Source organism: Paraburkholderia sp. RAU2J (genome assembly GCF_003634845.1).
Taxonomy (GTDB): domain Bacteria; phylum Pseudomonadota; class Gammaproteobacteria; order Burkholderiales; family Burkholderiaceae; genus Paraburkholderia; species Paraburkholderia fynbosensis.
The window spans coordinates 979,910-1,095,252 of the sequence record NZ_RBXG01000003.1; the positions used below are offsets into that span (position 1 = coordinate 979,910).

A 115,343-nucleotide genomic window follows, 5' to 3' on the forward strand; every position below is an offset into this window, starting at 1 on the left:
TCGTCGAGAGAAGTTCGCGGCTGCCAGCCGAGCCACTCGCGCGCACGCGTGATATCCGGCTGGCGATGCCAAGGGTCGTCGGTCGGCAGAGGATGCAGTTCAAGCGGCGAGTTCGAGCCGGTGATCACCACGATCCGCTGCGCGATCTCGCGCATGCTTACTTCGTGCGGATTACCCAGATTGACCGGGCCGTTGGGATCATCCGCTGTGTTCATCAGCCGGATAAAGCCGTCGATCATATCGTCCACGTAGCAGAACGAGCGCGTCTGCGCGCCGTCGCCATAGAGCGTGAGCGGCTCGCCTTGCAGTGCCTGCATCATGAAGTTCGACACGACGCGGCCATCGGCGGGATGCATGCGCGGCCCATACGTGTTGAAGATCCGCGCAATCCGGATCGACAATCCATGTTGCCGCCGGTAATCCATGAATAGCGTCTCGGCGCACCGTTTGCCCTCGTCGTAGCAGGAGCGCGGGCCGATCGGGTTCACGTGCCCCCAGTATTCCTCCGTTTGTGGATGCATCAGTGCGTCGCCATACACTTCGCTCGTCGACGCCTGAAAGATTTTCGCCTTCACGCGTTTGGCGAGCCCTAGCATGTTGATGGCGCCGTGCACGCTGGTTTTGGTGGTCTGCACCGGGTCGTGTTGATAATGGACCGGCGATGCGGGACAGGCGAGGTTATAGATCTCGTCGACCTCCACGTACAAAGGGAACGTCACGTCATGACGCATCAGCTCGAAATTCGCGCAGTCGAGCAGATGCGCGATGTTGTCTTTCGTGCCGGTGTAGAAATTGTCGACGCACAGAACATCGTGCCCTTCTGTCACGAGCCGTTCGCACAGATGCGAGCCGAGAAAGCCTGCGCCGCCGGTAACCAGAATCCGCTTGCGGGTGAGTTCTTTCATGACATGTCGTCCTTGCTCAAAGGCACGGTTCGCGGCCGCTCAGGCAGTGACGTGCAGCAGCGCGTCGTGCCAGTCCTGCGCGAAACGGTCGATATGAAAACGCTCCAGCGCCGTGCGCCGCGCGCCTTCGCCGAGACGCCGCGCTTCGGCGGGGTCGCGCAGCAGACTACCCATCGCATCGACGAGGGCGTCGACATCGGTATGAATAAAGCCGTTTTCGCCATTGCGGATCACCGTGGCGAGTTCAGTCGTAGCGAGACCGACGATCGGCATGCCGATCGTCATCGCTTCGATGATCGCGAGGCCGAGACTGGTCCAGCGAATCGGATTGAAGAAGAAGCGGTAACGCGCCGTGAAGGCGGCCAGATCGAGATTGCCAATCTCGCCGATACCGCCGAGCCGCCCGGCGTCCATGCCGACGAGATCGAGAGGCACACGCGTGCGCGTCGCGCTGAAGATATCCGCGCCGAGTCGACGTCCGCGTTGCGCGAGATGATTCACCACCACGATGCCGCGCTCCAGTTCGCCGCTATAGCGCACACCCTCGGGCACGACGACGCCGTGTTCGATCACCCGAGTCGGCGTGACGCCACAATCCCACATCAACTGATTGAAATGCGTGACGTGGACCAGCAAGGTGTAGGGGTCGTCGACCCAATGCCATTGCTGAAACGGATTGTCCTGCGGCGGATCATGCTCGATATAGACGCGCGGCAAGCGCTGCTGCGCCGGGCTCAGCAGATGTTCGCGATCGTATTCCCAGTGGCTCTTGTGCTGATACAGGACGACGTCAAACGCTTCGTCGGGCACATCGTCCGCGTTGATTTCGTGGACGTTGTCGCCCCACGGCAGCACGCCGACCTTGCCGGCGTAGCCGGGCGGATGGCCGGGTTTCGTGACGAGATAGAAATCGTGCGGCGCTTGCGTCAGGTAATACAGATAGTTGCCGTGTACATGCCAGGTCAGCACGCGCAGGCGGCGGCAGTTACGCAGCATGATGCATCTCCTCGAAAGTGCGAGCGTTCGCATGCAACGTGTTCGGCGCGCCGGGTTGCGCGCCGTCTACTCGCGCGAGTTGCGCACGCGCCGATTCCACGACCTGTTCCACGCTGACATTCAACGCGCACGGATGACCATACGGGCATTCGCGGAACATGCAAGGGCGGCAGGGGGGATAGTCGGCGAGCACGCGGTGCAGCGCATGGTCGGGCGGCGCCCAGCGGCGCGTGTCGCTGCCGGAAGCGATCACCACCGACGCCGTCGACACGGCCGCTGCGATGTGCGAAATGCCGGTGTCGTTGCAGACTACGAGACGCGCGTGCGCGACGAGTGCAGCGAGGCCGCCGAGCGAAGTCGCGCCCGCGAGATGCAGCGCGGGAGACCTCATCGAGCCCAACACGGCGCCGGTCAACGAGGCTTCGGCGGCGGTTCCGGTAATCGCGATCTGCCAGCCTTCGGCTGCGAGGTTGTCGGCCACCTCGGAGAAACGCTCGGCGGGCCAGCGCCGCGACGGCAATTGCGCGCCGGGATGGATCAGCACGAGCCGCTGCGCTTGCACACCATGCACGGCGGCCAGCGCCTCATATTCTTCGTGATCCTGATGATGAAGCGGAAATGCCGATTGCCGCTCGATCGTCGGTGCGCCGAGCGCGTGCGCCAACGCGAGATAGCGGTCGGCCTCGGGCAGATCGTCGGGCCAGCCGATAAAGCAGCCTTGGCGCGCCGGCTCGTCAGGCTGTACGAAACCAGCCAGAGCCTGGGCACCCAGCTCGAGCAGCAGATCGTTGGCGGGCCCGCCACTGCCGTGCATCTGGATCGCCAGATCGAAATGCCGCGCGCGCATGCGCGAGAAAAATTCGGGCAGCCCGGCGTTCGTTTCCGGCTGCTCCGGAAATCCGATTGCACCGGGGAACACGATCAGTTCATCGATAAGGCCCGCATAGCGCTCGACGAACGTGCAAGCCCACGGTAACCCGATCAGCGCGATGTGTGCGTGCGGCGTCGCGTGGCGCAACGCTCGCAGCGCGGGGACGGCGCACAGCATGTCGCCGAGTTGCAGTGCGCGAAACACGACAATGCGGCGCGGCGCGAGCGCGCTCAGGAACGAGGGTGCAGTCATGGAAAGAACACCTTGAAACGGAAGGCGCCATAGAGCCGCCAATAGATCGAGAGAAACGGAATCGGGACAGACGTCCACGCCATTTCGGCGACGTGCCGCCAGCTGCGATCACGGCCGTGCAAACGCATGACGCAGAAGTAGCCAGTCAACGCTAGCCACACGATCAGCGCCGTTAGCGCGATAGTCATGTGGCTGGCCGGCACGGCGAACAACGCAGTCAGTGCCGCGCACAGGATCGCGTAGTAAAGCAGTGGCGGTGTCGCGCGGATGCGCGTCCTGAACAGATGCGGGTGCTTCTTGTAGAGCAGCGCATCGAACTGGCTCTTCTTCTGCTGCGCGATGCTGACGCCCCAATGTGCGGGCCGCACGGGATGCACGACCACGGCATCGGTCGCACGCACGATCTCGCCGCCCGCTCGCATCAGCGTAAATTCCAGATCGGAGTCTTCCCGCCACGCCGACGTGAAGCGCTCGTCGAACCCGCCCGTCGAAACCAGAAACTTGCGCGCGACGAAGGCGTTGGCGGTGGCGAATTCCGCGCGTTCGAGTCCGCTCGCGTCGGCTTCGTAATCGGTCGGCAAGTCGGGCAGCGGCACGAGGATCTTTCCCGAGGCGGCCGCGACGCCGGGTGCGAGCGCCGCAACACCGGCCGTAAGCCAATGTCGATCGGGGAGCGTGTCGTCGTCCGTGAAGGCGATCAACGGCGAGTGCGCCTGTTGCCAGCCCGCATTGCGCGCGCCTGCCGGGCCCTGGCTACCCGTGACCGGTACGTAGCGCACGGTCAGTCCTCGCGCCGCCTGTGCGGCTGCGAAGCGCGCCACGCAGGCGCGGGTGGCTTCATCAGGGCCGTCGTCGCAAACGATAATCTCGTAGCGATCCGCAGGGTAGTCCTGCTCGCACAGTGCGCGCAGACACGCGGCCAGCAGCGCGGGACGGCGATAGGTCGGCACCACGACGGAGACATCCATGCGATCGGGTAGCGCGCCTGCGTAACCCGCGGCAACCGCTTCTTCGGCGCGAGACGGGCTTGCCGGCATCCCGCCGGCTTCGATTGGAGCCGCTGCGGACGAACTCATGCGCGGCCCCCCGTTTTGTCGACGACGAACGGCCCGATCACCAGCGCGTCGAGCGGCGAGGTCCAGAACGACTCCACCGCGTCGCGCGGCGAATTCACCATCGGTTCTCCGCGCGTATTGAACGACGTGTTGACCAGAATCGGCACACCCGTGCGTTGTCTGAACGCGTTCAGCAAGTCGTAATACAGCGGATGCTGCGCGCGATTGACGGTCTGCACGCGCGCCGTGCCGTCGACGTGGCGCACGGCCGGAATGCGCGCTGCCTTGTCCGCGCGCACGTCGAACACGAACAGCATGAACGGTGCGACCTTGCCATCCACGAACCATTCGTTCGCATACTCTTCCATCACGACCGGCGCGACCGGGCGGAAGTCTTCGCGGTCCTTGATCTCGTTGAGCTTCGCCTGCATCTGCGCATCTACCGGCGAGGCGAGGATCGAACGCGCGCCGAGCGCACGCGGGCCGAATTCCGTGCGCCCCTGATACCAGCCGATCACCTTGCCATTTGCGAGCAGATCGGCGGTCTCGGCGGCAATATTGTCCATGCGGCGGTAGGGCAGCTTCGACCAACTCAGGAATTGTTCGATTTCCGCTTCGCTGTATTCGGGGCCGAGGTACGCGTGGTCCATCGTCCAGCGACGCGCACGGTCACCGTGCGCTGCTCGCTCGCGGTAATCGATCCACAGCGCCGCGCCGAGTGCGGTGCCAGCGTCGCCAGCGGCGGGCTGGACCCAAACGTCGTCGAACGGACCGGCATCACGTAGCTTCGAATTCATCACACAGTTCAACGCGACGCCGCCGGCCATCGCGAGCTTGCTCAGACCCGTCTGCCGATGCAACCAGTCCGCGAGTCGCAGCACCGTTTCCTCGAGCACGCGCTGCAACGAATGCGCGATATCGAAGTGCCGCTGCTCCAGCGGCCCGCCGCGTTCCCGTGCCGGGCCGAAGCGCTCGACGAGGCGTGGCGCATCCACGGTATAGGTTCCATCGCCGCGGTAGCGCACGATCTCGCGGAATACATCGAGGTAGAGCGGCTTGCCGTAAGAGGCGAGCGCCATCACCTTGTACTCATCCGACGAGTGCAGGAAGCCGAGCCAATCCGTCACGGCTTCGTAAAGCAGGCCCAGCGAATGCGGCAGTTCGACCTGCTTCAGCCGCGTGTATTCGCCGCCGACAAACCGGGCCATGCTCGTCGTCACGCCTTCGCCGCGGCCGTCCATCGTCAGCACGGCGGCATCGTCGAACGGCGCGGCGAGAAAGGCGCTGGCTTCGTGCGCGAGGTGATGCTCGACGAAGTGCCACTGGAAGCCCTGGTCACGATCAACGCCCTGAAAGCGTTTCTTCAGGTGATGCGGCGCGCCATCCAGCAGTTGCCCTTTGGCATTCGCGATATAGCTCAGGAACAGCGGGTCCCACGGCGATGTCGACGGGTCGGATACATGCGCATTGGCCGGATCGAACGGCAATTCTATGGTCGCGCCCGGACGGCTCGGCATGCCGCCGAACAGCGTGGGATCATAGGAGTAGGCCACATGATCGACCTCGGCAAGCGTGATGCCGGCGGCCTTCAGGCAGTAGTCGATGGCATCGAAGGGCAGTTGCCAGGTCGCAAACGGCACGGGCCGTTTCGCGTGTTTGACGTGCGTGAAGCGTTCGTCTTCGGCGGCGGCGAGCACGACGCCGTCGCGCAGCAGGGCTGCGGCGCTGTCGTGATAGACGGCATTGATTCCGAGTGTGTACATGGTCGTTCGCAAGAGAAAGGTTTCAGGGAGCGATGGCTTCACCGGAGAGGGGCGCCGTGATGGCGTGATCGGCCTGCTTCGCCGCGTCGCCAGCCGTCGCACAGGCCGCGTCGCGCGCCGCTGCCTCGTTGCGCAACTCGAGCACCGCCTGCACCACTTCGCCCGGCGCGACGCCCAGCAGACAGGCGTGATGCTGTTGCGGACACACGCTGCGATAACACCAGCGGCATTCCACGTCTCGAAACAGCACGCGCTGCGCCGTTTGCCAGGGCGCGTGCTGCGGATTGGTCAGCGCATAGAGATCGACCACCGGTGTATTCAGTGCGGACGCGAGATGCACCGGTCCGCTGTTGTTGGACACGAGCACGCTGGCGCGCTCGATCAATGCGCCGAGTTCGCCGAGCGTGAGCGCGCCGCTCAGATCGTGCAGATGCGAGCGCACGCCGGGCGCGGCCGCGCGAATCACTGCTTCGACCAATGGCCGTTCGCCAGAGGAGCCGGTAATCAGCAAGGGCACGCCGGTTTCGCGTACGAGCCGAGCCGCGACCTCGCCAAAACGCTCGGGCGGGTAGCGGCGCGAAGCGGCCGTGGCGCCAGGATGCAGCACGATGCACCCGGCTTCGCATGCGACGCCGCGCGCGGCGAGTTGCGCTTGGAGTGTGCGACGGTCGGAAGCGTCGACGCGAAAGCGCATGCGCGTATCCTGCGCGTGCGCGCCGACGTGGCGCACGAGGTCGAGTTGCCGTTCCACTTCGTGGCGCGTGCGCTGCTGCGGTTCGGGTTCGCGCAGCCAGTCGGTCAGCAGCGCATAAGGATTTTCGCGGCAATGCGCGAGACGGCGCGGAATGCCGGCCAGATAGCAGAGCATCGCGGCGGGCAACGGGCTTTGACTATAGACCGTGAAAATGACCGCGGCGTCGAAGGCGCCGCAGCGCAAACGGTCCTGCATACGTTGATCGTCCAGCAGCGTGCGTGCGCCGTTCGACAAAGGCGCGACCCAAGGCGCGCCGTATTCGATCACGTCGTCCACGTCGTCGAGAAAAGGCGCGAGCGCCGCGCCGCTGCGCGATGCGAGCATCGTGATGTGCCGATCCGGCCCGCCGTGACGCAGCGCGTGCAGCGCGGGTGTAGTCATCAGCACGTCGCCGAGATTGTCGACGCGTATGCAGAGAATCCGCTTGACGTCCTCACCCCAGCGAGTGGGCGGCGACGTATCGGCTACCCGTGCATGCGCGAGTGTCGGTTGAGCGAGCTGCAGCGGGGCGTTCATCGCGCGGCTTCCTCGCGCACTGGCGCATCGAGTCCGCCGTTGGCCCTGCTGCCGCCAACCACGATTTGCGCGGCTTCATGCAGATCGGCGGCGCGCGCGGTCGGCACGCGGTGTTCGCTGTCGAGCCACCGGGTTTCATGGCCGTTGTCGAGCAGCACCGTTCGGCAGCCCGCGCGGTTGCCCGCTTCGACGTCGTCGAGAATATCGCCGATGAACCAGCTCCGCGCGAGGTCGAGCCGGTGTTCGTGCGCGGCGCGCAGCAGCATGCCGGGCGCGGGTTTGCGGCAGCCGCACACGCAGGCGTAGCGCGCGACGCTGCCGCCTGGAAGATGCGGGCACCAGTACACGCCGCCCAGCGTCGCGCCGCACGTGGCGAACATGCGATGCAGTTCGGCTTCGACCGCATGCAACGCGTCGTAGCCGAACTTTCCGAGCGCGACGCCGGACTGATTGCTGATGACGAACAGCGCGACCGGATGCGCGGCGAGCAGTCGCAAAGCGTCGCGTGCGCCCGGCGCGAAACGCATCGACGATGGGTCGACGTTGTAGGGCACATCGTCGAGCAGCGTGCCGTCCTTATCGAGGAATACAGCGGCTTGCATCATGAAACGTCCAGGCGGAAAGCGTGAGCAGGAAATGAATGGCCGTGGCAGGGAAGGGGCAACGACGCAAGTGCGCTTCGCATTCGCTGCCTTATCCGTAAGCCCCGCCCACCGCCGCGCGTTTCGGCACTTCCACCTGCTCTGAAGCGCTTGTCGCCGGCGCGAGGCACGCCGCGCGCGCGTAGATCTGCGCCAGCGAATCGCCGACGCCTTTCCATGTGAACCGCGCGTGTGCGCGCGCAAGGCCTGCCTCACCCATGCGACGGGCAAGCTCGGGGTCCCGTCGCAACTGGTCGAGGCGCGCGGCAAGCGCGGCCGGATCTCGCGGCGGAACGAGGAAGCCGGTCTGGCCGTGCGCGACCGAATGGCGGATGCCGCCTACGTCGGCGCCAATCACTGGCGTCCCGCAGGCCATTGCCTCGACCGGCGTGATGCCGAACGGCTCGTACCACGGCGTGGTCACGAACACGTCGGCGGCACTGTAGAAATGACGCAGTTGCGCACGTCCGCGCCGGCCGACAAAGGTAGTCTGGTCCGCCACGCCGCACTCGCGCGCGATGCTGCGCAGCCGTGCGATCTCTGGCGTCGCAAGTTCGTTCGGCGAGTTCGAATTGCCGCCCACTACGTAGAGCCGCGCGAATGCCCCGAACGCCTGCTTGAGAACGCCAACGCCGCGCACCACGTTGTCGATGCCCTTGCGTTGCACGAGCCGGCCCAGTTGCAGCACCGTGAATTCGTCCTTGCGCCAGCCGAGCGCTTCACGTGCGGCAGCGCGGTCCATCGGCCGGAATTCCGCAGCGTCGAAGCCGCATGGCACGATCTCGATGCGCGACAGGTCGGCGCGATAGTGCTCGATCAGGTCCGCCTGGTCCTGCGGGCATTCTGCGACCACGACGTCCGAGCGCGCCACCAGTTCGTCCTCGATCGCGAAACGTTCATCAGGAAAGCCGTCGTCCGCGCCCTGATGAATCCGGCGTACCCGGCCGAGCGCATGAAAGGTAGTGACAAGCGGCACGCCAAGCGCCGCCTTGACCTTCAGCGCGGCAAGACCGGACATGAAGAAGTTTGCGTGGATGACCTCATACGGCTCGCGTTCGCGTCGGAAGAATTCGACCAGGAACGTGGCGAATTCGTCCATGAACGGCAAGAGCTGCTCCTTCGGCAACTGCTTTGGCGGCCCCGCCGGCACATGAATGACCCGCACGCCGTCCATGTCCGAGACGAGCGGCAGCAGCGCGCGGTCCCGGCGCGTGAAGACATCGACCTGATGTCCCATCGTCACGAGTTCGCGCGCGACATTGGCGACGTAGATGTTCTGTCCGCCGCTGTCGACTCCGCCGGCAATAGCGAGTGGCGAGGCGTGTTCACTGACGAGAGCGATTTTCATGGCGTTCCTTTGCAGGGTGGGCACAAACGGATTTGGCGCGCGGCGGTTGTAGTACGCACAGCATGGGGTGTGCCAAACGTTCTACCCGCCGACGCGGGCAGATGCACTGCTCTGCGGACGGACGAAGCGTCGTGACTGATTTTCGATTTGGCGGGAGAGAAGCGCTGTGGCGCTCCCTGTTTTTACACGCGGCATGTAACATTGCGCGCGTGGAAAATTGTTCCGTTGTGCGATGCGTATAAGAGAATGCGATGGACTTTTTGCTAAAGGCGCCACCTGTATGCCACTTTCTGCATACGCCGGGACCGCTGCTTGCTGTTCCAACGCATCACAAGGCAGGGTGGGTCGCTTTCCGATTTTTTCGACACCCGGCCGGTAGATAGTTGTGGTCGCGTTAGCAGCCGCGCGTAGAAGCAGTCGACATCCATGCCGAATTCATCGACTTCGCCCCCGCAATCGCCGTCGGCGCGTCCGCGACTCATTGGCCGGATCGCCGCCGACCTTGCGCAAGCCGTGTGGGGTTATCGCAAGCAGACCGTGCTGTCGCTTTTACTGATGGTGGCGGCCAAGCTGTCGATCGTACTGATTCCGCTCGTCCTGAAACACATCGTCGACGAACTCGGCCGACCCGTCGCGCAGGCGCTGTTTCCCGTGTTCCTGGTGCTTGCTTACGCGCTGTTGCGCTTTCTCGGCGACGCGCTCAACGAAGCGCGCGACGTAGCGTTCAGCGTCGTCACGCAGCGCACGGTGGCCGCCTTCACCGAACGGACGTTCGCGCATCTGCATGGAATGAGCGCGCGGTTTCATACGCGCCGCGAAACCGGCGCAATCGCGCGCGACGTGCAGAAAGGGGCGGACGGTATCGGTTTTCTGCTCGGCGTCGCGTTGTTCACCATCGTGCCGACCGGCTTCGAGATCGCGACGATCGTCACGATCATGGTGCGCGCCTATGCGCGCGAATTCACGCTGGCGATCGCGCTTACCTTCGTTTGTTACGCGGTCTATACGTTTTTATTCACACGGCGGCGGGTTGCCTTTCAGCGCGCTGTGAATCTGCTCGAGGCGCAATCCGATGGACGTCTCGTCGATAGCCTGCTGAATTACGACACGGTCAAATACTTCGCGACCGAAGCGGCTGAAACGCGCCGCCTCAGCGAAGTGCTGGAAAAATGGGTCCACGCAAGAATGGCAAATCAGCGCGCGCTGACCGCCTTGCATGTCGGGCAGAGCGCGGTGATCGCGCTCGGCATCGCTGCAATCATGCTGCTCGCCGCGCAGCATGTGATCGCCGGCTCGATGAGTGTCGGCGATCTGATTCTGGTGAATGCCTATCTGATCCAGATTTGCATGCCGTTGAATACGCTCGGCTTTGTATTCCGCGAGACCAATGACGCGATGGTCAACGTCGAGCGCATGTTTGCGATTCTCGCGACGCAAGGTCGAGTGGGCGAGGATATCGACGATCCCGCAGCCCAGCCGCTGATCGTGAACGCGGGAAAAATCGACTTCGAACACGTGGACTTCGGCTATGACCCGGCGCGGCCGATTTTGCGCGGCGTCGATTTCCATGCATATGCGGGCAAGACGCTAGCGGTGGTCGGCGGCAGCGGCTCAGGCAAGTCGACGATCGTAAAACTGTTGTTCCGGCTTTACCAGCCCGAAAGTGGCGCGATCCGCATCGACGGTCAGGACATCGGCAAGGTGACGCAGCGAAGCCTGCGCGAAGCCATCGGCATCGTGCCGCAAGATACCGTGCTGTTCAACGAGACGATCGCTTACAACATCGCTTATGGCCGGCCCTCCGCGACGCGTGCGGACGTCGTGCGCGCGGCGCGCGCTGCGCAACTGGACGAGTTCATCGAGCGGCTGCCCGACCATTACGATACGCGCGTCGGCGAGCGCGGCGTGCGTCTGTCGGGCGGTGAGCGTCAGCGCATTGCGATTGCGCGCGCCATTCTGAAGGACCCGCGCATTATCGTGTTCGATGAAGCGACGTCGGCGCTCGATACGCGCTCCGAACGGGCAATCCAGACCGAGCTGACGCGCCTCGCGCAGGGCCGTACGTCGATCGTGATCGCTCATCGGCTTTCCACTGTGGTGGACGCCGACTGGATTCTCGTGATGGAGCATGGTCGCGTGGTCGAACAGGGCATGCATCGGGAATTGCTGTCGCGCGATGGCGTCTACGCGAAGATGTGGTCGCTGCAATGGCAGCAGGGCGAACTTGAGCATGCGCAGCGCAAACTCACCGCGCAGTCGGTGAGCCTCGCCACGTTGACCTCCGGTGCGGTCGACGCATTGCATGACGAAATCGCGGCACAGCGCGTGGCTGTGCACGTGGGGCTTGGCGACAACGACTTGCGCGTGACCGGGGATCCGAGTGTTCTGCAACCGGTGATCGCAGAATTGTGCCTCAATGAAATCCTGCAGGCGGCAGCCGGCGAGCGGATCGCACTGCGGGTCGAACGACATAACAATCATGCGTGGGTCAGTGTGCTCGGCGCGGGCGGTAAGCCGGCCGAGCTTGAGGAGTCGGCCGCGCGGCGCATGGAAGCGAGGCTCACAGCGGCGGGCGGTGGCTTGACGTTGATGCCGCTGCACGGCCAGCTCGCGTATGTCGCGATGCTGCCGCTGCATGCCGTCGCCGATGTGCGCGAAGACGATGGCGCGAGGCAGATCGACGATCTGCTGGTCATGGCCATCGACGATCAGGAGGAAGCGCGCGACGCGCTCGAAGCGGTGTTAAGCGCGAGTGGCGCGCGAGTGCAGCTTGCATCCTCCGGTGCGCAGGCGCTGGAGTGGCTCGGGCGCACGCAGAGGAACGAATGGCCGCAGGTGCTGTTATGTGACATTGTGCTAGCCGACGTAGACGGTTACGAAGTGCTACGTCGTATACGCGCACTCGAAAGCGAACGCATGAGCGCGGCGCATGCACCGCTGCCGGCGATCGCGCTAACCGGCTATGCCGAAACGGAAGACCCACGGCGCGCACAGGTAGCCGGCTTCGACGCACATCTGACGAAGCCGGTGCCGCCGCAAGAGTTGATCCTCGCCATCACGAAGCTGACGGGCGGGAAGTCGCGGGCGAATACCGCGAATTAGTGCATGCGAAGCTGCTCGCGGGAGAGCGTTGGAGCGCTGCGCTTAGGTGCAGCTTGCACGACGGCCCTCGCGTCATATACGACGCCGGGTGAATAAACTCACGTGCGCGCGTCGATCTCTCCGCCGGTTGGCTTCTGGTGGCTGTCCGCCGGTGTCGCGCCGATGGACCGTTCAGCCGCGTGGACACGTGCGCGCAAATGCAATACGTTGACCGGTACGACGCGGCGGCGCGAGAGTGCCCAGGCGAGTCCGCGCATGAGCGCGGCGCCGTCGCGCATCAGGCTGCCCTCCCGCGCAAGCATGCCGAGCGCGCGCAGCGTCGCACGGCATGCTTGCAGCCATGGCAGACGCAGCCACGCGATCCACGCGGCGTTGCGCGCGAGTGTGCGACGCCGCAAGCGGTTATCGCGTGCCGGCGATGGATGATGGTGTACGGTCAACTGCTCACAATAGACAATCGACCGGTTCGCCGCCAGCACGTCTAGCGCCACTAACTCTTCCTCACCGCCGACGAACAGCCGCGGTTCGTAGCCGCCCACTTCGCGAAACAGTGACGTGCGGAACACGCACGCGCCCGCCATGTAGCCGATCAATGCGGGGCCGGGCAGGCCGTTGCTGCCGAGCGGACTCGCGCGCATCACGGCGCACGTCGGGTCCAGCGCCTGGTTCTCGCCGACGACGACGCGCGCACTCAACACCCCGACGTTCGGCCATGCGTCGAGCAGTTGCACCGCGCGTTCGAGCGAACCCGGCTCCCACCACGTGTCGTCATCGCAGAAGGCGACATAGTCAGTGCCGACGCAGGCAGCCGCACGATTGCGGCCAGCCGCGCCGAGATTTTCGTCGCACTCGATCAGGCAGACCGTCGGAAACAGCGTTTTGACGAGCGCGACGGTGTTGTCGGTCGAAGCGTTGTCGGCGACAAAAATGGGTGGGCGTTCGGGAAGGGCGAGCAGGCGTGTAAGTGTGACGCTCAGTTCGTCCGCGCGGTTATGTGTCAGCACGACAACGGAAATGCGCCGGGCCAGCGTTTTGTTTTCCATGCTGTTGACGTTCTTCTAACGATGCGATGCAGGTGTCGAGCAAGCGTTGTGCCGATGCGCTCAATCACGGCTACTGCCGCTTTCGTTCGCGGCGCGAAGGACCCAGTAGCGTTCCGGCGAATCGAGGGCGGCACGCCCTTCGGGACCGAATGCTCGTAGCTGGCTTCCGTATCTGCCGAGCGCTGCCTGCTTCAACTGGAGGTATCGCGCGTGCGCCCCGGCGTCTGCCATGTCGATTGGACTTACCTTGATGCGTTGTTCGAGCAGAGCGCCCAGACGCTCCTGGAGGATGCCTGGAATATTCCGGTAGGGGACGTCTTCGTACGCGTAGGCCGCTAGCTCTTTGAGTGACCGCAGGGCGGCGAGGCAAGCGTCTGACGCCATCGTGTGATCGGAATGGAATAGTCCAAGTGGGAACAGCACAGTCGCCGGTTTCACTTCGAGGAGCGTTGCGCGCAACGCCGCGACAAGTGCTTCGTGCGAAGGCGATGACAGATATTGCGCGTCGCAGAAAGGCAAATGAATGGGTGAAGCGCGCAGCACGCTCAAAGCGCACACGTCCTCTGTTCTGCGCGCGCGCGTCGCCTCGAACGCGCCTGCGAAGCCCGAGGCGCGGTCCCAGTCGGTCATCATGTCGCCTGCCGGCGCGGACGTGAAAATCGTACATACGGTTGCGGCCGGATGCGCGGCGAGCAACAGGCCGCAACTAAGCACCGCGTCGTCCAGATGCGGAGAGACGACAAGCAGTGGGCCATCGAACTTCATGAGATCTTTCTGCGCTGCGTGCGGCGGGACATGGAAATTCATGGCGAGCAAGCTGCATTCCACGTTGGCTCGCGTTTGTTGCCGCGCAAGCCTTCCCATCGCGCCCTTGAGGAACATTGCTTGCGTAACGGAACAACCTGCCGCTTTCGCCTGTTAGACCCGCGGCACGAAAAGTGCGGCGGACCCGCAAACTCATACGCTGACCTACGTAAATGATCGCTGACGTCGGAGCTCAGATTCGCGCGATTGCGCGGTCCTGCGGCGGTGCTGCGCGTGCCGGCTGGAAACGCGCGGCCTACACCGTCGCCGGCTCGCTGCTCGCGATGTGGCACGTGGCGCAGTCCGCCGCGCAGCCGCAGCAAAACGTGTTGCAGCCGGCAGGCGTGCAGGCTGCGCACATTGCGAAGCTATGGAACCTCTCGCTGATCGTATGCGGGATCGTTTTTGCACTCGTGCTGCTGGCGACTCTCGTTGCGCTGATCCGCAATGGGCGCGGCCTTGCCGCGCAACCGCCGGCGACTCGCCCGCCTGAGCTTGGCTCGCTGACGCAGCCGGAAAACCGCACGCGGCGTGTCGTGATCGGCGCAAGCGTGCTATCGGTGATCGTCCTCGTCGGACTGATCGTCGCCGACGTGCTGACGGATCGCGCGCTCTCGAGGATGCCGGTAACAGACCCCGTGCGCATCGACATGATCGGCGCGCAATGGTGGTGGCAGGTGTCATATCCTCCGCAGGGCGGTCAGCCTGGCTTCGTTACCGCAAACGAATTGCACGTGCCGGTTGGCCGGCCGGTTGTCGTGTCGCTACAGGCGGGAGATGTGATCCACAGCTTCTGGGTGCCCAGTCTGCACGGCAAAAAAGACATGCTGCCGGGTATCGACACGACGATCGAGTTCCGCGCGGACCGGCCAGGAACCTATCGCGGACAGTGCGCCGAATATTGCGGCGCAGAACATGCATTGATGGCAATGCTCGTCGTCGCCGAGCCGGCCGAGGGCTACGCGGCCTGGGTGGCGCGGCAGGCGCAGCCGCTCGCGCAAACCACCGACGCCGTCGCGCTTCATGGCCGCGACGTGTTCGAGCACGCGAGTTGCGCAGGTTGCCACACGGTGCGCGGCACTTCCGCGACGGGCACGCCCGGCCCCGACCTCACTCATCTGATGAGCAGGGAGACGATCGCCGCGGGCGTGCTTGCCAATACGCCTGAAAATCTTGCCGCGTGGATAAAGGATCCGAATGCACTGAAGCCCGGCGCGACGATGCCGGCTGTGCCGCTTTCGGATGCCGATCGCCTCGCGGTCGTCCGATGGCTAACCACATTGCAATGAGCACGACCGAAAAGCCGCCGGGCGCCGACGCTGTCGCGCAGATAAAGGACGGGCCGGATGCCGATACCGGTACGCTGGCCGCGCTGGCGCGCACGTGGAGCGATCGCCCGGGGATCATCGGCTGGTTCAGCGCGATCGATCACAAAACCATCGCGCGCCGCTTCATGTGCACGACGTTCGTGTTTTTCCTGCTCGCGGGGATCATGGCACTGGTGATGCGCACTCAGCTCGCGCGGCCGACCAACCATGTAGTCGGCCCTGACATGTACAACCAGCTCTTCACGATCCATGGCACGGCCATGATGTTCCTGTTCGCGGTTCCTGTGATGCAGGCGGTGGCGATGTACCTGATTCCGCTGCTGATCGGCGCACGCAGCGTCGCGTTTCCGCGGATGAACGCGTACGCATACTGGGTCTTTTTGTTCGGCGGTTTCACGCTCTTCATCGCATTTCTGCTAGGTGCGGGCCCGCGTTCCGGCTGGTTCAGCTATGTGCCGCTGGCCGGCCCCGACTATGCGACCGGCAAGGGCAGCGATATCTGGGCGCAAATGATCACGTTTAGCGAGCTGTCCGCGTTACTCGTCGCTGTCATATTGATCGCGACGATCCTCAAGATGCGCGCGCCAGGCATGTCGCTGAACCGGATGCCTCTTTTCGTGTGGGCCACACTTGTCACGCAATTCATGGTGCTCTTCGCGATGCCCGCAGTCATGCTGGCGAGCACTGCGCTGATTCTCGACCGACTGGTAGGGACGCAGTTCTATAACCCGGCGCTCGGCGGCGACGTGCTGTTGTGGCAGCATCTGTTCTGGTTCTTCGGTCATCCCGAGGTCTATCTGATCTTCATTCCGGCGCTCGGGTTTATGTCATCGATCATCGAGACATTCTCGCGCCGCCCGATTTTCGGTTACTCCGCGATGGTGCTCGCGCTGATCGCGACGGCGTTTCTTGCGTTCGGCTTATGGGTGCACCACATGTTTGCGACGGCCGTCCCTGATCTCGGCAAGACATTCTTCACCGCGGCGAGCGTGATGATTGCGGTTCCGTCCGGTATCCAGATCTATTGCTGGCTAGCGACGCTGCTCACCGGACGTCTCAGTGTGAAGCCGCCACTGCTGTTCGTGCTCGCGTTCTTCTTCATTCTCGTGCTCGGCGGGATGACCGGCATCATGCTCGGCTCCGTACCGCTCGACCTGCAGGTACATGACACCTATTTCGTCGTGGCGCATCTGCATTACGTGCTGCTCGGCGGCGCGGTGTTTCCGCTCTTTGGCGCCTTCCACTACTGGTTTCCGAAATTCACCGGACGCATGCTTGGTGAGCGCCTCGCGCATTGGCAGTTCTGGCTGTTCTTCGTCGGCTTCAACGTCACTTTCTTTCCGATGCACCTGCTAGGCCTCCATGGAATGCCGCGGCGCGTGTGGACGTACCCCGCCGCCATGGGCTGGGACGGCATGAATCTCATCGCGACGCTGGGGGCGTACCTGATCGCTGTGAGCGTGCTGCTGTTCATCGTCAACGTGATATGGAGTGTGCGGCGGGGCGCGCGGGCCGACGCGAACCCTTGGGGTGCGGGCACACTCGAATGGAGCGTCCCGAGCGCGCCGCCGCCGCACAACTTCGATGTGCTGCCGGTCGTGCACGGCCGCGCGCCGCTGTGGGAGCCGGGGCGCGCGCCGCGCGCGGTGGCGGGCCTCGCCGCGCTCGCGCGCGAGGTGTTGACCACGACAGCCCTCGATGCGCGGCCGGACACGCGCCCGCTCTTTCCGCAACCGTCGATCTGGCCGTTCCTCAGTGCGATCGCGACCACAGTCTTCTTCATCGGTTCGATCTTCACGCCGTCGGCCGTATGGTGGGGCACGGTGCCGGTCGCCGTGGCGATGATTGCCTGGTTCTGGCCGGGGCGGCGCGAGAACCGGGTCGCGCGCGCGCTCGAGCGCTGGCCAGATTCGCCTGCCGCGAATAAGGCGGCGCGCCATGTGAACGCGAACCCGCCGTCGCGCAAAGCGGCCAGCCATGGCGCGTCGCAGAGGGCCGCGGTGCTCGACGTGCGCGCGTTGCCGAGCTTCGGTTTCAGTCATCGCAGCCTCATGTGGTGGGCGACGGCGGGCTTGATGCTGATCGAAGGAACCCTGTTCGCGATGACCGTCGGTATGTACTTCTATCTGCGCGCGGTCAACACGGCGTGGCCCCTGCATGCACCGCCGCCCTCGCTGGTGTGGGGATCGGTCAATACGGCGGTATTGGTCGCGAGTCTTTGGCCGAACCAGCTTGCCAAGCGCGCGGCAGAGCGTGGCGAACGCAATCGGGCGCGCCTATGGCTTGCAATATGTCTAGCGTTCGCGCTGGTGTTCCTTGTCCTGCGTGGCGCTGAATTCGGCGCGCTCAACGTGATGTGGTACGCGAACGCATACGGTTCTATCGTGTGGCTGCTGCTCGGCCTGCACACGACCCACCTGATCACCGATACCGTCGATACCGCGGTGCTGGCAACGCTGCTCTACACCGGACCGTTCGAGAAAAAGCGCCTGCTCGACACGAGCGAGAACGCGGTCTACTGGTACTTCGTCGTCCTGAGCTGGCTGCCCATCTACGCAGTCATCTACCTTGTCCCGCGGATGCATCAATGAAGCACAGTGGAATCTCGATCTGGCTTGGCCTGCTGGTGGCCCCGGCGGTAGTACTCGGCGCGCAGAGCCTCAACTACGCGCTGGTGCAGGTCGCCTGCGCGTCCGGCCGGCACACCGCGCTCGACGCGGTGAGCGCGCTTGCGTTCGGCTTCTCGGTCATCGCGGCGTGGCTTGCCTACCGGCGCTGGCGCGCCACAGTCGGGCGCTTCCACGGCAGCTACGTGCCGCGCGGCGCGCGTCGGCCGTTTCTTGCCCTGATGGCGATGCTCGTCGCCGCTTTGTGTGCGGTTATCCAGTTGACGATGTGGTTCCCGCAATGGCTGCTTTCACCCTGCCGATGATCGCGTGGCTTTCTGCACTCTGCTGCTTCGCGGTCCTTGCCCGAAAGCGGCGACTCGCGCTCGGGTGGGCGGGCGCCGCGCTGGCACTGACCGCTGCGCCGCTCGCATGCGCGCACGTGCTTACCGATGGCGAACGCGGCGCGCCCACATTCGGCTGGTCGTTCGACGCGTGGGTCGTCGCGTTGATGCTCGCAAGCACGCTCGCGTATGCGATCGGTCACCTGCGGTTGCGCCGACGCGGCTCGTCGCACAGTCGAGCAATCCGTGCGAGGCATGCGAGTGCGTTTGCGGGTGGCATGGCCGCGCTCGTGATCGCGTTGTGCTCGCCGCTCGATGCATTGTCCGCGGCTCTGTTTTCCGCGCACATGGTTCAGCACGAAACTATGATGCTGATCGCCGCACCGCTCCTCGTGGCGGCACGGCCACTCGGCGTATGGATTTGGGCATTGCCACGCAGCGCCCGCCGGCGCGTCGGCCGGGCGGTGCGCGGGCCCGCATTCGTCCGCGCGTGGCGGGGGCTGACCGCGCCGCTCACCGGATGGATCCTCCACGCGGCAGCACTCTGGGGCTGGCACGCGCCGGTGATGTTCGAAGCCGCGCTCGCGCACCCGTGGGTGCACACGCTGCAGCACACCACTTTCCTGCTGACCGCGCTCATTTTCTGGTGGACCGTCTTTGGCGACGGTGCTTCGCGTCAGTCAGGCGGTCACGCGTTGTTGTCCGTATTCACGACGATGGTCCATACGAGCGCGCTCGGCGCCTTGATTTCGCTCGCGCCGGGCTTGTGGTATCCGTCCTATATCGAGCCGACGAGCGCGCTCGGCGTCGATGTGCTGCATGACCAGCAAGCCGGCGGCCTCATCATGTGGGTGCCGGCTGGGATCGTATACCTGGTCGGCGGATTGGCGATCGTGGCGCGCTGGTTGAGGAGCCCGACGCGAGCCGATCTCGCCAGCGATCCCACAGCGGCATTGCCGCAGGACGGTGCGCGATGATGCTGCAAACGTCACGCGCATTTGCGAGAGCGCGCCGTCATGCCGGGCTTGCCGCTTGCACCCTCGCGCTCGCGATAGCCGCCGCAGGCATCGCAATGCGCGACGCGCGCAGTGAAGATGCGTCGGCATCGGACTCGTCGCGCGCCGTCTCCGCGTCGTCTTCGGCAGGTGCTCCAGTAGGAGTCGCTGCGCCTCGACCAGACGCGGGGACGCTCGCGCGCGGCGAGTACGTCGCGAGAGCCAGCGATTGTGCAGGTTGCCACACGGCGGCGCAAGGCGGCGCGCCCTATGCAGGCGGACACGGCCTCGTTTCTCCGTTTGGCACGATCATGGCGACCAACATTACGCCCGATCCGCGCTACGGGATCGGCCGGTACACCTACGACGACTTCGCGCGTGCGCTGCGCCAAGGCATCGCGCGCGGCGGCAAGCGGCTCTATCCGGCGATGCCGTACAACGCGTTTGCGAAGCTCGATGACGCGGACATGCATGCGCTCTATACGTACATGATGCATGGCGTCGTGCCGGTCGCGAAGCCGAACGCCGAGTCGGATGTCGCATTCCCGTTCAACCAGCGTTGGGCGCTGCGGTTTTGGCAAATGGCGTTCGTGCCGCGCCGGCCGTATCGGCCGCGCGCCGACCGCGATGCGCAGTGGAATCGCGGTGCCTACCTCGTGCAATCGGCGGGCCATTGCGGCAGTTGCCATACGCCGCGCGGCGTCGCTTACCAGGAGAAGGGCACGGACGAAACGTCGTCGACCTTTCTCACCGGCGGCGTCAACGACCACTGGTTCGCGCCGGATCTAAGCGGGGATCCGGGCTCGGGGCTCGGCCGCTGGCGCGCACCCGAAATCGCCGCGTTCCTGAAGACGGGGCACGGCGCCGGCAACGTTGCATATGGGAGCATGGTCGAGCAGATCGAGGACAGCACGCAGTACCTGACCGACGACGACCTGCTCGCGATTGCCCGCTATCTGAAGTCGCTGCCGCCGCATAATCCCTCGGGAACCTATGCGCCGCAAGACAATGTTGCGCGCAAGCCGCTGAACGGCAGTCGCGTGCCCGATACGTTGTCGCTGGGATACAACGTCTATCGTTCGTTTTGCGCACAATGCCACGGTGACGCGGGTGAGGGCGTACCGAACGTGTTCCCCGCGCTCGCGGGCAACACGTCGGTGCTCGCGGAAGATACGACCTCGCTGATTCGCCTCATGGTCGAGGGTGGCAATAGTCCGTCGACGCTTACTGGACCGCCCCGTCAACAAATGCCGCGCTTCGCCGACACGCTCCCCGATGTGGCAATTGGCCAGGTACTGACCTACGTGCGCAGCGCGTGGGGCAACAACGCACAGCCGATAACCGCGAACGATGTAAGTTCATTACGGCAGAAGCTGCACAAATAGCGCTGCCCGCGCGCGTTGGCGTTCGCCGCGTTGAGGCCGTTCTCGCACCGGCCGGCTCCGTCCCGCGACGGACAGCGCGACAGCGTTTCGGCAATGCTGCAGTGCTTACCTGTCTACCGGAGATTGCACGCCTGACGATGACCGTTCAACCCGGCTCGGCAATCGGCGAAACTTGTTCTTTTGCAGCAGCGTCCGGTGCCTGCTGGACCGTCGATCACAACTGTGGATAGACCGGTGACACGGGAAGCGCGCGCTTGTGACGGGTTGCCGTATAAAAGCGATGAATCGTGATATACACTGCGTCGCCGACCGGCTTGCCTTCGAGGAAGTCGTCGATGTCTTCATAGCTGATGCCGTAGCTGTCCTCGTCCGGCTTTTGCGGCGTCAGCGATTCGAGGTCAGCCGTCGGCACCTTCCAGGCGAGGCGAGTTGTCGCGCCCAACGCCTGCGCCAATGTTCGTACGCGCCGCTTCGTGAGACCGGCGAGAGGCAGGATGTCCGCACCGCCGTCGCCGTATTTCGTGAAAAAGCCCATGAGTGACTCGGCCGCATGGTCGGTGCCGATCACGACGCCCACGCGTGCCCCGGCGATTGCATATTGCGCGATCATTCGTTGCCGGGCCTTGATGTTGCCGAGCACGAAGTCTTCCTGAAAGTCGTCGACGTACTGGACGCTCCCTCGCTTGAGCGAGAACAGCATCGCATCCGATGGATCCTTGATGTTGACCGTGAACGTCTCGTCGGGACGGACGAACTCGAGCGCGAGAGCGGCGTCTTCCTCGTCGCGCTGGCTGCCGTAGGGAAGTCGGACAGCCACGAACTTCGCCTCGTAGCCGCGTGCGCGAAGGCGCTCGACCGCGAGTTGCGCGAGACGGCCCGCGGTGGACGAATCCACGCCGCCGCTGATGCCGAGCACGTAAGTGCGAAGCCCCTGCGAGATGAGGTAGTCGGAAAGAAAGGCGATGCGTTGTTCCCGCTCCATGTCGACGTCGAAATCGCGAGCAACGCCGAGTTCGTGAATGACGGCCTGTTGCCAGGCGTCCCTTTCGGTAGAAGGTGGCAAAGTCATGGCGAAGTCCTCTGAGAGTGTTCCCGCTGAGTGCGCGGTAGTCGATCGAAGTAATGCTCGATGCGCGACAGCGCGTACAGCGCGGCTGCCGAACGTACCTCGTTTCGGTTGCCTGCAAAGAGGCGCGTTTCAGTGAACGTGAGCAGTTCGCCGTTGCGGGTCCGGAACGACCAGGCGAAGCACTGGGTACCCGCCGGCGGACCGCCTTCAGGGGCGGCGTCCGCGAGACCGGTGTTGGACACGGCCACATCGGCACAGCAGCCTTCCTGGCGAAGCGCGCCTTCCGCCATCTCGTGGGCGACTTCTTCGCTCGTCAGGCCGAACTGTTCCATCGTCGTTCTCCTGACGCCGAGGAAGCCGGCTTTGCCCGATGGCGAGTAACTCACAAAGCCGACGTCGAGGCATGCGCCGCTACCCGGCACGCTCGCGAGGTAGGACGCGATCTGGCCGCCGGTGCAGGATTCGGCAGTGGCCAGTTTCAGGCCTCGCGATGTGAGGAAAGAGACGGCTTGCATGGGGATATTCATCGTTTGTCTCCAGCAGTCACATAACGTTAGCCAAGGTCGTCGGACGGGTCACACTCACATCGCATCTCAAGGTGCTCGTCCAAAAACCGGGAATCTGTTGTTCTCCGCATAAATCCGCCGGTTCGCGTAGAAAGTCGTCCGCGGATTGACGGCGGTGACCTCCGCTAGCTGTCAAGGTGCGCTCTGCGCGAACTGCGCACAGCCCGCAGAGCGGCAGCCTGAGAACCATCGCGCGGTCGGTGTCGCCCGGGAAGTCACCCGCGGCACCGGTGCGCATGCGTGTGGTCGTCAGCCTCGACTCGAACTCCGCGTCGCTCGAGCCGAACAGATCAAGATGCTTGTCGCTGGTACTTATCCAGGTCGACTCTTGTTCTGCCGCGCGATTACGCAACGTCGCGCAGAAAAAAGTTCTCACGCCCGCCGGGTCGACAACATACAGCGGCGATGTTTCGACGCGGTTGCCGGCAAAGCCTGCGAGATAGCATCGAGGCGCGCAATACCGATTGCTCACCTGGGCGCTGTCATTGATTTCCATAGCGTGCCTGTGATCGTGGCTCGGACAGTGCCGCGTCGCGCGGACGACGCGTTCTAAGGCGCCGAGATCGACGGCAAGGGCATACGCCTCAAGCGCAGAACTGCAAACCGGAGCATCAGTGGCTCGGCTCCAATAAGCGAACAGCCCCGCATGCACTGCGCCCGATATCCGCGACGTAGAGACTACAGATCGGCCGGCGGGTCAATCCGGGTGAACGGGTCTCTTTCGACCACCTCGCGCGTCGCCTGCCAGTACGGTTCGCGGTCGTAGAACTGGTGGACGGCAGCACCCCACTGCGGATCAGCCATCGCGGGCCAATGGTCCTTGTCAAACCCGGGGGCGCTTTTTACACGTTCCGCGGTAGCATCGAGGCGGAAGCACTTTTCATCGGTGTCAAGCGTGAGCGCGCTCCACGGAATGGCATGGAGTGTTCCGCCGATGCCAAGAAAGCCGCCTGCCGTGAGCACGGCGTAAGCGATTCGGCCACCACGTAAATCGAGCATGATGTCCGAGATCTTGCCGAGATCTTCGCCATCGGAAGAGAGTACTTTGCTGCCATCTAGCGTGGCTGCCGCCATCACGTCGGGACCGGGGCCGTCGCCGACTCCGCTCCCGGTGATTCGTGCGCCGGCTGCTCCCGGCTGCGTGGACAACCTGACGGCGTTCGGGTCGAGGGGATCAAGCGGATCATTTGAGCCGAGCGGGTCCATGATGTCACTCCTCAGAGCGCTTTAGAGAACCTTTGTTGCGCAACCGCCGTACCTGATTCGTCGTTTCGCCGTTCTTTTAAAGGGCGGCCTCAAATCTGAAGTGCAACACCGTTCCGTATAAGGTGTTGCGATGCACGAAAGAACTCAGTACCAGCAACTTCAACCTGAAGAGCGCCTCATCATTGCAAGCCTGCATCTGCAGGGTTCGAGTATGCGGGCCATGGCCCGCATACTCGGGCGCTCGCCGGCCACCGTTAGCCGTGAACTGACGCGAAACAGCTCTCCCGCAGGCTACGCATCGGTGCCGGCTGAAGCGCTCAGCGCCTCACGCCGCACCGCGAGCCGCCGCCCCACAAAGCTTTGCCTGCAAAGCGTCTGCTGGCGTATCGTTCTCACCCTGCTGGAGTGGAAATGGTCACCCCAGCAGATATCGGGCACACTGAAGCGTATGTATCCGACTGACCCGACCCAGCAGGTTTCGCACGAAACCATCTACACGGCCATCTACGCCCAGCCGCGCGGCGAACTGCGCCGCCAGCTCATTGCCTGCCTGCGCCATGGCCACAGCACGCGCATACCGCGTACACGCGGCACAGACCGGCGCGGACAGATTCCCGACATGATCAGTATTCATGTGCGGCCGCCCGAAATCGAGGACCGGCTGCTGCCCGGACACTGGGAAGGCGACTTCATCAAGGGCGCTGGCAACCAGTCCTCGGTAGGCGTTCTGGTTGAACGGACCAGCCGCCTGGTGCTGCTCGCAAAGATGGAAGACGCCACCGCAGCTTCGGCGCTGGCGGGCTTCTCCGCCAAACTCAATTCGATTGTCGCGCCACTGCGCCAGAGCTTCACCTACGACCAGGGCAAAGAAATGTCGCGCCATAAAGAGCTCTCTGCCGCAACCGGCGTGAACGTGTACTTTTGCGACCCGCACAGTCCCTGGCAACGCGGCACTTGCGAAAACACCAACGGGCTGCTGCGGCAGTATCTGCCCAAAGGCACAGACCTTTCGGTCTACAGTCAGGACGAACTCGACGCCATCGCCGACAGCCTGAATAGCCGGCCTCGTGCAACTCACAACTTCCATTCACCATTCGAGGTCTTCGCCGCGACCCTCGCATCAGCAAGTCAACCTCAACGCTCTAAACATTAATCCCGCTGTTGCGCTTCACCCTTGAAACCGCCAAGGCTTTTTTGCGGCGAGGAGCGAGAGACAAACGAGATCGATCAGCGAAGTACGGCTTATCTCGCGCGCTCGTTCCAGGTATCGTACTTGTTCTTCGGTGATTTTCCGTGGCTGCGCCATTGACCTTCATTTGCAGGAGTTTTTCTATGCCGACCGACGACACTGCGACAGCGCGTGCGGCAATTCGGTTCGGCGGCATGGGCATTGCTCGCTCATACGGAGCCACTCCAACCAAACCAGAGGGATTGCCATGAAACTCTATTACTCGCCAGGTGCATGTAGCCTCGCCGACCATATCGCGCTGCACGAAGCCGACTTCAAGTTCGAGCGGGTCCGCGTGGACCTGAAGACGAAGCTCACCGAGTCGGGACAGAAATTCGACGAGATCAATGGTAAAAGCTACGTCCCTGTGCTCGAATTCGACGATGGCCAGATCCTTACGGAGAATGTCGCCATTCTCTCGTGGATTGCGCAACGCAAACCGTCGCTGGCACCGGACGGCGAACTGGGCGACACACGCTTGCTCGAAATGCTCGCCTTCATTTCGACGGAAATTCACAAGCAATTTGGTCGCGTATTCAAACCCACCAGCGACGCCGAAGCGAGTGCTGCACGAGAAAACTTGCTCAGCGTTTCAAATTGATCTCAGCGATGATGAAAGGCGATTACCTGTTTGGCGCCAACGCGAGTGTCGCCGACGCCTATCTGTTCACGATGCTGCTGTGGGCAAGCAAGGTAGACATCGACGTGCCGGAGCGGCTGACGCATTTCGCGCAGCGCATGCGCGCCCGGCCCGCCGTGCAACTGGCGTTGAAACACGAAAAGCTCGAATGATCGACCTGCAGAACGGCTGTAAATGTCTTTCAGCTTACGCATTGGCTCGCGCTCGTCAAAAACTCGAGCGTAACGGATCAAGGTATCCGAATTGCACCCTGCCTGGACGCGTAGCCTAAGCATCACACCTTCTGATAGCTGCCGACGGCCTCTCATGAGGTCAGTGCCATGGATCGTTCGGAATTCCTGCTGGTCCACCGGAAGCAGCAAAGGGATTGGCGAAGCCATAGCCAGGAAACTCGCGCTCGAGAAGGAACTCCTCATCGTTCACGGTCGCGATAAAGCTCAGGCAGAGAAAGTAGCCAATGACATCACCGCGCAGGGCGGCCACGCCTATGTGGTGGTTGGCGATCTGACGCACGACGATGATGCGCAGCGATTGGTCGAGGATGCGGTAAGCCTCGCAGGCCCTGTCGATATCCTGATCAACAATGCTGGAGGGTCGGGCGGCTCAAAAGAGAGCTGGGCAAACACACAGCCGGCCTCATGGGCGTCCGCCTATGATTGCAGTGTCCTGGCTACCCTTCTTGTCACTAAGCGCCTGCTGCCCGGCATGCAGCAAGCCAGATGGGGACGCGTGATCAATATTTCGAGCCTGGCCGCGACGATGCCACCACCAACTGCACCCGACTATTCGGCGTGCAAGGCCGCTATAAACGCCATGACCGCGTCATTGCGGATGCCATCGCCTTCCTCGCCAGTCCGCTTGCCGGATACATTACCGGCGTGAATCTGCGAGTCGACGGCGGCCTATCGCCCATTCTTTAAGCGCCTGTCCTGACAGCCTCTGTCGCTATGATGAATGCAGCTTCCGGGCTCTGGCCTACGGGTACGCACAGCGACTTCTAGCGCGGCAAGCGTCAGTCCAGTATCGATGTGTCGACCGATAGTGTCGCCGACCGATCGCGGAGGCGCCGCCGCATAGCAGGACGACGCCGACGTGAGCCATGCAAGGGGCCTCGCTTATCCGCTGCGAGCCGGCACGCACTCCATTCGATACCAGTAATCGACCAGACGTTGCGCGGCTTGCAGATCGTCGGGATAGTACGGGTCGTACCACGGCGACGGGTCATAGCCCGCGCGTCGCAACGCAGCCAGTTCGCTCGCGTTGCTCTGCCGCGTGGGCGGCGCGTGCGCCGCGATTGCCGTGAGGTCGCGACATTGCGCGTCGGTCAGGTTCCTGCCCGGATCAGGCATGGGGCCGGTTGCGCAGCCGTACGACAATGCAGCGACGATGAGCGCGGGCAATATGGGCCGGAAGGCAGATGCTTTCATGTCACGCCTCTTTTCAGAGTGGAGTGCGGCGGCAGCAGGCCTCGCAGGGCAATGGTCGCGCGGATTCGTGCGACGATTGATCGCCTGTCGCGCATCGAAAAATTCCGTCACAGGCGCTCGGACGTTGCGAGCTGGCGGCGATAACGTGCTTGTGACGCTATCTTGCGACGAGCGACGGGGGCTGCACCCAGCCCCTGGGCATTCGCATCTTCCAGATTCCCGTAGACGGGGCAACTCTGTCGATGTGCTATCGACGCATGTGGTCGAGGCCAATCGCCAGAACCGCGGTGCTGACAGCAGATACCATGATAAGCGCGAATTCGAGGCAGCGCGAACGCTGCGGCGTAAGGCTCCTTTGCGACCGAGGCGGCAACTGACTCACACGCTGTTGTCCATGCTGCTGAACTATCGAAGTCTCGTCGGTTTGCACAAATTTGTTCCTATCGAGCGAGCCTTAAATAAAGGCTAGGCGCGCTCTTAAGAACAATTCACCCGCAACGGGCTGTGCACAAAATTGTAGCTTTAGGGAGCGATTGCATAAATTTGTAGATTTACCCAGCACCTATGTTTCATGCGCACGCTTGAATTCTTCCAGAACAGCGCTATCGATGATTTCCAATCGTGCTCGAGCCGTGGACGTTCGCTCGCCCGAGATCGCTATGGATGTTGGACAAGGAAATCGCTCCCCCTTATTCCCGCCCGATTGTCGGACGACGGGCCTGCTGAAAAGTGGAACCGTGCATGCAAGCGCTGCCTGAAGCAGCGATCCGCACTCCTCACCGGAACATGCAAGTCTCTTCCGCGCAATGACAACCGTCTGCGCCACGCCGGTGGCCGCCCTGGGACGACGGTTCTCATATCTCTTTCGGAACGGCGCGCCATGCCCGACAGCTCTCACATCACTGCGGGCGATGTGCGGACGACTTATGGCTATCGCGATGCGCGTCGTGCTCGCCGCTGTTCATCATTCGCATCATCTCGACGCCGCCGGTGCGAAAGAAAGTAATTGTCAACGCTACCAAAACCAGTCCAAAGATAATGTTCAAAACTGCCGTGTAATTGAACGTGATCGTGGCGTCGGTGAACGCACCATGACGTTGCTTGGGCGCGAGACCCGTCAGCTGAAACAGAGCCTCTACGATAAGACCCGCGACGACCATCGCAAAATAGAAGGTCGCGACCATGAAAACGGTCATTTTTCCGCCGTAGTACTTTCGGTAGATACTAACGATGGGCGGGATGATCAGGTCACCGAATATAAACGAGGCAACGCCGCCAAAACTGAGGCCTCCCTTCCAGAGAACCGCCGCCAAAGGCACATTTCCGACCGAGCATGTGAAGGACGCAACCGCGACGAGCGGCCCGATGAACGAGCCCAGAAGCAATGAGGCGGTCGGCTGATTTGCCAAAAAGAATTTTTGCCAGAAGCTGTCTGGAACCCATGCCGATATGGCGCCGGCCACGAGCAGGCCAACGCCGATATCCCGCCATAGCATGATCCAGTTCATCACATAGGTGTGACTGATCGCCTTCCAGCCTTCTCTCGACATGATGCGGTCTTTCCAGGTGCCTTTCTGTTCGCTCATCGTCATCGAAGCATGTCCTTCCATGCTGCCTGCAGTCCCCTTCTTTGCCTGAGCGATCGCCTGTCGCTTCAGCGAATTCCTCAGCAGGAACCTGAAGATCAGAGCGAGCACCGCAATCATGACGAATCCGCCGATGAACTCCGCGGCCGCGAACTGCCACGCGATCAACACCCACATCAGTACGCCGAGTTCGAGCACGAGGTTGGTGGCGGCAAACTGGAATGCCACCGCGGCGGTAAAATCCGCTCCCTTACGAACCATGGAACGCGCCATGGCAACCGCTGCATAAGAGCAGGACGACGACGCAGCGCCGAACAGGCTCGCGAGGGCCAGTGATCGCGGGGAGTCGTCAGGCAACAGATTCGACATCTCGGACTTCGACACCGCTACTTCGATCACGGCGGAGAACAGAAACCCCAGACTGACTCCCCAGAATATCTGCCACAACATCATGAACGACATCCATACGGCGTGTCCCAGTGCGCCAAGAAGCTGCATCGCTATCTCCTGGTTTGGTGAGCTGGTAAGCAGGCCGCCCGGCCGCCGTTGACGACGAGACAGTCAGCACCTGCCGTGCCTGCCGCCCCGATGCATTGCCGCTCCCGACAAGGCAGGGTCGGCGGGGCATCACGCGCCGTCGGATGCCGACCGGGCCACGACCAGGCACGCTGCACCGGAGAAAGCCTGGGTACGGCCGTTGCGCCACTCCCGAAACATCCCTGATGCGGCGATGAATCCAGCGGGAGACGTATGAGTTCAGCCAGACAATCGGCAATATGGACCGCGAGACGGACGCGTATGCATCAGCCATTGCGGATACTGGTCGTCGACGATCATGAACTGGGGGCGCAGGCGGTGGCCCTTGCCATGACGTTCGCCGGTTATGAGGCGCAATTTGCATTTAGCGGCGAGGACGCTTTACGGCGGCTTGTGTCATGGACGCCGGATATCGCGATCCTCGACGTCAACATGCCGCCGCCCAACGGATTCCAGCTTGCCGCGACTTTGCGCGGCCGGCGTGACACTGAGGGTATCTATCTCATTGCCCATACTTCAATGGAAGAAAGCGAGGTGCAAAATCAGGGGGTGCAAGCCGGCTTCGATGCGTTCTGCCGCAAGGGCGCCGGTGCCGATCCGCTTATGGCTATCATTTCGGATGTTCAGGCACCCAATTGAGCAGAGGGCTTCGGCAGGGTTCCTGCCAAGCCCGCGAGCGCCCTGATTGCGCTACATTGCACACCGCACCTATCGGAGAAGAAATGACTAGCAAAACGCGTAATGGCGAAGGAGCGCATGGCGACGGGCCGAACTTTGCGGTCGTCGGCATCGGCGCGTCCGCAGGCGGAGTTCAAGCACTGTTGCGCCTTTTTCAGTCGGTGCCGCCCAAGCCAGGCGTCGCGTTTGTCGTCGTGCTGCATCTGTCGCCAAACCATACCAGCCATGCGCAGGCCGTGCTCCAGAACGTCACGGGTCTGAAAGTCAGACAGGTGACAGGGCCCGTTCCCCTTGAACCGGACAACGTGTATGTCATCCCGCCGGGCAAGCTTCTTTCGATGGTCGATGGCTATCTGCGCCTGAGCGAGCCGAATTTGCCCAGGCTGCCGCCGACGAGCATCGACGTCTTTTTCCGCAGTCTTGCCGATGCGCACGGCTCCCGTGCGATTTCCGTCATCCTTTCGGGAGCGGGATCTGACGGCTCGGTGGGGATCGCGCGCGTGCGGGAAAAGGGTGGCATAACGATCGCGCAGCAGCCCGAGGAAGCGGAATACAGCGAAATGCCCCGAAGCGCTATCGCGACGGGCGACGTCGACCTCGTGCTACCGGTGGACGAAATCGTCCCGAGATTGCTGACACTGGTCAGGAGCGCAGCCGATATCGTCCTGCCGTCGCCTTCGGACGAGGAGCCTGCCGGGAGCGCGGAAAAACTTTTGCTTGAAGGCGAGCCGCTCGAAGAAGTGCTCGATATCTTGCGTCAGCGGACCCACCATGATTTCGGCAACTACAAGCACGGCACGATTCTCCGCCGGCTCGAGCGACGCATGCAGGTCAACGGGCTGATCACCATTGCCGCCTATCGCGACTTCCTGATAGCGACCCCCGACGAGACGCCCAGACTACTTGCTGACATGCTCATCGGCGTAACCAATTTTTTCCGCGATCCCGAGGCGTTCGACGCGCTGGAGAAGGCGATCATCCCGGAACTGTCCAGAAGCCTGCAAGGGCGCGACGAAATCCGTGCGTGGGTGCCGGCCTGCGCGACGGGCGAAGAGGCATTTTCGATCGCGATCATGTTGAGCGAAGCGGCGCGGAAGCTGCCGCATCAGCCGCGCGTCACGGTGTACGCAACGGACATCGACGAGCGGGCAATTTCGATCGCCCGCAGCGGAAGCTATCCGGGCGCCGTCGCCAATGACATCCCGGCGTCTCGCCTCGCACAATACTTCTATGAAGACGGCGGCCGGTACAAACTCGTCAAATCGGTGCGCGACAGCGTGATTTTCGCAGCACATAATCTGCTGCGGGACCCGCCGTTCTCCCGCGTCGATCTCGTTTCATGCCGCAACGTGCTGATCTACCTGGATCGGCGCGCGCAGGCCCGCGTACTCGATACGTTTCATTTCGCGTTGCGGCCCGGCGGCTATCTTTTCCTGGGTAGCGCCGAGTCGGCCGACTTCGCAAGCGAACTGTTCGAGCCGGTCGACAAGCACAGGAAAATCTACCGGGCGTTGCCGGGTGCCCCGAAAAGCGGGTTGCCGCTTTTTCCGATCGCACCGGCGCAGACAGCCACATCGGGACAAACCTTTTTTGCGCTGGGGGGCAACGGCAAAGTGGCTAATGCACTTCCGCCCAATCATGCGCGCGCGCTCGACCTCTTTGGGCCGCCCGTGATCATCATGCGTGCCGATGGCGAGATCCTGCACCGGTCCGCGAATGCGAATGGCCTCACGCACGATCTTCGCCATACACGGGTCCACAACCTTTTCGATATCGTGCGCGCCGACGCACAGGCCTCCCTTCGACGCGCAATCGAGCGGTGTCTCGCCAATGGCCGGCGCGACGAAGAACTGGCGGTCCCGTTCGAATCGGCGACGGGCGCAATATCGGTCGATCTTTCACTGCGGCCTTATCACGATCCCGCTCACGACGAAAACCTGCTGTGGATCGTTTGCGACCCTGCTGCGCCTGTGCCCGGTATGCAGGTAAAACCGGCTGCGGAAAACGGCGGTGAAACGATCGACTCGCTGAAACATGCGTTGGCCGGCAGCGAGCACCGCCTGCGCAGTTCAATGCAGAATGTGCAGAACTCAACCGAAGAGCTGAGGGCATCCAACGAAGAATTGCAGGCAATGAATGAAGAACTGCGCTCGGCCACGGAAGAACTGGAGGCGAGCCGCGAGGAACTGCAGTCGCTCAACGAAGAACTGGTGACGGTCAACTCCGAACTGGTGATCAAGGTACAGGAATCCGCGCGGATCAGCGACGACCTTCAGAACCTCATTTCGCTGGTTGGCGTCGCAACGATCTTCGTTGACCGAATGCTCAACATCAAGCGATACACGTCACCGGCGGAGACACTCTTCAATATTCTGCCTGGCGACCGGGGCCGCCCGCTTCAGCATCTGACACATAACCTCGAGTACCCGGCGATGATCGAGGATCTGCGAACCGCATTCGAGCAACTGAAGAAAACCGAACGCGAAATAGGCAGCAAGGACGGCCGCAGTTTTCTCGCGCGTGTCCTTCCTTACCGCACCGACGACGACCGGATCGATGGCGCCGTGCTGGCATTCATCGACATTAGCGAAACAAAAACCGCTCAATCCCAGGCGCGCGCCAGCGTCGAAAAGCTCAGGCTGGCGGCACAGGCCACCCACGACTTCGCGATCATCGTGCTGGACGCCGATGGCACGATCGTCAACTGGAATGCAGGTGCGAGTCGCATTTTCGGCTTCGAAGCGCAAGACATGCTGGGCCGCCCCCTCGACGCCATTTTTACGCCCGAAGATCGCGCGAGCGGAGTGCCGGCCCATGAACGGCGCAAGGCGATGGAAAGCGGGCGCGCCGAAGACGAGCGCTGGCATCTCACGCAGACCGGCGAGCAGGTCTTCTGCAGCGGTTTTCTGAGCCGGATCGATGTGCCCGGGTTTGCCGGCTTCGTGAAGATTGTTCATGATGCGACGCAGCGCAAGCTGGCAGAAGGCCAGCAACAAGAGGCGCTGGCAGTAGAGCGCGCGCAGCACAGCGAAGTTCAGAAACTCAGCCGTATGAAGGACGAGTTCATCGCCGTGCTGTCGCACGAGCTAAAGAATCCGTTGAACCTGATTCATATGAAAGCGGAGATGCTGGTTCGGCTTCCCGAGGCGCGCCACATTGGCAGGATTCAGGAAGTCGCCGATGCGATACAGAAATCTGTCAATACCCAGGCGCAGATCATTGACGATCTCCTCGATTTTTCCCGAGTCAATACAGGGAAGCTGTCGTTGCGATTCGCGCCGACGGATGTGAGCGAGATCGTGCGTTCGATCGTCGACGCTCTGCAGAAGGATGCAACGGAAGCAGGCATCGAACTGCGGGTCGCAGTGCCCGAGACACCAGTACTGATTCGGGGTGACGCGATCCGCGTCGAACAGATCGTATGGAATCTGGTGAGCAACGCGCTGAAGTTCACCTTGCCAAAAGGTACCGTCACGGTCAGTTTGTCGCTCGAATCGGCACAGGCGCGGATCGAGGTAAGCGACACCGGCATTGGTATTGCGCCCGACGCAATCGAGTCGATCTTCGAAATGTTTCACCAGGAGCCGGTGGTTGCGCATCACGCCCGCAGAGGGGGGCTGGGTATCGGTCTCTCTCTGGTGCGACAGCTTGCCCGCTTGCATGGTGGCACGGTCGAGGCGCATTCGGATGGGCCGGGTCATGGCGCGCGCTTCGTCGTCTGGCTGCCTGCCGATGCGTCATCCGATCATCGGCAACCGGGCGACCGGCAGGCGGATCTCTCGGTTTTTCGGGGCACGAGCATCCTGCTGGTCGACGACGAGCGGGAATCGGTCGTGGCGATGTCGGACCTGTTCTCGCTCTATGAAGCGAAGGTCACGACAGCCGCCAATGCGTCCGACGCGCTGGAAATGGCGAAGCAGCGGAGTTTCGATCTGATCGTTACCGATGTGAACCTGCCGGATTTTGACGGGTACTGGCTGGTGAGGCATCTCAGAGCGGTGCCGTCGTGCGTGGCCAGTGCGATCGTTGCTGTCACGGGCCGCCCCGTCGCACAGGAAAAACAACCCGCACTGGAGGCGGGCTGTGATGCATGCCTCGCCAAGCCCTTCAACCTTCAGTCTCTCGCCGATCTCATGGCACGCCGGAAACAGCGCCCGCGCGGCTGAACGGCGCCGACGTAAGGGGGCTCGGGTGCCATGGCGGCCTTGTTGCTCGAAGAATATCCGCCTTGCCGAAGGAAAGGTGGCATTCCGCACGATGCCGCGGCTCGATCGTACGAATAGAAGCGTGCGGCGCGAGGCCTTGTCACTTAGCTACGCTGCTTTTCGCCATCCTGCCGCGCCTGATCAATCTCTGCCATGTCTGGCTGCCGTCGCGCTATCCGGTAGCGCGGCTTGAAAAGCTCGATTTCTGGCTGAACCTGCTGGGCATCATCGCGGCGATCTTCAACGCCTTCGTTCACAGCCGCGATGCTTACGCGATGGTGCCGCTGAACGTAATCCTCTCGGTGATCACCGTGGCGTCGCCAAGCATCGGACAGATCGTGCTTGCAGTGGGCAAGTCGGGATTTAGGGAGGCCGCTCGTGAATAGATCCATCCAGAGCGGCATCCTCCTTGTCACCTTCGCGGTGTTTGCCGGTGGATGCAACGAGCGAGCCCAATATGACGCAGAGCACCAGGCCGGATCGAATCCGCCGATGCCAGCCGCGCGGCTTCCTGCACCTGCAATGCGATGTATTTGTAGGCGTCCACCGCATGCGTTGGCGCTGCGGAACCGGAGCCGCCCGGCCACGCGAGGTTCAGGCGGAAGCGCGAGCCCGCATCGCCGGCGGCGGACCTGCTTGCCGAGACAACGCAGCCCGATCTCAGTTCGAGCACCGAGTCCGTGAGCGCGATGGCATCGAATTGCGGCAATCCAGCAAGAAAAGCAATGAGCGGATGACGACCAGCCATCTGTGCATCTCCTGTTGAGTGGCGATTCTCCAAGAATTCACCGAATGAATGTTTTGGACCGTTGCGCCCGGCTGCGGGTGTCGATAGCCCAGCAATAGCGGTGCCGCGGCAACGTTCAGATTATGTGCGCCGCAGCCGCAAAGCCTGCCGCGCATACTGCGCGGATCTTCAATCCGGCACGGACCGGTTTATATCTGCGTCCAGGCACAGCGCCGCATTGATGAGCGATACATGAGAAAGCGCCTGCGGAAAGTTGCCGACGAGACACTTCTCTTTTTCGTCGTACTTTTCAGAGAGCAGCCCGACGTCGTTGCGCAGGCTCAACAGCCGCTCGAACAGCGCATGCGCCTCGGCACAGCGCCCCTGCATTTTCCAGACGTGGACCAGCCAGAAACTGCACGCGAGAAACGGCCGTTCGCCAGACGACGGGGGCCCAGGCTCCCCGTCTACTTCCCGATAGCGCAGAACCAAGCCATCGCACATCAGGTTTGCCTCGATGGCTGCCACCGTGCCTGCGACGCGCGGATCGTCTATCGGAAGAAAGCCGACCACGGGTATGAGTAGACAGCTCGCGTCGAGGCGCTCGCTGCCATAGCTTTGCGTAAAGCTCTTCAAACGCTCGTCGTAGCCTCGCGCGAGCACGTCTTCCCGTATCTCATCGGCAAGCGCGAGCCATTGCGCGACAGGCGCCGGCTTACCGAATTCTTTCGCGGAACTCAGCGCGCGATCGACCGCCACCCATGCCATGACTTTCGAAAACGTGAATTGCCGCGCGCCATCGCGAACTTCCCAGATACCGTCGTCCGGCTCGCGCCACACTTTCTGGAGATGATCGATCAGACGCACCTCGAGTGACCACACGTCGTCATCGGGCGTCAAACCCGCGCGGCGCGATAGATAGAGCGCGTTCAGCACTTCTCCGTAGACGTCGAGTTGCGATTGCTGCACCGCTGCATTGCCAAAGCGCACTGGCGTCGAGTTGCGATAGCCAGGCAGCCACGGACATGTCCATTCGTCGAGCCGCCGTGAGCCGTCGAGAGCGTAGAGGACCTGCAACTGTGCCGGATGGCCCGCAATCGCGCGAACCAGCCAGTCGCGCCAGCGCGCTGCCTCGGCGTGATAACCGCACCCCAACAGCGCACTCATCGTGAAGGCTGCGTCGCGCAGCCAGCAGAACCGGTAATCCCAGTTGCTGGCACTGCCCGGGCGTTCCGGCAACGAGCTACTGGGCGCGGCTGCAATCCCGCCTGTGCGTGTGTCGGACAACGCTTCGAGGGTGATCAGCGAGCGCGACACGGCGTCGGCATACCTGCCTCGCGCCGTGCTCTGCGCAGACCAGCCAATCCAGAACTGCACCGTATCGGCCAGCAAACGGTCCGCGTCCGGCCGGGGCGGCGCTTCTTCGCACGAGTCGGCGCAGGTCAGCGAAAAGTGATGCCGGTCGCCCGCGGTCATCGTGAAGTCCGCGCGCGGGGTGTCTTCGCTGCATGCGCTTGCAACGGTGCCGTCGAGCCACAGCGACTGCGGTCCGCAGATCATGTTCACGCGGCCGTCCTGTGCGGCCGGGCTGCGGCACCACGGTATCGCACGGCCGTAATCGAAGCGGACCCGCACCTCGCTCGTTACGCGCACGATGCCCCGCACACATGCCAGATGCCGCAGCAGCACGGGGCGCTCTGAATGCCGCACCATGCAGTCGGTCACGACGAGCGTGCCTTCTAGCGTTTCCAGCGTGGTTTCGATGACCAGCGTCCCGGGCCGGTAGCGACGCCGCGCGCTGATGAGCGGCGCCTCGGTCGTGAGCGTCCAGCAGCCGTTCTCCTTGTCGCCTAGCAACGCCGCGAAACAGGTGTCCGAGTCGAAGGAGGGCCAGCAGAGCCAGTCGATCGAAGCGTGCAGACTGACGAGTGCTGCGCTCTGGCCATCGCCGATCATTGCGTAGTCCTCGATATGCATGGCCACGTTGCGCCTCCTATTTCCGCGCACGGCCGCGCCATGCGATGGCGGCCAGCGCCAAGGCGCCGGCGAATGCAATCGAGCGGTGCGTGTCCAGCCACAGCGCGGCGCTGCGGGCTTTGGCCATGTCGTCGAACGGGCCGTGAGTGCGATGCGCGCCCGGCACGGGCTGCCAGAGATTCGCGTGCGCATGCGGATCGGCGGGTTCCTCGCGTTGCTGTGACTGGTAGCCGGTACGCCCCAGATAGCGATCGAGCCAGCCGGGCGCAAGCTTGTTGGCGAGTATGGCCTTCATCGTCGAAGTGCCGACGTAGACTTCGCGCCTGCGGTGCGTCGCGGCCCATGCGATCGCCCGCGCCGCGACTTCGGGCTGGTACACGGGCGCGACAGGCTGTGGCGCATGCGGCATGTGGTTCTCCGCCCAATCGAATTGCGGCGTGTTGAGCGCGGGCATTTGCACCATCGTCAGATGGACCCGGCTGCGTTCGTGCAGCAACTCGCACCGCAATGCGTCGGTGAAGCCGTGGATCGCGTGTTTAGCGCCGCAATAAGCCGATTGCAGCGGGATAGATCGATACGCAAGTGCCGAGCCAACCTGCACGATCGTGCCGCGATTGCGCGGCAGCATGCGGCGCAGCGCGGCCATGGTGCCCCACACGTAGCCGAGGTAGGTGACTTGCGTCACGCGCTCGAACTCTGCCGGCGTGATCCGCGTGACGGGAGAAAATACGGTGAGCATCGCGTTGTTGATCCACACGTCGATGGGGCCGAGTTCCGACTCCACGCGTTGCGCGGCCGCTTCGAGGGCGTCGGCGTCGCTAACGTCCAGCGGCAATGACAATGCCTTGACATGGTGAGCACGCACTTGTGCCGCGACATCGTCGAGCGCGGCGGCGTCCCGCGCGATCAATGCGACATTCGCACCACGCTGCGCGAACTCGAGTGCGCTCGCGCGGCCAACGCCCGCGCTCGCGCCAGTGATGACCACGGTCTTGCCGGAGCAACTACAGCTGCCTGGATGCCACATTGGACCCTCCCGTCGGTTTCGCTAGAGTTCTCCGCGCGCGGCCAGCGCCACGATCCGATCCGCGGTGCGGCAGGCAATCGCCTGAATCGTGAGCGAGGGATTGACGCCACCGACGGTGGGAAAAACCGATCCATCGCAAATCCAGAGATTGGGGATGTCCCAACTCCGGCAGTCCGCATCGACCACGCTGGTCGCCGGATGATCGCCCATGCGCGCCGTGCCGTTCAGGTGGCACGTGTCGTCGGTTTCGCGCCATATCTGCTTGCCGCCAGCCGCGCCGAGTGCGTTCTCCATGAATCGTAGTGAATGCTCGATCAACCGCTTGTCGTTATCGCACAGCGAATAGGTGACGCGCGCCACGGGCAAGCCGTATTGGTCCTTCTCGTCTGCGAGCGTGACGCGGTTACGCTCCTGAGGCAGCATTTCGCCGACGATCTTCAGTCCGGCCTGATGGTTGTAGCGCCGCATTTCGGCGGCGAGCGCGTCGCCCCACAGTCCGCGTCCATTTTGCGCGGCGGCCCACGCATTCGGCAGCGGCCCCTGGCTCATATAGCTGTAGCCGCCGAAGAAGTCCTTGCCGGTGTCGGTGTAATTCCAGTGCTCGGTGATCGCGAGCGAGGGCGGCCCTTTGTACCAGCGGATTTCATCCTCGAAGCTGCCGTATACGGCCTGGTTCGCCTGCACCATCAGATTCTTGCCGACCAGTCCCGAACTATTGGCGAGGCCGTCCGGAAAGCGGCTGTTGGCCGACATCAGCAGCAGGCGCGGTGTTTCGATTGCATACCCGGCCACCACCACATGTTTGGCACGCTGAAACCGCCAGCGCCCTTCGCGTAAATAGTCGACTCCGGTGGCGCGGCCCGCGTCGTTGGTGACGATGCGCCCCACCATCGCGAGGTCGCGTATCTCCGCACCCGCGCGCACGGCCCGCGGAATCCAGGTCACCAGCGCGCTTTGCTTGGCATTGGTGGCGCACCCGGTGACGCAGAAGCCGCGATAGACGCACGGATGCGCCTTGCCCCGGGGCGCGGACAAGGTGGCCAGCGGCGTCGCGGTCCAGCCGATGCCGAGCGCCTCGCACCCGCGCGCGAGAATCATCGCCGCGGCATTCAACTCATGCGCGCGGCATGGGTAACGCGGCCGCTTCGGCCCCCACGGATAGTTGACCGGCCCGGATATTTTCAGCGCCTCCTCGACTTCGCCGTAGTATCGCCACATGTCGCGCCAGTCGAGCGGCCAGTCGGCGCCGTAACCCAACACGCTGCGTGACTTGAACCATTCAGGTCGAAAGCGCAGCGATACCATCGCAAAGTGGACGGTGCTGCCGCCGACCGCCTTGCCGCTATTGTTGTGGCCGAGCTTGAGAGGATTGTCACCGTCGCAGAGGCGCTCGTCGGTCCAGAAGAGTTTTTGCTGATGCGTTTCGTCGGAGGCGAATTCTTCCAGTGGACGCCACCATGCGCCCGCGTCAAAGCCCACCACGCGAAAGCCGCGCTCGGCCAGCCGGCATGCCAGGGTGCCGCCGCCCGCGCCGGTGCCGACAATCGCGAAGTCTACTTCGTCGTCGTCCGCATACTCGCGCATGGGCAGCCAGCCGCCGCGCTCGAAGACATCGGGCGCGCGGCCGTTCCTGCCTCGCGGCTGTTCCAGCGCCTCATCGAACACGGCGATTCTCCTTGCGGGCTTTTTCTTCGTTGCCGGGCGTGGCTTCCGCGGCTTCCCAAGGATCGCGCCGGTTGTAATAGAGGCGCACATAGCCGCGCGGATTGGCGGGGCCGCCGAAGCCGATTTCACTCCACGCATGAGGATGCGAATAGTAAAGTCCGCAAATGTCGTGCAGCACGCGCTCGCTGAAAAACAGTTTCGACGGCATGCCTTGCCACGCTTCGTGCTTCAGTTGGCCGCGCTGCATTTGCTCGAGGAGCGTGTCCTGCATGGCACGTTCGAGACTCGCAAAGGGAAGTTCGTGCGCGGCGCGGCTTTCCGCATCGAGTGCGGCAAGGCCAATTTGCCACGCGCGCTGCATGGGCGGCAGACCGGCGTGACGATAGCCATCGCCCTGATTCGAATGGACGCGCGTGTCGAGCATGCCGGCAATCGGCACCCTCGGCGCGGCGTCGGCCTGCGGCACGATGCGCGAGCAGAGGGCGCACACCGCCCGCCATTGCACGGCGTCGAAAAATCGCGGCTCGGCCGGTGTCGCAAGCCGCTGTGCGATGACCTCGCGCGTCGGTTCGTCCCACGACGGTGTATCGCGTTTGTCCAGAACATCGTAGCCGGGGTAGTCCGTGCCTCGGGTCTTTTTGTCGGTCACGTTTCGGTTCTCCTCAGCCGCAACGCGGCGAGTCCCGCGAGCGCCAGCGCCGAAAAACCCGGCGGAGCCGGTAGCGGCGGCCCCGCAAACAGGTTCTGGCTCCAGTTGCGCCAGCCGCCCTGGCGGCGCGCGATGCCACGAGCGTGGAATGCCATGCCGACGAAGCCGAGTGCCGCGGTCACACGCAACCATGCTCTGGCCAGCCAGCGCTCGCGCGGTGCGCCGAGCGCCGCTTGCGCGAGCAGCGCGGCGGCGACGGGTGGCACGCATACGGGCGCGTACATCGCACGGTGCTGGAAATTGCCGCGAAAATGCAGCAGCGCAGCTTCGCCGACGGTGCCGATCAAACCTGCGCTGACCAGCAGCGCGAGCGCCTGGCCTGCCGGCATGCCGAGCAGTTGCGGATCGTGCGCGGGTTCGTTGCGCAGTCTTTCGGCCACCGCGCCGAGCGCGCCGGAAAGCAGCAGCGCCATCGGCGCGCCGATGGGCGCTGCGTGAAACAGATTGTTCCAGCTCCAGCCGCCGGGCCGTTTCGTCACGTTGTAGACATGGAAGCCGGTGCCCGCGATACCCGCGGCCGCCGCGCCCAGATAGATGCCGTGACGGATCTGATGGGTGCGCTGCCGGTGGTCGCGTCCACCATGCAATCCGGCGCCAACCGATAGAGCGGCGCAGACTAGCGGCGTGTACATGGCCGGGTTGTCGAAGGAGCCGCGATAGTGCTCCATAGCGCTATCGGCCAGCACCGAGAGCGCCAGTAGCGCCGAGCTATGATTGAAACTGCGGGCGGCCTGAATGTGCATCTTGCGTGTGGGCATCAGCGCAGTGTGCACGGATGGAACATGAACCGCCGAACGGCCGTGCTGGGGACGACGGGCAAGACCGGCGACGGCGATTGCGCCGGTGGCAGCCAGTAGCAAACCTGCGATCGGGGATGAAGCCATTGTTGTCGTTATCCCTTGCTGGAAACTATTTCACCAGATATGGCGCGGCATCGGCGTGCCTGAATTCGAGCCCGCAGCCAGGTCGCGACAGATCGGGCGCGATCGCACCGTTCCGCGCGCGAGGCGCCCCGTCGAATAGCATGGACTCGATGCGCACGTGATCGTGGAACCACTCCTGATGCAGCAGACGCGGCACCGCGCAGGCGACGTGCAAATGCAGAGCGGGCGCGCAATGCGCCGAGAGCGGCACGTGAAACGCGTCGCATAGCGTGGCCGCCTGCATGAAGCCGGTCACGCCGCCGCAGCGGCTCGCATCCGCCTGCAGCACATCCACGGCGCCCATGGCGAGCAGGTGGCGAAAATCGTCGGCGGTGTAGCCGTACTCGCCCGCCGCGATCGCCATTCCGGCCGGGGCGTGCTCGCGCACGAAACGCAAACCCTCCCGGTCATCCGACGAAACCGGCTCTTCGAACCATTGCACGTCGTAGTCGGTGAAATGCTGGGCAAACCACGTGGCGCGCTGCGGTGAGAAAGCACCGTTCGCATCGACGAACAGACCCGCGTCATCGCCGATTGCAGTGCGGGCGACCTCGACTCTGCCCACGTCTTTCTCCGGTTCACTGCCGATCTTGATCTTCACCCAGCGGCAGCCGTCGCGCTCGATCCAGCCGGAAAGCTGCTCGCGCATCTGCGCGTCGCTGTAGGTGGTGAATCCACCGCTGCCATACAACGGCACGTGCTCGCGAACGGAGCCGAGCAGGCCGACGAGCGGCACATCGAAAAGCTTCGCCTTGAGGTCCCATGTTGCGCAGTCGAGCGCCGCGATCGCGCTTGCAGCGAGACCCGAGCGGCCGATATTGCGAACCTGCCGCCACAGGGTTTGCCAAAGGGCAGGGAGGTCCAGTGCGTCCTGCCGCAAGAGACATGGTGCGAGCGTGTCTTGAATCAGATCGACCGTGCAGGCATCGCTGTATGTGTATCCGAGCCCGCTCCGACCGGCGGCATGCACATCAACGACGATCAGCGTGGTGGCGTCCCACACGAACGTGCCATCGGCTTCCGGCGCGTCGGTCGGAATGCGATAGGCGTGCGCACTCACGTGATCGATAGGTGCCCGCGATGCGCCGGGATGAGACGGGTAAATCATCGCTCGCTCACTTGTCGTGATGACCTGGCAGCACGGCGCCGAGCACCTGTTTTGCCGTTTCGACGATCACGTTGCCTTCGTTGGGATCTCCCTTCATTAGCGTCGACGCGAATGCCTTGGCCTGCGCGAGCGTGATATGCGGCGGCAGCGGCGCGATATTCGGATCGGCCTTGACCTCGATCACCACGGGGCGGTCCGCCGCGAGCGCTTCGTCCCACGCCGCGCCCATCTGTTCAGCGTCGTCGACATAGATGCCCTTGAGGCCGATCAGCTCCGCGAACTTGTGATACGGCACGGAAGGAATGTCCTGCGACGCCGCGAATTTCGGATCGCCTTCCATCGCACGCTGCTCCCACGTCACCTGGTTAAGATCCTGGTTGTTCAGCACCATGCAGATCCAGCGCGGATCGGACCAGCCTTGCCAGTACTTCGACACCGTGATGAGCTCGGCCATGTTGTTCATCTGCATCGCGCCGTCTCCGACGAGAGCAATCACCGGCCGCTCCTGATACGCGAACTTGGCGGCGATTGCATACGGCACCGCCGCGCCCATCGAGGCGAGTCCGCCCGACAGCGAGCACATCATGCCGCGCTGCACTTTCAGGTCGCGCGCATACCAGTTCGCCACCGACCCGGAGTCGCTCGTGACGATCGCATTCGCGGGAATCCGTTTGGACAGTTCCCAGACGGTGCGCTGCGGATTGACGGCGTCCTTGCCTGGTTCATGCGCGCGTTTGTCGAGCGTTTTCCACCAGTCATCGGTCCAGCCTTCAATCCGCTTGCGCCAGGCGCGATCCTTCTTTTCTTCGAGCAGCGGCAGCAGGGCGCGCAAAGTTTCCACGCTATCGCCCACCAGGTTGACTTCCATCGGATAACGCAGGCTCAGCATGTCGGCCTTGATGTCGATCTGCACGCCGCGCGCAGCGCCTTCCTTCGGCAAAAATTCAGAGTACGGAAAACCCGAGCCGATCATCAGCAACGTGTCGCATTCGGCCATCAGGTCGTAACTGGGTTTGGTACCAAGTAGTCCGATCGAACCCGTCACCCATGGCAGATCGTCGGGCAGCACCGCCTTGCCGAGCAGCGCTTTGGCCACGCCCGCGCCGAGCTTTTCGGCGACGGCCATCACTTCGTCGGTGGCTTGCAAGGCGCCCGCGCCGACCAGAATCGCGACCTTCTTGCCAGCGTTCAGTACATCGGCGGCCTGTTGCAGATCGTCCTGATAAGGTACTAGCCGCGGCGCGCGATAACCGACGCCCGAATGCAGCGTGCCGTGCTTTCTACCAGGGGCTTCGTAAGGCAAGTCTTGCAGGTCATTGGGCAGGATCAGCGCGGTGACTTTGCGTTCGGAGATCGCGATACGCACCGCGCGATCGACCAGATGACGAACTTGCGCGGGCACCGTCGCCTGCTCGACGAAAGCGCCCGCGACGTCCTTGAACATCGAGACGAGATCGAGTTCCTGCTGATAGTGGCCGCCGAGCGCCGCGCGCGCCTGCTGGCCGGCGATCGCCAGCACCGGCATATGATCCATGCGCGCATCGTACAAGCCGGTAATCAGATGGGAAGCGCCCGGACCTGAGGTCGCGATGCAGACGCCCAGCTCGCCTGTAAATTTGGCATGTGCCGACGCCATGAACGCGGCCATCTCCTCATGGCGTACCTGGATGAATTCGATTGGCCCGGCTACGTCGCCGTTTTTGCGTTCGCGTTTGTCGCTCTTCCTTGCTTCCGCTTGTGCGCGGTTCAGCGCGCCGAATACGCCGTTGATGCCGTCGCCAGGATAGCCGTAGATGCGCCGGACGCCCCACTCGTGAAGTCGTTCAATGATGAAATCGCCGACAGTTTCGGACATTGCAGGCTCCTTTTGCTCGAATAGCGTGAGGGGAAGTGGCATCCTTCGGCGAGCAAATGTTGTTCCGCGTATTCGAAGGCTCGACGTAAGGCGGAGTGAAAGGGAATTGTTTTCGCTCTTGCGTGCAACGTAAGCGCCCGGCGTTGGAGCAGAACGTGCTGTTGCAGGGCGTCACGAGTTGTCTTCGACCGAATGAAGGCTTACTCTCATCTGCCCTTGAGCCGCGGCCGTTTTACGGCCATTGGTTGCTCGCTTTCTGCCTTTTGCTGAGGGCGCCTGTTGCGCCAGCGGCTCTTCTCGCGCCGCAGGATGCGCTTCACCCTGCCGGCGTTCGGGCACTCTGGGACCGGACCTCACTCATCTGATGAGCCACCAGACCATCGCATCTGGCGCGCTCGCGTGGGGACGGCGGACACCGAGCCGACGCGACAACGGACATTTCCGCGCTTTCCCGGCGCAGAGCGTCTTTCGACGCTTACGAACGGGCCGGCCACGTTGAGGTCGACAGGGCAACGTTTCAACGCAGATTTTCTGCGTGAGGTCGGGTGACAGTGAATACGTGGTCTTGCTATCTGAATCAACACCAGCAACTGATCGCCTGCAAAAACTTCCGGACTTTTGAGCTCAATGCAGTCACCGTGCGGCGCATCGATGCGGCCGAAAGGGCCGCGGTGCGTGTCTGAACCGGAAACTCGCAACGTATGCTGCACGTACTGATCGTCGCGCGCGGCCTCATAAAGCCCTCAAGGGCTCTGCCGCAGTGAGGTTACCGGGTCAAGCAGCGGCGATATAGACAAGACGCGGGGCTCGACGAGCGAAATAGCCATCGATATGGACCGGCCGGAGCCGTTGGTGCGTGGCGAACCGTCACGCTTCGCTTCAGCCTGACACCGCATTCGGTTGTCCTGGTTGCAGGGGAGAAGCTTCGTCTCGACATAGCCAAGCGGCACCAATCTACTGCGTAGCGACGTAAGCCGCGATTACAAACAGTTCGACATGGTCGTCCCGCCGTACTTCTTGCGCAACACCATTCACTATGATGAATAGAGCTATTTCGAGGTGGGGCTGGTGAGTTCAGCAGGCACTCGGCGGCCGACGCGGCGGCTGGGCGGTGGTCTTTCATTAAGGACCAGTGCGAGCCAGCGAGCGACCCTGTCGCCTGCCTTATTGTTCACCACGCATGGAAAAACGCACTGACTCGGTGCCGAAATGCGTCGTCTCCGTGCACTTGTCAGCCATGTCGCGACGTTGGCTTTACAGCTTTACCGTGGAAAGCGGTTGTGCGTAGGGCTTTTGCGATTCGCTTCACACCTGGCACGCACTTCGCTTAATAGGCAGCCAGAGTAGAAGCGGCTAGCGACCGGCGGATCTTGCCGGAAACGTGGGGCATTGCTCTTGGGGCGCACCGTGCGCCCGCGTCGATCTTCGTGTCGACGTTTGAACGGAACCGTCCGGTTTCGCCAACAAGGAGCGCGCGATGTATTGCCCCGATTTCTCACGAACGATGTGCCTCACCGCCTGCGCGGTTGCGCAACGGCGTGGGCATTCGTGCGTGCATCGCGCGATGCTCTTTGTTGCTCTATCTCGGCGATTCCGTTCCACACCATCCAAACCATCCACATGTTGTGTGTCCTCACACGGAGTTTTGTCATGCGTGTTCTGAGCCCTTTGCATTTGCTGTCCCGCGTATTCCGCTTTTTCGGTTCTCACCGCTCATTCGTCGCACGCAGCGTGTCTGCGGCGAGTCTGGCCGGTGGGCTGATTGCCGCGCCGTTTGCCCATGCTGCGGATCACGTCACTTTGCTCACCAACTGGTATGCACAGGCCGAGCATGGCGGTTTCTATCAGGCAGTCGCGGCCGGTATCTATCAGAAGTACGGGCTCGACGTCACGATCAAGATGGGCGGCCCCCAAGTGAACGGCATGCAGTTGCTTGCCGGCGGTCAGGCTGATTTCATGCTCGGTTACGATTTTCAGACGCTATCGAGCGTCGAGGCAGGGATTCCGGTAACGACCGTTGCGGCGGCGTTTCAGTACGATCCGCAAGGCATCCTCACGCACGCGGACGTGTCGAGTCTCGCGGGGCTGAAAGATAAAACCATTCTGGTGGCCGGTTCGGGGCGCACCAGCTGGTGGCCCTGGCTCAAAGCGAAGTACGGCTACGCGGACGCCCAATCGCGCCCGTACACCTTCAACCTGCAACCGTTCTTCGCGGACCCCAATGTGGCGATGCAGGCCTATCCGTCGTCGGAGACCTACCAGGCCGAACAGGCCCATGTTCCTGCGCATTTTTTCCTGTTCGCGGACGACGGCTATCCGCCGTACAACACGACCATCGTGACGATGCGCGACACGCTGAAGAACAAGCCCGATGTGGTGGCGCGCTTCGTGAAAGCGTCGATGGAAGGCTGGAAAAGCTATCTGAACGATCCGGCGCCGGGCAATGCGTTGATCAAGAAAGACAATCCGCAGATGACGGACGCGCAACTCGCGTATGGTGTCGCGCAATTGAAGAAGCTGAAGCTGGTCACAGGCGGTGACGCGGCAGCATTGGGCATTGGTGCGATGACCGACGCTCGCTGGAAGAAGACGTTTGAGTACATGGTCGGCGCAAAGCTGCTCAAGCCCGCTACTGACTACCACAGTGCGTACACGCTGCAGTTCATTCAAAACGCCAAGGTGATGCCCTAAGCGCAGGCTCATTATCACTTGACCACTCTTCTCTGATATCTCGCTGTATGACCGGGTGTTCCTCCCCCGCACACGCAGACAACCGAAACATGCTGTTGAAGGAGATTCGCGATGCTCGTCACCCGTCAAAAGGTTTTACGCCGCTTCTGGTACGCCATCATGCCGATGGCCAAACTCGATGAAGGTCCGCAACCGTTCACGCTGCTCGGTGAGCCGATCGTGCTTTGGAAAGGCGCGGGCGGCAAGCCGCATGCGTTGCGAGATCGCTGCTGTCATCGCACGGCAAGATTGTCGAAGGGTTTTGTCGATGGCGACGGCAACATTGCATGCGGCTATCACGGCTGGACCTATGACTGTTCCGGTCAATGCGTGAAGATTCCGCAGAACAACGGCACAGCGATTCCATCGCGCGCGGTAGTTCAGGCGTATCGCTGCGAAGAGCGCTACGGCTACGCGTGGGTCGCGCTCGACGAACCGTTGCAGCCTATCCCCGAGTTCCCCGAGGAAACAGCGCCCGGTTATCGCCGCATTCTGCAGTTTTACGAGCGCTGGGAAACGAGTCCGCTGCGGATGATGGAAAACTCGTTCGACAATTCGCATTTCAGCTTCGTGCATAAGTCGAACTTCGGTCTCTTCGACAATCCGAAGCCATCGAAATACGAATTCCGTCCTAACGAGTGGGGCTTCGAAGCGCAGACGCACGTTCCCGTGCGCAATCCGCCGGCGAGTCATCGCGTGACGGGCACGGTCGAGGAAGTCACCGAGCGGCATCTGACCAACCGCTGGTTCATGCCGTTTGCGCGGCGCTTTGGCTGCGTATATCCGGCAAGCGGCGTGCATCACATCATCTACAACTGCGCAACGCCGATCGACGATCGCACGCTGATGCTGTCGCAATGGCTCTTCCGCAACGACAGCGAAGAGGCCTGTTCGACGCAGGAACTGATCGACTGGGACCGTCCCATCACCGATGAAGACCGCGACATTCTCGAAGCCACGGACTACGACGCCTGCATCGACGTCCGGCGCCAGCAGGAATGCCATATGGAATCGGATCAACCGGGGCTGCTGATGCGTCGCATGCTGCTGAAGCTGCTGAACGATCACGGCGAGAGCGAAGTGTTTCGCGTCGAAACGGAGGCGTGACGATGGAAAGCATCAACAGGAATTCCGCTCGATCCGGCGAGCACGGCCAGCCTGAAATCATGCAGGCGGCCAAAGCGCCGTTACTCGCCGTACAGCGCGTCGACAAGTGCTATCCGAACGGTACCGTCGCGCTCGAAGACGTGCGGCTCACCATCGCGCCTGGCGAGTTCGTCTCCCTGCTCGGACCATCGGGATGCGGCAAGAGCACGCTGCTGAAGATGTTCGCCGGCATCGAATCGCCGACACATGGCCATCTGCGCTGGTGGGGGCAGCCGTTCGAAACGATCGGCTCGCCGGGGCGCCGTATGTCGATGGTCTTTCAGGAAGCGACCTTGATGCCATGGGCAACCGTGGCCGACAACGTGCGCTTGCCGCTCGATCTCGCGCAGGTTCCTCGCCGCGAGGCGGACGCGCGCGTTGCCGACGCATTGGCAGGCGTTGGGCTCGAGAAATTCGGCAAGGTGCTGCCGCGCGAACTTTCCGGCGGTATGCAGATGCGCGCCTCGCTGGCGCGCGCGCTCGTCACCGAGCCGGATCTGCTGCTGCTCGACGAGCCGTTTGGCGCGCTCGACGAATTCACCCGCAACCGGCTCGACAGCGACCTGCGCGCATTGTGGCAGCGGCGCGGCATGACCGTGGTGTTCGTCACCCACAGCATTTATGAGGCGGTGTATCTGTCGAGCCGCGTTGTCGTGATGCAGGCGCGGCCAGGACGCATCATCGCCGAGGTGCCGATTGAAGGACCGCTCGAACGGGACGATGCGTACCGCGTGTCCGCCCCCTTCATGCAGGACTGCAAGACGCTCTCCGAGCTGATCACCGATGCGCACCGCGCATCGATTTCGACCGGGCAAACAGAGGTGCAATCATGACAGGCGAAGTGCTGCGGGCTCATCCCACTCAACGCGCGGCGGCCGCGAAAGTCCCCACACGAACGCCGATATTGCAGCGGCCGGGTGTTGCGAAGGCGATCGCGCCGTGGCTGGTCGGCATGGTGTTTCTGGCGCTGTGGCAGGGCTGGTGCGTGCTGTTCAAGGTGCCTGCGTATCTGGTGCCGTCGCCGGTGGCGATTGTCGGGCAACTGATCCAGGATGCGCCGTTGTTGTTCGGCAGCCTGCTCATGACCTTGAAGATCACATTGCTGGCCTTCGCGCTCGCCACGGTGTTAGGCGTAGTGATTGCGCTGCTGTTCGTGCAAAGCCCGTTGATCGAAGCGAGCCTGTTTCCGTATGCCATCCTGCTGCAGGTCACGCCGGTGGTGGCGATCGCACCGTTGATCATTATCTGGGTGAAGGACACGACTGTCGCGCTCGTGGTGTGCGCAACGTTGGTCGCACTGTTCCCGATCATCTCGAACACGGCGCTCGGACTGCGTAGCGTGAACCCCGGTCTCATCAATCTGTTCAGGATCAACCGTGCCACGCGTTGGCAAACGCTGATGCGGCTACGCATACCTAGCGCGTTGCCGTATTTCTTCGGGGGACTGCGCATTTCCAGCGGTCTGTCGCTGATCGGCGCGGTGGTCGCCGAGTTTGTCGCCGGCACAGGCGGAAGCGGCGCGGGGCTGGCTTATCAAATCCTCCAGGCAGGCTTCCAGCTCAAGATTCCACGGCTGTTCGCCGCTTTGCTGCTGATAACGGTAACGGGCGTTCTACTGTTCGGCATCACGGCCTGGGTGTCGCGTATCGGGTTGCGCGGATGGCACGAGAGTCAACTTTGATTCGCTTTCGCTCCACGCACTACGCTACTGGTCTATTTATCGTTCAAACCCTATGCAAACTAACGAAACGCAAGGCTCTATCCTGATCCGCAATGCCGCTGCCATCATGACCGGCGGCAGTGGCGACGCGACCGATCCCGCGCGCGTGAGCGGCCCGGATATCCGCATTCGCGGCGAGACGATCGAAGCGATTGGCGCATTGTCCCCGCGCCCAGGCGAGGCGGTTGTCGATGCAACCGATTGCGTGATCTACCCGGCGTGGGTCAACACGCATCATCATCTGTTCCAGTCGCTGCTCAAAGGCGATAGGGCCGGTCTGGACGCCACGCTCACGCCCTGGCTCGCGGCGACGCCGTATCGCTTTCGCGCGCTCTTCGACGAGCAGCGCTTCCGTCTTGCGGCGCGCATCGGTCTGATTGAACTGGCACGTTCCGGTTGCGCGACCGTCGCCGACCACAACTACGTTTATTACCCGGACATGCCGTTCGACAGCTCGGCCATCCTGTTCGAAGAAGCGGAAAAGCTCGGTCTGCGATTTGTTCTGCTGCGAGGTGGTGCCACGCAAACGCGGCAACTTGAAGCGGATTTGCCTACCGCGCTACGTCCCGAAACGCTGGATGCCTATATCCGTGATATCGAACGTCTTGCCGCCACATATCACGCTGCTTCCCCACGGGCGATGCAGCGTGTCGTCATGGCACCTACTACCGTGCTGTATTCCATCTCGCCCACGCAGATGCGCGAGACCGCGGCGGTGGCACGCCGTCTCGGGCTGCGTCTGCATAGTCATCTCTCCGAGACAGTGGGCTACCAGGATAGCGCGCACGACCTTTACCGGCGTTCGCCGGTTGCGTTCTGCGGCGAGCACGACTGGCTCGGCAGCGACGTCTGGTACGCGCATCTCGTGAAGGTCGATGCCGACGAAATCGCCATGCTCGCGCAAACGGGTACAGGAGTCGCCCATTGTCCGCAAAGCAACGGTCGCCTTGGTAGCGGCATTTGCCCGGTTCGGGAGATGGCGGATGCGGGTGTGCCGGTGTCGATCGGCGTTGACGGCGCTGCGTCCAACGAAGCCGCCGACATGATTTCAGAAGTACACATGACGTGGCTCGCGCAACGCGCTCGGCTCGGAATGGCGGCCACACCGCAATTTCGCGGCGGCAGTTTCGAAGGCGGCGCGCATGCGGCGAGCGTGGAAGACGTCATTCATTGGGGCACCGCGGGCGGCGCGCAAATCATGGGCCTCGACGAAGTGGGCAAAATCGCGCCGGGATACTCCGCGGACATCGCCATCTATCGCCTCGACGACCCGCGTTACTTCGGCCTGCATGATCCCGCCATTGGACCGGTGGCCTCCGGTGGTCGGCCGTCTTTGGCCGCGCTGTTTTCGGCGGGGCGGCAGGTGGTCCGCAATGACGAGATCGACGGGGTGGACCTCGCGCAGCTAGGGCGCGAGGCGAGGGCGGCGGTCAAGGCCTTGCTCGCCGAGGTGGATGGCTGAGCGCTGGTTCGGTAGTACGCAGTTGATTGGCGAGCGTGATCGTCTCACCGATGAATCGGTGTGGTATCGGCGTCGCTTTACACGCCGTTCGCGGCCGCCTGCTCCTCACCGGCCTATGCGCAGGCGGCCGGCCGACGTGCCGCGCGAAGGCGACGCCGGCCGCGCGGTTGAAGCGTTCGAAAAAGGTCGAGCGCAACGGTGCGGCCTTCTTCGTGAGTTCGCCCACCCTCCATGCATTTGTCGGGTGTTCGTGCATCCCAAAAGACGGATCACCAGCAATTTCATCGGCCACATGTTCTGACGCGCTAGACTTCCGCCTGCACACATCTTATCCCCGACACGGACTTCACGGTCCTTCAAGGAGAAGCAGCGGCATGGACCGGATGGCAGCAATGGAAACGTATGTCAGCGTAGTGGAGGCGGGCTCGTTCTCGGCAGCCGCAAAACAGCTCAAACTCGGGCAACCGGCCGTCTCGAAGTCGATTGCGCAACTCGAAGAGCGTCTCGGCGTGAGACTCCTTTTGCGCTCGACACGCGGACTGACGCCCACCGATGCGGGACAGCGCTTCTATGAGCACGCAAGGCGCGCAATCGAAGAAGTGGACCTTGCAGAACATCTCGCGCGCGACGCGTCTACCGGATTGTCCGGCGTGCTGCGCATCAGCGCCGCCGTGACCTTCGCGCGGCTGCATATCCTCCCTGCGCTCAAGACGTTTCTCGATCGGCACCCTGATTTGCAGATCGATATCGTGCTGGACGATCGCACCATCGATCTGCTCGAGAAAGGCGTGGACGTTGCCCTACGCATGGGATCGCTCGACGATTCGACGATGACCGCACGCCGCATTGCGCAAAGCCGCCGGCTGGTTGTCGGCACGCCCGCGTATCTCGCCGAAGCGGGCGTGCCGACAACGCCTGCGGACCTCAGTCAGCATCAGGTGATCGTGTATTCGTTGCGAGGCGGCGGCGAATCGTGGGCGTTCAGCCAGCACGGCAAGGAAGTGGCGGTGGTCGTGTCCGGGCGCGTCAGCGTGAGCGCCGCCGAAGGCATGCGTACGACGGTGCTCGGTGGACTGGGCCTTGCGATCGCGTCCGAATGGATGTTCTCCCCGGAACTTGCCCAAGGCACGGTTCAGGCGGTATTGACCGACTGGGAATTGCCCTCGATCGACCTGTGGGCGGTCTTCCCGGCCGGACGTCTGGTGAGTGCGAAAGCGCGAGCGTTCGTCGCGTTCGTGGAAGAGATACTCGGTACCGCTGGCAGCAGCAACGGCGGCACGTCCTCAGAAAGCGAGCTTGCCGATTGACGCTCCGCCGTCGACATAGAGTGTCTGACCGGTCATGAAAGCGGCCGCGTCAGAAAGCAGAAATTCGATGGTCGCGGCAATCTCATGAGGCTGGCCGAAGCGACCCATGGGCACTGCGGACAGATAGCGCTTTTCGCCCTCGCTCCCCGGCGGATTGTTCGCGCGAAACAGCACGGTTTCGGTCGGACCGGGCGCGACGGCATTCACCGTGATGCCCGTGCCGGCCAGTTCTAGCGCCCACGAACGCGCAAAACTCACCAGCGCTGCTTTGGCCGCTGCATACGCCGTGCGCTGCGTCATGCCGAGAATCGTCAGGCTGGAAATGTTCACGACGCGTCCCCAGCCGCGTGCCCGCATACCGGGAAGCAGCGCCTGTACGGTCTGCACGGCAGGATGCAGATTCAGCGCGAGAACGTCGTCGAGATCGTTTAGTGCGATTTCACCCAGACGCTGCGGCCTGACTAGGGCGACATTGTTCACCACGCCATCGAATGGATGACGACGCACCAGATCATCGAGCACCGCACCCGTTGCGGAACGGTCGGCCAGATCGACGTGGACCAGTTCGCCCGGAAAATCGCATGCTTCGCGCGCGAGACCCACCACATGGTGGCCGTCGGCAATCAGCCGTTCTGTCAACGCAAGGCCAATGCCCTTGGTCGCGCCGGTTACGAGAAATGTACGCTGTGTCATCAAATGTCCTTTACGAACCGGAAAGAATCGAAAAGCCGCAACGGGTTCTCCGGCGCGGCGAGGTGATTGCTGAGCGTTGAGCGGGTAGGCTCAGGCGTTGGCCGTCGCTTTTTCCAGCACCGGGAACATGTCCGACGGGTCGGGACGACGCGTGTAATCCGGGTTGACCTCAGAATAGAGCACGATGCCATCCTGTCCGATGACGTAGCGCGCGGGCATTGGCAAGGTCCAGCTCGGGTCGTTATTGAACGCCGGCAGATCGTTCTTCAGGTTCTTGTACAGCTCGACCAGATAGTCGGGCAACGCGAAACGCAGGCCAAAATTGGCGCCCGTCTGACCGTTCACGTCGCTCAGCACCGGAAAACCCAGTTCGTTGGTGCGCACCGACTTGCGGCTGTTGACCGGCGTTTGCGGCGAGATCGCCACGACGTTCGCGCCGTAGGCCTGAATCGCCGGCAGCACTTCGTTGATCGCCTGCAGTTCAATATTGCAATACGGGCACCAGACGCCGCGATAGAACGTCACCACCAGCGGGCCCTTCACCAGCAACGCAGCGGAAGACACGTCATTGCCATCCTGATCTTTCAGGTTGAAATGCGGTGCGCGGTCGCCAGCCTTGATCGCGCGGCCCGCCTGCCCGCTCGCAATCAGCTCTGCCGTGGCGCGTTCCATCACCGGATGAATCTCCGGCGGCGCGCTGAATGGCGGCTTGCCCGCCTTGAAGTCGGCCCGGAATGCGTCGAGTTTGTCTTGCAGTGACATGAGTGTTCTCCGTCGAGAGGAATAGAGGAATTGAGAAACTAACGAGTCGGTGGATTCAGGCCGCCGTCCGGCGTGCGGGCCAGCGTAGCGTTGGAGTAAGCGTTTTTATAGCGGTCGAACGTGGACATCGCGGTTCCTCGGTACATTTCGGCATGGAACTGGACGGGAACCACCTGGGCTCCCGCAAACGACTTAGGCGGCGACAGCGACCGGTTTGGTCCACTCGTTACCGGCCATGAAGCCGTCGAGTTCAGTGTGGACGATGTGATTGGTGTAGTTGCTCATCACCTTGGTTGCTACGCCCAGGATTACTTCGAGGACGTTCTTACGGGTGTAGCCAGCGGCGAGAAACGCGTCGACATCGGCGTTCGGGACGAAGCCACGCTCACGGACCACGAGCGTCGTGAAGCGATGCAGCGCTTCGAGCTTTGCATCCGGCAGCGGCGTGCCGGCGCGCAGCGCGGCGATCACGCCTGCGTCCATCTTGATCATCTTTGCCAGCGTGCTGTGACCGGCCATGCAGTAGCGGCAGTTGTTCTCGAAGTTCGAGGTCAGGTAGACGACCTGCTGTTCGTGCGGAGTCAGCGTGCTCTTCGAGAACAGGTCCCACAGCGCCGAGTAACCGGCCAGCAGCGCCGGCGATTCCGCCATATGCGCCTGCAAGTTGGGGACAAAGCCGAAGGCGCGCTTCGTGTCTTCGAGGCTGGCCTTCGAGGCGGCCGGTGCGTTATCGATCGTGTACGTTTGGAAGTTGCTCATCGTTTTGCTCCTGTTGGTCGACGGTGAGCAAATGATGAAGGTCAGCGCCTTTTCGAAGAAGGCAGGCGCCGTTGATAACAGTCATTCCTGGGAGGCATAAAGCGAGGAGGGCATTGAACTGGACGAGCCGGAGAACGCTGAGAGTCCCCCCGTGCCGGGATGAATTCGTTGAGGGCTGGTCGACTGCTTTCGATCAGTCAACTTTGGGGCGGGACCGACCGCTTTAGGTTCGAAAGCGGGCACACAGGTCGCAGGGGAGCCATTGGCTGCTCAGCCCCAAGAGCGGCGACACCGTCTCCCATATCGGCATTGGAGCCGGGTATTACACCGCGATATTGTCTGCGCTCGTGGTTCCGGGAGGGCGTGTCGAAGCTTTTGAGATCGACCCCGCCCTAGCTGAGAAGGCGCGCGACAACTTGCGAGCGTTCGAAGGCGTGAGTGTGACGCATGGCGATGCGACAACGCTGCCAGTCCCTTCGTCCGACCTGATATACGTTAATGCTGGTATCAAAGTTTTGCCACGATCATGGCTGCTGGCGCTTCGACCGCAAGGGCGCCTGATTTTCCCCTGGCGCCCAGCTGAAAAAGTCGGCGTTGCTGTGCTGCTAACGCGAACTGACGCTGGCTTCGCGGCAAGACCTTTTATGCCCTCCTGGTTTATCCCATGTGTCGGAGGCGCGGGAACGTTTGATGACGCAGTGAAGGACCCAACTCTTGACGATGCCTGGGCTATTCAATCTGTTCGGCTTACCTCCAATAGAGCGCCCGATGAAACCTGCGTCGCGGCATACCGGCACCTTTGGTTCTCGTCGTCACCGTTGCATTAATCGTTGTAGCGATCCGTCGGCGCATACTAGGCGTCGAGATTCAGCAGGCGTCTGACTGTAGTGGTCTAATTTCCTCGGACAGGTCGATAGGGGGACAATCCGGAATCGACGAGGAAAAAGAGCAGGATGACAAGAAGGCGCCGACAATTTGACACCAGCTTCAAGCTGGAAGTGGTACGGATGGTACGGGACCAGGGGTTATCGGTCAGCGAAGTCTGCCGGTCGATGGACCTTGTTGAGACAGCCGTGCGGCGCTGGGTGGCCCAGTACGACGCAGAGCGTGCGGGCGGCCCCGGCGAGGGCAAGCCGTTGACGGCGGAACAGCAGCGCATCCGGCAACTTGAAGCGGAGAACCGGCAATTGCGCGAGGACAATGCGCTGCTAAAAAAAGCGTCGGCCTTCTTTGCCCGGGAACTGAAGTGAGTTACCGCGTGGTAACTCACTTGCAACAGGAGGCCGTATCGGTCAGTCACGCCTGCCGGGTGTTGGAGGTGAGTCGCTCTGGCTACTATGCGCACCAGCGCGCTAAGCCGAGTGCAAAGAGTCTGCAGGAGCGGACCCACGTCAAGGCAGCATTCGTCGCCAGTGGCGCGAGCTATGGCAGCCGCCGTGTGATGCATGCGCTGCGGGAGCATGGGCTGCATATTGGTCGCTACCGGGTGCGGACGCTGATGCGCGAAGCGGGCCTGCGCACGAGCTGGAAGCGCAAGTTCGTCTCGACGACCGACAGCAGGCATACGCTACCTGTCGCGGAGAACGTGCTCGACCGGAAATTTGAGGTCGCCGAGCCCAACCGCGCGTGGGTTTCGGACATCACGTATATCCGCACGGCGCAAGGCTGGCTGTATCTGGCGGTCGTACTGGACCTGTACTCACGCAAGGTGGTCGGCTGGTCCATGGCGCCGACCATGCCGGCCGCACTGGTCATTTCGGCACTGACCATGGCGCTGCAGCAGCGTCGGCCAGCGTCAGGCCTGCTCCTGCATTCGGACCGGGGCAGCCAGTACGCGAGCGATGAATACCAGGCCTTGCTCAAGCAGCATCACGTGGTTTGCAGTATGAGCCGCAAAGGAAATTGCTGGGACAATTCGGTAATGGAGCGGTTCTTCCTGAACCTGAAAATGGAGCGCGTGTGGCAGCGTCAGTACGCCAACCACGATGAAGCACGGCGCGACATCAACCAGTACATCGTCGGTTTTTACAACGCAGTACGCTTGCATTCGACTTTGGGCTATCTGTCGCCCGTTGCCTACGAGGCAAAACCGACAGTAAAAGAACCTATCAGCCTGTCCGAAATAACTTGACCACTACAGACGGTCCGTTTAGACATCAACGACTGGCTCTTCCGGGTCGCCTTATGCCGGTCGCATATCGGCATCGAGCGGCGGTAGATCGAGGTCCGCATCGGGCTGGGTTCGGCCCACAAGCAGCCTGTCGAAATGGCCACGCAGATCGTCGACAATATTCAGGTTAGCCGTAGAGCCCAACGCAATTTTCCCAAGGGTCGCGCAGCATGCACATCCGCGTTCCATCTTCCACTTGGCCTGGCCCACGATAAAGCGTGGCACCTATGTTCAAAAAATGCTTTAGCGATTCATCGAAGTCATCGACGGTCCAGTAGACGACTGTGCCCGCCGATCCCGCCGATAATTTTGCATCGGCGGGAACAATTTCGAGTCTGATGCCATTGAATTTGAGGTATGTCAGATTGAACTCTTCAAGAAAGCGCCTCTCAGCGCCTCGAAAAGCTGACTGGTACCAGTCCAATGCGGCCGGCACGTCTGGCACATACACAAGCACTGCACATATTTGCGAGTTCATGCGGGTTCTCTTTTGTGTCGTCGCTGAACGAGGTGGAGGAAGATCGCGATTCGCGATATTGGTCGAAAAATCTGCTTTAGCAAAGTGGGCAACCTAATTGTTGAACCGAGAGAGCGCTTTGTCGGTACCCATTTGTCCGCTATGGTCGAGGCATGAAAATCGCATAGGGCTGTGGCCGGCCAAAATCCGACGTCCATCGATGGAGAACGAATCGCCGACAATCGGTTCCCTCGTAGCAGGGCCGTTCTCGTGCGGCGGTTGCGCACTCGCACTTGCACTCGCACTCGCACCCGCCGCATGCCGCGCCTTATCAAACCGTACCTATCAGCGCTCGGGAACGACGTCGAACGGTGTAGCCAAGATTGCAATCGTCGCAATTTTTTTCTTCAAAACGTTGTGTAGACTCTTATCTCGGAAAAACTGCTTACGCGCCAATGGCATTATTTTTCTTTGATTTCGTTCAGGTGCGCGCAAAGGGACAGCAAATCAATGGACAAGAATACCCAGGCTGCCGCTCCGGACTCTATCGGCCAGAAAATCACAGAATTACTCGCTGCGATTAACTCAAACGACCGCCTTGCAGTTCGAGCGTTTCTGGATGAAAACGTCGTCTCCCCGCCGGCTTCGCAGGAACATCCTGCCCGAAACGATCTCGAATGGTTGCTTGGCCTTTTCCGAATTACGCAGGGCGTGGACTTACTGTCCGTCGCCGAAGATACGAGTAACCCGACGGTGGTGGTCACCGTCGAGGACCGAGTGTACGCGGGATGGCACGAAATTCGATTGATTATGGAATCTGGTGGGTCAGGACGCATATTCGAGATGACCGCGAGGCCAACTCTCACGCGAAACGCAACTCGGACACAATTGGCCACGACGGATTTGGCTGAGCAGGCACGCGAACTCTGCGTGAAAGGATTCAATGCCGGTGTGTTTTCCGGGGCGGTGCTCATTGCGCACGGGGGTGAGGTTCTGTTCGAATATGCATGTGGTCACGCAAACAAGCGCTTTCACATTAATAATGGTCCGGATACCAAATTCAACCTGGGGTCCGCGAACAAGATGTTCACTGCCGTTGCGCTCGCGCAGTTGACAGAGACCGGTCAGATCAGCTTTGAGGACTCTCTCGACAATTATTTGAGCGATGAGTGGCTTCCTGCCTCCGTGTCGAGTGGGGTAAAAATAAGACACCTTCTTACCCATACCTCTGGGTTGGGAAGTTACTTCAATGAGACATTTTTCAAGACTTCCCGCGATCTTTTCCGCAGCATAGACGACTTCAAAGTACTCGTTCGGGACGACAGCCCTGCGTTCGAGCCCGGAAGCGAGTTTCTATACAGCAACAGCGGTATGTTGCTGGCAGGTGCCGTTATTGAAAGGGTAACAGGTACGGACTACTTTAGTTATGTTCGCGATCGAATATTTGTTCCGTGCGCAATGTTTGACACCGACTGCTACGACATCGACGACCCCATCGAAAATCTCGCGATGGGCTATGTTCCCACATCGCAGAATCGGTCCGGGTGGCGCGAGAACATATTCGCCCACGTTGCCAAAGGCGGACCGGCAGGCGGCGGTTTCTCAACCGTTCGAGATCTTCACCGATTCGCCACGTCGCTCTTGTCCGATCGCCTGATCAGTCGCAAGACACGTGATTTGCTGTGGAGAGATCACATCGGGGCGCAGTATGGGTACGGATTTTTTGTAAGTGGTGAGGGGAGCGACTTAAAGGTCGGCCACGCTGGTGGTTTTCCGGGCATCAGTGCAGACTTCGAGATTCAACTGAATGGCGGTTTTGTTACAGTTGTGTTGTCTAACTACGACCTTGGAGCATTGGAACTATCACGGCGCCTACACGAGCTAGTTGACCAAATATATTTTTGAATTGTCTCGATTCTCGCAACCAGCTGCCCTCCGCTGAATCTGCTTCAGCGGCCGGCACGACCGTCGAAGATGAAGTTGAATGTCCGCTCTGGAATCCGTCGAAAGACCGCTGTGGGTCGACTACTGTCAATTACCCCCCCGGGCGCCACCGATCTTCTTCAATCGCCTGTCCTACGCCTGGATTGTTATTCGGGCTGCAACCGTGCGGACGAGAGTGGCGCGCCATTGTCAAGTCCGCTTTCACGGTCGAAAGGCTGCAGGCCGTCAGTCAGATAGATAGTCACTTTGGGCGTGGCGACCTTCGGGCCGACGCCCGGGCAGGCAATGTCGTCCGCGCGGGGGATGGTTATGGTCGAGGAGAATCGTTGTGCTGTGGCGATCACCGCTTGGTCAGCATGCGGACGATCTTCTGCACGATGAGCTCATGCTGCTCCAGCGCCTCATCGAGCGTACGTGCTCCGTAGCTCTTGTTGTCTCGCGCTTCCATTCCGGCGACGCGCGTCACGAACAGCGAACCCTCCCCGGTTTTCGGTTCGGACACACCGCGGAAGCGCGTGGTGACCGTCACACCGGATTCGTCCAGCAGCGTGCGGCGGAAGATCAGTTCGTTCTCTGTCATCCAGCGCGACCACTCGCCGCGATCGAACACCTCGACAGGTCTGTTCTTCGCATCGAGGACATAGAAGCGTTCCCTGCCGGACGGGACGGAGCGTGATTTCATATTTCAATGCGAAGGTGTGAGCAGGAAGCCGATCACCTCCCGCCACCAGGTTTCGTCGACGCGGCCGATCCAGTCGTTATGTTCAGCCGCCCTCACCACTATCAGTTGTCTCGGTTCGGCCAGCGAGTTGTAGAGTGCTTCGCCGAAGCGCGGGGGAACGATGCTGTCGCGCTCCGCAACCACGACGAGAACAGGGCGCCCGAACGACGCCATATGGGTCACGCTGTCGTATCGGTCGCGCAGCAGCCATTTCACGGGCAGCCACGGATAGTGATAAGCGGCGACGTGCTCAAGCCGATCCCATGGCGTGATGAGCAGCACGCCAGCGGTCTTGTCGCGTTCACGCGAGCCGGCGGCGGCCGCCACGCCGGCCCCGAGCGATTCGCCGAGGAGCAGCAGCGGCGCGCCATAGAGCCGATGCGCCAGCGCGATGGTCTGTTGGGCATCACCGACCAGACTCTCTTCGCCCGGCGTGCCGTCGCGCGGCCCGTAGCCTGGATATTCGGCGAGGATCACGCGCAGCCCGAGCCGCGTGAGCGGTGCGGCGTAGAACGAACGGTGTCCGGCATGCCCGGCATTGCCATGAAAGACGATGACGGTGGCGCGCGCGGATCCGAGGGGCTCGGCCACGAGGCCGCGGAACGCCTCAGGTGTCGGCCAGGCGCGAAGTACGCTGGAAACGACGTCCCCGGCTGCAGCCTTCTCAGGGAAGTAGATAAAACGATCCGGCAAAATGGCGACTCCTGCGAACACAATCAGGCACGCAACGGTGAGACACAACATCAACCCGGTGAATTTCATCGCCTTGAGCCCGATCCACGATCGGTTCAGTAACGAACCCAGTTTAGCGTGCATTGGCCACCGCTTAAGTCCATGCGTGTTGTCGCGAGCCACGCGCTGACGGCGCCGGGAGGGACGGCTCTAAGGCAACGGGCAGTCGGCAACGACGCCCCCCGCTTGCGCAGTGAACCGTGGACCAGTCTTGTGCTGCATACTTCAGTGAGTCACACCACCGAAAGCATCGACGGCGAGCGGCCTTGTCGTTTCAAGATTGGACCGGCCTCGGCCGCGAGGTGTCATTCATTCGACGCGTCGCTCGGACATTCAGACGTCGGCTCCCCTTGGCGAACGGCCATTCGCTGGGCCGCGTCTCTAAAATATTCCCATTGCGCCTTCCACACTGCGCACCATCGATACGAGGCGCGGTCCTACGTCGCCTTCCAGTTGTCCTTCTTTCAACAAATACGACGGTACACCACAATTGAACACGAGGATCTCACCGTCGGCGGCGGGTTTCATAGGCACGGCGACCGCATGGACTTCGCGCCGCAGATCGCCATATGACGCGCAAAAACCGTGCTCCCGAAAATAGTCGATGCTGCGCAGCACGCGCTCGCGGAACGTGGCCCAATCGTCGGGCGACTTGACTGCGATCTCGTTGAGTAAGGCTTCTCGCCGCTCCGTGGGCAGCGCGGCGAGAAGCGCGCGGCCCATCGCGGTGCGCACGATCGGATAGCTTAGCCCGATATCAGGTGGTAGGCCGAGCGGCGTGCTGCTGCGGCTGCTCTCCAGATAGACGACGCTTAGTCGGTCGCGCATACCAAGGGACACCGATCCCCGAACGTGATCCGCCAGTTCCTTCATCGACGGCCGGGCGATCTGCCGCACCGCAAGGCTCGCGAGCAGCGGATAGCCGAGCGTCAGCACGGCCGACCCAAGCTGGAACTTGCTGTTCATGCGGTTCACCCGCAGATAGCCGAGCCGGGTCAGGGTGTAGGTGAAGCGCGAGATCGTCGCCTTGGTCATGCCGGTGCGCGCGGCGAGTTCCGCATTGCCGAGTTGCGAGTCGCGCGGCGTGAAGCAGTGCAGGATGTCGAGGCCGCGCGCGAGCGTCGTGGCGAACTGGCGGTCGCCGTCGAACTCGTCGGGCGTGTAGCGCGCCTTCGAATCCAGGTAGTCGCTCGCGACCGGTGCGGTTTCCGGTGCGTCGTTGTGTGCCATGATGCCTCCTGTCGACTGCGTTCATTGTGACGCAAGCGTTCTGCATATCCAAACTGTGTTCAGCAGAGTCGAACAAAGCTGCCCGTCCGGACGAAAAAGTCCGATAGTAGGTCCATAAATCGACCTTTATCACGGAGACAGCTAATGAACAGCGGAAACACCGATTTCGACCAGATGCTCGCCGATGTCGCGCGTTTCGTGCACGAGGAAGCGATTCCGCGTGAGAACGAAATCGAGCAGACCGACGCCGTGCCGGACGATCTCGTGGAGCGCATGCGCACCCTTGGCTACTTCGGCTGGAGCATTCCGCGCGAATTCGGCGGCGCGGGGCTGACGACGGAACAGCTCGTGCGCGGTGCCTTCGCGTTGTCGCAGGCGTCGGTGGCGTTCCGGGCGCGGGTCGGCACAAATACCGGCATCGGCTCGGAGGCGCTCGTCGCAGACGGCACCGAAGCCCAGAAGCGGCGCTATTTGCCGCCGCTCGCGTCGGGCGCGCTGACGGGCGCGTTCGCGCTGACCGAGCCAGACGCGGGCTCCGACGCCACGGCGCTTCGCACCACCGCACGCCGCGACGGCGACCACTACGTCCTCGACGGCAGCAAATGCTTCATCACGAATGCGCCGATCGCGGGTCTCTTCACGGTGATGGCGCGCACCGATCCGTCGATGCCCGGCGCGGGCGGGATTTCCGCCTTCCTCGTCGAGCGCGGAACGCCCGGTCTCTCGACGAGCGAGCCCTACGCGAAGATGGGCCAGGCAGGTTCACCCGTCGGCGATGTCCATTTCGACGCTTGCCGCGTGCCGGCGGCTGGTCTGATCGGCGGCGCGGAGGGCCAAGGCTTTCGCACCGCGATGAAGGTGCTGAACAAGCAGCGCATCCATCTCGCGGCGCTGTGCACCGGCCCCGCGATCCGCATGCTCGACGAAGCCGTCGCCTACACGTCGCGCCGCGAGCAGTTCGGCAAGCCGGTGGCGGAATTCCAGCTCGTTCAGGCGTTGATCGCCGAGTGTCAGACAGAGATTTACGCAGCGCGCTCGATGATCCTCGAAAGCGCGCGCAAGCGCGATGCCGGCGAGGATGTCGCACTGGAGGCGTCGATGTGCAAGATGTTCGCCTCCGAGATGTGCGGACGGGTCGCAGATCGCGCGGTGCAGATGCTCGGCGGACGCGGCTATCTCAGGGGCAACGCGGTGGAGCGTTTCTATCGCGATGTGCGCGCTTTCCGTATCTATGAGGGCACGACGCAGATTCATCAGCTGAACATCGCGAAGATCACGCTGCGCCGCGCGGCGCAGACGCCCGCGGCACAATCCAGGGACGGCGTCGCTATGACCGCCGCGTGTGCCGCATGAGCGCCGCCATGAAGTATCAGCGCGGACTCGACATCGAGCGGCTTGTCGCGCCGCGTTCCATCGCGATCATCGGCGCGTCGAACGATCCGAAGTCGATCAGCGGCCAGCCGTTGCGCTTTCTCCTTCAGCACGGCTATCGCGGGGTGCTGTATCCGGTCAACCCGAAGTACGCGCACATCGAAGGCGTGGCCTGCCATCCGGCCGTCGCCAGTCTGCCGCAGACGCCCGATCTCGCGCTGATTCTCGTCGCCGCCCGCCGCGTGCCGGCCATGCTGCGCGAGTGCGGAGAAAAAGGCATTCGCCATGTGATCGTCTACAGTTCGGGCTTCGCCGAAGCGGGCGAGGCGGGCGCCGCATTGCAGCGCGAAATCGCCGATGTGGCCTGCGCATTCGGCATCCGCGTGCTCGGGCCGAACTGCCAGGGCGTCGTCAGCACCGGCGCGAACGTGTATGCGGGATTCGGCGCGCCGTTCGGCGTCGATTACCGTGCGGGCGGCCTCTCGCTGATTTCGCAAAGCGGCGGCTTTGGCTGCGCGCTCCTGCTGATGGCCGACGAACTCGGCATCGGTCTGCGCCACTTCATCACGACCGGCAACGAAGCCGACGTGAGCCTGCTCGATCTCGTCGATGCCTGTATCGACGATGAAAAAACATCGCTGATCGCCGCGTACATCGAGGGGCTAAAGGACGCGCGACGGCTCGTCGGGGTGGCGACGCGCGCCCTCGACGCGGGCAAGCCGCTCCTCGCGTGGAAGGTCGGCAACACGGCCGACGGCGCGACGGCCGCTGCGTCGCACACGGCCAATCTGGGCGGCGCGTCGGCGCTGTATCGCACGGCGTTCCGGCAGGCGGGCGTGATCGAAGTGACGGACGTCGCCGATCTCGGCGACTACGCGAAAGCGTTGCAAGCGAAGCGGCTGCCGCGTGGCAACCGGATCGCGGTCGTCACGCTGTCGGGCGGCGCGGGCATTCTGATCACCGATGCATGCAGCGAACGCGGCATGACAGTGCCGCCGCTCTCGCCCGCGACGCTCGATGCGCTCAGGCCGATCGTTCCGGCGTTCGCATCGCTCGCCAATCCCGTCGACCTGACGGCGGGCATCCTCGCCGAGCCGCAGATTTTCGCGGACGCGCTGCAAATCATCGCCAACGATCCGGGCATCGATTCGATCGCCATCATGGCGGCTGCGGCGAGCGGCGAGGTCGCGCTCGCGATGGCCGAGGCGATCGTGCGCGTGCATCGCGCAACCGACAAGCCGCTGATGCTCGCGTGGAATGCGCGCCGCGAGATGGCGGCGGAAGCGTATCGTGTGATCGAGGCGGCTGGCGTACCGCTCTACGCGACGCCGGTGCGCTGCGGCCGAGCCTTCGCGGTGCTGTCAGACTATGCGCAGGCGCGGCGCACGCGGGCGGCTGCTCGCGCCGACCGAGCGCTCGCATGCGACGGGGTTCGCGCCGACATGACGCGTGCGCTCGTTGCGCAGAGCCCCACCGAACTGACCGAGCACGCCGCTCAGCGTCTGCTCGAACACTACGGTATCGGAACGCCAAAGGGCGCGCTCGTGAAGAGCCATGACGAGGCCTGCGCGTTTGCGCGAACAGTGGGCTTTCCGCTCGTCGTCAAAGTGCAGTCGCCGGACATCCCGCACAAGACGGAAGCGGGCGCGGTGCGCGTCGGCATCTGCGACGAGGCGATGTTGTCGAAAGCGTTCGACGAGATCGTCGCGAACGCGCGGCGGCACGTTCCGGGCGCGCGTATCGACGGCGTGCTGGTGCAGGAAGAGATTCGCGACGCGGTGGAGATGATCGTCGGAATCGACAACGATCCGTCGTTCGGACCCGCGGTGATGTGCGGGCTTGGCGGCATCTACGCCGAAGTGCTGAAGGACGTGGCGTGGCGTCTCGCGCCGGTCACGCGCACCGAGGCGTGTGCGATGATCCGCGAACTGCGGGCTTTCGCAATGCTCGACGGTGCACGCGGCAAGCCGCATTGCGATGTCGACGCGCTTGCCGATGCGATCGTCGCGATGTCCGCGATGGCGCTTGATCTCGCGCCTGGCCTGAAGGAATTCGACATCAATCCGCTCTTTGTGCTTCCGGCGGGCAAGGGCGTGCGGGCGGGGGACGCGTTCGCACGCTGTGAGCCGAGGCCTGCGAGCAAGCGGGAAGCCGAGCCTCGCGCGCAGGCGATCATCGACGGATAGGGCCTCTCTGAAAGCCTGCACCGAGGCCACGCGCCGCGTGAAGGTTGCGGCGCCATCGAATATCGAATTCGTCTTCTTCGCGAGACCATCATGCACAGCTCTTCGATTCACAGTGCGACCGACGCGGGCGAGTACACGCCGGTTGAAATCGAGCGCACCTATCGCAAGGTGTTTTTCCGGCTGATTCCGCTGCTTTTTCTCTGCTATGTGATCAGCTACATCGACCGCGTGAACATCAGCTTCGCCAAATTGCAGTTCATGCACGACCTCGGCTTTTCTGAGTCGGCCTATGGGTTCGGCGCGGGATTGTTCTTCATTGGCTACGTGCTATTTGAGGTGCCGAGCAATCTCTGGATGCAACGCATCGGCGCACGCCGCACGCTGTTGCGGATCATGTTCGCGTGGGGCCTGGTGTCGAGCCTGATGATGTTTGTGCGCACGCCGATGCAGTTCTACGCCATGCGCTTTTTACTCGGCGTGACCGAAGCGGGCTTCTTTCCCGGCATCATCTATTACCTGAGCTGCTGGTTCCCGGGCGCCCGGCGCGCACGCGTTACCGCATTCCTGATGATGGCGACGGCGGTGGCGGGGATCGTCGGTGGGCCCCTTTCCGGGTTCATCATGACGCGCCTCGCGGGCGTCGGCGGGCTGCCCGGCTGGCAGTGGCTGTTTCTGCTAGAAGGTGTGCCTGCGGTAACGCTCGGCATCTTCGCGTTCTTCTTCCTCGGCGACACGCCTGCAGAGGTGAATTGGCTCGACGCGCGCGAGAAGGCGCTGCTCGCGCGCGAACTGCTCGCCGACGAAAAGTCGAAGCAGACCGGTCATCTCGACGGATTGCGCGGCGCGCTTGCCAACCCGCGTGTGTATCTCGCGGCGCTCGTGTACTTTGCCGTGATGATGCCGTTCAACGCGATCGGCTTCTGGGCGCCGACCATCATCCGCGATCTCGGCGTGGCGAGCGTGCTCGATGTCGGTTTGCTGTCCGCGCTGGTGTTCATCGCCGCCGCGCTGGGGACGTATGTCGTCGGCGCGAGTTCGGACCGGATGATGGAGCGGCGCTGGCATGTCGCGGGCAGCGCGGCAGTGACGGCGCTCGCATTCGCGCTGCTGCCGGCGGCGGGGCATAGCGTAGCGGTCGGTGTCGGACTGCTCGCGCTTGCGGCGGCATCGTCGTATGGCTGCTTCGTAGTGTTCTGGACGATTCCGCAGACGTTCCTGCCGCGCTCTTCGGCTGCCGGCGGCATCGCGATGATTACCAGTCTTGGCGGCACGGGCGGTTTCGTGAGTCCGGCGTTCGTCGGCTGGGTCAAGACGCAGACGGGCAGCGCGCAATACGGACTGATCGGGTTGGCCGTCGTGCTGCTGGCAGGCGTCGTGTTGCTGCTGTTGGTGTTTCCTTCACCCGGGCGCAACTCGGTCGCGGTGGCATCCGCCACTCGCCCTCCGCGAGGTCACCGGTTCAATCCGACGCAGCGGTAGCGTCGAATGGCACGGGGCTTGGATATGCCAGATATTAAGCAAGCGAGCTTGTGCGTCTGGGACTGATGTAGCGATGTACCTCTCGTTTCAGTGGGTTGATTCAGTCCAGGTGATCACACGCGTTTTTACACGGCCTCGGCCACAAGCCGTCACTCGACAGTGGCTCTCGAAAGCGGCCGCTCACTGACATTGACCTAAGGAGCGGCAGGCTCTAACATGCCTTTCATGCTCGCTTACGCCCATTACCCCTCGCGCCTCGTTCACGCATGCTGTCACGGCCTGCCAGGGGGAGCTTGCGTCTAGCGCGCCAATCTGCGTCACGTCCCAAGCCTCAACTGGCCACCCGTTGCGAAACCGGTGGCCTTTTTGTTTTTCACGATCGCTCCACCACGCGAAAATTCCAATGCCACTCGTCCTATATGACACCTGGTCGCGCGCCGTGCGCCCCTTCAAGCCGATACAACCCGATCACGTCGGCCTGTATTGCTGCGGGCCTACGGTGTACGACCACGCGCATATCGGCAATCTGCGGACCTATGTGTTCGAAGACGTGCTCCGACGCGTCCTGATGCTAAACGGCTACCCCGTACAGCACGTCGTCAATATCACCGATGTCGGTCACTTGGTCTCCGATGCCGATGAGGGCGAAGACAAGATGGAGAAAGGAAGCCGGCGAACAGGAGAGTCGGCATGGGCGATCGCCGAGCGTTATACACAGGCTTTCCTGGCCGACTGGCGAGCGCTCAACTTGCTGGAGCCTTCGGTCTGGTGCCGCGCAACCGACCATATCGCGGATCAGCTCGCCTTCATTGTCACGCTTGAACGCGCCGGTTACACGTACCGGACCGCAGATGGCGTGTACTTCGACACTAGCAAGCAGGACAACTACGGCTTTCTGGCTCGCCTGGACCACGAGGGCCTGCAAGCCGGCAAGCGGGTTGCACTAGGCGAGAAAAAGCGCGCCACGGATTTCGCGCTATGGAAATTCAGCCCGGCTGATTCCCGGCGCCAGATGGAATGGGACAGCCCTTGGGGACGCGGCTTTCCCGGCTGGCACATTGAGTGCTCGGCGATGTCGGCCAGGTACCTGGGGTCCTGGTTCGATATTCACTGCGGAGGTGAAGACCACATCGCCGTGCATCACAGCAACGAAATCGCGCAGACGCAAGCCGCGCACGGTACCCGGCTCGCCAACTTCTGGATGCACGGCCATTTCCTTACACTGGACGCTACGAAAATGTCCAAGGCGGGCGGTGACTTCCTCCGCCTGCAGACACTGGTCGACCGCGGAGTCGATCCGCTGGCGTATCGCTACCTGTGCTTGACGGCGCACTACAGAAGCTCCCTGCGTTTCAACTGGGATGCGCTTGAAGCCGCAAAGGTCGCGCTCGACCGGCTACGCAACGTCTATGCGAGTTGGCCCACCGGTGGTACGGCGGATGAGCGTTTTGTCGCCCGGTTCAACGCTGAGGTCAATCAGGATCTGAATCTACCGCGCGCACTAGCCGTGCTGTGGGATCTGGTGAGGAGCGATTTGCCTCCTGCCACGCGACGATCCACCGTTGACAGCTTCGATTCGGTACTTGGGTTACGACTGCCCGATTGGCAGCCGGACAAGCGGGATATCCCGGCAGACATTGCTGCGTTGGCCGAGCGGCGCGAAAAGGCGCGCGCCAACAGGGACTGGGACCAAGCGGACCGCCTACGTGACACATTGAGAGCCTTGGGATGGCAAATCGAAGACGGTGAGCGCGGGCAACGACTGATCCGGACTGTCAAAGGAACGACGATACTTGGGGACGGCTGCGTATGACGCTCGGAAGATCGGCGGCTGTGCGTCCTATGCGCTATGCGGGGCGCACAACCGCAGGCGAGATGGCAACGGCTCGGCGCGACCGGTTGAACGTCTGTTTCGCGTGCGATCGACGGCCCGCTCCCGGTCGCTTTGGTCATGCGAGGGTCCGGCCATCCTGCGGACATTACGGGTGCGAACCCAGCGCACGTTTTCACGGACTAGCCGCGCAATCTGTGTAGTATCGATTCGGGGCCGGAAAGACCCCGGTCAACACTTCGATCAGGAATGGACCGTTAAGTCGGGACGCATCGCTCAGTGCATCTGCCAGGTCATCGATCCGCTCGACCCTGCGCGCCGCGACACCGAGCGAAGCGGCAAAAGCTGTCCAGTCATGACGCGGGAGCTTGCTGAATTGCTCCGGAATGGAGCCATTGCTGATCGCGTCGATATGGATCGCGCCATGCGCAGAATTGTTCAGCACAACATAAAGTATCTTTACCCCGTATCGGGCTGCGGTCTGGATCTCCATTCCGTGCATCAGCATGCACCCATCTCCGGTCACTACGACACACGGGCGCTCCGGGGCCGCAAGCTTGATACCGATCCCGGCGGCGATTGCCCAACCCATCGGTGCGAGGGAGCTGGATGAAAAATAGTTGCCAATGCCCGACGAGAGCCAGTAATGAGCCATGAATATCCGGTGGGCGCCGGAATCCACGACAACATTGGTGTCCTTCGGCAGGAGGTGACACAGACGCTTGACGACGTCTCCTGTATAAAGCGATCGATCGCTGCCTGAACCCCGCACACCTGTTTGCTCGAACTGATGGTCGTACAACGGGGTTTGGTTGACCTCGGCGACCCATGTTTTTCTTCTTTCCAAAACAGTGCGAAAGTCAGCACCCCGGTTCGTGTCCGTCAGGGACAGCAAGCGGAATGTGGCGCCAATTCCGGAGAAAATTCTTCCGTGCGCCACATGCCCCATCGCGGGCGCGTCAAAGCTGTCATCGAAGATGATCACCTCCTTCTGGGCAGTCAGCTTCTCAGTCCAATTCATGCTGTCGCGCTGATTCAAGTCGCTGCCAAACACGACGAGGACGTCAAGTTCGTCCGAGTTGATCACGCGAACGGCCCGCGAGTGGCTCGAGAATCCGTAAACGCCGAGCGAGAGGACGTGATCCTCAGGAAACGCGCCCTTTCCCGATAGCGTGGTCGCAACAGGAATGCAAAATCTTTCGGCCACGTCGAGCAGGACCTTTGCGGTTTCCGCGTCATTGCCTCGACTGCCGATCAGGAAAGCGACTCTCTTCGATCTGAGCAAATACTGGTCGCGCAATGCATCCAACGCCGTGTGGTTCGCGGGGACCTCGGATGCATTGAACTCACCGTGATCGTACAGTTGCCGTGATACTTCCTGACCGGCCAGAACTTCCTGCCGTTGAACGTCGACAGGAATGCTGATGAAAGACTGCGCTCGACGCATCCAGTTCAACCCGTCAGTCGCACGGCGCATTTCGGCTTGAAGATTGTCCTTGTTCTTTAGTTCGACGACATTTTGCACCAGGCTTCTCACCACGCCGCTTTCGAAGATGCCACTCAGCGTAGCGTCCTGGAACGCACCTTTGCCTTCCGCGCGCGACGAGACACCCCCGGCAATATAGAGCACGGGAATCCGGTCTGCGTGAGCGGCCGCCATACCGGGCACGAAATTCATGGTGCCCGGTCCAGATATCCCCACGCATACGCCAAATTTCCGGCTGGCTCGCGCATAACCGTCAGCCATGAAAGCACTGCTGGTCTCATGAGCGCAAACGATTCCGCGAATCAACGGCGACTTGTCGATTGCGTCCAGCAGGGGGTAGATCATCTTCCCCGGCACGAGGAAGACGTGGTCGATTTTCGCTACTTCCAACGACTTCACGACCGTTTTCGATACATTCAATGGAGCGTGTGATTCCATATTTTCGAGTACGATCCGAGCAGAAAACTTTAATCGGATCTCACTATCCCTCATCCGGTCGTCGCGTATGGCCCTCGAAACGGCAATGTGACGAAGGCGGCGGCGACGGCATCTGGAGACGGCGAGACGGCCTTGAACGCGCTGCACGCCGGCTGCAGTCGCGTCTCGTGCTGCTTCATCGAGCCCGCCTGAAACGGGCCCGTGTCTCCATCCGTGAGTAGTCGTCCTCGGCTACGACGTCGCTCGCATGCATTGCCTCAATGGATGAGGCGAGAGCTGCGAGGTGGTATCGACCGTACGGCGCGCGTGGATCGCGACCCTCGGTCCGTTCGACTAAAGGTTGTCGTCCAGCTTGAATGCTCTGACCCGTTCAGAATGTCTGCCAGTCGGGAGTCTCACTGGCGCTGGTCGTGACCACGGTGCTTCCGCCAGTCGGAAGGCGTGGCGTCGTCGTGGGCTTTGTCAACCGCGCAGGGGAAGACGCGTGAATTGTCGGCGGTGCCCGATGTGATTCCTTCCGGGGTGTGTTTGCTTGTGACACAGGTACTCGCCTGTCGGCGACCTTGAAAAAGGCTACCGCTGCCTGCAGGCCCTTGGCCTGCTGCGCCATTGACTGGGCCGCCGCCGATGCTTCTTCCACCAGCGCAGCATTCTGCTGGGTGACCTGGTCCATCTGGTTGACTGCCTGGTTGACCTGCTCGATGCCGGTGCTCTGTTCTTGCGACGCCGACGAGATTTCACCCACGATGTCAGTTACACGCTTCACCGACGCGACGATCTCATTGATCGTGCCGCCCGCCTGCTCGACAAGAGTCGAGCCCGCCTCCACCCGGTTGACCGAATCGGCGATCAAATCCTTGATTTCCTTTGCGGCGCTGGCACTGCGCTGCGCGAGCGCGCGGACTTCACCGGCCACGACAGCGAATCCCCGCCCCTGTTCGCCGGCACGAGCCGCCTCGACTGCCGCGTTGAGTGCGAGGATGTTGGTCTGGAAGGCAATACCCTCGATCACACTGATGATCTCGGACATTTTGGTCGAACTGGTGAAGATCTCGCGCATCGTCTCGACCACCCGCCCGACGACCTCGCCGCCTTGCTGTGCGATGCCGGAGGCCGTGCCGGCGAGCGTTGCTGCCTGCTTCGCGTTGTCCGTGTTGTGACGGACCGCCGCGGTCAGTTCTTCGATGCTCGATGCGGTTTCTTCGAGTGATGCTGCCTGCTCCTCCGTGCGGCTCGACAGATCCAGATTCCCTTGCGCGATCTGCGCACTCGCGGTCGCCACCTGTTCGGCGTTCTCGCGGACTTCCGCCACGACCTGCGAGAGGGCATCGCGCATCGTCTTCAGCGATGCCATCAGGCTGTTCGTGTCGCCGGGCCGCAGGTCGATGCTTACGCTGAGATCGCCGGCTGCCACGCTTCTGGCCAGGTCGGCGGCTGTCACCGGCTCAGTCCCCAGCTGCCGTGTCAGACTACGCGCCATCCAGACGCCGATTCCCAAACCGATCAACAGAGACGAGACCACCAGCACAAGCATCAGATTGCGGCCTTCTTCGTACACCGTGTCGTTAGATCCGGCCGTCCTTTGTGCGTCGCCCTGTTTCACATCAACCAGGGTGCCCATCAGGACCAAGGTCTTGAAACCCTTCTGGTGGTATTCGCCCAACAGATAGTCAGTCAGGCTAGCTTGATCCTGTAACCCAGCGGCGTTAATCCTGCCTTTCATTCCATCGAAGGCCTGTATGTAATCGTGCCAGCCCTGATCGAGATCGGCGAAGGTAGCCTTCCCTTTCTCGGTATAGACGAGGGGCTCAGCTTGATCGAGGTGCTCGCGCGCCGAGGCCAGGGCTTTTTCAGCCTGGGCCAGAGAGGCAGTCCGCCGCTCGGCAGTGGAAGCCAGAATGGCGTTGCGTAGATACGTGCCGACCCTCAGCACATCGGCGTTCGCCTGCTGGATCAGGTTCAGCCCCACGAGATCCAATCGATAAGTCTTGTCTGCGTTCGAGCTAATCTGCGCCATGTTGCGGACACCGACCACGCTGACGATGGCACTGATGGCCGATACCAGGATAAAGGCGCTGATTAGTTTGGCGCCGAGTTTCATATTGCGGATGTTCATAGCTCGCTTCTTCGACGTGAAAAAAACCGGAACTGAGAAATAGATCCCACCAACGCTCGCGCTTCGCCGGATAGTCGGCAATGCCGGTCGCGATGTACCTTGAATAACCAGTGTCTCGGCTGAGGTGGCCGAGACTGGAGCGCGGAGGTCCGCCAACATCTGCAGGCTTCTGCGCACGCCAGGCACCCGTTGTCGCGGCACCCGTCCATGCAGGCATTGTCACCGCGCATATCGACGAGGTTTCAGTCACCCGCTCTGACGAGAAGAACTATGACGGCCGGAAAGCCCAGGACGAGCTGGGTAGCCCTTACCCCTTCAGACATTGCACGGCGAATCTTCCCCTACGGTTGACATCTGACCCCGCGTCCAGACCTCGACGGCCGGGGACGCGACAAGTGGTTCATGTATTGAGTTAACGGCAGTGAGAATTTATTCTTCATACTAATTATCGTTTACGCACAGATTCGCTTTACCTCGGGCTTTCAAGTAATTAATTTGTAAGGTTGCGGGTGAAGATGAAGGCGGCAAAGCCGGCGACTAAAAGTGGCCGATGAGGTGACGTCCGGTTCAACGTCTGGAGAGGCTCGGCCATTGCCCGCCGCGGTCAGCGCAGACTGGCACCCCTCGAAAGGAGATCGTCATGGAACGACTGCCGTTGTCAGCACGGCACGTGTGCCTTGGAATAAAAGGCAAGTTGACGGGCAGAAGCCGCCGCTGAAACTGAAAGGGATCTGAGCGATCCGAATTCATCTCCAAACCGGCAGCCAGAACACGCGATCTTGCGATGTTCAACCTCGCCATCGACAGCAAGTTGAGAGCGCGCGACTTGACCAAACTGCGAGTGCGTGATATTTGCCTTGGTCAGCGCGTTGCGTCACGCGCAACGGTGATGCAGCAGAAGACGCAACGGCCGGTTCAGTTCGAAATCACTGAGCCAAACCCGAGATAGTGTGGAAGCCTGGATCAAGGTAGCGAGACTGTCGCCTCCAGACTTTCTATTCCCGTGCCGCATTCACCGGTTGCCCCACCTTCCAACACGTCAATATGCTCTCGCATGGTGCATCGCTGGATAGGGTCAATCGGGCTTGACGATACGGCATATGGGACGCACAGCATGCGTCGAACCAAAGCGTCGCTGATTTAGCGCGGCACGAAAAACCTGCGGGCAGTGCAGCTGCTACTCGGCCACACGAAATTGGAAAGCACAGTGCGGTACCTTGGCATCGAGGTCGACAATGCGCTTGAGATGGCGGAACAGACCGAAGTCTAGAGGGTGTTAGGCACTTTTTGTCGGACCTGGTATCCTGGTGGGATGAAAAAACGCACGCCTTACCCAACGGATGTATCGGATGAAGAGTGGTACTTCGCCGCTCCGTACCTGACCTTGATGAACAAGGACGCACCGCAGCGCCGCTACGAACTGCGCGAGATGTTCAACGCGCTGCGCTGGATCGTACGCGCGGGTGCACCGTGGCGTTTGTTGCCCAATGACTTTCCACCTTGGGAACTGGTCTACCAGCAGACGCAACGCTGGATTCAGGCCGGCTGTTTCGAGGCCATGGTGAATGACCTGCGTTCGATCATCCGGATCGCCCAGAAGCGTCGTGGTCAACCCAGCGCGGTCATTCTCGATGGGCGGACCCTGCAGTCGACCTGCGAGAGTGGACCTCGCGCCGGTTACGACGGCTACAAACGCAAACGTGGCAGCAAGGTCCACATGGCGGTTGATACCTTGGGGCAATTGCTTGCTGTGCGTGTTACGCCGGCCAACGAACAGGAACGTGCGCAGGTCGGAGAACTGGCGCGTCAGGTTCAGCAGGCCACGGGCCAGACGGTGAAGGTGGCGTTCGCCGATCAGGGATATACCGGCGAAGAGCCTGCGCAGGCAGCACTCGACGAAGGGATCGAGCTTCAGGTAATCAAGCTGTCGGAGGCGAAAAAGGGCTTCGTGCTGTTGCCGCGCCGCTGGGTGGTCGAGCGCAGCTTCGGCTGGCTCAACCGCTTCCGCCGGCTGGCCAGAGACTACGAGCGATTGCCCGAAACCTTGGCTGGTTTGCACTTCGTCGTATTCTCCGTGCTTATGCTTGTCCACTTTGCAGCCCTTAACAAAAGTGCCTAACACCCTCTAGACAGAGGTCCCTTGGGACAGCGATTGGGCATCGGTCGCTGTTCGGGCCATCAAGGGTCATTCGTCAGAATCATTCTCCGGACGTACAGGGAACTGCGTCCTCCGCCAAAAGCTGTCTCTCGCACAGGGCGTCCGCGTGACTGCTGGTGCTGATCAGACGTTCGGCGAAGTGTCAAAAAGTCTCCTGTGACAAGCCGAGCTACACAAAGCGGTTCGCCGGCGCCTACGGCTCGAAGGATCGATCCATCACGCCGATGCACGCATTCAGGCTATGTCCGGCGCATGAATGGCAATGTAGGCGTTTCATGTCTCACCAGCCCGCCCCCCGCGCCCTCATCCAAACCGAACACAATATACCGGCGGCAAATGCGCTGAAATCAAATGCCAGCTTTCGCCGCCGTCGTCGGACGTCCATAGCGCGCCGGTGGTCGACGCCATTGCGAGGCGCGTGCCGGAGTCATCTACAGCGAGCCCGTGCCGATACACGAGGTCATACGCCGGTGCAGGCGGCAACCCGTTCGAGAAACGCTCGAACGTGCGGCCGCCGTCGCGTGTGCGCGTGACGACGAACTGGCCGTCCACCGGGATCCGGCATTGGTCTTTCACGGCGGGCACAAACCACGCGGTGTCCGGCTCGCGCGGATGCACGGCAACCGCGAAGCCGAAGCTCGATGGCTGCGCTTCGATCCGCTGCCAGTGTGCCGCGCCGTCGGTCGAGCGGAAGATCGCGCAGTGATGCTGCGTCCACAGCGCATCTGGATTTGCGGCGCATTGCACGACGCGGTGCGGGTCTTGCACGTTGGCATCGCCGCGCCGCTCGGGCGGCATGTAGTCGGCCTCCATGCCTTCGGCACTAACGCGCCAGGTCGCGCCGCCGTCGGCGGTTTGCCAGACGCCGCCACACGACACGCCGATCGTCACGTGCCGGCTGTCGCGCGGATCGACCATCACGGAATGGATGCCCGGCGCGTCGTAGCCGCCTCCAAACCATTCTCGGCGCTCCGGGCGATCCCACAGCGCCCGGTTGAGCAGCCATGTGTCGCCGCCGTCGTCGGAACGGAAGAGCCCGCCGGGAATCGTGCCGGCCCACAGGACGCCCGGCTCGTCCGGGCCGCCGGTTTCGAGCGACCAGATTTGCTGGAGCGTCCAGGGAGGAGCCGGCGGGCTGGGCACGGCCGCGCTCGCATTGTCCGCGCTCGTGTCCGCGCCGTCACCGGTATGCGTCTCGTCGGCAGGCTGCGGCGGGTAGACGGGGACCGCGCACTCTTCCCAATCCTCCATGTCCGCGCGCCGGCGATGCAGCTTCACGCCGAAGTGGCCGAGATTGAGCGCGGCATACAGCGAACCGTCGCGCGGATCAGGCAGCACCATGCTCACCGGCTCGCCGACGAAATACGGCTCACCGAGCGTCCAGCCGCCCGCGCCGTCGGCTTGCAGAACGAACAATCCCTTGCGGGTTGCAACAAGCAATCGATCGCTCATGTGGAGTGTCTCCTGTCGACCAGAGTTGGCGCTTTAGCGCTTACTCTGGTCCCATGCAAAGCTCGAGTAAGAGTGGAACCTTCTTATCCGCCCGACAACGCCTGTATGACGTAAACCCGGCTTTCCTCGCCGAGCGCATCGGACAGATGTTGTCGGTCGCGCACCGGCCGGCCGTCGACAAACACGGTGAGATGCCTTCGCAGTGAGCCCTGATCGTCAAGGATGTAGCCGCGCAGTCGAGGTTGCGCGGCGAAGACGGCCTCCAGTGCTTCACCGAGCGTGCGCGCGTCGATCTCGCGCTCGGGCGTTGCGATATGCCGTTGAATCGAAGCAGCGAAGAAGATGTGCGCCATGGCGGGATAGCCGAGCGGGAATGGCCTGTTCGTCGATTCTGCAGTTTAGACGATTCGCCGGGTGCTTCGGGGCATCGCCATACAACAGACGACAGGTTGTGCCTCCGAAGCGGCCGTTGCGGTGTCGCGAGTCCGAAAGGCGGCTCAGGGTCGACAAGACTCATTCGCCAGTAACGAAAGCTGACCTTCGCCAACACCTTGTTGCGACCAGCTGATGAACGCAAAAAGCTGCGCGCAAAGAAACAGCCCCCGATCGTGGCCTAACCGCGAATTCTCTGCTACGAAGCCGTGCTTCCCGATGCTAGATCCGACAGCCCATTCTCCTATCTTTCGTTGTGACGTTCGTAAAAATGAACATCGTTCTGAAATGTATTGCTTTATGTTCAGAGCGTCAAGACGGCAACACGATCCAGAATGCAGCAGATCTGATCGTTGACGGTAGGTTGATCTATACGAACGACGGCTTACCGAGCTCGGTGAGTGAAGCCGTGGTCAAGGTTCACTGCACATGACTTGGTTTGTCATCTCTGTGGATATGAGGACATGTCATTCCGATCAAGCGTCTCAGCAAGCGGAACATGGAGGGTTAGCTGTGATAGTTTAAAAAGGATATTCTGTCGAGATCGAGTCATATCAAAGCGATATCACGCCATGGAATTGCGTCACCTCAGGCACTTTATCGCGGTCGCCGAAACTCAACATTTCGGCCGTGCTGCAGCGCGACTCGGCATGGCGCAACCGCCGCTGAGTCAATCCATCATGCGCCTCGAAGAGTCGCTCGGGACCAAGCTATTGGAACGTACTCCGCGTGGCGTCTCGTTAACGAGTGCAGGCGCGGCGCTACTGGCAGAAGCGAAACCTTTGATCGCACAAGCGGAAATGGCGGAGCGCCGCGTGCGCCAGGCGGCGGATGAATTAGCCAGCCTTAGCATTGCGTTTGTGCCGATGTGCGCGATGCGCATCATGCCGCTCGCCATACAGACGCTGCGTCGGCAGTGGCCCGGCGTCGACGTCCGTTTGATCGAGCGCGGCAGTGCGCTCACGGTGGCCAGCGTGAAGAACGGCAGCATCGATCTTGGCGTGGTCGTCACCAGTGCGGCCGACGTGTCAGGTCTGGAAAGCTCCACAATCGAACGCATGAGGTTGGTTGCTGCTGTTCCAGCGAGTTGGCCGTTGGCACAGCAAGCCAGTATCCGGGTCGCCGACCTCGCGGCGTATCCGCTGATCATGTTTCCGCAACAAATGTCCCAGCCCGTGTTCGCGGCGTTCGAAGCCGCTCGGCGGGAAGCAGGCTTGTCTCCCAAAGTCACCCAGCAGGCACGGCATCCTTACACGATGCTCAATCTCGTCGCAAACGGGCTTGGCGTCGGACTAATGCTGGATTCGGCACGGCACCTTCCCGTGGAAGGCGTTGTCTTCGTCGACATAGACGACATTCCGACATCGTTCGATACTGAAGTTTCCCTGGTCTGGACCGATCGCCCACACAAGGCCTACCACCGGGCCATGCTCGATATCATTCGCGAACTCGCGGCAGCCACGCCCGACTGAGCCGCTCAAACGACGGGCCGCTTGCAACTGTCGATCGCGAGTCGGCGCGGCGGGCGAACGCTGTTGAGCCTTCGCGCGGACTGCTTTACTCGTCTTTGTCACACTGTGCAACGCAGCGTGTTCTCCTGTCATTTTTCCTTCCTTCTGCTTCCTGCCGCTCATCGCCGCCTTGACACTACTTGCCCAAGAGTTTATGTTTCCGAATGACGTTCATAAAATAACCGTTCGCATTGCGAGCATCCGGAGGAGCAATGAGTACATCGAAGTTAGCGGGCCTGTTCAATCTCGATGGGCGCGTCGCAGTCGTCACTGGTGCAGGGTCGGGCATTGGACGCGAGACAGCACTGCTGCTGGCGTCAGCGGGCGCGGTTGTCGTCGCCGCCGATCTTAACGAGGAGGGCGCTCTGCAAACAGTCGCGCAGATCGAAGATGCGTCGGGCAAGGCAATCGCGGTCAAAGTCGATATTGGCGACGAAGCTTCGATCACCGGGATGTTCGATACGACGCATGCCAAGCTCGGCCGGCTCGACATCCTCGTCAACAATGCCGGGATCTATCCGAAAACGAGCTTCGTCGATACGTCGGCCGAGAAGTGGGACCGCGTGCTGAGGGTCAATCTGCGTGGCACTTTCCTGTGCATGCGCGAAGCCATCAAACGGATGCAAGCCGGCAAGGCGGGCGGATCGATCATTAATATTTCTTCAGTGGCCTCGCTGCAGCCCGTGATTTTTGATAACGGTGACTATGGCGCGTCCAAAGCCGGCGTGAACAATCTGACGAAAGTTGCCGCGCTCGAATTCGCTGCGGACCGGATTCGGGTCAATGCAGTGCTTCCCGGCGGCGTTGCAACCGAGGGCGCAGCGGCATCGACGAAAGTCCATCAAGCACACGGACCGATCACCCAACCGGGGCGTATGCCTTTGGGTCGGATCGGGAGCGCTGCGGATATCGCGAGCGCGGTGCTGTTCTTTGCCTCTCCGGCTGCCGACTATGTGACAGGCCAATTGCTCGCTGTCGACGGAGGATTTCAGGTTTCCTGAAGAGTACGTAAATTATCGATCACGAACACCGCCCCAGGCCGGACGGTGTTCACTCGTGTTGTAAGCAGCATGCGAAGCCTATGCATGGTGTCCTTTTGTCCCTGGTGCCGATAGGTCGGTGCCGGGGATTTTTTATGCAGCAGCGCCGCATAGATAGCGCGCTTCTCGAGCGACCACGCGACGCTGAATCCCCTTGCGTCGTGCATTTGCGGGCTGCCCTCCCCAGAATTTCATGCTATGTTGCAGCGGCAGAAAAAACTGGCTGGTAGTGAAAATACCGATCCGAATAATTGAACGGATAGTTGCATAACCGAACGTCCTCGCCTACGATGTTCATCAAGAGGTGTCCACGAGCACCCATCAGGCCTCGGCCGATCGGAGACAAGTTATGTACCTCATCTACAGCGATCTGAACGGCGATCTCGCCGACTATTCGCTTCGTTCCGAAGTGCCGTGCGCGGACGTACCTCCGCCGCAAGAGAAGAACGCGCGCGAGTCGGCCTCTCTCAAAGCTGCCGCAGCGCCTTCGCAACGGACTACGCTGCTTCGCAGGGTCGGTTCGATGTGGCCCGTACACGGTCTGCTGAATCGCGCCGCACTGCACCCAACAGATATGTCCGAGGGAGAGCGTTGATGAGTCGAATCACGCACAAACTTTCCGGCGACGAACGCCGGATCATGCTCCCGCTCCTGCTGCTGTCGATCATTGCAGTAGCGGCGTATTTTCTAGTACGGGATTGGCGGATGGAAGAACTCGGCCTCTCGGCAATTTTCGACATTGTGATGATTTTCGTCGTGCTCGGTGCTGCCGCGTTCTTCGGTGTCGTAAGTTGCATTGCTCGACGCGGCGGGGCGGGCGAGGACGGGCAGAACGAGGGGTATTGTTTCCTCGGTGCATTGATCGGTGCGATCGTGTTTTTTGTGGCCATTCTTAATTGAGCGGGGAAAATGAGACCGGAACTGGAAAAGCGCCTCGAGGAATTGCTTGATAGACAGGCGATTCTTGACTGCATACACCGCTATTGCCGTGGCGTCGACCGGATGGATCGGGAGTTGACCCTGTCGGCCTATCATCCTGATGCAATTGACGATCATGGCGCTTTCGTTGGCAATCCAGAAGAATTTGTGAGCTGGGCATTCGACTACCATGGCGAGCACCAACTATCGCACCATCACATGGTGTTCAATCATAGTGTCGATTTGCAGGGCGACGTCGCGCATACGGAAACATATTGGCTTTTTTTCGGCGAGAATCGCGTCAAGCCTGACACGCTAGCGTTTGGCCGCTATATCGACCGCTTTGAAAAGAGGGACGGAAAGTGGGCAATCGCTGCGCGGGTATGCATTTCCGAGGCGGTTAACGAGTCGACTCCTGCCAACTTGCCTGATGCATGGCGCGAGGTGTTGATGGGCAACGGCAACAGAACGCGCGACAGAAGCGATATATCGTTTGACCGACCTTTGAAGGCGCGTGATCCGGACCGCTTGCGAGAATACAGTAAGGGGTAGTAAGACTGGACGTGGACGATGCAAGTTGCGGACCCTCTCCAACGAATGACAAAGTCGACCCGGTCCGGTCGACTTTGTCATTCAGGTGTTAGGTAGCTGTCCGATTGCGCCGTTGCCAATGATCGACAGGAATTCCCGACGGGTGGATGGGTCGTCCCTGAATGAGCCGAGCATCCTGCTCGTGACCAACGACGTTCCAGGTTTGTGTACGCCGCGCGTGCTCATGCACTGATGCGCCGCTTCCAGAATCACTCCGACGCCTTTAGGCTGCAGTACCGTGTTCAATGCGTCGGCGATCTGCACAGTCATCTTCTCCTGAATCTGCAGTCGCTTCGCATACGTGTCGACGAGTCGCGCCAGTTTGGAAATGCCCACCACGCGATGATCTGGAAGATAGGCGACATGGGCGCGGCCAATGATCGGCACCATGTGGTGCTCACAATAGCTTTCGAAGCGGATGTCCTTCAGCACAACCATTTCGTCGTAGCCATCGACCTCCGAGAAGGTTGTAGCGAGGATCTGCATGGGGTCGGACAAATAACCCGAAAAGAACTCCGTATAGGCGCGCGCAACTCTGGCGGGCGTTTCTGCGAGTCCTTCACGAAGCGGATCATCTCCCGCCCATCTGATAAGCGTTCGAACTGCCTCTTCCGCCTCTGCTTTCGTGGGACGTTCTGTAATAAACAGATTGTCGTTGCTGTCGCGCTGATTCACTTAGCCTCCTTAAAGCCGTGCGCTGCTTTCCGTTTCCCGATCTGACCTATGCGTCGCTACGAGAAAGATCTAAACCTGGATTACGTCTAGCCGCCGAGGTGGCGGCGTGTTGACTGATACGAATGTTGGTGACACGCATAAAAGTGTATATAATTGCACGGTGTTCGTAAATAAGAACGTCGCAATATGGCCGAGGCGGCAATTCCCTGTAATCGACTATGACTGCGGCGCGAGCAATGCTTCGCTCCACGGAGGTCAAAGGATGAAGACACGCATCACCGAGCTACTGGGTATCCGCTATCCGATTGTGCAGGGAGGCATGATGTGGGTGGGTCGTGCGGAACTGGCCTCAGCGGTGTCGAACGCCGGCGCCCTTGGCACCATTACTGCATTGACGCAGCCGACGCCCGAAGCGCTGGGCGTTGAAATCGATCGCGTGAGGTCGATGACGAGCGAGCCGTTTGCCGTGAATCTCACCATTCTGCCTACGATCAAGCCGGTTCCTTATCAGGAATACGTGCAGGTCATCGTCGAGAGCGGCGTCAAGATTGTCGAAACCGCGGGGCGCAATCCCGAGCCGTATCTGCCTGCTTTCAAGGCGGCGGGTATCAAGGTGATTCACAAGTGCACGTCGGTACGTCATGCATTGAAGGCGGAGGCGATTGGTTGCGACGCGGTCAGTGTCGACGGATTCGAATGCGCCGGCCACCCGGGCGAAGACGACGTGCCCAATCTAGTTTTGCTACCGGCTGCCGCCGCGCAATTGCGCATCCCAATGCTGGCATCGGGTGGCATTGCCGACGCACGTGGCATGGTAGCGGCGCTCGCTCTCGGCGCTGATGGCATCAATATGGGCACACGCTTTATGGCAACTCGTGAGGCGCCCATCCATGACAACGTCAAGCGCCAATTGCTCGAACATGATGAGCGAAATACCGCGCTGATTTTTCGTACGCTCAAGAATACGTCGCGGATCTTTCGGAATGTTGTGGCGGAGCAAGTACTCGAGCTGGAGCGCCAGGAGGGAACGACATTTGCGGACCTGAAGCCGCTCGTGAGCGGCGAACGTGGAAAGCGCATTTATGAAACCGGTGACACGGACGACGGTACGTTTCCCGCAGGCCTCGCGATCGGCCTGATTCACGATATACCCACCTGCGACGAGCTTGTGAGCCGCATGGTCGAAGAGGCGCGCGAACTGATTCACCGAAGGCTGGCAACGATGATGGACAAGGCAGGCAACGAAACAGCCTGCGTGGCTTGAATGGCAATTGAGTACAAATGTCGATGACGAACAAGGAGCATACCGTGTCAGAAAGTCGTGAGAAGGGACGTCAGGTTGTTCGCGAAATGTTGGGTGAGGAGTTTCTAGGCGCAATGGACGCAGCGGCGGCATCCGGCGGATTTGGTGCAGATGCGGCTTCGCTCGCCCTTGAGAACGCGTTTGGCGACGCGTGGGCGCGTCCGGGCCTCGATCGTCGTTCGAGAAGTCTCGTTACGCTGGGCATGCTGATCGCACAGCGTACGCCGTGGGAATTCAGCAATCATGTCCGCATCGGACTAGCGAATGGTCTGACCGAGAAGGAAATGGAAGAGGTCGTCCTGCATGCGATTCCGTATGTGGGTTTTCCGGCCGTCAGCGTCGCGCTAAAAGCTTGCAAGGAAGTATTGGGCGAGAAGGTTGCCACCGTTCAGGAGTAGTCTGTGTCGGCATTGGCGAAGCGAGGGCGGTTGACTCCGCCCCTCGCTTCGATTGGATCGTTCTCGGACGGGAGAGGCAGTCAACCGCGGCGAAGGCGACTTCGCCTTCTCAGCAAAAAATGCCGGGCAGGCCAAGATGTTCGCGAGCTTCAATACGCGCGAGATGAGCGAGCAGAGATCGCGTCGCGGCTGGCCACAACTTGCGCGGCACATCGTCGTATGCACGTTCTACCCACTCGTCGAGCGTTCCCCGCGGCAAGTTTCGCACTACCGCGGCAATTTTCGCTTCGCGTTCAAGCCGGTGTGTTTTGATGCGGGCGATTTGGGCGCGCGCGGAGCCGAGTACGTGCCCGTGCGCCGGCAAGACAAATTCGACTCCGTGCTGGTTGCACAGCATGTCAAGCTGATCGAGGGATTCGAGATATGCGGTCATATTCCCGTCAGGGGGATCAATGATCGTGGTGCTGCCGTTCAGAATATGGTCTCCGCTGAATAGCAACCCATCCTCCATCAACAATAGGCACACGTGATTGGACGCATGCCCCGGCGTATAGACGACGATCAACCGATGCGTCGTGTCGTCCGCTGTCAACGCAAGAATTTCCCTGTCTCGCAACGTCCGGTCGGGCGCGAAGTAGCTGGACGATCCGGCGAGAGGCCCGGACGGCAGTCCAAGGACCGGCGGTGCGCCTGCGCACAGCGCTTGCAGAAGCCGCGCCGCTGGCGAGTGATCGGCATGCGAATGTGTGCAAACGATCATGCGTATTTCGCCACCCGTTGCCTCGTAAAGCCGCCGGATGTGTTGGTCATCGGCGGGTCCCGGGTCGATGACAATGAAGCCGGTACCGACGTCGCCGACTACATAGCTGTTGGTTCCCGGGCCCGTCATCATGCCGCCATTGGGGGCCGTCAAGCGCTTGACGTTCTTGAGTAGCGGGACGAGTGCCAGCGATTGCCAATCGAGCGAGTGGCGCATCTGTCCATCGGGGCAGACCAACGCAAGTTCTCCGAATGGCGCGTCATGCTCCATAAAGCGGACTTGCGCGCCGGCTAGCAGTCCGCCGCGTGGGCAACTCGTCCATTGTGGGATTTCGGTGCTGCATGCCGCCAGCAATGTATCGGCCGACTCGAACTCGCGCAGCCTCTCGAGGGTGCGAATGGTTGGAAAGATCATCGCGAAATTGCCAGCGGCGTGACGGGTCAACGCGTCGACGGGGCGCACCCATACCGGCTCGAACTGCTCGGTCTCGTCGGCATCGGGCGTCTGGTGCGGGGGCATGCGGGCGACGAAGAATGACACGTCGAAACGACGTGGCAGATCGCGGTCGGTAATCCAGTGCGCCAACATGAAGACATTATCGACAGCCGGTCTCAGGCCGCATTGCCTGCACTGTTCCGCGAACGGCGCCTTGCGATCGAGTGCAGCGATATCGACGCTATTCACTGCGCTGCCATCGGCTCTCCGGGCCAGCAACACGCCCAGCTCCTCAAAAGTTTCACGGATGGAAGCAAAGGCGAGTACAGCATGAGCATCGGTCTGTGTCTCGCGGCGCGTTGCGACGTCCAGTGCGAGCGCATCTGCCGGATCGACGGCGCCCCCGGGGAACACAAAGACGCCCGGCGCGAAACTCGCGTGCATTGACCGGCGGGTCATCAGCACCTCGATTCCGGGCACACCGTCCGCTGTTGGCGCATCGCGCACCAGTAACATGGTGGCGGCCGGCCGTGTCGGCGCCGGCTCCCGTTGTTCATACAACAGCTGTTCGGGACGTGTCACACCGCTTCCTTCATGTGATCAGTATGAGCTAGCCTGCTGGGATCAGATGCGCTCGAAGATGGCTGCAATCCCTTGACCGCCCCCAATGCACATCGTTACGAGCGCATATCGACCGCCTATCCGTTGCAGTTCATGAAGAGCTTTGACCGCGATGATTGCGCCGGTCGCGCCAATCGGATGACCGAGCGATATACCAGAGCCATTCGGGTTGACACGCACTGGATCGAACTGCAGTTCTTTGCTAACGGCACAGGCCTGTGCAGCGAACGCTTCGTTAGCCTCGATGACATCGAGATCCGCAACGGTCAGCCCTGCCCTTTCCAGTGCCTTGCGGGTCGCGGGAACGGGCCCGATACCCATGTATTGTGGCTCAACGCCGGCATGAGCGTAGGCAACCAGTCGTGCGAGTGGCCGGATACCTCTAGTTTCGGCCTCGCGGCGCTCCATCAGAAGCACGGCCGCCGCGCCGTCGTTCAGGCCCGAGGCGTTGCCTGCTGTCACCGTGCCGTCCTTCTGAAACGCCGGGCGCAACTTGGCCAATTCATCGACTGTCGTGGTGGGGCGGACATGTTCGTCCAGTTCGAACATCGTCGCGCCCTTTTTGCTGTGCACCGCGACAGGAACGATTTGCTCCTTGAAATACCCTTCTTCGACCGCGCGTCCAGCCCGGCGATGCGATTCCACCGCCAGTGCATCCTGGTCCTCACGCGATATGCCATATTTCGCCGCAACATTTTCCGCTGTCACGCCCATGTGGCATGCGCCGAAGGGATCGGTCAGCGCACCCACCATCATATCGGTCAGCCGGATGTCGCCCATTCGCGCGCCCCAGCGTGCGCCTGTGGCCAAATAGGCTGCGCGCGTCATATTCTCAGCACCGCCGCCGATCGCGATGTCCGTGTCGCCAAGCCAGATTGCCTGCGCTGCGGAAATGATGGCCTGCAGGCCTGAGCCGCACAACCGGTTCAGCGTCAGCGCCGGCGTATCTGTACCGACGCCGCCTTCGATCGCCGCGACGCGGGCGAGATACATATCTTTCGGCTCAGTGTGGATGACATTGCCGAACACAATGTGTCCGACTGCGTCGCCTTCCACATGCGCCCGCGACAGGATTTCACGGACAACCGTCGCACCGAGTTGCGTTGGCGCGACGGAAGCAAGCGCGCCTCCGAAATCGCCAATCGCAGTGCGAACGCCGGTGGCAACTACGACTTCTCTCTGCATTACGCTCTCCCGAACAAGCTGATACGTCTGTCTAGCGTTTGAAATATAGAACGATGTTCATAAAGTAGCCCAACTTTGGGCAAATGTCCATGCGCGGTTCAGGATCGTGCCGTCAGAATGTTTACTGGGTAGGGCACGCGCACTTGCACGGTCGGCGGATGCTTTCTGCGCCGCGCTGGTAAGCGTTCCACATCGGGTGATGCTGGATAGACGCATACGAAATTTCGCGATATTCTTGTTCTTGTTTTTGATCGCTGTTCATTTATTGGTTCGCGTGTCTGTCGCGGCGATGGTCGGTAAAGGCGCTCGAAGTGGCAGGTATATGAACGGAAAAAGCTAACGACAGGATGACAGAGATGAACGCAGGTCCGCTTTCGCACGACCCTTTGATGGATGTGCCGTTTCGGCCGCTGCGCCTTGGCGGTATGAAGGCCACTGTTGAACAGCGCCCTGACGGTAGCGTCGTCTATGAGCTGGACGAACCGCTGGATCCCTACCCCGCGCGGCTGACTGAGCGTCTTGTGAAGTGGGCCGCGGTCGCACCAGATCGGCCGTTGCTCGCACGGCGAACGGCCGATGGCGCCAGTTGGGAGCATTTGACGTATCGGCAAGCGCTCGACGGCGCTCGTGCACTAGGCGAGGCTATGCTTGCCCGAGGACTGTCGCCCGCGAGGCCGCTGATGATCCTCTCGGACCGCAGCTTCGAACATGCGTTGCTGGCGCTGGCGGCGCTGCACGTCGGCGTCCCCTATGTTCCGGTTACCTCTGCGTATTCGTTGCTGTCCGAGGACTTTGCGAAGCTGAAACATCTGGCGTCGGTGTGCACGCCAGGGCTCGTGTTCGCGGATGACGGCGCGCTTTACGGTCGCGCGTTGCGCGACGTGTTCGGCGATGTCGAATGTGTGGTGAGCGGGAGGTTGCCAGAAGGGCGTATGGCCTCTTGGTTTTTCGACTGGCTTGACACGCCGGTCACCGCCGCGGTCGATGAGGCATTCGATAACGTTGGTCCCGATACGATCGGCAAGATCATGTTTACGTCCGGGACGACCGGGGCACCGAAGGGTGTGATTTACTCGCAGCGGATGCTGTGCAGTAACCGGCAACAGGTCGCGCAGACTTTCGCTTTTCTTCAGGATGCACCGCCGGTGCTGGTGGACTGGCTCCCGTGGCATCACACGTTTGGCGGGACCCATAACTTCGGCATGGTGCTCTATGGCGGAGGGACGTATTACCTGGACCCGGGTAAGCCCACGCCGGAGCAAATCGGTCCGACATTAGATGCGTTGCGCGAAATCGCGCCGGTCATCTACCTGAATACGCCTCAAGGACTGGCGGCGCTGGTTCCACATCTCCGCTCGGACAAAGCGCTACGCGAGAATTTCTTCAGTAAGCTGGCACTGATCTACTACGGCGGAGCCAGTCTGCCTGAATACATCTGGGCAGCACTCGATGAACTCGCGGTGAAGACGATCGGACAGCGCGTGTTGATCATGTCCGGGCTCGGCGGCACCGAAGCCGGGCCGACGCCGATGTCGGCGGCGTGGGATCCGCGGCGGCAAGCCATTGCCGGGCTGCCGGTACCCGGCGTGAAGGTCAAGGTCGTGCCGGTTGGAGAGAAGCTGGAAATTCGTTATGCGGGCGACTGCGTGACACCGGGCTATTGGAAGGACCCGGAGCGGACGCGCGCATCTTTCGACGAAGAGGGCTATTTCTGCTCTGGCGATGCCGGTGCATTCATCGATCCAGAGCATCGTGAGCTCGGCTTGCGCTTCGATGGTCGCCTCGCTGAGAACTTCAAATTGTCCTCGGGCACCTGGGTGAATGTGGCTGAACTGCGACTCGCCGCATTGGACGCATTTTCACCTTATGCACGCGACGTCGTCATCGCCGGCCATGATCAGGGCTTTCTTACCGCGCTGGTTTTTCCTGATCTGCAAGCGTGTCGCGCATTGTGCGACGACCTGCTTGAGCCCATGCCGGACGCTGACCAGATCCTGGCCAGCGCTGGCGTGCGCGAGCACTTCCAGCGCGGGCTCGATCTGCTGGCCACGCGCCCCGGCGGTAGTTCGAGCCGAATCGAGCGGATCGTACTGGAAAGCGCGCAACCGACGCTTGACAACGGCGAGTTGAGCGCGAAAGGCGCCATCAGTCAGGCCAACGTTCTCGCGCGAAGAAGCGCTGTGGTCGCGGAACTGTACGAAGCGGTTCCCACGCGTCGCACGCTGCTTGCCCGAAGGGGCTCTCTTGCGAATGCCTCCAGCCCGATCCGATGAATTGAAACCCAGGAAACCACCCGATGGATTTTCATGTCGATTCCGCGGACAAAGCCTTCCGCAAAGAGGTACAGGATTTTCTTAAGGCGCACCTGCCTCCTGAGCTCGCCTGGCGCGGTCAGCAAGGTTTTCTCGCAGGCGACGACGATGCGCTGCGCTGGACCCGCATCCTGCACGAAGCGCGCGGCTGGTCCGTGCCACATTGGCCGGCCGATCTCGGAGGAACGGGATGGACTGCGGCGCAACGGTATATCTTTGAAGAGGAGTGCTATCTGGCGGGCGCGCCCACGCAAAATCAGGCCGGAGTGTCGCTCGTGGGGCCGGTGATTTGTGAGTTCGGCAACGACGAGCAGAAGCGCCGCTTTCTGCCACCTATTCAGCGCGGCGAAGTGTTCTGGGCTCAGGGCTTCTCCGAGCCCGGAGCGGGCTCCGATCTCGCCTCGCTGCGTACGACGGCGGTCCGCGACGGCGATCATTACGTCGTGAACGGTCAGAAAATATGGACCAGCTTCGGAAGTTATGGACAGTGGAACTTCGTGCTTGTCCGGACCGATTCGGAAGCCAAGCCACAAAAGGGCATTTCCTTTCTCCTGCTCGATATGAAGTCGCCGGGCGTGACCGTGCGGCCGATTGCGACGCTTGACGGTTGCAACCATCTCGCCGAAGTGTTTTACGACAATGTTCGCGTGCCGGTCGACAATCTGATCGGCGAGGAAAATAAGGGCTGGGGCTATACGAAATTTCTTTTGTTCAATGAGCGAGCGTTCCTTGGTGCGGAAGCCCCGGCGCTAAAACGCTACCTGCGCAAGATTCGTCACTACGCGATGAAGGAACGTGCCGGTGATACGCCCCTGATCGAAGATGCGACGTTTGCGGCAAGACTGGCCCAATACGAACTCGAAGTGCTCGCCATCGACATGGCAGTGCAGAAAATCCTCCATCAAGGTTTGGACGAGCGCAGTGGTGGCATGGCCATTGGCTCGATGCTCAAGGTCCGAGGTTCCGAGTTACATCAGAAGCTCACTGAAATGCTGCTCGAAGTGGTTGGCGACTACGGCGCTGTATTTTATGGCGATCCGAACGAAGACCGCGCACTCCGGGGCCAGACTTTCGCGGGACCGGATTACGCGCCGGGTCTCGCCGCCGAAGTGTTCTACCGGCGAGCATGCACGATCTACGGCGGCACGGCGGAAATTCAGCGGAACATTATCGCCAAGGCGCTGTTCGGACTGTGACGGGCGATATCACCGATGGCGTGAGTCAGTCCGATTGATATGGCATCACTTCTCCCGCGGGCACGAAAGGACGCTGCATGAACTTTGATCTAAGCGACGAACAGCAGATGTTGCAGGACAGCGCGCAGCGCTTCGTGCAGAAAAATTATACGTTCGAGCACCGCCGTACGCTGGTTGCTCATGGAGACGGCTTCTCGCGCGATATGTGGCGCATGTTTGGCGAAATGGGATGGCTCGGCGTGGCGGTGCCGGAAGCATTCGGCGGCCTGGGTTTTACTCCTGTTGAAAGCGCGCTGATCGCTGAGCAACTGGGACGGGCGCTGGTGCTCGAGCCCTATGTCATGTGCGGCGTGTTCCCCGCCGCGCTGGTGACCTATTGCGCGAGCGGCGCACAACGAGACGATTTGCTCGCGGAAATTATCTCGGGCGAAGCGGTGGTTGCCGTCGCGCACAGCGAGCGCGACGCACGAGGCGTCGTGTCACATGTGTCGGCAACTGCCAGCCAGATGGGAGACGGCAACTGGAGGCTCGACGGTCGCAAGACGCTGGTTGTGGGCGCGCCGGTAGCTGATCGCGTCATTGTCGTCGCGCGTGTCGCCGGCGGTGTGCGTGATGATGCGGGGCTCGCGCTCTTCGTGATCGATCCACGCGCTCGCGGCGTGACGCTCGAGCCATACAGATTGCTCGACGGCACGCCTGCGGCGGACCTGGTGCTTGCAGGCCTGACGCTCGATGCGAGCGCGGTGATCGGCACGCCCGGTGAGGCGTTGCAGGGTCTGCAGGCTGCAGTCGACGAATCCATCGTCGCGAGTTGCGCGGAGTTGTTGGGCGATATCGACGACACAATCGAGCTGACGTCCGAGTACCTGAAGACGCGCAAGCAGTTCGGCGTGCCCATCGGCAGCTTTCAGGCGCTGCAGCGCCGCATCGCCGATATGGCAATTGAGGCGATGCAGGCCAGAGCCACGTTGCACCGGGCGCTGCGTGCGCTCACCGAAGGCGATGCGACGCGCAGCGTTCAGGTGTCGGGTTGCAAAGCTCAAACTATCCGAAGCAGTAAATTTGTTTCGCAGCAGGGTATCCAGTTGCACGGTGGCTACGGCATCACGGACGAGTATAAGGTTGGTCATCACTACCGGCGCACGTTAATCTCCGATGTGCTGTTCGGCAATATGGAGTACCACCTGAAATGTTACGCGCAGCAGATTCAGGCGGACGCACGCGCTTTGGCTGCGTGACTCGAGGACGGAGAACATGGCGCAATCACAGGTACTGCTAACTGATCTGAACAATGGCGTTTTGACGTTGACGCTGAACCGGCCCGATGTCCGCAACGCCTTGAACCTTGCATTGACGAGAGCGCTTGTCGATGCCTTGACGCACTTCGAGGGCGATGACAGCCTCCGTGTTTTGATCGTCACCGGTGCCGATCCGGCGTTCTGCGCAGGGCTAGACCTTGCTGAATTTTCTGCTCCGGACGCGCCACGCAGCGAAGTCGCCGCCATGATCGACATGTGGCCACGACTGAGCAAGCCAGTCATTGCCGCGTGCAATGGGGCTGCGGTGACTGGCGGCCTCGAACTGGCGATGGGGTGCGATTTCATCATCGCTTCGGAGCTCGCTCGTTTTGCCGACACCCATACAAAGATCGGCGCGCTCGCGGGTGGTGGGATGACGGCGCGCCTGCCGCACATTGTGGGCTCACGCTGGGCCAAGCAGATCAGTTTCACCAGTGAGCCGTTCAATGCCGTTACAGCCCTGCGGATCGGTCTCGTCAACGAGGTGACTTCGCACGCGACATTGCTCGAACGGTCTCGTGCGCTTGCCGCAACCATAGCGAGCCGTTCGCCGGAATTGATCGGTACCGTCAAGCACGTTATCGACGCCGGAGCGCTCGCTTCGCTGAGCGAAGCGCTGAAAATAGAGAAGGCTGCGCTGGCCGAACGCAAGGCAAAGACGCCCATGGCGTGGCAGACAGAGCGATAGTTTAAAAGAGCGGGAAACTTGTCTGTACGCGCCGCGCAGAAAGGGGAAAGAGGGAGGCGTCGTTGACGCCTCCTTTGTGTCAGGCGAGCTTACTTAACGTATTTCCGGAATTCCGGTTTCCGTTTTTCACGAAACGCATTACCGCCTTCCTTCGACTCATCCGTTTCGTAGTAGAGCGCGAGCGCCTGCATCGCGAATGCACCGATGCCCCGGATATTTTCGCTATCCACGTTGAACGAACGTTTGGCGAGCGCGATCGCGGTCGGGCTCATCTGCAGGATCTCGTCACACCACTTCTTCGTCTCGGCGTCCAACTGGTCGGCCGGGACCGCAGCGTTGATCAAGCCCCACTCGAGCGCTTCTTTGGCGGTGTATTTACGGCACAGATACCAGATCTCCCGTGCACGTTTTTCGCCGATGATGCGAGCAAGATACGCCGTGCCGAAACCCGGGTCGACCGAGCCCACTTTGGGGCCGACCTGGCCAAAAATCGCTATCTCCGAAGCGATGGCAAGGTCACAGAGGGTGACGAGCACGTTGCCGCCACCGATCGCGTAGCCGTTCACCCGAGCGATGACCGGTTTCGGAATGTCACGGATAACGCTCTGCAGTTCTTCGATCGGCAGCCCCACCGTGCCGCGGCCACCGTAGCCGTCGCCGGACTGATCGCCGCCTGTGCAAAAAGCCTTTTCGCCGGCGCCCGTCAGCACGACGACGCCGATGGCCTTATTCCAGCCGGCCTTGCTAAATGCCTTGATCAGTTCTTCGCAGGTGTTCGCGTTGAATGCGTTGTGTACCTTCGGGCGATTGATCGTGATCGTCGCGACTCCGTCGGCTTCGCTATAAAGAATGTCCTGAAATTCCATGGTTATATTCCAGTTGCAGATTGAATGAGCGGGAGCGGGGCGTTAACCTGCCATCGTGAGGCCACCGGAGATGCTGATAACCTGGCCAGTGATGAACGCGGCGTCGTCGCTTGCAAGGAACGCCACGGTGCCGGCAATGTCGTCGGGTTCGCCCATGCGCCCAAACGGCACCGCCTTGACCAGCGCTGCCTTGATACGGTCGCCTTTTTCACCCTGCGCGAGGTTGTCGAGCAAGGCTGTAGCGGTGGGGCCGGGGCAGACGACATTGATGGGAATCTGCTGCCGCGCCATTTCACGCGCCATCGTCTTCGAGAATGCGATGATGCCGCCCTTGCAGAACGAGTACACCGCTTCCATCGACGAACCGACACGACCGGCATCCGACGAGATGTTCACCACTTTTCCGCGGCCGCGTTCGGCCATCCGCTTCAGTACGGCGTGATGCATGTTCAACGGACCGTACAGGTTGATGGCGACCACTTTGTCCCAAAACGGCTTCTCGGTCTGAAGGAAAAATGCCCCCATGTCCCAGCCCGCGTTGTTGACGAGCATCTCGATTGGACCGAGCTCTTCCTCTACTTGCGCGACAGCGCTATTCACGCCCTCGTGATCGGTGATGTCGACGCGATAGGCTCGCGCCTTGCCACCGGCCGATTCGATTTCTGCCACCACGCGGGCAGCATTGTCTGCATTCAGGTCGAATAGCGCGACGGTTGAGCCTTCTTCGCCGAAACGTTTGCTGATGGCTGTGCCGATACCGCCCGCAGCTCCCGTAACGACGACGACTTTGTTCTTGAGACCTTTCATTTTTGAATTCCTCGCATGATGTAGTGGGGCGCGGGGACGCCCGTCAAGCTTTGGTGACTGTTTCAGGGGGGCGCATTTTCTCGGCCGACGCGTGGCCGCTCAGCTGGGCTGCCTCTGTTTCTGTGTATCCAGCCTCGATTAGCACTTCGATGGTGTGCTCGCCGAGATTAGGCGGCAGGTACCGAACATTGCCTGGCGACTCGGAGAAGTGCACCGGGATGGACGTCATGACCATGTCTCCTTCAGTCGGATGCTCGTAGTGCTGGAAGAAACCGGTTTCCTTGATGTAGTGGTCCTGCATCAGGTCGTTCAACTCGCGGACAGGACCGTGCGGAACGTCGGCGGCTGCGAAAATGGCGTTCCACTCGGCCGTTGTTCGGGTCTTGATCGCTTCGCTCACGATGCGGTACAGCTCGTTGATGTTGCGCATGCGATCGGCAATGTGGCAGAAGCGTGGGTCGTCGAGCAGATGGGCCGCTTCGATCGCGCATAACACCCGCCGCCATTGTTCGTTGTTGACCGCGAGCAAACAGATGTGGCCGTCCTTTGTCGCGTAGGGGCGGCGGTGGGGCGAAAACATCCGTGTATAACCGAGCCCCGTTCCGTCCGATGAGCCAAGCGAGCCCTCCCACAGATGTTCGAAGAGGTTGAACTGAAGCATCGTTTCGAACATCGGCACCTGCACGCACTGGCCGAGCCCAGTGCGCTCCCGGTGATAGAGCGCCATGCTGACAGACGAGGCGAGCACGTATCCACAGAACTTGTCGACGATGACCGTGGGAAAGTAGCGGGGCGAGCCGTCGGCATCACGATTCATCGCAGCAATCCCGGTCTCGCCCTGGATCACGTCGTCGAAGGCCGGCCGATCCTTGTAGGGGCCGTCCGGGCGATAGCCGGGGCCCGATGCATAAATGATGCGGGGATTGCGGGCCTTGATACTCTCGTAGTCGATGCCCAGACGCCGTGCCGCGCTGGGGCGCATGCTGTGAATGAAGACATCCGCGGTTTCCGCCAGTCGAAGAACGGCTTCACGGCATTCGGCCAGTTTGAGGTTCAACGACACGCTCCGCTTGTTGCGGTTCATGATCGTATAAAACACCGCCATGTCGGGGTTGCGACCGGGGCCGTTCTTCCGGTTCTGGTCACCTTCGGGCGGCTCGACCTTGATAATGTCTGCGCCCATATCGCCGAGAAGTTGCGTGGCGACCGGCCCCAGCACATTGATGGTTAGGTCGATCACGCGCACGCCGGTCAGTGGGCCGGTTGGCTGATGCAGAGGTTGCTGTGGGGTGTGCATGGTCACGCCTTGTATTTTTTTCCTTTCACCAGCCGCAACGGCGTATACACCATGACTTCCGAGCCGTCCTGCTTAATCACGCGGTTGCGCGTGCGCACAAGTCCGAGGCCGGGGCGACCGTTGCTGGGACGGCATTCGATGACTTCACATTCGACATGGATGGTGTCCCCGACAAAGGTCGGACCTTTGATGTCGAGTTCCATGTTCAAGAAGGCGAAGCCGACCCCTTGCATCGTTGCCTGGGTCAACAGGCCTTCCATGAAGGTAAATACCAGGGCGCCTGGTGCGACCCGTCCCTTGATTGCGGACGTCTCTTTCAGAAACTCGGTGTTAGTAAACAGCACTTCGAGCATGCCGGTAACCGAGACGAAATTGACGACATCCGCCTCCGTGACAGTACGTCCCACTGTCTTGAACTTGCGGCCGACGGGCAGGTCTTCCCAATGAACTCCCAAGCCAACTGTTTCGATCTCTTCCATATTTGTTCTCTCTCCCTTGTTGTCACGCGTCTGTAGGTCGGGCACAGTGCTCAGTCTTCTTGACACGTCCGAAGACGCTGTCGGCGACGATGTTCCGCTGGATCTGATTGGTTCCTTCGATGATCTGAACCACCTTGGCGTCGCGGAAATAGCGGTTGATCGGATATTCGTTCGAGATACCGGCGGCGCCGAACAGCTGCACTGCGTCGGTAGCCACCTTCATCGCGACGTCCGAGGCAAACATCTTTGCCATCGCAGCCATCGGAGCGAGCTCGCGTCCTGTCGCGCCGGAGTCGACCAGTGAGGCGGTGCGGTAGACGAGCTGACGCGCGGCCTCCGTCTGCGTGATCATGTCGGCCACCATCCAGCGCACACCTTGAAAATGACTAACCGTCTGCCCAAAGGCGACGCGGTCCTGAATGAAGCGAATGGTGTGGTCGATCGCACCCTGTGCGATGCCGACAGCGCGTGCCGCCACGATCGGGCGGCTGGTATTGAGCGCTTCCATCGCGACTTTGAATCCCTGTCCCCCCTCGGGGCCAAGCCGGTTATCGGCGTTGATCATTGCGTCGTCGAAAAATAGCGGGCATGACGCCACGCCGCGCGCGCCCATCTTGTCTTCCTCTCGGCCGATCGTGAGCCCCGGCGTGCCACGGTCAACGACGAAGAGGTTTATTCCTAAATGATTGCCTGCTTCATCAAGCGTTTTAGCGGCGACCAGCATGAAATCGGCAATGTGTGAATTCGTGCACCAGATCTTCGAGCCATTCAACACGTAACCGTCCCCGTGGCGGCGTGCGGTGGTGCGGATTCCCGACACGTCCGAGCCACTTTGCGATTCCGTAATGGAAAGCGCGCCGCGCAAGTCGCCTGACGCAAGTCCTGGCAACAGCCGGGCCTTCTGCTGTTCAGTGCCGCCCGCCAGAATCGCGCCGAACGGCGTCCATTGCACGACCAACAGGTATCCCGTGTTGTAGCAAACGCGCCCCAATTCCTCGACCGCGATGCAGGCGGACATCACGCTGCCGGCGCCGCCATATGTCTCTGGGAAAGGAAGAGTGAAAAGACCCAGTTCTTTAAGCAACGCGTACATATCGTGCGGATATTCGGCTGTCCGATCGATCTCGTCCGCTCGAGGCGCCACTCTTTCCATTGCGACGCGCCTTACCAGGTCGCGGATCTGGATTTGGTCGTCTGTCAGTTGATAGGTCACGTTGAAAGTCTCTTGCTAATGATCCGGGCCTGATAGGTAAATGGCGTTCGGACCTATGTATAGATGGCCCGTACGGTCAAGCCGCCCTGGAAAGCTGCTGATCTTCATAAAAATGAACACTGTTCGATAAAGTAAACGATGGCTTTGGGCTCGTCAAGCGCGATGTCGGGCGAACGGGGGTTTGCCCGTAGTGCGCCCCGCGCACTGTTCGGATGTAGTGAGAGCCTTGCCGGACGGCGCATGAGTACTATTCGCCGCGGTTGACATGTTATCGGCTGCGTGTTTAGAATATAGAACAGCGTTCGGGTATTTGATTGATTCAGGTCGGGAACTAGCGCGACGGCCGGGTTCGGTGCCGAGACCCGTAGGGGAATGCATTGGGAGGAGCGGGAAATGGAGTCTGTTTGTCCTGAAGTCGACTATCAGAAGTTTCTGGCCGAAGGCCGTTTGATGATCCAGCGTAGCCGCGGCAGCGGCCGCCACGTGTTTTATCCGCGGGTGGCCGAGCCGGTTACGGGCGCGCGCGATCTCGAGTGGGTCGAAGCGTGTGGCCGGGGTACGGTTTATTCCACCACCGTGGTGAGGCAGAAGGCGCCCACGCCGAGTTACAACGTGGCGTTGATTGACCTCGACGAAGGAGTGAGGATGATCAGCTGTGTCGAAGGCATAGAGCCGGACGCGGTGCGCATCGGCATGCCGGTGCAGGCGAGGATCGTATTCAGGAACGACGCGCCGTTGCTCGTGTTCGAGCCCGCCTGACGCCAGCTAACCGGCAGCATACGCGCAAGGCATCTGCTGCACCGATAAGAGACATCGCATGGAATTCAACTTACGTGGGCGTACCGCGCTGGTGGCAGGCGCGACATACGGAATTGGCGAAGCGCCGGGAATGTCGTCGCTGGATCTCGCCGCGCGTGCATCGGTCGACGCACTGGCACAGGTCGGGCTGTCTCCGGCCGATGTCGACGGCCTGTTCGTCTGCACCCCGGACGACATGTTGTCCGGCCTGACATTCGCAGAGTACCTCGGTATTCACCCGAAGTTCACCGACAACAACCGCAGCGGCGGCTCGGCATTCGAGGTCTATGCGCACACGGCGGCGATGGCGCTGGTCACGGGCCAGATCGACGTCGCGCTGATCGCCTATGGCAGCAACCAGCGCAGTGCATCGGGCAAATTGGTGCAGTCGTCGCGCCCTTCTCCGTGGGAAAGCCCTTATAAGCCGATGAATCCCGTGTCGTCGTATGCGTTTGCCGCTGCAAGGCATATGCACCAGTACGGAACGACACGCCGGGATCTTGCCGAAGTCGCGGTGGCGGCCCGCAAGTGGGCCCAGCTCAATCCGGATGCGTACGTGCGTACGCCGCTAACTGTCGACGACGTGCTGGGCGCGCGTCTGGTATCCGATCCGCTATCCGTGCGCGACTGTTGTCTCGTGACTGATGGCGCGGCGGCCGTCGTGATGGTGCGCGCGGATCGCGCTCGCGATCTGACGGATAAACCGATCTATCTGCTCGGTGCAGCATCGGCCACGTCGCATCGGGAGATTGCGAACATGCCCGATCTTACCGTGACCGCCGCAAAGGAATCAGGGCAGCGCGCCTACGAGATGGCCGGCGTAAGCGCGAGCGAGATCGACGTTGCGATGCTGTACGACGCGTTCACGATCAACACGATCCTGTTCCTTGAAGATCTTGGGTTTTGCCCGAAGGGCGAGGGCGGCCGTTTTGTGTCCGACGGCGGGATTGCGCCGGGAGGCCGTCTTGCCGTCAATACCAACGGTGGCGGATTGTCCTGCGTGCATCCGGGCATGTACGGCTTGTTCCTGATGGAGGAAGCGATGCGGCAACTCACAGGACGTGCCGGTGAACGGCAGGTTCCTGGTGCGCGGCTTGCCATCGCGCATGGCAATGGCGGCGTATTGTCGAGTCAGGCAACCGTCATTCTCGGCACCGAAGAGACGTTGTGACGTGTGCCGGCCGGTGCCACGCGGCATGGAAGTCGCGCACCGCTCCGGCGGACCCGGTCAACAGGAGACAGACAGATGAGCGAAGAGACTACCGCCGACGCGACGCAGATCGTGCAGGTCCAATATGAAGGCGCGACGGCCATCGTCACGCTGAATTATCCCGAGCGGCGCAACGCGTTTTCGCTGAAGATGCGCGAAACCTTGTATGCGCGTCTGTACCACCTGATGCATCACGACGAAGCTTGCAGGGCAATCGTACTGACGGGCGCCGCCAACACGTTCTGCGCAGGTGGCGACATCTCCGAGATGAAACCGCGCAAGGTGCTCGAGTATCGCGAGCGCAATCAGTTGCCGCTGGAAGTATTCAAGCTGATGGTGTCCGGGCCCAAGGCCATCGTCGCGGCCGTCGAAGGTTTCGCGTTTGGCGCGGGTCTTTCGCTTGCTGCCGCGTGCGACATGGTGGTCACTTCATCGACGGCGCGCTACGCCAGTGCCTTCGTCAAAGTGGGATTGATGCCGGATACAGGCCTTTATTGGTCTCTCGCGCAGCGCGTGGGCGGCGGGCGCGCACGTGAGCTGATGCTAAGCGCGCGCGAATTCAATGGTGTCGAAGCGTTGCAGATCGGCTTTGCCAATCAGGTCGTCGAACCTGGTCGCGCGTTGGCCGCAGCGCTGGAAATCGCCAGCCAATATGCTGCGTTGCCGGCGGTCGCTACGGCGCATCTAAAAGCGGCGCTGGCCACAGGCATCCGTACGCTCGACGAGGCGATCGAAACGGAAGTCAACCTGCAGCCCATCCTGCGCCGTAGCCGCGAACACCAGGAGGCGGTCAGCGCCTTCATGGAAAAGCGCAAGCCGGTATTCGTGGCCGACTAGGAAAGCACATCATGAGCGAAAAGCACACGGACGAGAACACCGCGCCTGCATTGATCGAGGTCACTCGGGAAGGCACCGTGGCCGTCGTCACACTGAATAACCCCGGCCGCCGCAACGCGATGGGTAGGCAGATGCGCCAGCTACTGCGCGACACGATGCACCGCCTGATCTCGGCCGACCCCGAATCACGCGCGATCGTGCTGACGGGTGCGGGCGAGCACTTTTGCGCCGGCGCCGATATCTCCGAAATGACGAAGCGGACCATCCTGCAAAGCCGCGAGATTCTGGCCGAGTCATGTGTGGTGGTACGCGACATGCTGGCGGGAGCGAAGCCGGTGGTGGCCGCCGTCGAAGGGGTAGCGTTCGGCGCGGGGTTGTCGCTGGCAGTGGCCACTGATTACGTGGTGGCGGCATCGAACGCGCGCTTCTGTGCGGCATTCATGCGTGTTGGGCTGATTCCCGACACCGGCATTCTGTGGACACTCCCGGAAAAGATCGGCATGGCGCGCGCCAGAGAGATGCTGACGCTCGCAATGGAAATCGATGGCACCAAAGCGGGCGAGTTCGGCTTGGCAAACCAGGTGGTCGAGCCGGGCGCTGCGCTCGCTGCTGCTATCGAATTGGCCCGCAACCTCGGTGAACAACCGCCGCTGGGCGTTGCGTTGCTCAAGGCCGCTTTGACCGAGAGTGCCAACACCATGGAGTCAGCGCTGCGTGCCGAAATCGATTATCAGCCGGTACTGCGTCTGTCCAAAGATCATCAGGCCGCATGTCAGGCGTTTTTCGACAAGACCACGCCGGTTTTCACCGGTCAATGAACGTTGGGGAATCTCCGATGAGTGTCGAGCGAAATGAAGCGCCGCATGGCGCGGACGACGGGAACGATATCGTGCAGGTGCGCCACGAAGGGGATGTGGCTGTCGTCACGATGAACTACCCCCAACGCCGCAATGCCTTTTCGATGAAGATGCGCGTTGCGCTGACGGAGATCTTCCAGCGCCTTTTTCACGAGGACGCGGTTACCCGCGCGATCGTGCTCACCGGCGCGGGCGGCCACTTCTGCGCGGGCGGCGACCTGTCCGAAATGCAGACAGTCACACCGCCATTGCTTGAACTGCGCGAACGCATCGCCGTGGGCGTGCGTCTTTTCCGCTTGATCTACACCGGCACCAAGCCGGTCGTTGCTGCAGTCGAGGGGACCTGTTTCGGCGCCGGGCTGTCATTGGCAGCCGCTTGCGATTTCGCGGTGAGCTCCAGTGCAGCGAAATATTGTTGTGCCTTCACCAAGGTCGGTTTGCTGCCTGACACCGGCCTTCTATGGACGCTGCCGCAGAAGGTCGGTGGCGGCAAGGCGCGCGAACTCATGTTGAAAGCGGATTTGATCGACGCCGCTACCGCGCAGCGCATCGGCCTCGTCAATCAGACTACGGCGGCGGGCGAGTCGCTCGATGCCGCTCTGCAGCAGGCGGCCCGTTTCGCCAGCTACCCGCCGGTGACGCTGGCGCTGCTGAAGGCGAGCCTCGTCAACGCAGGCAATTCGATTGAAGACGCATGGCGCCTGGAAGTTGATCTGAATCCGCTAACCCGCCAAACCAGCGACCATGCGGAAGCGGTTGCCGCGTTCATGGAGAAGCGCAAGCCGGTCTTTACCGGCACCTGAGCAAGTTCACGCCCAGCTCATTTTGCTTTTTTCAGCCACTGGATTTAAGAACGCACATAGACCATGTTCACGACCGATTTGCTGAAGGATAAAAAGATTCTGATCACCGGCGGCGGCACCGGTCTCGGGAAGAGTATTGGCCGGCGTTATCTGGAACTCGGCGCGGAACTTGTCATTTGCGGCCGTCGCAAGGAAGTGCTCGACGCGACGGCCGACGAATTTCGCGCAGCTATCAACAACGCCCGTGTGACGACGATCACTGCCGACGTGCGCAACGCCGATTCGGTCGAATCGATGATGGACACAATTTGGCGCGAAGGTCCGCTGGACGTACTGCTCAACAATGCCGCGGCCAACTTTATCGCGCGTACCGAGACACTGTCGGCGCGCGCGGTCGACGCGGTGCTGGACATCGTGCTGCACGGCAGCTTCTATTGCACGATCGCCGCGGGCAAGCGCTGGATCGACGCCGCCCGCAAAGGCAACGTGATCAGCACCGTGTCGACGCCTACCATGACCGGTTCCGCTTTCACCGCGCCGTCGGCGGCGGCGAAGGCCGGGGTGCTCGCGATGACCCGTAGTCTCGCCGTCGAATGGGGACCGAAAGGCATTCGGCTGAACGCCGTGGCGCCAGGTCTGTTTCCGACAGAAGGCGCGTGGGAACAACTTTACCCACCGGGTTCACAGGTTGAATCGCAGGATCGCAGTGTTCCGTTGCGGCGTTTTGGCGACCATCAGGAACTGGCTGATCTGTACGCGTATCTCGCTTCAGATGGGTCCGGTTACATCACCGGTGACATGATCGTGATCGACGGCGGCCGCTGGATGCAGGGCGTGGGCGGCCCCACATTTCGCGCGATGCAGGACTGGAGCGACGAACAGTGGGACGCTATGCGTGCCCACGCGCGCAAGAGCTGAGCATGGGACCGCTCGCTGGCGTCAAGGTCATCGAACTGGCCGGTATCGGCCCCGGTCCGATGTGCGCAATGTTGCTCGCCGACCTTGGCGCAACCGTGCTCCGAATCGACCGGCGGCAACCGGTCAAACTCGGTATCGAGCGACCGTTGCGTTACAACCTGCTGCTGCGCAATCGCAGGACGATCGCACTGGATCTCAAGGACCCGGCCGCGATCGAACTTGTGCTAACCCTCGTGGAGGGCGCCGACGCGTTGATAGAAGGTTTTCGTCCGGGTGTGACCGAACGCCTTGGACTCGGCCCGCAAACGTGTCTGGAGCGCAATCCCAAGCTCGCCTATGGGCGGATCACCGGCTGGGGGCAGGACGGTCCTCTCGCACAATATGCCGGCCACGATCTGAACTACATCGCGATCACCGGCGTGCTGAATGCGATCGGCCGATTAAACCAGCCGCCGTCGATCCCGCTGAATCTGATCGGCGATTACGCGGGCGGTTCTCTGTACCTGGCAATGGGGCTGCTCTCGGCGATCCTTCATGCCCGCGGTGGCGGCGCGGGGCAGGTGGTGGACGCGGCGATTGTCGACGGCACGGCGAATCTGGCGACGACCTTTTTCGGCATGCACGCGGCAGGCATCTGGCGCGACGAGCGCGGCGCCAATATCACCGATTCGGGTTCGCATTTCTATGACGTCTACGAGTGCGCAGACGGCAATTGGATTACGGTGGGCCCAATCGAGGACAAGTTTTATCTGGAGCTCCTGCGACTGCTTGATATATCGCCGGACACGCTTGGCGCCCAGCTCGACCACCGCAACTGGCCGGCTGCACGAGCCTTGTTCGCGCTCAGGTTCAAGACCCGCAGCCGTGCCCAATGGACCACGCTGCTGGAACACTCGGATGCGTGCTTCGCTCCTGTCCTGTCGTGGTGTGAAGCGCCTGACCATCCGCATCTGAAAGCGCGCGGGACGTTTGTGGAAATCGATGGGATCGTGCAGCCGGCGCCTGCGCCGCGTTTTTCGTCGACGGTGCCCGCGATGCCGACGCCACCCGAAGCGCCGAATCCGGCCACTATCGAGGCAGCGCTGTCGGTCTGGCTGGATTTGCAAAGTATCAACCAACTGAAACGAGCAGGGACGCTGGCCTGAGAGGCCGCTGAGCGGGACAAAAACAATGGACGGCCGTCAGCGCCGCGGCAACGAATCGAGACGAGACACCATGGACCTGCGATATACCGACGAAGAACTGGCGTTCCGCGATGAAGTGCGAGCCTTTTTCAAGGAAGCGCTGCCTGAAGACATCCGCGCCAAGGCAGCGCTGGGACAGCGCTACTCGGCGGATGATCTGCGCCGCTGGCAGCGCATCCTGTACGAACGCGGCTGGGCGACGCCGGCGTGGGATAAGGCGTGGGGTGGAACTGGCTGGAGCGCGGTGCAGCAATACATCTTCAAGGAAGAGCTGCACATGGCGCCCGCGCCGGAAACGCTTTCGTTCAATGTCAACATGATCGGTCCGGTGCTGATCGCGTTCGGCAGTGAGGACCAGAAACGCGACTTCCTGCCACGTATTGCGAGTCTCGAATACTGGTTCTGCCAGGGTTTTTCGGAGCCGGGTGCCGGCTCGGACCTGGCGGCGCTGAGGACCCAGGCGCTCCGGGAAGGCGATCACTATGTGATCAACGGGCAGAAGCTGTGGACCTCGACGGCCCATCACGCGGACTGGATGTTCTGTCTCGTGCGTACCGACGCGAGTGGGAAGAAACAGCAGGGCATTACTTATCTGCTGATCGATATGAAAACACCTGGCTTGACGGTGCGGCCGATCATCACTATCGACGGTCATCATGAAACCAATGAAGTGTTTTTCGATAACGTACGGGTGCCTGTAGCAAACCGGATCGGCGAAGAAAACAAGGGGTGGGATTACGCCAAGTATTTGCTCGGCAACGAGCGCAGCGGCATTGCGCGTGTCGGCGTGTCGAAGATGCGCATCCGCCATGCCAAAGATCTTGCGAAGCGCGTTCCGTGCGGCGACGGTGTGCTTTGGGACAGCCCTCAATTCCGGGAGCGTGTCGCGTCTATCGAAGTCGAGTTGAAGGCGCTGGAAATCACGCAGATGCGAGTGATTGCTGAAAGCACCGCACGCGGTAGTCACACGCCGGACCCGAAGACGTCGATTTTGAAGATCAAGGGGTCGGAGCTTCAGCAACTCGCGGCCGAGCTGCTTCTGGAAGTGGCCGGGCCTGACGCGCTGCCCCTCGACCTCGATTTCCTGCGCGGCGTAGGCGAGCCGATCCGGAACCCCGACTGGGCACTGACTATCGCGCCGAATCACTACTTCGCGCGCCACGTTTCGATTGTGGGCGGATCGAACGAAATCCAGAAAAACATCCTCGCCAAGTCCGTTCTCGGACTTTGAGCAGCAATCGAAACGCGGAGAAGCAAGGGCCATGGACTTTGATTTTACCGACGAGCAACGCATGCTCAAGGACAGTGTCGACCGGCTTGTTAAGGACGAGTACAGCTTCGAGCAGCGTGCGCGCTACCTGGCTGAGCCCGATGGGTTCAGTCGCAAACAGTGGGCCCGCTACGCCAACATGGGCTTACTGGGCCTGACCTTCGCCGATGACTTCGGCGGCAGCGGCTGCGGCCCGGTCGAAACGATGATCGTGATGGAGGCGTTCGGGCGGGGACTCGTCGTCGAACCCTATCTGGCGACCGTGGTGCTCAGCGGTGGCTGCATCCGTCTTGGTGGCAGTGTCGCGCAGCGCGAGGCGATTCTGCCGCTCATTGCCGATGGTTCGTTGCTGATGGCCTTCGCACATGCGGAGCCGCAGTCACGGTACGACCTGGCCGACGTTGCCACCACCGCGCGACGCGACGGCGATGGTTGGGTGCTGGATGGAGCAAAACGCGTGGTGATACATGGCGGCAGTGCGGACAGGCTGATCGTGTCGGCGCGCGTTTCAGGCGGCCGCCGCGACCGCGACGGCATTGCGCTATTTCTCGTCGATGCGCATGCGCCTGGTTTAACGCGCCGAGAGTATCTGACTCAGGATCGGTTGCGCGCAGCGGATGTCGAGCTGTCGGGCGTACGCGTGAACAACGCGGATGTGATCGGCGAAGCAGGGAAGGCCCTTCCGCTAGTCGAATCGGTCGTCGCGCAGGCCATTGCAGCGCTGTGCGCCGAAGCCGTCGGCTCGATGGCGGCTGCGCACGAAGAAACGGTCGAATACCTTAAGGTGCGCAAGCAATTTGGCGTCGCCATCGGGTCGTTCCAGGCATTGCAACATCGCGCGGTTGACATGCTGGTGATGGTTGAGCAGGCCCGCAGCATGGCGCTGTTTGCCACCATGATGAGCGAGGAGCCGGACGTGAAAGAGCGCGAGCGCAGCATTGCAGCGGCCAAGGTGCAGATCGGCCGCGCTGGGCGGTTTGTCGCTCAGCAGGGCGTGCAACTTCACGGCGGCATCGGTATGACAGAGGAATGCAAGGTCGGCCATTATCTCCGTCGCCTGAGTGTGATCGACATTCTGTTCGGCGCCGCCGAACACCACTTGACCCAGCTCGCCAATGCGGGCGGACTGATCGACGCAGCGGCGTGAGTCCGCGGCTTCTTCATGTGAACGGAACCATTCAGATGAGCAGACTTTCTACCTCCGATTCGTATCAGGAACTGCGCGATGCGTTGCGCGATCTGTCGAATGAATATCCTGACGAATATTGGCGCCGCATCGACCACGAGCGCGTTTATCCGGAAGCGTTCGTCGACGCGTTGACGCGCGCTGGGTGGATGGCTGCGCTGATCCCTCAGGAATACGGCGGCTCGGGTCTCGGACTGAGCGAAGCTTCCGTCATTATGGAAGAGATCAATCGCAATGGCGGCAACTCCGGGTTTTGCCACGGCCAGATGTATAACATGAACACGCTGTTACGCAACGGCTCAGAGGCTCAAAAGAGGGCCTATCTGCCGAAGATCGCCAGCGGCGAACTGCGTCTTCAGTCAATGGCCGTGACGGAGCCGACCACCGGCACGGACACCACCAAACTGAAAACCATGGCGGTGAAGAAAGATGGCCGCTACGTCGTGAATGGTCAGAAAGTGTGGATCTCCCGTGTGCAGCATTCGGACCTGATGATTCTGCTGGCCCGTACCACGCCGCTCGCCGACGTCAAGAAAAAATCCGAGGGGCTTTCCTGCTTTCTGGTCGACTTGCATCAGGCGATCGGCAACGGTTTGACAGTGCGTCCGATTCCCAACATGGTCAACCATGAAACCAACGAACTGTTTTTTGACAACCTTGAGATTCCCGAAGAGAACCTGATCGGCGAGGAAGGCAAGGGCTTCAAGTATATCCTCGATGGACTGAACGCCGAGCGTGCATTGATTGCCGCCGAATGTATCGGCGATGGCTACTGGTTCGTCGATCGCGCGCGCAGGTACGCCACCGAGCGGCAGGTGTTCGACCGCCCCATCGGTATGAATCAGGGCGTGCAGTTTCCTATCGCTGAATCGTATATCGACGTGAGAGCGGCGGATCTGATGCGGTACAGGGCATGTGAATTGTTCGACGCTCACCAGCCATGTGGTGCCGAAGCGAACATGGCTAAACATCTGGCCGCCACGGCCTCGTGGAAGGCCGCTAATGCCTGTTTGCAGACGCACGGCGGCTTTGGCTTTGCCTGCGAATACGACGTGGAGCGGAAATTCCGCGAAACCCGCCTTTATCAGGTGGCGCCGATCTCGACCAATCTGATTCTGTCTTACGTGGCCGAGCATGTGCTGGACATGCCACGCTCTTTCTAGACGACCTGGCCACCGACGGAGACATCCATGGGCTACGAGACCATCCTGTACGACGTGAAGGACCGGATCGCCACGATCACGCTGAACCGTCCCGAACACTTGAACAGCTGGAACGACAAGGTGGCCACAGAAGTTTATGAGGCCATGCAGGCGGCAGGGGCCGACCGCGGTGTGCGCGTCATCGTGTTCACCGGAGCGGGCAAGGCGTTCTGCGCCGGCGGCGATATTCATAGCTTTGGCGGCGATCCCGCCGCGCTGATGACCAAGCTGCCGCGTCCTTTCGACATGCGCAAGCGCGCCGACTGGCAAACGCGCTGCTCGTACTACCCCGCGATACCGAAGCCGGTCATCGCCATGCTCAACGGCGCGACGGTGGGCATCGGCCTGATTCACGCGCTGTTTTGCGACATCCGCTTCGCTGCCGAGGACGCCACGATTACCACTGCTTTCGCGCGGCGCGGACTCACCGCCGAATACGGCATGGCCTGGATACTCTCGCACCATGTCGGGCATGCCAGGGCACTCGACCTGCTCCTGTCGGCGCGCAAGATCAAGGGGCTCGAAGCGGAACGAATGGGGCTTGTCAACCGCGCGTTTCCGTCGAGCACGTTGGCCGAAGAGACCTATGCCTATGCGCGCGACCTCGCTGAGAACTGCTCGCCACGCTCGATGCGCGTGATGAAGGCGCAACTTTGGGAAGTGCCGTTTCAGACGCCGCATGAAGCCATCATGTCCGCCGGCCTCGACATGCCGATTGCGAATCAGTGCGACGACTACAAGGAAGGCATCGCGAGCTTCCTCGAAAAGCGCAAGCCGAATTTCACCGACGATTGAAATCATACGGGGCAAAGTCATGCTGAAGTACGAAGTCATCAGGAACTGGCCAATTGAAGATGTGACCCAGAGTTACTCTGAGCGCGATGTGATGCTCTACGCGCTCGGTCTCGGCATCGGCAGCGATCCGCTCGACGCCGCGCAATTGCGCTATGTCTACGAGAAGGAGCTGCAAGCGATGCCGACGTGCGCCGCAGCATTCGCCTGGCCGAAATCATGGATGCGTGATCCGCGTGCCGGCGTTGACTATCTGAAGCTCGTGCATGGCGAGCAGGACGTCCGCTTCCTCCGTCCGATGCCGACAGCCGCGACCATCGTCAGCAAGACACGCGTGAGCCTTGTGTCAGACAAGGGAGCGGGTAAGGGAGCCATCGTCGAACTCAAGCGTGATCTGATCGAGCAGGGCAGTGGCGAACGGCTCGCCGAGGTGCGGCAAGTGTCTTTTCTGCGCGGCGACGGTGGCTTTAGTGCGGAAACCGGCATCACCGACCCGCCTCCGGAGGCGCTGCCGTCGGTTCCCGAGCGCGCCCCGGATAGCGAATTCGAATTTGCGACTTCGCCCCAGGCTGCGCTGATCTACCGACTTTCGGGCGATTCGAATCCGCTGCATGCCGACCCGGAGGTGGCAACGAAAGCCGGCTTCAAGCAGCCAATTCTGCACGGACTTGCGACGTACGGGATCGCAGGCTATGCCGCGATCAGAACCTGCGCTGGTAACGACGCCTCCCGCCTGAAGCGCCTTGCGCTTCGCCTTACGTCGCCGGTCTATCCTGGCGAAACTATCCGTTTTCAATTGTGGCGCGAGAGTGACGCACGTTTCCATTTGCGGGCCCGAGTCGATGCACGCGATGTGGTGGTGCTGAATAACGGCATCGTGGAGATTGGCTGAACACCGGACCGGAATGGTTGTCCTGGGCAAGTGTGGTCGAAGGAGTGTGTTTATGGATTTGCGAGAAAGTCTGGAAGACAAGGCCTTTCGCGCATCGGTTCGGGAATTTGTGGCGGCCCGGTTGCCGCCGGATATCCGCGAGCGAGTGCTCAATTTCCGTCATGTGCCGCGCGAAGATTACGTTCGCTGGCAGCGCATCCTCGCCGCGAACGGTTGGGGCGCGGCTGCGTGGCCGCTCGAATACGGCGGCGCGGGGTGGAACGCTACACAACGCAATATCTTCGACGAAGAGTGCTTTACCGCCGGCGCGCCTCGGCAGATGCCGTTCGGCCTGTCAATGGTCGGACCAGTACTGCAGAAGTTCGGGACGGCTGCGCAGCGCGCTTACTTTCTTCCTCGCATCGTGTCGATGGAGGATTGGTGGTGTCAAGGCTATTCCGAGCCCGGCGCCGGCTCAGATCTGGCTTCACTCAAAACGCGCGCTGAATGCGTTCCGCGCGATGGCGAACCGTTCTATATCGTCAACGGCCAGAAGACATGGACTTCGTTTGCCCAGTGGGCCAACTGGATTTTCTGTCTGGTGCGCACGCAGAGCGGCGATCGTCCGCAGGAGGGCATTTCCTTCCTGCTGATCGACATGAAAACGCCCGGCATCACCGTGCGGCCAATCAAGACGCTCGATGGCGGACATGACGTCAACGAAGTTTTCTTTGAGGATGTTGAGGTGCCGATCCGAAATCTGGTCGGCGAGGAAAATCATGGCTGGTCGATCGCAAAGTATCTGCTCGGCCATGAACGCACCAATATTGCCGGACTGGGCAACTGCAAACGCTTCATGTGCCGATTGAAGGAAATTGCACGCACGGAACGCAAACACGGCAAGCCATTGATCGACGATGTCCGCTTTCGCGACAGGATCGCGAAGGTCGAGATCGATCTGATCGCGCACGAGTGGTCGCTGCTGCGTGTGGCCTCCGCTGAATCGGCGGGACGGACGATTGGGCCCGAAGCGTCCGTGCTCAAGATTCGTGGCTCGGAAATCCAGCAGGAATTGACAGAGCTCATTATGGAATGCGCTGGTCCTTATGCGGTGCCATTCGTCGCCGACGCATTGGACGGGGAGTGGAGCGGAGAAACTGCGAACGGTGAACTGCTGAACGCGCTCGCCGCGCACTACCTCGACTGGCGCAAGATCTCGATCTACGGCGGTTCGACCGAGGTGCAGAAAAACATTATCGCCAAACTGGCGCTCGGCATCTGAGGAGACGTCATGGACTTTACGCTCGTCGAAGAGCAACAGATGCTGGCCGACGTGGTCGGCCGTTTCGTCGACAACGAATATGCTTTCGAAGCGCGGCGGCGACTGGCGACAACAACCCAAGGCTGGTCGTCCACGCACTGGTCCACGCTCGCTGACATGGGGCTGCTGGCATTGAACGTGCCGGAGGAACACGGTGGTCTTGGTGCTTCGCCGGTGGAAACCATGATCGTCATGGAGGCATTTGGCCGGGGGCTTGTGCTCGAGCCATTCCTTTCGTCGGCCGTGCTGGGTGCAAGACTGATTGGCGTTGCAGGCCACGAGGCGCGCAAGGCGTCGTGGCTCACCAGTCTCGCCGACGGCAATCTAAAGACCGCGCTCGCGACGCTTGAGCCGGGCGCGCGCTTTGACCTGTGGAATGTGACCACGACCGCGAAAGCGTCCGGTGCAGGCTATGTGCTCAATGGGCGCAAGGGTGTGGTCCTGCATGGTGACAGCGCAGACCTGCTGTTTGTCTCCGCACGAACGTCGGGCGAGCCGACGGACACGGCGGGCATCACGCTGTTCGCTGTAGACGCAAAAACACCTGGTGTCACGGTGAAGGGATTTCCGGCGCTCGATGGCCAGCGCGTCGCGGAGATTACGCTAGATGAGGTGCATGTCAATGCGGACGCTGTGCTCGGTACGGTAGACGGCGGGTTCGCGCTGTTGGAGTGGACGGTCGATCACGGCATCTTTGCGCTTTGCGCGGAGGCGGTGGGGACGATGGCAAAGCTGGCCGATCTCACCTACGACTATTTGCGCACACGCAAGCAGTTCGGCACGCCGATCGGCAAGTTTCAGGCTTTGCAACATCGCGCCGCCGATATCCTGACCGCCGTCGAGCAGGCCCGTTCAATGGTTTACTTCGCCGCCGCAAAACTTGCGGATGACGATAGGCGCGAAAGCCATCGCGCGGTCTGTGCTGCCAAGGCGATGATCGGGCGTAGCGGCCGCTTCGTTGGACAACAGGCTGTGCAATTGCATGGCGGTATGGGAATGACCGACGAACTGTCAGTCGGATGGTACGTGAAACGCCTGACCTGCATCGATATGACTTGGGGCAACACCGAACATCACGTTGAGTTGTACGGGGCCTATCTGTAGGCATCATTCATCTAATAGCCAGTGCGATAACCGCTATGTCGGTGCGCTTGGCCACGTCGCCAAAAGGAGACACCGAATGTCAGCAACCGGTCACGCAGCGCCGCCCGAGTCGGCGCCGATTCCCGCACACGTGCCGCCGGAGTTGGTTGTGGATGTGGATATCTACAATCCTCCCGGCGCCGAGGACGACTACCATCTCGCGCTGAAGAGGCTGCACGACGACGGCATTCCCGATATCTTCTGGACACCGAGAAACGGTGGTCACTGGATTGCGACGCGCGGAGATGACATCTACCAGATATTCAAAGACTACGAGAATTTTTCATCGAAGCAGCTGACCGTGCCGCTGGTCGAACATGCGCCGCTGCCGCCGATCTTCTTCGATCCGCCGCTGCATACGAATTATCGTGCGCTGATTGCTCCGGCTTTCATGCCCCAGGCAATCAGCAAACTCGAAGAGAAGGCCCGCGAGATGACGATCGAGCTGATCGAGGGCTTTTACCAAAAGGGTGAGGTGGAGTTTGTGTCGGGCTTCGCCCAACACTTGCCGATCGGTATTTTCATGAATATGGTCGCGTTGCCCGCAGAAGATCGCGACTTTTTACTTGGCCTCGCCGACAAGATGGTCCGCCCTGACTCCGCGGAGCAAAAGCTGGCCGCGCTCGGTTCGATTTTCGAGTATCTCGGCGTCAAAATTGCGGAGCGACGTGCCAACCCGGGCGACGACCTTATCAGCCGGATCGTTCAATCCAGGATCGACGGTCGAGCGCTCACGGATCAGGAACTGAAGGGGCTTTGCGGACTCGTGCTGATCGGCGGGTTGGACACGGTCGCATCGGCGATGGGTTTTATTGCGAATTTTCTCGCGAAAAGCCCGGCGCATCGCAAGGAGTTGATCGAACACCCGGAGCTCACGCAAAAGGCGGTCGACGAGCTACTGCGACGCTTTCCGGTGGTCAATCAGGGACGCCGCATCACGCACGACTTTGAATACAAGGGCGTGCAGATGAAGGAAGGTGACATGATCATTATTCCGACCACGCTGCACGGACTGGACGACCGTAAGTTCAATGATCCGCTTACGGTGGACTTTTCTCGCCCGACGCCTATTCACTCCACTTTCGGCAATGGCGCGCATCGCTGTCCAGGGTCGTTTCTCGCGCGCGTGGAACTCAAGGTGTTCCTGCAGGAATGGCTCAAGCGAATCCCTGAGTTCCGGGTCAAGCCGGGCGAAAAGGCGGGCGTGCATGGCGGCGTCAACGGCACGCTCTATCATTTGCCGCTGGAGTGGGATGTGCGTTAAGAAGAAAACAGGGGACTTCGGTGCCCTGCGTGCGGTTGGATAAGAGTCAGTGCGCGTCTCTCTGCTTAGCCGCAACCTGGATGCGCTTTACGTCATCGTACTGATTTGCCGCATCCCGTTACTCTGCTCATAGTGCCCGTGCGCTTACGAGGCAGTCGACAAGCGCGTGCGAGATTCGGAGAATTCGGCCAATCGTTACGACGGGTGGGTGAGGGGAGGCCATCCGAGATGGCCGGGTAGGGCGAGATCAGGAAGTATCGCCCAATGTTGTCGGCCAAGCGGCCAGGCGCGTTCGCTTCTCGCGCCTGGCCGCTTGGCCGTTGGTCAGCCGCGCGTGGTCTGTTTAGTAGTAGCGCTGCCCGTCGCGGCGAGATTCTCTGTGCGCACGGAGGGCACAACCAGCTTGGACACGTCGGCCTTAACTGGCATCCCTGCCGCTTTGCTTGCCGAATCGGAGATGCCACGGAGCAGGAAATGCGACAGTGCGGGAATCAGGATCAGCGCGCCGATCATGTTCCATAAGAACATGAACGTCAGCAAAATGCCCATGTCGGCTTGGAACTTGATTGGTGAAAACGCCCATGTAACAACACCCGCCGCCAGTGTTACCCCAACCAGTGCAACGACCTTGCCGGTGAATTGCACGGCCCGGCGGTACGCTTCGGCTAACGGCAGTCCTGCTCGCTGGTAAGACAACTGGACGCTCAACAGGTAGAGTGCGTAGTCAACACCGATGCCGACGCCCAGCGCGATCACCGGCAATGTCGAGACTTTCACGCCAATGCCGAGCATTACCATCAACGCTTCGCAGAGAATCGAAGTGACCGCGAGAGGCACGACAGCGACAATCACCGCGCGCCAGCTGCGGAAGGTGATGAAGCACAAAAGTATGACCGCACCGTACACCATGAGCAGCATTAACCGGTTGGCCTTCGCGACGACTACGTTCGTCACTGCATCGATGCCGGCCGAGCCAGCCACCATCAGAAACTGATGGTCCTTGTCATTGTGCGTTTTCGCAAAGTCTTCGGCAGCCGCCATGACGCGCGACAAAGTCGCCGCCTTGTGATCAGTCAGGTACACAATGATCGGCGCGGTCGTGCACGTCGCATTCAACAGGTCCGGATGGTCGAGCACAATCTGCGAAACGGTCTTGTTCTGGATCGACGGCACGCGGTCGATCGTGTACCACTTCGGGTAGCCTTCGTAGAAACCTGAGGTGACCCAGCGGGAAAGCGCGCCGATCGAGGTGGTCGTCTGGACGCCGGGCACTGTACGCATCATGGTCTCGAGTCGATCGGCCTCGACAGCAAGCGGAAAGTTGTTGCCGTCGCAACTCGTCTGCGAGGACTTGCCGATCACTACGAACAGGTCACTCGAAAGCCCGTAATGCGCGTTGATATAAGCGTTGTCGATGTTATAGCGCGAATCCGGCCGGAGTTCCGGTGCGCCCGCATCGAGGTCGCCGATCTGCAACTTCTGACTGACGCTCCAGCCGCCCAGGGCGAGAAGCGCTGCACAGGTAATTGCAGCAGTAGCCCATCGGCGTTCAGTGAAACGGTCAAGCACGTTCCACACTGAACCCACCGCATTATGTCCGGCGTTTTCTTCTCTCTCGGCCCTGACGCTACGTCGGGCGGCCGACGGGCTGACGCCGATGTACGACAGCAGAACCGGCAGCAGCAGCAAGTTCGTGAACACCAGCACGCCAACGCCGACGCTGGCGGTGAACGCGAGATCCTTGATCACGGGAATGTCGATCACCATCAGCACGGCAAACCCGACTACGTCGGCGAGCAGGGCAGTGAGGCCGGCGAGGAACAACCGCCGGAACGTGTAGCGTGCGGCGACATACTTGTGCGTGCCGCGGCCGACGTCTTGCGTAATGCCGTTCATTTTCTGGGCGCCGTGCGACACACCGATCGCGAAGACCAGAAACGGCACCAGAATCGAGTACGGATCAAGCACAAATCCCAGCGTCTTGATGATGCCGAGCTGCCAGATCACGGCAATCAGCGAGCAACTCACTACCAGTAAAGTGCTGCGAATGCAGCGCGTGTAGAGAAAGATCACTACGAGGGCGATCAGCGCTGCCATGCCGAAGTACATCGTGATGAGGTTGAGCCCCGAGATCAGATCGCCGATCAGCTTGGCAAATCCAACGACGTGTACGCGCACTTCGCCATGCGACTCGCGCTGTAAAACGTCTTCGATCTGGCGAGTGAGCTTGGCGTAATCGAGGGGCTTGCCAGTGTCGGGATAAGTGTCGAGCAGGGGTATCTGGATCATGCTCGATTTCAGGTCGTTCGCGACAAGGCTGCCAACGATGTTGGCACGCGCGACATTGGTACGGAGCCGATCGATCTGCGCCGGTGAGCCGTCGTAGCTTTCGGGCATGACAGGGCCGCCCGCAAAACCGTTTTCCGTCACAGTATTCCAGCGTACGATCGGCATCCACAACGACTTGACGCCGGGGCGGTCGACGCCAGGGATCAGGAACAATGCATCGTTGATCCGTTTGAGCGCGTTCAGATACGTAGGATCGTACACGTTGCCATTTTTAGCTTCGACGACGACCCTGATCGAGTTCCCGAGTCCCTTGAGATCCGCCTTGTTCGTCAGATAGTTGCGGATATACGGGTGCGACAGCGGGATCATCTTCTCGAAGCTAGCGTTGACTTCGAGACGCGACGCCTGAACGCCCAGAATCGCCGTCACTAATGCGCAGATCAACATAAGCCATGGGCGACGGTTGAATATGAGCCGTTCGAGCATGTTTCCGGATCGCCTGTCGAACGTAGTGGGATCAGTCACTACCGGCATTTTGTCGAATTGGGCGTTGCTACCTGCCGCCATGTCTGACTCCTGGAATCCGATGGAAAAACACTTTCACTTTGCGTTGCCCGCGGCGGGAAGCTCGATGCGGGAAAGCCCTGCCGCGCCGGTCACGATAGCCTCGCTGCCATGCGTCATCAGGCCGAAGACCGCGCCGGGCACGGGCGTGGCGACGCGGCTGAATGTCTCGCCGTGATCGGTACTCACCAGCAGTTCGCCTGCCTGCGTGCCGAGCAGCAGCCGGCCATCGGCAAGTTGCCCACTGGCCAGCACGCTCGCGCCCGTCGGCAAGGCGATCTTCTGCCATGTCTGGCCGTTGTCGACTGTGCGGAATGCGTTACCCAGTAGACCGTAGGCAATCAGCGTCGACCCGCTCGAGGCCATGCCAAAAAAGCTGCTTTTCGACGGCGTCTTGAGCGCAACAAAGCGCTCCGCGCCCTCGTCGAGTTTGAGAAGAAGGCCCTGCTCGCCGGCAATGTACAGCGTCGACCCGATGCGCCGGATGGTGTGTAGGTTCAGCGCATTCGGGTTGTCAACGCGGTCGAACCATGGCTCCCAGGTTTTGCCGCCGTCCTTGGTATGGAAAATAATATTGAAGGAACCGACCACCCAGCCGGAATGGTCGTTGTCGAACCA

At 61.4% G+C, this 115,343-nt stretch carries 94 protein-coding genes and 4 pseudogenes (2 of these 98 running past the window's edge); 52 read left to right on the forward strand and 46 right to left on the reverse strand.

What is annotated here, in order from left to right; all coding sequences use genetic code 11:
- The 8 genes from B0G69_RS35850 to B0G69_RS35885 form a co-directional block, all read right to left on the reverse strand.
- Positions 1-905: the 5' portion of a UDP-glucuronic acid decarboxylase family protein gene (locus B0G69_RS35850; protein WP_121324802.1), read on the reverse strand. It extends 112 nt beyond the left edge of the window; the window shows 905 of its 1,017 coding nt (coding positions 1-905); its start codon is at positions 903-905; the stop codon falls past the left edge of the window.
- A 39-nt stretch (positions 906-944) separates the two neighbouring features.
- Positions 945-1,901: a glycosyltransferase family 4 protein gene (locus B0G69_RS35855; protein WP_121324803.1), complete on the reverse strand. Its 957-nt coding sequence runs from the start codon at positions 1,899-1,901 to the stop codon at positions 945-947.
- A complete protein-coding gene (locus B0G69_RS35860) occupies positions 1,891-3,024 on the reverse strand; it encodes a glycosyltransferase family 9 protein (protein ID WP_121324804.1) in 1,134 nt (377 codons plus the stop codon). Before B0G69_RS35860 ends, B0G69_RS35855 begins: the two co-directional genes overlap by 11 nt.
- Positions 3,021-3,992, reverse strand: coding sequence for a glycosyltransferase (locus B0G69_RS35865; RefSeq protein ID WP_241991699.1), 972 nt, complete (start codon positions 3,990-3,992; stop codon positions 3,021-3,023). The genes B0G69_RS35860 and B0G69_RS35865 overlap by 4 nt, the downstream gene beginning before the upstream one ends.
- 104 nt (positions 3,993-4,096) lie before the next feature.
- The gene (locus B0G69_RS35870) at positions 4,097-5,842 is read right to left on the reverse strand and encodes a carbamoyltransferase C-terminal domain-containing protein (protein ID WP_121324806.1); all 1,746 of its coding nucleotides are present in this window, start codon (positions 5,840-5,842) and stop codon (positions 4,097-4,099) included.
- 22 nt (positions 5,843-5,864) lie between these two features.
- Positions 5,865-7,112 carry a lipopolysaccharide heptosyltransferase II gene (gene waaF / locus B0G69_RS35875; RefSeq protein ID WP_121324807.1) on the reverse strand — a complete coding sequence of 416 codons (1,248 nt, stop codon included), beginning with the start codon at positions 7,110-7,112 and terminating at the stop codon, positions 5,865-5,867.
- On the reverse strand, positions 7,109-7,717 hold the full coding sequence (locus tag B0G69_RS35880) for an HAD family hydrolase (RefSeq protein ID WP_121324808.1): 609 nt from the start codon (positions 7,715-7,717) through the stop codon (positions 7,109-7,111). Before B0G69_RS35880 ends, waaF begins: the two co-directional genes overlap by 4 nt.
- Positions 7,718-7,805: 88 nt before the next feature.
- The gene (locus tag B0G69_RS35885; protein ID WP_121324809.1) at positions 7,806-9,101 is read right to left on the reverse strand and encodes a glycosyltransferase family 1 protein; all 1,296 of its coding nucleotides are present in this window, start codon (positions 9,099-9,101) and stop codon (positions 7,806-7,808) included.
- 426 nt (positions 9,102-9,527) lie between these two features.
- Between B0G69_RS35885 and B0G69_RS35890 the strand changes: the two genes are divergently transcribed.
- On the forward strand, positions 9,528-12,203 hold the full coding sequence (locus B0G69_RS35890) for an ATP-binding cassette domain-containing protein (protein ID WP_121324810.1): 2,676 nt from the start codon (positions 9,528-9,530) through the stop codon (positions 12,201-12,203).
- 98 nt (positions 12,204-12,301) lie between these two features.
- Here the strand turns inward: B0G69_RS35890 and B0G69_RS35895 are convergent, their stop codons facing one another.
- Both B0G69_RS35895 and B0G69_RS35900 read right to left on the reverse strand, forming a co-directional pair.
- Complete coding sequence (locus B0G69_RS35895; protein WP_121324811.1) at positions 12,302-13,246, reverse strand: glycosyltransferase; 945 nt, start codon at positions 13,244-13,246, stop codon at positions 12,302-12,304.
- Between the two features lie 60 nt (positions 13,247-13,306).
- Complete coding sequence (locus tag B0G69_RS35900) at positions 13,307-14,011, reverse strand: PIG-L family deacetylase (protein ID WP_121325121.1); 705 nt, start codon at positions 14,009-14,011, stop codon at positions 13,307-13,309.
- Positions 14,012-14,334: 323 nt separating this feature from the next.
- On the opposite strand from B0G69_RS35900, the gene coxB reads away from it, so the two are divergent.
- The 5 genes from coxB to B0G69_RS35925 are packed head-to-tail and all read left to right on the forward strand — an operon-like array spanning position 14,335 to position 20,708.
- Positions 14,335-15,339: a cytochrome c oxidase subunit II gene (gene coxB / locus B0G69_RS35905; RefSeq protein ID WP_121325122.1), complete on the forward strand. Its 1,005-nt coding sequence runs from the start codon at positions 14,335-14,337 to the stop codon at positions 15,337-15,339.
- The gene (ctaD, locus tag B0G69_RS35910) at positions 15,336-17,969 is read left to right on the forward strand and encodes a cytochrome c oxidase subunit I (RefSeq protein WP_121324812.1); all 2,634 of its coding nucleotides are present in this window, start codon (positions 15,336-15,338) and stop codon (positions 17,967-17,969) included. The genes coxB and ctaD overlap by 4 nt, the downstream gene beginning before the upstream one ends.
- Entirely contained in the window at positions 17,966-18,310 is a 345-nt protein-coding gene (locus tag B0G69_RS35915) for a hypothetical protein (protein WP_199731471.1), read from the forward strand. The genes ctaD and B0G69_RS35915 overlap by 4 nt, the downstream gene beginning before the upstream one ends.
- On the forward strand, positions 18,286-19,305 hold the full coding sequence (locus B0G69_RS35920; RefSeq protein WP_241991646.1) for a cytochrome c oxidase assembly protein: 1,020 nt from the start codon (positions 18,286-18,288) through the stop codon (positions 19,303-19,305). The genes B0G69_RS35915 and B0G69_RS35920 overlap by 25 nt, the downstream gene beginning before the upstream one ends.
- A complete protein-coding gene (locus B0G69_RS35925) occupies positions 19,305-20,708 on the forward strand; it encodes a cytochrome c (RefSeq protein ID WP_241991700.1) in 1,404 nt (467 codons plus the stop codon). Before B0G69_RS35920 ends, B0G69_RS35925 begins: the two co-directional genes overlap by 1 nt.
- 214 nt (positions 20,709-20,922) lie before the next feature.
- Here the strand turns inward: B0G69_RS35925 and nadE are convergent, their stop codons facing one another.
- The 4 genes from nadE to B0G69_RS35945 all read right to left on the reverse strand — a co-directional run bounded on the left by nadE (position 20,923) and on the right by B0G69_RS35945 (position 23,549).
- Positions 20,923-21,777, reverse strand: coding sequence for an ammonia-dependent NAD(+) synthetase (nadE, locus tag B0G69_RS35930; protein WP_121324813.1), 855 nt, complete (start codon positions 21,775-21,777; stop codon positions 20,923-20,925).
- Positions 21,774-22,304 (reverse strand): CinA family protein, encoded by a 531-nt coding sequence (locus B0G69_RS35935; protein WP_121324814.1) that lies wholly within the window; start codon positions 22,302-22,304, stop codon positions 21,774-21,776. The genes nadE and B0G69_RS35935 overlap by 4 nt, the downstream gene beginning before the upstream one ends.
- A gap of 16 nt (positions 22,305-22,320) precedes the next feature.
- Positions 22,321-22,839 carry a hypothetical protein gene (locus tag B0G69_RS35940; protein ID WP_121324815.1) on the reverse strand — a complete coding sequence of 173 codons (519 nt, stop codon included), beginning with the start codon at positions 22,837-22,839 and terminating at the stop codon, positions 22,321-22,323.
- Between the two features lie 182 nt (positions 22,840-23,021).
- Positions 23,022-23,549 (reverse strand): PRC-barrel domain-containing protein, encoded by a 528-nt coding sequence (locus B0G69_RS35945; protein ID WP_121324816.1) that lies wholly within the window; start codon positions 23,547-23,549, stop codon positions 23,022-23,024.
- Positions 23,550-23,679: 130 nt separating this feature from the next.
- Here B0G69_RS35945 and B0G69_RS35950 point away from each other — a divergent pair, with 130 nt between their 5' ends.
- From B0G69_RS35950 to B0G69_RS42430, 4 genes and pseudogenes are all read left to right on the forward strand, one after another.
- Entirely contained in the window at positions 23,680-24,702 is a 1,023-nt protein-coding gene (locus B0G69_RS35950; protein WP_121324817.1) for an IS30 family transposase, read from the forward strand.
- Between the two features lie 283 nt (positions 24,703-24,985).
- Positions 24,986-25,569: pseudogene (locus B0G69_RS43035) on the forward strand (glutathione binding-like protein).
- 154 nt (positions 25,570-25,723) lie between these two features.
- Positions 25,724-26,209 (forward strand): annotated as a pseudogene (locus B0G69_RS35960) (SDR family oxidoreductase); the annotation flags it as partial.
- A complete protein-coding gene (locus B0G69_RS42430; protein WP_241991649.1) occupies positions 26,137-26,337 on the forward strand; it encodes an SDR family oxidoreductase in 201 nt (66 codons plus the stop codon). The pseudogene B0G69_RS35960 and the gene B0G69_RS42430, both read left to right, overlap by 73 nt.
- A gap of 195 nt (positions 26,338-26,532) precedes the next feature.
- On the opposite strand, the gene B0G69_RS35965 is transcribed toward B0G69_RS42430, so the two are convergent.
- The gene (locus B0G69_RS35965) at positions 26,533-26,844 is read right to left on the reverse strand and encodes a DUF4148 domain-containing protein (protein ID WP_121324818.1); all 312 of its coding nucleotides are present in this window, start codon (positions 26,842-26,844) and stop codon (positions 26,533-26,535) included.
- A gap of 899 nt (positions 26,845-27,743) precedes the next feature.
- Positions 27,744-28,928, reverse strand: coding sequence for a permease (locus tag B0G69_RS35970; protein ID WP_121324819.1), 1,185 nt, complete (start codon positions 28,926-28,928; stop codon positions 27,744-27,746).
- A gap of 300 nt (positions 28,929-29,228) precedes the next feature.
- Here B0G69_RS35970 and B0G69_RS35975 point away from each other — a divergent pair, with 300 nt between their 5' ends.
- From B0G69_RS35975 to B0G69_RS35985, 3 genes are all read left to right on the forward strand, one after another.
- Positions 29,229-29,606, forward strand: a complete 378-nt coding sequence (locus B0G69_RS35975; RefSeq protein WP_158609039.1) for a response regulator — start codon at positions 29,229-29,231, stop codon at positions 29,604-29,606.
- 83 nt (positions 29,607-29,689) lie between these two features.
- A complete protein-coding gene (locus B0G69_RS35980) occupies positions 29,690-33,811 on the forward strand; it encodes a chemotaxis protein CheB (protein ID WP_121324821.1) in 4,122 nt (1,373 codons plus the stop codon).
- Between the two features lie 62 nt (positions 33,812-33,873).
- Positions 33,874-34,236, forward strand: coding sequence for a hypothetical protein (locus B0G69_RS35985; RefSeq protein ID WP_121324822.1), 363 nt, complete (start codon positions 33,874-33,876; stop codon positions 34,234-34,236).
- Positions 34,237-34,262: 26 nt separating this feature from the next.
- Here the strand turns inward: B0G69_RS35985 and B0G69_RS41230 are convergent, their stop codons facing one another.
- From B0G69_RS41230 to B0G69_RS36025, 8 genes are all read right to left on the reverse strand, one after another.
- Positions 34,263-34,598, reverse strand: a complete 336-nt coding sequence (locus B0G69_RS41230) for a hypothetical protein (RefSeq protein WP_158609040.1) — start codon at positions 34,596-34,598, stop codon at positions 34,263-34,265.
- Between the two features lie 168 nt (positions 34,599-34,766).
- A complete protein-coding gene (locus B0G69_RS35995; RefSeq protein WP_121324824.1) occupies positions 34,767-36,554 on the reverse strand; it encodes a glycoside hydrolase family 15 protein in 1,788 nt (595 codons plus the stop codon).
- A gap of 16 nt (positions 36,555-36,570) precedes the next feature.
- Complete coding sequence (locus B0G69_RS36000; protein ID WP_121324825.1) at positions 36,571-37,581, reverse strand: SDR family oxidoreductase; 1,011 nt, start codon at positions 37,579-37,581, stop codon at positions 36,571-36,573.
- A gap of 21 nt (positions 37,582-37,602) precedes the next feature.
- On the reverse strand, positions 37,603-39,246 hold the full coding sequence (locus B0G69_RS36005; protein WP_121324826.1) for a GMC family oxidoreductase: 1,644 nt from the start codon (positions 39,244-39,246) through the stop codon (positions 37,603-37,605).
- Positions 39,236-39,895: a gluconate 2-dehydrogenase subunit 3 family protein gene (locus B0G69_RS36010; RefSeq protein WP_121324827.1), complete on the reverse strand. Its 660-nt coding sequence runs from the start codon at positions 39,893-39,895 to the stop codon at positions 39,236-39,238. The genes B0G69_RS36005 and B0G69_RS36010 overlap by 11 nt, the downstream gene beginning before the upstream one ends.
- Positions 39,892-40,839, reverse strand: a complete 948-nt coding sequence (locus B0G69_RS36015) for a hypothetical protein (RefSeq protein WP_121324828.1) — start codon at positions 40,837-40,839, stop codon at positions 39,892-39,894. The genes B0G69_RS36010 and B0G69_RS36015 overlap by 4 nt, the downstream gene beginning before the upstream one ends.
- 25 nt (positions 40,840-40,864) lie before the next feature.
- Positions 40,865-41,986, reverse strand: coding sequence for an enolase C-terminal domain-like protein (locus tag B0G69_RS36020; RefSeq protein WP_121324829.1), 1,122 nt, complete (start codon positions 41,984-41,986; stop codon positions 40,865-40,867).
- Between the two features lie 7 nt (positions 41,987-41,993).
- On the reverse strand, positions 41,994-43,841 hold the full coding sequence (locus tag B0G69_RS36025; RefSeq protein ID WP_121324830.1) for a thiamine pyrophosphate-requiring protein: 1,848 nt from the start codon (positions 43,839-43,841) through the stop codon (positions 41,994-41,996).
- Positions 43,842-45,491: 1,650 nt separating this feature from the next.
- Between B0G69_RS36025 and B0G69_RS36030 the strand changes: the two genes are divergently transcribed.
- The 5 genes from B0G69_RS36030 to B0G69_RS36050 all read left to right on the forward strand — a co-directional run bounded on the left by B0G69_RS36030 (position 45,492) and on the right by B0G69_RS36050 (position 50,899).
- Positions 45,492-46,532: an ABC transporter substrate-binding protein gene (locus B0G69_RS36030; protein ID WP_121324831.1), complete on the forward strand. Its 1,041-nt coding sequence runs from the start codon at positions 45,492-45,494 to the stop codon at positions 46,530-46,532.
- Between the two features lie 111 nt (positions 46,533-46,643).
- Positions 46,644-47,678, forward strand: a complete 1,035-nt coding sequence (locus B0G69_RS36035) for an aromatic ring-hydroxylating dioxygenase subunit alpha (RefSeq protein ID WP_121324832.1) — start codon at positions 46,644-46,646, stop codon at positions 47,676-47,678.
- Positions 47,679-47,737: 59 nt separating this feature from the next.
- On the forward strand, positions 47,738-48,550 hold the full coding sequence (locus B0G69_RS36040) for an ABC transporter ATP-binding protein (protein WP_121325126.1): 813 nt from the start codon (positions 47,738-47,740) through the stop codon (positions 48,548-48,550).
- A gap of 119 nt (positions 48,551-48,669) precedes the next feature.
- The gene (locus B0G69_RS36045) at positions 48,670-49,398 is read left to right on the forward strand and encodes an ABC transporter permease (protein WP_241991702.1); all 729 of its coding nucleotides are present in this window, start codon (positions 48,670-48,672) and stop codon (positions 49,396-49,398) included.
- 52 nt (positions 49,399-49,450) lie between these two features.
- The gene (locus B0G69_RS36050; protein WP_121324833.1) at positions 49,451-50,899 is read left to right on the forward strand and encodes an amidohydrolase family protein; all 1,449 of its coding nucleotides are present in this window, start codon (positions 49,451-49,453) and stop codon (positions 50,897-50,899) included.
- Here B0G69_RS36050 and B0G69_RS42435 read toward each other — a convergent pair.
- Positions 50,868-51,155, reverse strand: a pseudogene (locus tag B0G69_RS42435) (hypothetical protein); the annotation flags it as partial. The gene B0G69_RS36050 and the pseudogene B0G69_RS42435 overlap by 32 nt on opposite strands.
- Positions 51,156-51,273: 118 nt before the next feature.
- Between B0G69_RS42435 and B0G69_RS36060 the strand changes: the two are divergent.
- The gene (locus B0G69_RS36060; RefSeq protein WP_121324835.1) at positions 51,274-52,206 is read left to right on the forward strand and encodes a LysR family transcriptional regulator; all 933 of its coding nucleotides are present in this window, start codon (positions 51,274-51,276) and stop codon (positions 52,204-52,206) included.
- Here B0G69_RS36060 and B0G69_RS36065 read toward each other — a convergent pair.
- The 3 genes from B0G69_RS36065 to B0G69_RS36075 all read right to left on the reverse strand — a co-directional run bounded on the left by B0G69_RS36065 (position 52,183) and on the right by B0G69_RS36075 (position 54,420).
- On the reverse strand, positions 52,183-52,899 hold the full coding sequence (locus B0G69_RS36065) for an SDR family oxidoreductase (RefSeq protein WP_121324836.1): 717 nt from the start codon (positions 52,897-52,899) through the stop codon (positions 52,183-52,185). The genes B0G69_RS36060 and B0G69_RS36065 overlap by 24 nt on opposite strands.
- A gap of 90 nt (positions 52,900-52,989) precedes the next feature.
- Positions 52,990-53,661 carry a peroxiredoxin-like family protein gene (locus tag B0G69_RS36070; protein ID WP_121324837.1) on the reverse strand — a complete coding sequence of 224 codons (672 nt, stop codon included), beginning with the start codon at positions 53,659-53,661 and terminating at the stop codon, positions 52,990-52,992.
- 192 nt (positions 53,662-53,853) lie between these two features.
- Entirely contained in the window at positions 53,854-54,420 is a 567-nt protein-coding gene (locus B0G69_RS36075) for a carboxymuconolactone decarboxylase family protein (protein ID WP_121324838.1), read from the reverse strand.
- A 953-nt stretch (positions 54,421-55,373) separates the two neighbouring features.
- On the opposite strand from B0G69_RS36075, the gene B0G69_RS36085 reads away from it, so the two are divergent.
- Positions 55,374-56,551 (forward strand): IS3 family transposase gene (locus B0G69_RS36085; RefSeq protein WP_199731125.1). Its coding sequence is split into 2 segments (ribosomal slippage): positions 55,374-55,641 and positions 55,641-56,551, totalling 1,179 coding nucleotides; the frame shifts between segments, so codons are not numbered across the junction.
- 166 nt (positions 56,552-56,717) lie between these two features.
- Here the strand turns inward: B0G69_RS36085 and B0G69_RS36090 are convergent.
- Positions 56,718-57,068: a VOC family protein gene (locus B0G69_RS36090; RefSeq protein WP_121324840.1), complete on the reverse strand. Its 351-nt coding sequence runs from the start codon at positions 57,066-57,068 to the stop codon at positions 56,718-56,720.
- A 489-nt stretch (positions 57,069-57,557) separates the two neighbouring features.
- Here B0G69_RS36090 and B0G69_RS36095 point away from each other — a divergent pair, with 489 nt between their 5' ends.
- Positions 57,558-58,952, forward strand: a complete 1,395-nt coding sequence (locus tag B0G69_RS36095) for a serine hydrolase domain-containing protein (protein ID WP_121324841.1) — start codon at positions 57,558-57,560, stop codon at positions 58,950-58,952.
- 379 nt (positions 58,953-59,331) lie between these two features.
- On the opposite strand, the gene B0G69_RS36100 is transcribed toward B0G69_RS36095, so the two are convergent.
- The 3 genes from B0G69_RS36100 to B0G69_RS36110 all read right to left on the reverse strand — a co-directional run bounded on the left by B0G69_RS36100 (position 59,332) and on the right by B0G69_RS36110 (position 61,674).
- On the reverse strand, positions 59,332-59,673 hold the full coding sequence (locus B0G69_RS36100; RefSeq protein ID WP_121324842.1) for a hypothetical protein: 342 nt from the start codon (positions 59,671-59,673) through the stop codon (positions 59,332-59,334).
- Positions 59,674-59,676: 3 nt separating this feature from the next.
- Positions 59,677-60,474 carry an alpha/beta hydrolase gene (locus tag B0G69_RS36105; protein ID WP_121325128.1) on the reverse strand — a complete coding sequence of 266 codons (798 nt, stop codon included), beginning with the start codon at positions 60,472-60,474 and terminating at the stop codon, positions 59,677-59,679.
- Positions 60,475-60,825: 351 nt separating this feature from the next.
- Positions 60,826-61,674, reverse strand: coding sequence for an IclR family transcriptional regulator (locus tag B0G69_RS36110; protein WP_121324843.1), 849 nt, complete (start codon positions 61,672-61,674; stop codon positions 60,826-60,828).
- A 144-nt stretch (positions 61,675-61,818) separates the two neighbouring features.
- Between B0G69_RS36110 and B0G69_RS36115 the strand changes: the two genes are divergently transcribed.
- The 4 genes from B0G69_RS36115 to cysS all read left to right on the forward strand — a co-directional run bounded on the left by B0G69_RS36115 (position 61,819) and on the right by cysS (position 68,523).
- Complete coding sequence (locus tag B0G69_RS36115) at positions 61,819-63,027, forward strand: acyl-CoA dehydrogenase family protein (RefSeq protein WP_121324844.1); 1,209 nt, start codon at positions 61,819-61,821, stop codon at positions 63,025-63,027.
- Positions 63,028-63,035: 8 nt separating this feature from the next.
- Positions 63,036-65,231 carry an acetate--CoA ligase family protein gene (locus tag B0G69_RS36120; RefSeq protein ID WP_241991650.1) on the forward strand — a complete coding sequence of 732 codons (2,196 nt, stop codon included), beginning with the start codon at positions 63,036-63,038 and terminating at the stop codon, positions 65,229-65,231.
- Between the two features lie 90 nt (positions 65,232-65,321).
- Complete coding sequence (locus B0G69_RS36125) at positions 65,322-66,710, forward strand: MFS transporter (protein WP_241991651.1); 1,389 nt, start codon at positions 65,322-65,324, stop codon at positions 66,708-66,710.
- Between the two features lie 403 nt (positions 66,711-67,113).
- Positions 67,114-68,523, forward strand: a complete 1,410-nt coding sequence (gene cysS, locus B0G69_RS36130) for a cysteine--tRNA ligase (RefSeq protein ID WP_121324846.1) — start codon at positions 67,114-67,116, stop codon at positions 68,521-68,523.
- Between the two features lie 193 nt (positions 68,524-68,716).
- On the opposite strand, the gene B0G69_RS36135 is transcribed toward cysS, so the two are convergent.
- Positions 68,717-70,519 (reverse strand): thiamine pyrophosphate-binding protein, encoded by a 1,803-nt coding sequence (locus B0G69_RS36135; RefSeq protein ID WP_347232538.1) that lies wholly within the window; start codon positions 70,517-70,519, stop codon positions 68,717-68,719.
- Positions 70,520-70,835: 316 nt separating this feature from the next.
- A complete protein-coding gene (locus tag B0G69_RS36140; protein ID WP_121324847.1) occupies positions 70,836-72,581 on the reverse strand; it encodes a methyl-accepting chemotaxis protein in 1,746 nt (581 codons plus the stop codon).
- A gap of 738 nt (positions 72,582-73,319) precedes the next feature.
- On the opposite strand from B0G69_RS36140, the pseudogene B0G69_RS42440 reads away from it, so the two are divergent.
- Together B0G69_RS42440 and B0G69_RS36150 are read left to right on the forward strand one after the other, a co-directional pair.
- Positions 73,320-73,851: pseudogene (locus tag B0G69_RS42440) on the forward strand (tyrosine-type recombinase/integrase).
- Between the two features lie 42 nt (positions 73,852-73,893).
- Positions 73,894-74,700 carry an IS5 family transposase gene (locus B0G69_RS36150; RefSeq protein ID WP_121315303.1) on the forward strand — a complete coding sequence of 269 codons (807 nt, stop codon included), beginning with the start codon at positions 73,894-73,896 and terminating at the stop codon, positions 74,698-74,700.
- 342 nt (positions 74,701-75,042) lie between these two features.
- Here the strand turns inward: B0G69_RS36150 and B0G69_RS36155 are convergent, their stop codons facing one another.
- A complete protein-coding gene (locus B0G69_RS36155; RefSeq protein ID WP_121324848.1) occupies positions 75,043-76,191 on the reverse strand; it encodes an exo-alpha-sialidase in 1,149 nt (382 codons plus the stop codon).
- An 83-nt stretch (positions 76,192-76,274) separates the two neighbouring features.
- Positions 76,275-76,544 (reverse strand): MoaD/ThiS family protein, encoded by a 270-nt coding sequence (locus tag B0G69_RS36160; RefSeq protein WP_121324849.1) that lies wholly within the window; start codon positions 76,542-76,544, stop codon positions 76,275-76,277.
- Positions 76,545-77,195: 651 nt separating this feature from the next.
- Here B0G69_RS36160 and B0G69_RS36165 point away from each other — a divergent pair.
- The 4 genes from B0G69_RS36165 to B0G69_RS36185 all read left to right on the forward strand — a co-directional run bounded on the left by B0G69_RS36165 (position 77,196) and on the right by B0G69_RS36185 (position 80,644).
- The gene (locus B0G69_RS36165) at positions 77,196-78,095 is read left to right on the forward strand and encodes a LysR substrate-binding domain-containing protein (protein ID WP_121324850.1); all 900 of its coding nucleotides are present in this window, start codon (positions 77,196-77,198) and stop codon (positions 78,093-78,095) included.
- A gap of 251 nt (positions 78,096-78,346) precedes the next feature.
- Positions 78,347-79,135: an SDR family oxidoreductase gene (locus tag B0G69_RS36170; protein ID WP_121324851.1), complete on the forward strand. Its 789-nt coding sequence runs from the start codon at positions 78,347-78,349 to the stop codon at positions 79,133-79,135.
- Between the two features lie 633 nt (positions 79,136-79,768).
- The gene (locus tag B0G69_RS36180; protein ID WP_121324853.1) at positions 79,769-80,074 is read left to right on the forward strand and encodes a hypothetical protein; all 306 of its coding nucleotides are present in this window, start codon (positions 79,769-79,771) and stop codon (positions 80,072-80,074) included.
- A gap of 9 nt (positions 80,075-80,083) precedes the next feature.
- Positions 80,084-80,644 carry a nuclear transport factor 2 family protein gene (locus tag B0G69_RS36185; RefSeq protein ID WP_121324854.1) on the forward strand — a complete coding sequence of 187 codons (561 nt, stop codon included), beginning with the start codon at positions 80,084-80,086 and terminating at the stop codon, positions 80,642-80,644.
- 81 nt (positions 80,645-80,725) lie between these two features.
- Here the strand turns inward: B0G69_RS36185 and folE are convergent, their stop codons facing one another.
- Positions 80,726-81,358, reverse strand: a complete 633-nt coding sequence (gene folE, locus B0G69_RS36190; protein ID WP_121324855.1) for a GTP cyclohydrolase I FolE — start codon at positions 81,356-81,358, stop codon at positions 80,726-80,728.
- A gap of 262 nt (positions 81,359-81,620) precedes the next feature.
- Here folE and B0G69_RS36195 point away from each other — a divergent pair, with 262 nt between their 5' ends.
- Together B0G69_RS36195 and B0G69_RS36200 are read left to right on the forward strand one after the other, a co-directional pair.
- The gene (locus B0G69_RS36195) at positions 81,621-82,622 is read left to right on the forward strand and encodes a nitronate monooxygenase family protein (RefSeq protein ID WP_121324856.1); all 1,002 of its coding nucleotides are present in this window, start codon (positions 81,621-81,623) and stop codon (positions 82,620-82,622) included.
- Between the two features lie 17 nt (positions 82,623-82,639).
- Positions 82,640-83,059, forward strand: coding sequence for a carboxymuconolactone decarboxylase family protein (locus tag B0G69_RS36200; protein ID WP_199731473.1), 420 nt, complete (start codon positions 82,640-82,642; stop codon positions 83,057-83,059).
- A 109-nt stretch (positions 83,060-83,168) separates the two neighbouring features.
- Here the strand turns inward: B0G69_RS36200 and B0G69_RS36205 are convergent, their stop codons facing one another.
- Positions 83,169-84,836: an MBL fold metallo-hydrolase gene (locus B0G69_RS36205; RefSeq protein WP_121324857.1), complete on the reverse strand. Its 1,668-nt coding sequence runs from the start codon at positions 84,834-84,836 to the stop codon at positions 83,169-83,171.
- 42 nt (positions 84,837-84,878) lie between these two features.
- Entirely contained in the window at positions 84,879-86,060 is a 1,182-nt protein-coding gene (gene bktB, locus B0G69_RS36210; RefSeq protein ID WP_121324858.1) for a beta-ketothiolase BktB, read from the reverse strand.
- A 356-nt stretch (positions 86,061-86,416) separates the two neighbouring features.
- Between bktB and B0G69_RS36215 the strand changes: the two genes are divergently transcribed.
- The 4 genes from B0G69_RS36215 to B0G69_RS36230 all read left to right on the forward strand — a co-directional run bounded on the left by B0G69_RS36215 (position 86,417) and on the right by B0G69_RS36230 (position 91,554).
- On the forward strand, positions 86,417-88,333 hold the full coding sequence (locus B0G69_RS36215; protein ID WP_121324859.1) for an AMP-binding protein: 1,917 nt from the start codon (positions 86,417-86,419) through the stop codon (positions 88,331-88,333).
- A gap of 23 nt (positions 88,334-88,356) precedes the next feature.
- Positions 88,357-89,568, forward strand: a complete 1,212-nt coding sequence (locus B0G69_RS36220; RefSeq protein WP_121324860.1) for an acyl-CoA dehydrogenase family protein — start codon at positions 88,357-88,359, stop codon at positions 89,566-89,568.
- A gap of 77 nt (positions 89,569-89,645) precedes the next feature.
- Entirely contained in the window at positions 89,646-90,806 is a 1,161-nt protein-coding gene (locus B0G69_RS36225) for an acyl-CoA dehydrogenase (RefSeq protein WP_121324861.1), read from the forward strand.
- Between the two features lie 16 nt (positions 90,807-90,822).
- Positions 90,823-91,554 carry an enoyl-CoA hydratase gene (locus B0G69_RS36230; protein WP_121324862.1) on the forward strand — a complete coding sequence of 244 codons (732 nt, stop codon included), beginning with the start codon at positions 90,823-90,825 and terminating at the stop codon, positions 91,552-91,554.
- An 89-nt stretch (positions 91,555-91,643) separates the two neighbouring features.
- Here the strand turns inward: B0G69_RS36230 and B0G69_RS36235 are convergent, their stop codons facing one another.
- The 5 genes from B0G69_RS36235 to B0G69_RS36255 are packed head-to-tail and all read right to left on the reverse strand — an operon-like array spanning position 91,644 to position 96,216.
- Entirely contained in the window at positions 91,644-92,420 is a 777-nt protein-coding gene (locus B0G69_RS36235; protein ID WP_121324863.1) for an enoyl-CoA hydratase-related protein, read from the reverse strand.
- A gap of 42 nt (positions 92,421-92,462) precedes the next feature.
- Positions 92,463-93,227, reverse strand: coding sequence for a glucose 1-dehydrogenase (locus tag B0G69_RS36240; RefSeq protein WP_121324864.1), 765 nt, complete (start codon positions 93,225-93,227; stop codon positions 92,463-92,465).
- 43 nt (positions 93,228-93,270) lie between these two features.
- Entirely contained in the window at positions 93,271-94,524 is a 1,254-nt protein-coding gene (locus B0G69_RS36245) for a CoA transferase (RefSeq protein WP_121324865.1), read from the reverse strand.
- Between the two features lie 2 nt (positions 94,525-94,526).
- Positions 94,527-95,003, reverse strand: coding sequence for a MaoC/PaaZ C-terminal domain-containing protein (locus B0G69_RS36250; RefSeq protein ID WP_106285318.1), 477 nt, complete (start codon positions 95,001-95,003; stop codon positions 94,527-94,529).
- A 22-nt stretch (positions 95,004-95,025) separates the two neighbouring features.
- The gene (locus B0G69_RS36255) at positions 95,026-96,216 is read right to left on the reverse strand and encodes an acyl-CoA dehydrogenase family protein (protein ID WP_121324866.1); all 1,191 of its coding nucleotides are present in this window, start codon (positions 96,214-96,216) and stop codon (positions 95,026-95,028) included.
- A gap of 393 nt (positions 96,217-96,609) precedes the next feature.
- Between B0G69_RS36255 and B0G69_RS36260 the strand changes: the two genes are divergently transcribed.
- The 15 genes from B0G69_RS36260 to B0G69_RS36330 all read left to right on the forward strand — a co-directional run bounded on the left by B0G69_RS36260 (position 96,610) and on the right by B0G69_RS36330 (position 111,872).
- Positions 96,610-96,975 (forward strand): OB-fold domain-containing protein, encoded by a 366-nt coding sequence (locus B0G69_RS36260; RefSeq protein WP_121324867.1) that lies wholly within the window; start codon positions 96,610-96,612, stop codon positions 96,973-96,975.
- 58 nt (positions 96,976-97,033) lie between these two features.
- A complete protein-coding gene (locus B0G69_RS36265) occupies positions 97,034-98,185 on the forward strand; it encodes a thiolase (protein ID WP_121324868.1) in 1,152 nt (383 codons plus the stop codon).
- A gap of 75 nt (positions 98,186-98,260) precedes the next feature.
- A complete protein-coding gene (locus tag B0G69_RS36270; protein WP_121324869.1) occupies positions 98,261-99,061 on the forward strand; it encodes an enoyl-CoA hydratase-related protein in 801 nt (266 codons plus the stop codon).
- An 11-nt stretch (positions 99,062-99,072) separates the two neighbouring features.
- Entirely contained in the window at positions 99,073-99,879 is an 807-nt protein-coding gene (locus tag B0G69_RS36275) for an enoyl-CoA hydratase/isomerase family protein (RefSeq protein ID WP_121324870.1), read from the forward strand.
- Between the two features lie 17 nt (positions 99,880-99,896).
- Positions 99,897-100,721 carry an enoyl-CoA hydratase-related protein gene (locus B0G69_RS36280; protein ID WP_241991653.1) on the forward strand — a complete coding sequence of 275 codons (825 nt, stop codon included), beginning with the start codon at positions 99,897-99,899 and terminating at the stop codon, positions 100,719-100,721.
- 63 nt (positions 100,722-100,784) lie between these two features.
- Complete coding sequence (locus B0G69_RS36285; protein WP_121324872.1) at positions 100,785-101,639, forward strand: SDR family oxidoreductase; 855 nt, start codon at positions 100,785-100,787, stop codon at positions 101,637-101,639.
- A gap of 2 nt (positions 101,640-101,641) precedes the next feature.
- Positions 101,642-102,784 (forward strand): CaiB/BaiF CoA-transferase family protein, encoded by a 1,143-nt coding sequence (locus tag B0G69_RS36290; protein WP_121324873.1) that lies wholly within the window; start codon positions 101,642-101,644, stop codon positions 102,782-102,784.
- Positions 102,785-102,854: 70 nt separating this feature from the next.
- Positions 102,855-104,054 carry an acyl-CoA dehydrogenase family protein gene (locus tag B0G69_RS36295; RefSeq protein WP_121324874.1) on the forward strand — a complete coding sequence of 400 codons (1,200 nt, stop codon included), beginning with the start codon at positions 102,855-102,857 and terminating at the stop codon, positions 104,052-104,054.
- Positions 103,993-105,240: an acyl-CoA dehydrogenase family protein gene (locus tag B0G69_RS36300; RefSeq protein WP_241991654.1), complete on the forward strand. Its 1,248-nt coding sequence runs from the start codon at positions 103,993-103,995 to the stop codon at positions 105,238-105,240. Before B0G69_RS36295 ends, B0G69_RS36300 begins: the two co-directional genes overlap by 62 nt.
- Before the next feature lie 35 nt (positions 105,241-105,275).
- A complete protein-coding gene (locus B0G69_RS36305) occupies positions 105,276-106,442 on the forward strand; it encodes an acyl-CoA dehydrogenase family protein (protein WP_121324876.1) in 1,167 nt (388 codons plus the stop codon).
- Positions 106,443-106,469: 27 nt separating this feature from the next.
- The gene (locus tag B0G69_RS36310; RefSeq protein ID WP_121324877.1) at positions 106,470-107,276 is read left to right on the forward strand and encodes an enoyl-CoA hydratase; all 807 of its coding nucleotides are present in this window, start codon (positions 106,470-106,472) and stop codon (positions 107,274-107,276) included.
- A 19-nt stretch (positions 107,277-107,295) separates the two neighbouring features.
- On the forward strand, positions 107,296-108,165 hold the full coding sequence (locus tag B0G69_RS36315) for a MaoC/PaaZ C-terminal domain-containing protein (protein ID WP_121324878.1): 870 nt from the start codon (positions 107,296-107,298) through the stop codon (positions 108,163-108,165).
- Positions 108,166-108,217: 52 nt separating this feature from the next.
- Positions 108,218-109,426, forward strand: coding sequence for an acyl-CoA dehydrogenase family protein (locus B0G69_RS36320; RefSeq protein ID WP_121324879.1), 1,209 nt, complete (start codon positions 108,218-108,220; stop codon positions 109,424-109,426).
- Positions 109,427-109,435: 9 nt separating this feature from the next.
- Entirely contained in the window at positions 109,436-110,569 is a 1,134-nt protein-coding gene (locus B0G69_RS36325; protein ID WP_121324880.1) for an acyl-CoA dehydrogenase, read from the forward strand.
- A 76-nt stretch (positions 110,570-110,645) separates the two neighbouring features.
- Positions 110,646-111,872: a cytochrome P450 gene (locus tag B0G69_RS36330; protein WP_121324881.1), complete on the forward strand. Its 1,227-nt coding sequence runs from the start codon at positions 110,646-110,648 to the stop codon at positions 111,870-111,872.
- A gap of 324 nt (positions 111,873-112,196) precedes the next feature.
- Here B0G69_RS36330 and B0G69_RS36335 read toward each other — a convergent pair whose 3' ends face one another.
- The gene (locus B0G69_RS36335; RefSeq protein ID WP_121324882.1) at positions 112,197-114,728 is read right to left on the reverse strand and encodes an MMPL family transporter; all 2,532 of its coding nucleotides are present in this window, start codon (positions 114,726-114,728) and stop codon (positions 112,197-112,199) included.
- A 33-nt stretch (positions 114,729-114,761) separates the two neighbouring features.
- Positions 114,762-115,343, reverse strand: partial view of a YCF48-related protein gene (locus B0G69_RS36340; RefSeq protein ID WP_121324883.1) — the 3' portion only. Its footprint extends 519 nt past the window's final position; 582 of the gene's 1,101 nt are visible here — the last part of the coding sequence; its start codon lies beyond the right edge, outside the window; it ends in the stop codon at positions 114,762-114,764.

Coding starts and splice junctions, on each gene's coding strand:
- B0G69_RS36195 (WP_121324856.1), top strand. CDS start 81,621: ATGAAGACACGCATCACCGAGCTACTGGGTATCCGCTATCCGATTGTG.
- B0G69_RS36330 (WP_121324881.1), top strand. CDS start 110,646: ATGTCAGCAACCGGTCACGCAGCGCCGCCCGAGTCGGCGCCGATTCCC.
- B0G69_RS35865 (WP_241991699.1), bottom strand. CDS start 3,992: ATGGATGTCTCCGTCGTGGTGCCGACCTATCGCCGTCCCGCGCTGCTG.
- B0G69_RS36270 (WP_121324869.1), top strand. CDS start 98,261: ATGAGCGAAGAGACTACCGCCGACGCGACGCAGATCGTGCAGGTCCAA.
- B0G69_RS36045 (WP_241991702.1), top strand. CDS start 48,670: ATGGTGTTTCTGGCGCTGTGGCAGGGCTGGTGCGTGCTGTTCAAGGTG.
- B0G69_RS35890 (WP_121324810.1), top strand. CDS start 9,528: ATGCCGAATTCATCGACTTCGCCCCCGCAATCGCCGTCGGCGCGTCCG.
- B0G69_RS36235 (WP_121324863.1), bottom strand. CDS start 92,420: ATGGAATTTCAGGACATTCTTTATAGCGAAGCCGACGGAGTCGCGACG.
- B0G69_RS36060 (WP_121324835.1), top strand. CDS start 51,274: ATGGACCGGATGGCAGCAATGGAAACGTATGTCAGCGTAGTGGAGGCG.
- coxB (WP_121325122.1), top strand. CDS start 14,335: ATGTGGCACGTGGCGCAGTCCGCCGCGCAGCCGCAGCAAAACGTGTTG.
- B0G69_RS36285 (WP_121324872.1), top strand. CDS start 100,785: ATGTTCACGACCGATTTGCTGAAGGATAAAAAGATTCTGATCACCGGC.
- B0G69_RS36320 (WP_121324879.1), top strand. CDS start 108,218: ATGGATTTGCGAGAAAGTCTGGAAGACAAGGCCTTTCGCGCATCGGTT.
- B0G69_RS36250 (WP_106285318.1), bottom strand. CDS start 95,003: ATGGAAGAGATCGAAACAGTTGGCTTGGGAGTTCATTGGGAAGACCTG.
- B0G69_RS36295 (WP_121324874.1), top strand. CDS start 102,855: ATGGACCTGCGATATACCGACGAAGAACTGGCGTTCCGCGATGAAGTG.
- B0G69_RS36325 (WP_121324880.1), top strand. CDS start 109,436: ATGGACTTTACGCTCGTCGAAGAGCAACAGATGCTGGCCGACGTGGTC.
- B0G69_RS36160 (WP_121324849.1), bottom strand. CDS start 76,544: ATGGCGCACATCTTCTTCGCTGCTTCGATTCAACGGCATATCGCAACG.
- B0G69_RS36230 (WP_121324862.1), top strand. CDS start 90,823: ATGGCGCAATCACAGGTACTGCTAACTGATCTGAACAATGGCGTTTTG.
- B0G69_RS35895 (WP_121324811.1), bottom strand. CDS start 13,246: ATGGAAAACAAAACGCTGGCCCGGCGCATTTCCGTTGTCGTGCTGACA.
- B0G69_RS36310 (WP_121324877.1), top strand. CDS start 106,470: ATGGGCTACGAGACCATCCTGTACGACGTGAAGGACCGGATCGCCACG.
- B0G69_RS35900 (WP_121325121.1), bottom strand. CDS start 14,011: ATGAAGTTCGATGGCCCACTGCTTGTCGTCTCTCCGCATCTGGACGAC.
- B0G69_RS36030 (WP_121324831.1), top strand. CDS start 45,492: ATGCGTGTTCTGAGCCCTTTGCATTTGCTGTCCCGCGTATTCCGCTTT.
- B0G69_RS36240 (WP_121324864.1), bottom strand. CDS start 93,227: ATGAAAGGTCTCAAGAACAAAGTCGTCGTCGTTACGGGAGCTGCGGGC.
- B0G69_RS36025 (WP_121324830.1), bottom strand. CDS start 43,841: ATGTCCGAAACTGTCGGCGATTTCATCATTGAACGACTTCACGAGTGG.
- B0G69_RS36125 (WP_241991651.1), top strand. CDS start 65,322: ATGCACAGCTCTTCGATTCACAGTGCGACCGACGCGGGCGAGTACACG.
- B0G69_RS35950 (WP_121324817.1), top strand. CDS start 23,680: ATGCACGAAAGAACTCAGTACCAGCAACTTCAACCTGAAGAGCGCCTC.
- B0G69_RS35975 (WP_158609039.1), top strand. CDS start 29,229: ATGCATCAGCCATTGCGGATACTGGTCGTCGACGATCATGAACTGGGG.
- nadE (WP_121324813.1), bottom strand. CDS start 21,777: ATGACTTTGCCACCTTCTACCGAAAGGGACGCCTGGCAACAGGCCGTC.
- B0G69_RS36015 (WP_121324828.1), bottom strand. CDS start 40,839: ATGGCTTCATCCCCGATCGCAGGTTTGCTACTGGCTGCCACCGGCGCA.
- B0G69_RS36090 (WP_121324840.1), bottom strand. CDS start 57,068: ATGAACTCGCAAATATGTGCAGTGCTTGTGTATGTGCCAGACGTGCCG.
- B0G69_RS36120 (WP_241991650.1), top strand. CDS start 63,036: ATGAAGTATCAGCGCGGACTCGACATCGAGCGGCTTGTCGCGCCGCGT.
- B0G69_RS36050 (WP_121324833.1), top strand. CDS start 49,451: ATGCAAACTAACGAAACGCAAGGCTCTATCCTGATCCGCAATGCCGCT.
- B0G69_RS36095 (WP_121324841.1), top strand. CDS start 57,558: ATGGACAAGAATACCCAGGCTGCCGCTCCGGACTCTATCGGCCAGAAA.
- B0G69_RS35860 (WP_121324804.1), bottom strand. CDS start 3,024: ATGACTGCACCCTCGTTCCTGAGCGCGCTCGCGCCGCGCCGCATTGTC.
- B0G69_RS36305 (WP_121324876.1), top strand. CDS start 105,276: ATGAGCAGACTTTCTACCTCCGATTCGTATCAGGAACTGCGCGATGCG.
- B0G69_RS35935 (WP_121324814.1), bottom strand. CDS start 22,304: ATGAATATCCCCATGCAAGCCGTCTCTTTCCTCACATCGCGAGGCCTG.
- B0G69_RS35995 (WP_121324824.1), bottom strand. CDS start 36,554: ATGCATATCGAGGACTACGCAATGATCGGCGATGGCCAGAGCGCAGCA.
- bktB (WP_121324858.1), bottom strand. CDS start 86,060: ATGCAGAGAGAAGTCGTAGTTGCCACCGGCGTTCGCACTGCGATTGGC.
- B0G69_RS36290 (WP_121324873.1), top strand. CDS start 101,642: ATGGGACCGCTCGCTGGCGTCAAGGTCATCGAACTGGCCGGTATCGGC.
- B0G69_RS36150 (WP_121315303.1), top strand. CDS start 73,894: ATGAAAAAACGCACGCCTTACCCAACGGATGTATCGGATGAAGAGTGG.
- B0G69_RS36315 (WP_121324878.1), top strand. CDS start 107,296: ATGCTGAAGTACGAAGTCATCAGGAACTGGCCAATTGAAGATGTGACC.
- B0G69_RS35885 (WP_121324809.1), bottom strand. CDS start 9,101: ATGAAAATCGCTCTCGTCAGTGAACACGCCTCGCCACTCGCTATTGCC.
- B0G69_RS36105 (WP_121325128.1), bottom strand. CDS start 60,474: ATGAAATTCACCGGGTTGATGTTGTGTCTCACCGTTGCGTGCCTGATT.
- B0G69_RS36075 (WP_121324838.1), bottom strand. CDS start 54,420: ATGAGCAACTTCCAAACGTACACGATCGATAACGCACCGGCCGCCTCG.
- B0G69_RS36220 (WP_121324860.1), top strand. CDS start 88,357: ATGGATTTTCATGTCGATTCCGCGGACAAAGCCTTCCGCAAAGAGGTA.
- B0G69_RS36215 (WP_121324859.1), top strand. CDS start 86,417: ATGAACGCAGGTCCGCTTTCGCACGACCCTTTGATGGATGTGCCGTTT.
- B0G69_RS35880 (WP_121324808.1), bottom strand. CDS start 7,717: ATGATGCAAGCCGCTGTATTCCTCGATAAGGACGGCACGCTGCTCGAC.
- B0G69_RS36225 (WP_121324861.1), top strand. CDS start 89,646: ATGAACTTTGATCTAAGCGACGAACAGCAGATGTTGCAGGACAGCGCG.
- cysS (WP_121324846.1), top strand. CDS start 67,114: ATGCCACTCGTCCTATATGACACCTGGTCGCGCGCCGTGCGCCCCTTC.
- B0G69_RS41230 (WP_158609040.1), bottom strand. CDS start 34,598: ATGGCTGGTCGTCATCCGCTCATTGCTTTTCTTGCTGGATTGCCGCAA.
- B0G69_RS36245 (WP_121324865.1), bottom strand. CDS start 94,524: ATGCACACCCCACAGCAACCTCTGCATCAGCCAACCGGCCCACTGACC.
- B0G69_RS35920 (WP_241991646.1), top strand. CDS start 18,286: ATGGCTGCTTTCACCCTGCCGATGATCGCGTGGCTTTCTGCACTCTGC.
- B0G69_RS36260 (WP_121324867.1), top strand. CDS start 96,610: ATGGAGTCTGTTTGTCCTGAAGTCGACTATCAGAAGTTTCTGGCCGAA.
- B0G69_RS36020 (WP_121324829.1), bottom strand. CDS start 41,986: ATGATTTACCCGTCTCATCCCGGCGCATCGCGGGCACCTATCGATCAC.
- ctaD (WP_121324812.1), top strand. CDS start 15,336: ATGAGCACGACCGAAAAGCCGCCGGGCGCCGACGCTGTCGCGCAGATA.
- B0G69_RS36165 (WP_121324850.1), top strand. CDS start 77,196: ATGGAATTGCGTCACCTCAGGCACTTTATCGCGGTCGCCGAAACTCAA.
- B0G69_RS36035 (WP_121324832.1), top strand. CDS start 46,644: ATGCTCGTCACCCGTCAAAAGGTTTTACGCCGCTTCTGGTACGCCATC.
- B0G69_RS36275 (WP_121324870.1), top strand. CDS start 99,073: ATGAGCGAAAAGCACACGGACGAGAACACCGCGCCTGCATTGATCGAG.
- B0G69_RS36000 (WP_121324825.1), bottom strand. CDS start 37,581: ATGTGGCATCCAGGCAGCTGTAGTTGCTCCGGCAAGACCGTGGTCATC.
- B0G69_RS36200 (WP_199731473.1), top strand. CDS start 82,640: ATGTCGATGACGAACAAGGAGCATACCGTGTCAGAAAGTCGTGAGAAG.
- waaF (WP_121324807.1), bottom strand. CDS start 7,112: ATGAACGCCCCGCTGCAGCTCGCTCAACCGACACTCGCGCATGCACGG.
- B0G69_RS36135 (WP_347232538.1), bottom strand. CDS start 70,519: ATGAGGGATAGTGAGATCCGATTAAAGTTTTCTGCTCGGATCGTACTC.
- B0G69_RS35855 (WP_121324803.1), bottom strand. CDS start 1,901: ATGCTGCGTAACTGCCGCCGCCTGCGCGTGCTGACCTGGCATGTACAC.
- B0G69_RS35965 (WP_121324818.1), bottom strand. CDS start 26,844: ATGAAAGCATCTGCCTTCCGGCCCATATTGCCCGCGCTCATCGTCGCT.
- B0G69_RS36185 (WP_121324854.1), top strand. CDS start 80,084: ATGAGACCGGAACTGGAAAAGCGCCTCGAGGAATTGCTTGATAGACAG.
- B0G69_RS36335 (WP_121324882.1), bottom strand. CDS start 114,728: ATGGCGGCAGGTAGCAACGCCCAATTCGACAAAATGCCGGTAGTGACT.
- B0G69_RS35980 (WP_121324821.1), top strand. CDS start 29,690: ATGACTAGCAAAACGCGTAATGGCGAAGGAGCGCATGGCGACGGGCCG.
- B0G69_RS35945 (WP_121324816.1), bottom strand. CDS start 23,549: ATGGACCCGCTCGGCTCAAATGATCCGCTTGATCCCCTCGACCCGAAC.
- B0G69_RS36065 (WP_121324836.1), bottom strand. CDS start 52,899: ATGACACAGCGTACATTTCTCGTAACCGGCGCGACCAAGGGCATTGGC.
- B0G69_RS36040 (WP_121325126.1), top strand. CDS start 47,738: ATGCAGGCGGCCAAAGCGCCGTTACTCGCCGTACAGCGCGTCGACAAG.
- B0G69_RS36100 (WP_121324842.1), bottom strand. CDS start 59,673: ATGAAATCACGCTCCGTCCCGTCCGGCAGGGAACGCTTCTATGTCCTC.
- B0G69_RS36180 (WP_121324853.1), top strand. CDS start 79,769: ATGAGTCGAATCACGCACAAACTTTCCGGCGACGAACGCCGGATCATG.
- B0G69_RS36280 (WP_241991653.1), top strand. CDS start 99,897: ATGAGTGTCGAGCGAAATGAAGCGCCGCATGGCGCGGACGACGGGAAC.
- B0G69_RS35970 (WP_121324819.1), bottom strand. CDS start 28,928: ATGCAGCTTCTTGGCGCACTGGGACACGCCGTATGGATGTCGTTCATG.
- B0G69_RS36265 (WP_121324868.1), top strand. CDS start 97,034: ATGGAATTCAACTTACGTGGGCGTACCGCGCTGGTGGCAGGCGCGACA.
- B0G69_RS36070 (WP_121324837.1), bottom strand. CDS start 53,661: ATGTCACTGCAAGACAAACTCGACGCATTCCGGGCCGACTTCAAGGCG.
- B0G69_RS36110 (WP_121324843.1), bottom strand. CDS start 61,674: ATGGCACACAACGACGCACCGGAAACCGCACCGGTCGCGAGCGACTAC.
- B0G69_RS35915 (WP_199731471.1), top strand. CDS start 17,966: ATGAAGCACAGTGGAATCTCGATCTGGCTTGGCCTGCTGGTGGCCCCG.
- B0G69_RS42430 (WP_241991649.1), top strand. CDS start 26,137: ATGGGGACGCGTGATCAATATTTCGAGCCTGGCCGCGACGATGCCACC.
- B0G69_RS36155 (WP_121324848.1), bottom strand. CDS start 76,191: ATGAGCGATCGATTGCTTGTTGCAACCCGCAAGGGATTGTTCGTTCTG.
- B0G69_RS36115 (WP_121324844.1), top strand. CDS start 61,819: ATGAACAGCGGAAACACCGATTTCGACCAGATGCTCGCCGATGTCGCG.
- B0G69_RS35870 (WP_121324806.1), bottom strand. CDS start 5,842: ATGTACACACTCGGAATCAATGCCGTCTATCACGACAGCGCCGCAGCC.
- B0G69_RS35940 (WP_121324815.1), bottom strand. CDS start 22,839: ATGGAAATCAATGACAGCGCCCAGGTGAGCAATCGGTATTGCGCGCCT.
- B0G69_RS35925 (WP_241991700.1), top strand. CDS start 19,305: ATGCTGCAAACGTCACGCGCATTTGCGAGAGCGCGCCGTCATGCCGGG.
- B0G69_RS36140 (WP_121324847.1), bottom strand. CDS start 72,581: ATGAACATCCGCAATATGAAACTCGGCGCCAAACTAATCAGCGCCTTT.
- B0G69_RS36170 (WP_121324851.1), top strand. CDS start 78,347: ATGAGTACATCGAAGTTAGCGGGCCTGTTCAATCTCGATGGGCGCGTC.